The sequence below is a fragment of the Ruegeria sp. YTSC199 genome (assembly GCF_059609725.1).
This window is the reverse complement of record NZ_JBXWMF010000002.1, coordinates 169,993-282,413: the sequence shown is the minus strand read 5'-3', so window position 1 is coordinate 282,413 and position 112,421 is coordinate 169,993. Positions and strand designations below refer to the sequence as shown.

The window sequence follows — 112,421 nt, the reverse complement described above, 5'->3', positions numbered from 1 at the left end:
GCCAATGGTTGCCGGGATCAAGCCCAGCCGGGTTTCGGTCAGCGCCATCTTCACGCCTTCCACACCAACAGCCATATCGCAAACAGCGGTCAGTCCGATACCACCACCAAAAGCGTTGCCCTGAAGCGCTCCGATCAGAGGTTTGGGCATTGTGTTCAGCGCCTGCAACATCTCGGCCAGCTTGCGCGCTTCGGCGAACCGGGTTTCGGGGTCGGCGACCATCTGGTCCTGCATCCAGCCGAGGTCCCCACCGGCACAAAAGCTTTTGCCCGCGCCGGTTAAAACCACGACCCGAACCGTTTCATCCGCCCCCAACTGCGTCGCCGCCTGCGTCAGTTCGGAAATCATCTGCGCCGACATTGCATTGTGCTTTTCCGGACGGTCGAGCGTCAGAGTCGCCACACCGCGCGCGTCCTGCGCAACCGAGATCGTTTTGAACATCGCCCCTCACTCCGCTCGCATTGCGCGGGCCAGCTGAGCGGCCTCTTCGACAATCGTCTGATCAATCCCGGTTTCATATCCCAGTCGCTCCAGATGTGCGACAACGGCTTCGGTTGCGACATTGCCGGAAGCGCCGGGCGCATAGGGACACCCGCCCAACCCACCAACAGCCGAGTCGAAGGTCCGGACGCCCAGCGCCAGCGCTGCGTCGATATTGTCGAGGGCGCGGCCATTGGTGTCATGGAAGTGGCCGGCCAACCGGGTCACAGGCACTCGCTCCCGCACTGCCAGCAGCATATGCGCGACAGTGTCAGGCGTTCCCTGCCCGATCGTGTCACCCAGGGAAACCTCATAGCAGCCCAGTGCGAACAGACGGTCCGCAACTTCGGCCACCTTCTCGGGCGGGGTCGGGCCATCGTAAGGACAGTCGGTCACGCACGAGACATACCCGCGCACCGGCAGATCAATGTGACGCGCAGCTTCAAGGATCGGAGTGAACCGTTCAATGGATTCCTCGATCGTGGCATTGATATTGGCCTTCGAAAACCCCTCGGAGGCCGAAGCAAACACCGCGATTTCATCCGCCTTGGCCGCCAGAGCATCCTCATAGCCGCGCACGTTCGGTGTCAGCGCGGCATAGCGCACCCCGTCCGCCCTTTCGATCCCGGCTAGCACCTCCGCGCTGCCCGCCATCTGCGGCACCCATTTGGGCGAGACAAAACTGGCCACTTCGATACGATTGAACCCGGCGCGGCCAAGGCTGTCGATCAGGGCGACTTTCTCGGCCACAGGAATTTCACGCTGTTCGTTTTGCAGGCCATCGCGTGGACCTACTTCGAAAATCTCGACCCGCTCGCCCATTACAGCGTTCCTCCCGGTTTCGTTTCCAACATGTTGACCTGACTGTGCCACGCGAGGTGGCGCAGGAACAGGCTACTCCTCTTCCAAACGGACCAGGGCAGCTCCGGCCTCAACCTGCGCGCCGTCTTCGGCCAGTACTTCGGCAACTATCCCATCCCTGGCGGCCAGAAGCGAATGCTCCATCTTCATCGCCTCCAGGATGGCCAACCGATCCCCTTCTTTCACTGTTTGCCCGACCGACGCAAACACGGCCTTCACCAACCCTGGCATCGGGGCCTCGATAACGTTGGTATCGCCGGCGGCGCTGGCGTCACGGTCCAGAGGGTCAACGACATCGAAGGCCCGTCCATAACTGTCAAACACCGTGATCCGTACCCCCGACACCGCGACACGCGGCATAGGCGAACCATCGATTGACCAACTCTCACCACTGCGTTCCGCAATGAGAGTTTCCACGCCTACCTGCCAAACCTGCCGGTTTGGACCTTCGACCTGCACATCCAGATCGATCATGTCATCAGACATCAAATGGACGGCACGATGCAACGGCGCCCAAAGGGAAAATCCGGTCTCTTCGGAGATCTCGACCAGGCCCAGCGCCGTCATGGCTGCCGCCACACATGTTGCGGCAGAGGCAGGAGCATCCTGTGTCAACGCCTCCAAGTCCCGACCGATCAACCCGGTATCCACATCCCCCGCGGCAAACCCCTGATGCCGGGTCAGCGCGCCGAGAAAGGCAAGATTGGTAACGGTGCCAGCCACTTGGGTCTGCTGCAGGGCACGGTGAAGCTGTTCCAACGCGACCGCACGAGTTGGGCCGTGGACGATAACCTTGGCAATCATCGGATCATACCACGGGCTGATCGTGTCACCCGCACGCACGCCGCTGTCGGCCCGGCAGGCGGGCGGGAATTGCAGGTGGGTCAAAGTTCCGGTTGCCGGCAGGAACCCTTTGGGCACGTCCTCGGCGTAAAGCCGGGCCTCAAAGGCATGACCATTGATCGACAGGTCCTCCTGCGATTTCGGCAGAGCCTCACCCGAGGCGACCCGCAACTGCCATTCGACCAGATCCGCACCGGTTATCGCTTCGGTCACCGGATGTTCGACCTGCAGGCGCGTGTTCATCTCCATGAACCAGAACCGATCCGGGCGCAGCCCGTCCGAGGCATCGACGATGAATTCAACCGTCCCTGCCCCCTTGTAACCGATCGCCTCAGCGGCGCGGACGCCCGCCTGCCCCATTGCCTCGCGCATCTCGGATGTCATGCCGGGGGCCGGAGCCTCTTCGATCACCTTTTGGTGCCGCCGTTGCAGGGAGCAGTCACGTTCAAACAGATGCACCGCGTGGGTGCCGTCGCCAAAGACCTGCACCTCGATATGGCGCGGCTTGGCGACGAATTTCTCGACCAGAACAGCGTCATTGCCAAAGGCGGTGCGGGCTTCGCTGCGAGCGCTATCCAATGCTGAGGCGAATTCCTCAGGGCGTTCGACCAGACGCATCCCCTTGCCGCCGCCGCCTGCCACGGCCTTGATCAGAACCGGATAGCCGATGGTATCCGCTGCACCGGCCAGATGCTCGGGGTCTTGATTGTCGCCATGATAGCCGGGCACCACGGGCACGCCAGCTTGCTCCATCACCACCTTGGCCGCGTCCTTTAATCCCATTTGGCGGATCGCCTTGGCCGACGGTCCGATGAAGGTTAGACCGGCGGCCTCAACCGCATCCACGAAATCCGGATTTTCGGACAAAAAACCATAACCGGGATGGATCGCCTGCGCGCCTGTGTCCAGCGCGGCCTGAATGATCACATCCCCCTTCAGATAACTCTCCGCTGGGGCCGCACCTCCAATATGGACCGACTCATCCGCCATCTGCACATGCTTTGCTGAGGCATCAGCGTCTGAATATACAGCAACGCAGGCGACGCCCATCTCCTGAGCCGTTTCCATGACCCGGCAGGCAATCTCACCCCGGTTGGCAATCAGGATTTTGTTGAACATCTCTTACCCCTCAACCGCCAGATCTTCGATTAGGCGGAACCGTTCGCACAACAGTTCCATCTCTGGATCGAAACCACCATTACGCTCAAAGTACCGGCGATGATCTTCGCGCCATCCCTCAAGCGTTTCATTTTCACCCTCGGCCAACGCGAAATCCTCGGTCATATCGCAGAAACGACAGACCGAAACATCGACGGTCTCGATCACCAAAGCAGGGCTTTCATCCCATTCCAAAGCGATGTCGCGGCGCCCAACGACCGGTGTTTCGGGGCTGCCATCGGGATAGTCCCTCAGCGCACCACAGGTTGCCGTTTTCCGGCCTGCACGCACCAGTGAAAGCAACTCGGCACTCATCTTTGCGCTGTCGCCGAATTTGAAAGTTTGTGCGCCGGGATACCGGATCAATACATCTTGCATTGTCATGTTCATCACATCCTGAACACGCCGAAACGTGTCTCCTCGATCGGGGCGTTCAATGCTGCGCTCAGCGACAGGGCCAGCACGTCGCGGCTTTTGCGCGGGTCGATGATGCCGTCATCCCAAAGGCGGGCCGAGGCATAAAGCGGGTGCGATTGCTCCTCGAACATCTCCAGCGTGGGGCGTTTGAATTCGGCCTCTTCTTCGACCGACCACGAGCCACCCTGACGCTCAATTCCGTCACGTTTGACGGTGGCCAGAACACCTGCAGCCTGTTCGCCGCCCATCACCGAAATCCGAGAGTTCGGCCAGGTCCACAGGAACCGCGGCTGATAGGCGCGACCAGCCATGCCGTAGTTGCCAGCCCCAAAGGACCCACCGACCAGCATGGTTATTTTCGGCACACTCGTGGTGGCAACGGCGGTCACCATTTTCGCCCCATGCCGCGCGATGCCTTCGTTCTCGTATTTGCGCCCAACCATGAAGCCGGTGATGTTCTGCAGGAACACCAGCGGGATGCTCCTCTGCGAACACAGCTCAACAAAATGCGCACCTTTCTGCGCGGCCTCGGAAAACAGCACACCGTTGTTGGCGATGATACCGACCGGACAGCCTTTGACATGGGCGAACCCGGTCACCAGCGTCTCGCCGAACCGAGGCTTGAATTCGTCAAAACGCGAGCCATCGACCAGCCGCGCAATTACCTCGCGGATGTCATAGGGCGTGCGCAGATCGGCAGGAACGACGCCCAGAATTTCCTCGGGGTCATAGGCCGGGTCCTCTGGGCTGGCCCAATCCACTGTCTGTGGCTTGCGCAGGTTCAAAGATCCGACCGCCCGGCGTGCCAGCGCCAGCGCGTGGGCGTCATCTTCGGCCAGATAATCGGCGACACCGGACAGACGGGTGTGCACGTCTCCGCCACCAAGATCTTCTGAACTGACCACCTCTCCGGTCGCGGCCTTGACCAGTGGCGGTCCAGCCAGAAAGATCGTGCCCTGCTCTTTCACGATGATCGTCACATCCGACATCGCGGGTACATAGGCCCCGCCTGCGGTGCAAGACCCCATCACCACCGCGATCTGAGCGATCCCCTTCGCGCTCATCCGCGCCTGATTGTAGAAGATGCGGCCAAAGTGATCGCGGTCGGGAAATACCTCATCCTGATTGGGTAGGTTGGCACCGCCGCTATCGACCAGATAGATGCAGGGGAGATTGTTTTCCTCGGCAATCTCCTGCGCACGCAGGTGTTTCTTGACCGACATCGGATAATAGGTGCCGCCCTTCACCGTGGCGTCGTTGCAGACCACCATGACCTCGCGCTCCTGCACCCGGCCAATACCCGCGATGACACCGGCACAGGGCGCGGCGTCCCCGTACATTCCATGCGCCGCCGTCGCGCCGATTTCGAGAAACGGAGACCCCGGATCGAGCAGGTTCGCCACCCGGCGACGGGGCAGCATCTTGCCCCGCGATTCATGTCGCGCGCGGGATTTCTCACCACCGCCCATTCTAGCAGCTTCGGCTGCGGCAGAGATTTGCGCCAGCGCGTCGAGATGGGCGGCGCGGTTTGCCTTGAAGTCCTCGGAGGCGGGCATGGCTTTGGATGTGAGTTTCATTGGTGTTTACCCTCCAAAAGCCGTTCGGCAAATCGCAAGTCCAACCACTTCATAGCAGCATCGAACAATTGGCATTCATATTCAGACATATCGGTTTCGCATCTTGTTTGAGAAACTTCGGCTGCTCGCCGCCGTGCATTCGCATAAGAGGAGCGCTTGAAACCCTTAAGGTTTGGTTTCGCCGGTAACTTATCCGAAATTTGTGCACTTCTGAGACGAATGTGCTCAATCAAAATCTCGTGGCAAATGTCCCGGTAGGAGTTCTCTTGTTTATTTGTGCAATAGTCCAAGGCAGATGCAACACAATCCAGATCCAACGTCATCTTTGGAACAGACATCACCGTTGTTTTGCTAAGTTGCGAACACCCATCGAACCAGTCTTCGATACCAGTGACCGGCTCCAAAGCTTGACCCATGGTATCATTCGCTCCAAGGACCGCAGCGGGAATGAGCAGTGCAATTAACCCCGAACAAAACAGCTTCCTCATGATTTTGGCCTCTTTTGCGTTTCGGTTTCCCGTACTGCCCGCGCCTTCAATTCCTTCCGGATCACCTTCCCTGTCACCGTCATCGGCAATTCCTCCAAAAACGCCACCTCGCGCGGGTAGGAATACTGAGCCAGACGGTCCTTAACCCATTCCTGCAACTCCGAGGCCGAGGCTTCGACCCCCGGCTTCAAAACCACATAAGACTTCACGATCTCGGTCCTCAGCGAGTCAGGCTTGCCGACCACTCCCACTGTCGCCACCGCCGGGTGGGTCAGCAGGCAATCCTCGATCTCCGCCGGGCCGATGCGATAGCCTGCCGAAGTAATCACGTCGTCATCGCGGCCGACGAAGCGCAAGTACTCACCCTCCCATACGCCTCGATCGCCGGTGATCAACCAGCCACCCCGGAATTTCTCAGCCGTCGCTTCGGGGCGGTTCCAATATTCCAGCAGCATCGAGGCCGAGCCGCGCCGGATGGCCACGTCGCCTTCTTCTTCCGTCGGGTTGCCGTCTTCGTCGATCACCGCCACCTCATGCCCCGGCACCGGCTTGCCGATGCAGCCGGGCCGCACCGGAAAATCCTCGGCACAGGACGACACGACCATATTGCATTCGGTCTGGCCGTAGAATTCGTTGATCGTCAGGCCAAACGCCTGTTCGCCCCAAGCCAGCATCTCTGCCCCCAATGGCTCACCACCTGACGCCACCGAGCGCAGGCCGGATATGTTCTGATCCGCCGCTTTCAGCATCCGCAGCGCAGTTGGCGGGAAGAACACATTTCGCACCGCGCCGCGCGCGATCACATCGGCGCAGGCTTCGGGCGTGAATTTATCAAGTCGCGCGGCGACCACGGGAATTCCCAGAGCCAAACCGGGCATCAACACGTCGAACAGGCCGCCGATCCAGGCCCAATCTGCAGGCGTCCAAAGGCGATCACCGTCACGCAAATGGTTGTGGCTGATCGAAACACCCGGCAGATGCCCAGTCAAAACCCGATGTCCGTGTAAGGCCCCTTTCGGGCTGCCAGTGGTGCCGGACGTATAGATCAACACCGCAGGGTCTTCGGGGCCGGTGTCGGCAAAGGGCAGCAGATCATCGGACGGCGCGATCTGATCAACTCGCACTGGGCGCGCCAGATCACCCAGCAATCCGGCACCGTCCTCATCCGTCAACACCAGCTTCGCCCCGGCATCTCCAACACGAGAGGCCAGTGCATCACGCTTGAACAGTTTGAACAGCGGTACCGAAATCGCACCGAGCTTCCAGATCGCCAGATGGGCCGCCGCACACCACGGCGACTGGCTGAGCAACACACCCACACGGTCACCGGGTCGAACCTGTTTCAACAACGCCCGCGCAATCCCGTCGGTCATACGCCCGAGATGACCATAAGAGACGGCTTCGCGGCCCCCCGCGGTCAGATCGAGGATGGCGATACTGTCGCTGGGATGCGTCAGGCACTGCCGCGCCATGTTGAGCCGGGCCGGAATGGCCCAGCCCCCTGCGTCCTGCATACCCGGTATGCAGTTATTGGGATGCATGCACCAAACCCCTTGTTTTCATGACAGTTTCTGGTCGAACGCACGCTTTCGAGCTCACGGGAACTTGATGCAGATCAGAGTTTACCTTGCCTCTGTTCGGCAAAACCGACCCATCATCAAATTCAAAGGCCTTAAAATGATCAAAACACTCGCCGCTTTGACACTTTCCACCGCGCTTGTCGCGCTTGCCGCCCCTGCAATGGCCCAGAACCAAGGTGACTGGACCGTCGGTGTTGGTGTTGGCTACCTCGACCCGAAATCTGACAACGGTACTCTGGCTGGCCTTGATGCCGAAGTGGATTCGGACACCCGCCCGATCTTTACCGCTGAATACTTCGTCCGCGACAACCTCGGTATCGAACTGCTGGCCGCAACCCCGTTCAGCCACACTGTTACCCTGGGTGGCAGCGTTGATGCAGGTTCGGTCAAACACCTGCCGCCCACCCTGTCGCTGAACTACCACTTCCCAACCAACAGCGCCTGGAAACCCTATGTCGGCGCCGGTATCAACTACACCATCTTCTTCGACGAGAAATCGGCTCTGGGTGATCTGGAACTGGACAACTCGGTAGGTGTCGCGCTGCAGGCCGGTCTGGACTACATGGTCACCGATAACGGTGCTGTACGTCTGAACGTCCGCTGGTTCGACATCGACTCGGACGTCAAACTGAACGGCGCCGATATCGGCACCGCTGAAATCGATCCTTGGCTGGTCGGCGTATCCTACGTTCATCGCTTCTGATCCTTTGAAAGAACGCCCCGCGGTTCCCTCGACTGCGGGGCGTTTTTCTGTCACAGCACTTCGCTCATCAATTCCCGCCCGATCAGCATCCGGCGGATTTCGCTGGTCCCCGCACCGATCTCCATCAGCTTGGCATCACGGAAAATCCGGCTGACCGCTGAATCCGACAGGAACCCGGCACCACCCATCGCCTGTACCGCCTGATGCGCCTGCGTCATCGCCTGTTCCGAGGCATAGAGGCAGCACGCCGCCGCGTCCTGACGGGTCACGTCTCCCCGGTCACAAGCCTTGGCAACTTCGTAGACATAGGCCCGCGCAGAATTCATCGCGGTATACATGTCGGCGATCTTGCCCTGCATCAGTTGGAAGTTGCCGATCGGTTTGCCAAACTGCTTACGTTCGGCCAGGTAGGGCATGATCTCGTCCAGACAGGCGGCCATGATGCCCGTCCCGATCCCGGCCAGAACCACGCGTTCATAATCCAGCCCCGACATCAGAACCGCAACGCCCTTGCCCTCTTCACCCAAGATGTTTTCGAATGGCACTTCGACATCTTCGAAAATCAACTCAGCCGTATTCGACCCGCGCATCCCAAGCTTGTCGAAATGGGGTGAGGTCGAGAAACCCTTCATCTCCTTCTCGATCAGAAAGGCCGTGATTCCCTTTGATCCCGCATCCGGGTCCGTCTTGGCGTAGACGACCAGAGTATCCGCGTCCGGCCCGTTGGTGATCCAATACTTGTTGCCATTCAGGCGGTAATGATCGTTGCGCTTTTCCGCGCGCAGTTTCATCGACACCACGTCGGACCCGGCCGAGGCCTCGGACATAGCTAAAGCACCCACATGGTCCCCCGATATCAGGCGCGGAAGATATTTCGCCTTTTGCTCATCAGTTCCATTCAGCTTGATCTGGTTGACGCACAGATTCGAATGCGCCCCATATGAAAGCGAGACTGAGGCCGAGGCCCGCGCGACCTCCTCTACTGCAACGGTATGGGCCAGATATGACATTCCCGCCCCGCCGTATTCTTCAGGCACCGTTATCCCAAGCATCCCGAGATCGCCCATTTCTTTCCACAACTCATTGGGAAAGGCGTTGGATTTATCGACCTCGGCCGCCATCGGCTTGACCCGATCCTGCGCCCAGCGATGCACCATATCGCGCAGGGCATTCACGTCATCACCCAGATCAAATTGCATTGTGGCCGTGAACATACGCGATCTCCTCCTTCGCATAAATGAACAAATGTTCAATAAACTGATATCAGTCTGATCGCACCCGGTCAACGGCCCAACGAAGACAGCCGCCTCAAAAGGGCGGCTGGCATAAATTCGAGCGTGCACCGCAGGTGCACTCAATTGGATCAGGATTGATAGACCGCGCCGACTTCGGATCGGATGATACGCGCGATCAGGCGGCAATCGTTTAACGAAAAGGTCAGTGGCACGCGCATGTCCATGATCCCGGCAAGGATGCGATCACTGGTTGGCATGGGCGCGCTGTCTGCATAGCGCCAACTGTCATAGCGAGAAGTAAATCCCGTCGGCTCGGCTCCGCCGAACCACTTGAGCTCCACTCCCCGTGCGGCACAGCGCCGGGTCACCTCGGCAATGCGTTCAGGCGACCAATCAAGCAACAGGAACTGGATCGACGAGCCGACATAGGTCTCCTCTTCAGGACGCTCGACGATTCTCAGCCCCGGCGTTCCACGCAGCCCCGCCGCAATCTCGTTATAGCGCTCGTTCCAACGCCGCACCTGCCGGTCCAGATTGCGCAGTTGCGGACGCAGAATGGCTGCGCGCAGATTGTCCATACGACCGGACACGTTTGGAGTGGTGTATTTAATCCGCTCGAACACCTCTGGCCCCGGCGCGGCTAGATGACGTTCATACAACATGTATGAGCCCGACAGCATCGTCGCCTTGGCCGCCAGTTCTTCATCGTCGGTGATCAGCAACCCGCCCTCACCTGAATTGACGTGTTTGTAGGTCTGGCAGGAATAGCACCCGATTGCCCCCTGCCGCCCCGACAGTTGCCCGCGCCACGCCGCGCCCATCGTATGAGCACAATCCTCGATCACTGTGACGCCTGCAGCATCGCACATCTGCATCAGCCGATCCATGTCGCACAGATGCCCGCGCATATGGCTGAGCATCAGCACCCGCGCCTGATCCAGCTTGGCCGCGAGGTCATCCAGATCAATCGTCAAGCTCTCGGTCACTCCAACAAAGATCGGCCGCGCCCCGACCGAGGCAATCGCCCCCGGCACCGGAGCCAGCGTAAAGGCGTTGGTCAGCACCGGATCACCGGGCTGCACACCAACCGCCCGCAAAGCCGTCGCCAGAGCATAGCCGCCAGAGGACACAGCAAGACAGTATTTTGCCCCCATCTGTGCCGCAAATTCCTGTTCCAGCAAAGCGGTTTCGCCAAGCTCTCCAGCCACAACGTTGTAACGATGCAGCCTCCCATGACGAAGGACGGCCATCGCGGCCTCGATCGCCTCTTCGGGGATGGGTTCCTGCTGAGTGAAGCTACCAGTGAATATCTCGGTCATAGGTTTGTTCTGATGCTGCACGGGTCGTAGGTCAAGAGATCACGCCGCCGCACCGATCAGTCCTTTGACCACCGAATGCAGATCATCGAAGTGATGTAGCAAAGCTTCGGGCTCGAGCGCAGCCATGTCATCACCGGACGGGCCGAATGTCACCAGAACCGACGGCACACCGGCGGCTCGGGCCGTATTTCGGTCAGTATCTGAGTCTCCGATCAGCACACACAGATCCGGATGCCCGCCTGCCCGGCGCGCAGCCTCGCGTAGAGGTTCCGGGTCCGGTTTGCGCACCGGCAACGTGTCCGCGCCAACAAGAGAGGCAAAGGTATCCCGCACCCCCATCTGGGTTAGCAATTGATGCGCCAATGCCTCTGGCTTGTTGGTGCAGATGCCCACGCCGTAACCGGCAGACCGCAAAACCTCGACCGCTTCCAGCGCGCCGGGATAGAACTGCGTGTGGGTGTCGATGGCCCGCGAATACGCCTCGAGCAGCGTCGGGTAATAGGCAAGGACCGTATCCTCGTCATACGCACCGACACGCTTGAGCCCATGCGTCAGCATCATCCGTCCGCCCCGCAATGCAACCGCTGCGTCCTGTCCGTGCACCAGCACATCCCCGTGCCCCATCTCGCGAAAACAGTGGTTCGCAGCGGCCAGCAGATCGCCAGACGTATCGGCCAGGGTTCCGTCCAGATCGAAGATAACCGTACGCATTGTGCCTCCTGCTTCGGCGGGTTTTTGCCGTGTCATGTTGCAAACGGCAATCTTGTTTGATGGCTGAACCGCTTGCGCCTTTGACCTCAGCGGATAAAACGGAAGGCAACAAAACACAAAGAGAAATCATTTTCATGAGTATTGCCCTTGTCATCCTTGCCGCCGGAAAAGGTACCAGGATGAAATCGGATCTTCCCAAAGTTCTACATCCAATCGCCCAGATTCCTTTGCTGGTCCACGCCATGCGCGCCGGGGCGATTTTGTCGCCCGAGCGCACTGTGATTGTCGCAGGGCATGACTCCGAGGCCGTGGCCGAGGTTGCCACAGCCGAGAACGACACTGCCCAGATCACGGTTCAAGAAGAGCAATTGGGTACTGCCCATGCCGTTGCCCAGGCGCGCGCCGCACTAGAAGGGTTCTCGGGCGATGTTGTTGTCCTGTACGGAGACACCCCGTTTCTGAGGCCCGACACACTAGAACGCATGGTTGCAGCGCGGGCGGAAAATGATCTGGTCATTTTGGGATTCGATGCCGCCGATCCCGGGCGCTATGGCCGCTTGGTGATGAAAGGGGAAAGTCTGGAGAGGATCGTCGAATTCAGAGATGCATCAGACGAAGAACGCGCGATAACCTTCTGTAACTCTGGACTTTTGACTTGCGACGCGCAGAAGTTGTTTACCCTGATCGAAGCAGTGGGTAACGACAACGTCGCAGGTGAATTCTATCTGACCGACGTCGTCGAGATCGCCCGTGAGCGTGGGCTGAAGGTTACGGCCGTTGCCTGTAGCGAGGCACAGACGCTGGGCGTAAATTCTCGCGCCGATCTGGCCGCGGCGGATGCCGTGTTTCAATCCAATGCGCGCGCCGAACTACTGGACCTAGGTGTAACTCTGATAGCTCCGGAAACTGTTTATCTGGCTGCCGACACAATCATTGGCAGAGATGCGGTTATTGAGCCAAACGTAGTTTTCGGCCCCGGCGTAACAGTCGAAAGCGGCGCGACAATCCGTGCCTTTTCGCATCTCGAAGGCTGCCATGTCAGCCGTGGAGCAATCATAGGTCCCTTTGCTCGTCTTCGCCCGGGTGCAGAACTGGCTGAAAACACCCGCATCGGCAATTTCGTCGAAATCAAAAATTCTGAAATCGCTGAAGGCTCCAAAGTCAATCATCTCAGTTACATCGGAGACGCCTCGGTTGGGGCAACCTCGAATATTGGCGCGGGAACCATAACGTGTAACTACGACGGAGTTTTAAAGCATCGTACGACGATAGGTGAGAATGTCTTTATCGGATCGAACACCATGCTCGTGGCGCCTGTAACGCTGGGCAATGGTGCAATGACCGCCGCAGGTACTGTGGTAGCCCGGGATGTTGAACCCGACGCTCTGGCCGTGGCCCGTGCTCGGCAGGACAACAAACCCGGCTACGCTCGCAAAATATTTGATATGTTAAAGGCGAAGAAGGCTCGTCGCGATAAAGGAGTTTGATTCATGTGTGGTATTGTAGGTGTATTGGGTCAGCACGAAGCCGCCCCAATTCTTGTTGAAGCTTTGAAGCGGCTGGAATATCGCGGGTATGACAGTGCTGGCATCGCGACTGTTGACAACGGAGATTTGGGGCGTCGTCGGGCGGTCGGAAAGCTCGTGAATCTAAGCGATCTACTGGTGCATGATCCCCTACCCGGCAAATCCGGAATTGGGCATACCCGTTGGGCGACCCATGGCGCGCCTTCGGTCACAAACGCCCACCCGCACAGGGCGGGCCCTGTTGCCGTTGTGCACAACGGTATCGTCGAAAACTACCGCGAGTTGCGGGCAGAACTGGCCGAGCACGGTGTAGACTTCGCCACCGAAACCGACACCGAAACCGTAGCCCTGATGGCTGAGTACTTCCTGAAAACCGGCCTGTCACCGGTTGAGGCAGCTTTCAAGACCATCGACAAGCTGCAGGGCGCCTTTGCTCTAGCCTTTCTGTTCGACGGGCAGGATGACCTGATCGTCGCGGCCCGCAAGGGCTCGCCCCTGGCAATCGGGCATGGAAAAGGCGAGATGTACGTGGGCTCCGACGCAATTGCACTGGCTCCATTGACCGACCGCATCACGTATCTGGAAGAAGGTGACCGAGCGGTGCTGACCCGCACCTCGCTTGAGATTCGTAACGACGCCGGAGAACTGGCCAACCGCGAAACCCGCCGCATTAAGATGGACCAGACGCGGGCTGACAAAGCAGGCCACAAACACTTCATGGCCAAGGAAATCGCTGAACAGCCCGTGGTGGTAGCCGAGGCCATCCGGTCGTACCTGCCCACCGGTGGGGATGAGGTCATCCTGCCCGGTGATCTGGACTTCACCAAGCTTGACCGCCTGACAATGGTCGCCTGCGGCACCGCTTTCTATGCCTGTCTGACGGCGAAATACTGGTTCGAACAGTTAGCCAAGATGCCGGTCGAGGTCGATATCGCCAGCGAGTTTCGCTATCGCGAGCCGCCGATTCCGGGTCGGACGGCGGCTATGTTCGTCAGCCAGTCAGGCGAAACAGCCGACACGCTGGCCGCGCTGCGCTATTGCGAGGGCAAGGCCGACAAAGTCGTGTCGGTGGTCAATGTCCCCGAAAGTTCGATTGCGCGGGAAAGCGACATTGCTCTGCCCATCCATGCCGGTGTCGAGATCGGTGTCGCCTCGACCAAAGCGTTTACCTGTCAATTGAGCGTATTGCTGATGCTGGCGCTTAAGGCTGCTGCGGATCGGGGAACACTGAGCGACGAGGAACTGGCCGATCACGCCGCAGCGCTGCGCTCTCTGCCGACGGCACTTAACGCCGCTCTGGACCAGGACCAAGCCATCAAGAAATCCGCTCAGCGCTTGTCCGAAGCGCGCGACGTGCTGTTTCTGGGGCGCGGCCTGATGTATCCGCTGGCACTGGAAGGTGCGCTGAAGCTCAAGGAAATCAGCTACATCCACGCAGAAGGTTATGCATCAGGCGAACTGAAGCACGGCCCCATCGCCCTGATCGACAAGCATATGCCGGTGGTCGTCATGGCCCCGCGCGATACGGTGTTCGATAAGACTGTCTCGAACATGCAAGAAGTGATGGCGCGCAAGGGTAAGGTTATTCTGGTCTCGGACGATGACGGTATTGCCGAGGCGGAAGACGGCGTCTGGAGAACCATCCGTATGCCTCGTGTACACCCCAGCCTTGCCCCGATCCTGTACTCGGTCCCGGCGCAGCTGCTGGCCTATCATACGGCTGTGGCGAAAGGCACGGATGTGGACCAACCGCGCAACCTGGCGAAATCTGTCACGGTGGAATGAAAAATGGCCAAGCAATTCCCGGAACTGGATGACGCCCAGCAAAAGTTCATCACAGATCAGCACATCTTTTTCGTCGGTACGGCGGCACCTGACGGGCGGGTGAACATCTCGCCCAAGGGGATGGATTCTCTGCGCGTTCTGGGGCCCAACCGGATTGTCTGGATGAACCTGACCGGCAGCGGCAATGAAACCGCTGGGCATCTGCTGGAAACCGATCGCATGACACTGATGTGGTGTTCCTTCGCCACGCGCCCGCTGATCTTGCGCACTTATGGGACTGCGCGCACGTCGCATGTGGGCGACGCTGGCTGGGACGAACTGGCTGATCTGTTCCCCGACCACCGCAGCGCGCGGCAGATCTATGACTTGCATATCGATCTGGTTCAGACCTCCTGCGGCTATGCGGTGCCGTTCATGGAGTATCAGTCCGATCGGGACACCATGCAGAAATGGGTGGACGGCAAGTCGGACGACGACATCCGCGCCTATTGGGTGAAAAAAAACCAGCAGACCATCGATGGCAAACCGACCCGCGCCGACTAATTCGATGCTGGTCACCTATCTGGATCAGATCAGAACACATGCGGACGCGGAGCGCGCCGAGCAGATGGCGGCCTATCATAAGGCCGACCGTCCTTACCTTGGCGTCGGCAACCCGGTACTGAATGACCTGACCAAGGCATGGCGTCAGGAATTGGATGTGCCTGCGCGCGTCAAACTGGCAGATGCGCTCTGGCAGACCAACATCCACGAAGGTCGCCTGGCCGCTGCCAAACTATTGACACAGGCGCGTATTCGCCCTGACGAGGCTGTCTGGGGACTTCTGCAAAGTTGGCTGCCCGATTTCGACGCTTGGGCTGTGGCCGATCACGCCTGCATGGCGATGCAGAAACGTCTGTCAACCGACCCGTCCCGGCTGGATCAGGTCGAATGCTGGACAACGTCGGATCAAATGTGGACGCGGCGCGCAGCGCTGGTGGCCACGCTGCCCTGGACTAAACAGAACCACCCGAAACCCGAGGATCTGGCGCGTCGCGACCGTATCCTTAGCTGGGCGGCGGGCTATGTCCCTGACCGCAACTGGTTCATCCAGAAAGCCATTGCATGGTGGCTGCGCGAGTTATCAAAACATGACCCGGACCGCGTGATTGCCTTTCTGGCCTCACATGGCGAAGCAATGAAGCGCTTTGCCCATCGCGAAGCAGGAAAGTACCTGACAGATCAGTTGGAATAGACTTCAAGTTCAACCAACTCGTCAAACGGCACCAACAAGGCCCGCATCGCGTCCAGCGACAACCGACTGCCACCACTCTCCGGCCCCGGGGCCGGGACCAGAGTGATATAGGCTTGCGACCCGGTTTTCGGCACTACCACGCGACCGGTGAATTCGGTATCGACCAGCGGTGTTTCCAACCACCGTCCTGGCGTCGTCGGATCCCCCAATCCGGCAATGGTGGTCTTTGCACCAACCCAGCTTGCAGGCGCGACCGCAACCGGTTCCGGTTCGACCGTTTCCTCAGTCACGACCTCTTCCGCCTCGGCGGGTGCGCTACCCGACCCCAACACACGATCTGTTGTCGACCGCACGGTATCGCATCCCGCAACCAGAACGCACAAAGTCAAAAGCGTATATCTCATGTCGTCAATCTACCGCCCTGCGCGCATCTGTACCAGCGCAAAGGAAACTTCACCCTTGTCGGAGGTAGGTCCCGGCTTTACCTATGTCGCATGACTGCTCCGCTTATCGACCCATTCGCACGTGCGATTACCTATCTCCGCGTCTCCGTTACGGACCGCTGCGATTTCCGATGCGTCTACTGCATGTCCGAGGACATGAAGTTCCTGCCGAAGAAAGACCTGCTGACGCTGGAAGAGCTGGACCGCATGTGCACCACCTTTGTGAAGTTGGGCGTGGAAAAGCTGCGCATCACCGGTGGCGAACCGCTGGTGCGCCGCAATATCATGACGTTTTTCAACAGCATGACCCGGCATCTGGACAGCGGCGCGTTGAAAGAGCTGACGCTAACCACAAACGGTTCGCAGCTGCATCGCTTCGCGGATGATCTCTATGCCGCGGGCGTGCGGCGGGTGAATATCTCGCTGGATACGCTGGACGAGGATAAATTTGCGCAAATCACCCGCTGGGGTCGCCTGAAACAGGTGCTCAACGGTATCGACGCGGCGCAAAAGGCCGGACTGCGGATCAAGATCAATGCGGTGGCCCTGAAGGGCTTCAACGAAGAAGAATTGCCCACGATCACGAAATGGTGTGCCGAGCGCGACATGGACCTGACCTGGATTGAGGTCATGCCGATGGGCGACATCGGCAACGAGGATCGGCTGGATCAGTATTGGTCGCTGAAGGACGTGCGCAAGGAATACGAAAACCACTATTCGGTCACCGATCTGGCCGAACGCACCGGCGGACCCGCCCGCTATGTCCGGCTTGAAGAAACCGGGCAAAAGATCGGCTTCATCACGCCGCTGTCGCATAATTTCTGCGAAAGCTGCAACCGCGTACGCCTGACCTGCACCGGCGAATTGTACATGTGCCTCGGCCAAGAGGACATGGCCGACCTGCGTGGCTCTTTGCGTGACCATCCCGACACCGAGCAACCGCTTGAGGATGCGATCCGCGCGGCGATCAACCTCAAGCCCAAGGGTCACGATTTCGACTATTCCCGCCAAGCGGTCGACGGCAGAATGAGCCGTCACATGAGCCACACAGGCGGCTGACATGCCGGATCAGCCGAGCAAGCCAACGCTGCTCTACAAATTGTATTGTGGCCTGACCGCCGTTGCAGGCCCGCTGGTCTGGCGCACGGTGCGGAGAAAGCTGCAGGCCGCCGAGGTTCCCGAAACACGGCGAAAAGAACGTCTGGGCCACGCCAGCCTGTCCCGCCCCGACGGCCGCTTGATCTGGTTCCACGCGGCCAGTGTCGGCGAAACCCTTTCGGTGATCAGCCTGATCAAACGGTTGGGAGAGCGCCTGCCCGATGCCGAGTTTCTGATCACCTCTGGCACACCGACTTCAGCAGCGCTGATTGAAAAACGCATGCCGCCGCGCGCGCGCCACCAATTCCCGCCCCTCGACATGCCCGGCCCCGTCCGGCGCTTTCTGGATCACTGGCGCCCCGACGCAGGTATCTTTGTCGAAAGCGAAATCTGGCCGCGCCTGATTGTCGAAGGCGCGACCCGTGGCATCCCGCTTGCGCTGCTCAATGCACGCCTGTCGGACAAATCCGTAGAGGGTTGGAAAAAACGCCCCGATACGGCGTGCTTCATACTGGACCATTTCCGCCTGTTCCTGACACAAAATGACAAGACGGCCGCAAACCTGATCGCCATGGGCGCGCGCCCGGACCGTGTTCAGCCCGGAACGAACCTCAAGGCGATGTCCGACCCTCTGCCCGTGGAGCAAACCACAGTGTCCGACATTCGCGCGCAGGTCGGAGACCGCCCCGTCTGGATCGCCAGCTCAACCCATGCAGGCGAAGAGGAAACCGTGCTGGAGGCTCATGCGGATTTGCTCAAACGCTGGCCCGATCTGCTTCTTTTGCTGATCCCCCGGCACCCCGAACGCCGCAAGGATGTGGCCGCGGTGATTGAGCAAGCCGGACAAACCGCGGCATTCCGGTCTGCCGGGGATCAGATCACCGAGGAAACACAAATCTACGTGGCTGACACTCTGGGCGAGACCGGCACATGGTACGCCCTCTGCCCTATTGTGTTTCTGGGTGGCTCATTGAAAGAAATCGGCGGCCACAACCCGTTCGAACCCGCTCAGGCCGGAGCCGCCGTGATCACCGGCCCGGGCTATTTCAACTTTGCCGAAACCTATGCCCCGCTGATCGAAACAGGGGGAGCGCTGCAAGTCCAATCCGCCACCGACCTGGCCACAGCTGTGGCAACCTGGCAGTCGGATCAACACGCTTTGGACACGGCGCGCAGCGCTGCAAAATCCTGTGTAAACACCCAAAAGTCCGCGCTGGACCACATCGTCGAAACGCTCTGCACCCAGCTCAGCTTGTCTGACCCGGATCCAGCTTCATCTGGCTAAAAATATCCCGGCGGTGCGGGGGCCGAGCCCCCACCCTGCCCATCAAGCCGCAGGCATCCGCTGCTCAACGATCCCGGCCCACCAGCTGCAACCGGCAGGGATCGCGTCATCGTTGAAATTGTATTCGGGATGATGCACCGCCGCCGTATCGCCATTGCCGACCAGAATATACGCGCCCGGCCGTTCCTCGAGCATAAAGGCAAAATCCTCGCCGCCCATGATCAAGGGCGCCTCGTCACAACTGCCGGATATGGATCGCGCGACATCTGCGGCGAAATCCGTCTGCTCGTCGCTGTTCACCATCACCGGATAACCCCGGTAATAGGTCACCTCGGCGGTCCCGCCAAAGGTTGCGGCCACACCGTTGCAGATCTCTTTGATGCGCTTTTCTGCCAGATCCCGCATCTGCGGGCTCATTGTGCGGACGGTCCCTTTCAGTTGTACCGTCTGCGGAATCACATTGAAAGCCGTGGTCGAGGTCTCAAATGATGTTACTGAGACCACAACCTGATCCACCGGATCGGCGTTGCGCGCAGCGACCGTCTGCAAGGCCAGCACCGCTTGCGCGGCCATCACAGTGGTATCAATGGTCTCATGCGGTTTGGCCGCATGCCCGCCTTTGCCTTCAAATGTAATGTCGAACTGATCGGTGGCCGCAAAGAATGCACCGGGGCGGATGGCAAAACTACCCACAGGGCGGCCGGGCCAGTTGTGCATTCCGTAAACTTCCTGAATGCCCCAGCGGTCCATCATGCCGTCTTCGCACATTTCGCGACCGCCACCGCCGCCCTCCTCCGCCGGTTGGAAGATCACCACAACGGTGCCGTCGAAATTTCGGGTTTCCGAGAGGTATTTTGCCGCCCCCAACAACATCGCCGTGTGACCGTCATGACCACACGCATGCATCGCCCCTTCGGTCTTGGAGGCATAGTCCAACCCCGTTGCCTCGTGGATTGGCAACGCATCCATGTCCGCCCGCAGGCCAATCACCTTGCCACCTGTATCAACCTTGCCCTTGATAACACCAACGACACCGGTGCGGCCGATGCCGGTAACCACCTCATCACAGCCGAACTCCTTTAGCTTGTCCGCGACCAATGCGCTGGTGCGATGGGTCTCAAACAGAATCTCGGGGTTTTCATGAATGTCGCGGCGCCACTCGGTGATTTCACTCTGCAGTTCGGCGAAGCGGTTCTTGATCGGCATAGTCATCTCCCAACTTGTTCTTTTGACCGGGGTGCATCCCGGCGTAGTCGCGGCGTCAATCCAAAGGCGCAGGCCGCAGCGCGCCAGATAACAGGACAATCAGAATAGCCAAAGGCAGCAAGGCCGTGAACGCCAGTCGTAATGTAAGCATCTCTGCCAGAAACCCAATAAGCGGTGGGCCAATCAACAGTCCTCCGTACCCCAGCGTCGCCACGCTGGCGATGGCCTGCCCCGGCGGCACGTGCGGATCATTCGCGGCCCGGCTGAAGGCCAGCGGCATGATCACGGCATAGCCAACCCCCATCAACGCAAAGCCTGCCAGCGCCATCCCTGCCTCTGCCGCCGAGACCACAACTAGCACGCCTAACGCCGCGCAAACGCCGCCGAAACGGGCAATGGCAACGGGGCCAAAGCGGGCGATCACAAAGCCGCCGGCCAGCCGGAAAGCCACCATGGTCACCGAAAACACAGCGTACCCAAGGGCCGCGATGCTTTCCGCTGCTCCGGTTACATCGCGCAGGAATATCGCGCTCCAATCCGCCACGGCACCTTCACCCAATGCACCGCACAGGGCGGTGAAACCCACAAGGATCAGCGCACCGGAGGGTAAGGCAAAGACCGCGCGCCCTGGCGACACGGCTTTGCGGGAGGACCAGCGCACCCAGGACAAGGACAGCGCCAAGATCACAACGACACCACCCGCCAGCAAAAAGTGCTGCATTACCGTCAGTCCCACCTGCACTGCGCCATATCCACTGAGCGCGCCCAATCCGGCCCCAAGGCTCCACATCGCGTGGAACGAGGACATGACCGGCTTGCGATAGGCTTGTTCCACCTCGGCCGCCCAGGCGTTCATCGCCACGTCCATCGAACCGTGAAAGGCCCCGAACACAAAAAGGAACGCCGCCAGCGTCCAGAACCCGCCCGCCATGGCCAGCAGGATCAGTGACAGAGTGTAGAGAACCGCGATGACCCGCGTTAGCGCCACGGCACCAAACCGGTCGGTCAGGCGCCCGGTAACAGGAAAGGAACACACCGCCCCCGCCGCCATGAACAACAGCCCATAACCCAGCGCCTCATGCGTCAGGTCCAGCCTGTCGCGCACTGCAGGGATACGAGACGCCCAGATGCCGAATAGCGCACCGTTCAAAATGAACATGGCAGCCACGGCCCGCCACGCGGCCAAAAGTCCGATCACCGGGAGTCCTTGGAAGAATGTGTCAGTCGTCCCTGTTCTACAGGCAAGAACCGTTTTGGCAAATGCGGATCATTCCAGTCGTTTGCGGATTTGCCGAATCGCAAGCCAAACCGCCAGCACCACCGGGATCGTCACTGCCGCTGTCAGCATGCCCTTGCTGATCCCGGCTTTGGTCAGCGGGTACAGCAAATAGCTGGCGAGCGAGACAGCATAATAGCTGATCGCCACCACCGAGAGCCCCTCGACTGTATGCTGCAAACGCAAGGCCAGATCGGCGCGGCGATCCATGCTTTCCAACAACGCCTGGTTCTGAGCGCTGCGTTCCACGTCTACACGGGTCCGCAGCAACTCTCCCGCTCGGATAGCCCGGTCGGAGAGTGCCTGAAGCCGGCGTTCCGTAGACTTAACAGTGCGGATTGCAGGATCGTAGCGGCGCATCATGAAATCGGCGAAGTTCTGACCACCTTCGAACCGCTGTTCACGCAAAACCTCGATGCGCTGATTAACGATGGCCTCGTAAGCCCCCGTCGCCCCGAACCGAAAGGAACTCTGCGCCGAAAGGGTTTCAAGCTCGATCGAAGTCGATAAAAGGTCCTCCAGTAATTCGTCAGGCTGGGCCGAGTTATCTGACATCTGCCCCATCAACCGGGTCAGCTTTCCGTCAAGTTCGCCGATACGGGGCATCAACTGCTTGACCCGAGCGAAGCCCAGCATGGACATCGCCTTGTATGTCTCGATCTCGCACAGACGCTGCACGATCCGACCCGTCCTGCGCTCCCCCGTGCCCTCGCTGACAAACAGGGCAAAGCGCACATGTCCTGCCGGGTCGATACGAAAATCACTGGCGCAAACGGCGGAATCATCCAACACACGGGCAACGGCGAGGCTTTCCGGTTCAAACCAATCCATTAGTTTGGATTTAACTGCCTTGTCTTCTTCACGTTCGATAACTCGCACCATTGCCGAAGTGACCCGCTGGCCCGGGCTGGCCATCAGCCAATCAGGTGGGAAGACTTCGAAATCGGCCGGGTTAAACGCGCGATCACTCACATTCTGGGCAATCGCGGTGTAAGTCACGAACTCTGTATGCTGCTCCCACTTCAGCCAGTGACGCCCGATCTGACCGGCGTAGTGCGTGGCATCCGGCTGAGGGTGCTGTGCGCCGTGACGATCCAGCAGGTTGATCAGGTGCACCAAATCCTCGCTACGATCCCGCGCAACGGCGGCTTCCGGTTTCTTGATCGCCAGAAAAACCACCGTGCACGGCATTGTCGCCACAGGAAACGGGCGCGCGTGCAGTTCATTGGCCAGTGCGTAGCGCAGGGGATGGTCATCTATCGGCGTCATTTAGTGCTCCGCTTCGTCCGACGCACTATACGGCACACACCCAATACATCAATTCTCTTTTTATTTCATATACTTACAGGAATACTTCGGTATACAAGCCAGCTATCTCATTGATTTGGCTCCCAGAGTTCGATCGGATTTCCCTCGGGGTCGTGAATGCGGGCGAATTTCCCGATCTCGCTATCCCATTCGGCGCGGGTCTCGACCGCGATTCCGGCGGCTTCCAACTGGGCGATCATAGCGGCCAGATCATCGACGCGGAAATTGATCATCCATTGTTGCTTGTTGCGTCCGAAATACTCGGTGTCCTGTGCAAAAGGGGCAAAGACCGTGTACCCCTCGCTCTGCTTCCATGGCACCGGGTCGTAGTGATTGACGCCAAGGTGTTTTTCGTACCAAGCGCTCAGCGCCACGGGGTCGCTGGCGCGAAAAAACAGGCCGCCTATACCGTTCACTTTTTCCATCGGGCACCTCCTGAGAGTAAAGGGTACACCAAAAACAGAAAAGGCGCCCGCTGGGGCGCCTTTCTTTGGTGATCATGCCGCAGATCAGTCGATCATGGGCAGGAGCTTGTCTAGCGATGCCTTGGCATCGCCGTAGAACATGCGGGTGTTCTCTTTGAAGAACAGCGGGTTTTCGATGCCCGAATAACCCGTACCCTGACCACGCTTCGACACGAACACCTGCTTGGCCTTCCAGCATTCCAGAACCGGCATCCCGGCGATGGGGCTGTTGGGATCTTCCTGTGCGGCAGGGTTCACGATGTCGTTCGAACCGATAACAATGGCCACGTCCGTATCCGGGAAGTCCTCGTTAATCTCGTCCATTTCCAGAACAATATCGTAAGGTACCTTCGCTTCGGCCAGCAGAACGTTCATGTGGCCCGGCAGACGACCCGCAACAGGGTGGATTGCAAAGCGCACTTCCTTGCCCTTGGCACGCAGCTTGCGGACCAGTTCAGAGACCGACTGCTGTGCCTGCGCCACCGCCATACCGTAGCCCGGGATAATGATCACGCTGTCAGCGTCGTTCAGGGCAGCCGCGACACCATCGGCGTCGATGGCCACCTGCTCACCCTCAACGGCCATCTGCTCTCCCTGTGGGCCGCCAAAGCCGCCCAGGATCACGCTGACAAAGTGCCGGTTCATTGCCTTACACATGATGTAGGACAGGATCGCACCGGATGAGCCCACCAGCGCACCGACCACGATCAGCAGGTCGTTGCCCAGCGAGAAGCCAATCGCTGCCGCCGCCCAGCCCGAGTAGCTGTTCAGCATAGACACAACCACCGGCATGTCGGCACCGCCGATGCCCATGATCAGGTGATAGCCGATGAACAGCGCCGCCAGCGTCATCAGGAACAGCGGGAAGAAGCCACCCGAAGCGGTGTACCAGATCAGACAGATCAGTGAGAGACCCGCCGCTGCCGCGTTCAACGCATGACCACCGGGCAGCTTGGTCGCCGCAGATGTCACTTTTCCCGCCAGCTTGCCATAGGCCACGACCGACCCGGTAAAGGTGATCGCGCCGATGAAAACGCCCAGGAACAGTTCCACATGCAGGATCGACAGTTCTGCCGGGGTTTTCTTGGCGATAAGTTGACCAAACCCTCCGAGCCCCGTGAGCAGCACTTCTTTTGATGCATCCGAGACCGCAAACGCTTCTGCGACGTTCAATACTTCGAAATGTGCGTTGTAGCCGACGAAAACAGCCGCCAGACCGACTAGCGAGTGCATCGCAGCGACAAGCTGCGGCATCTCGGTCATCTGCACGCGTTGCGCGACATACTGGCCAATGAAACCGCCACCGGCGATCAACAGCAGCGACAACAGCCACAGGCCCGAACCGGGACCAACCAGCGTGGCGAAAACCGCCAGCGCCATACCGACGATGCCGTACCAGACCGCGCGCTTGGCGCTTTCCTGGTTCGACAGACCGCCGAGAGAAAGAATGAATAGGACAGCCGCAACGACGTAGGCGGCAGTAGTGAAGCCAAATTCCATGTGCCCGGCCTCCTTAAGATTTCTGGAACATGGCGAGCATGCGCCGGGTTACGAGGAAGCCGCCGAAAATGTTGATCCCGGCCATGAAGACGGACAGCGCCGCAAGCAGAATGACCAGGAACGACCCCGATCCGATCTGCATCAAGGCCCCAACGATGATGATCGACGAGATCGCGTTGGTGATCGCCATCAGCGGAGTATGCAGCGAGTGCGAGACGTTCCAGATCACCTGGAAGCCCACGAAGATCGCCAGCACAAAGACGATGAAGTGCTGCATGAAGCTGGCCGGAGCGATCAGCCCCACCAGCAGCATCAGCGCGCCGCCAACACCCAACAGGGTGAACTGCTGTTTGGTCTGCGCCTTGAAGGCCGCAATCTCCTGCGCCTTTTTCTCTTCCGGGGTCAGTTCTTTGACCTCGGGTTTTTTCTGCGCCGCAATCGCCTGCACCTTGGGCGGAGGCGGTGGGAAGGTGATCTCGCCAGCATGGGTCACAGTCGAGCCGCGGATCACATCGTCTTCCATGTCGTGGTTGATCTGACCGTCCTTCTCGGGCGTCAGGTCGGTCATCATGTGACGGATATTGGTCGCGTACAAAGACGAAGACTGTGCCGCCATCCGGCTGGGGAAGTCGGTATAACCGATGATGGTCACGCCATTGTCCGTGACGACCTTCTCGTCCGGCACGGTGCCTTCGACGTTACCGCCACGTTCGGCCGCGAGGTCAACGATGACCGAGCCCGGCTTCATCGCTTTGACCATATCCTCCAGCCACAGCTTCGGCGCCGGGCGGTTGGGGATCAGAGCGGTGGTGATAACGATGTCCATTTCCGGAGCAAGTTCGCGGAACTTGGCCAGCTGCGCGTTGCGGAATTCTTCGGACTGGACCGAGGCATAGCCGCCGGTCGCCGCGCCATCCTGCTGGTCTTCTTCAAAGTCCAGATAGACAAACTCGGCCCCCATGGATTCAACCTGCTCGGCCACCTCTGGTCGCACGTCGAACGCATAGGTGATCGCACCCAGCGAGGTCGATGTTCCGATGGCCGCCAGACCGGCCACACCGGCACCGACGATCAGCACCTTGGCAGGCGGCACCTTGCCGGCTGCCGTCACCTGACCGGTGAAGAACCGGCCGAAGTTGTTACCAGCTTCGATCACGGCCCGGTAGCCTGCGATATTCGCCATCGAGGACAGCGCGTCCATCTTCTGCGCGCGGCTGATCCGAGGCACCATCTCCATCGCTATAACGTTTGCGCCCTTGGACTTGGCCAGTTCCATTCCCTCTTCGTTCCCAGCAGGGTTGAAGAAGGAAATCAACGTCTTGCCCTTGGTCAGACGCTTCAGCTCGGCCTCGGTCGGGACCCGAACCTTGGCGACAATATCGGCAGTTTTCCAAAGCGACGCGGCGGTTTTCACAATCTCGACGCCTGCGGCCTCGTACGCCGCATCCGAAAAGCCGGCAGCAGCACCCGCCCCTTTTTCAATGGCGCATTCATAGCCCAGTTTCTGCAACTGCGCGGCAGAGTCCGGGGTCATCGCGACCCGGTTTTCACCGTCCAGTATTTCCTTTGGTGTGCCTATCTTCACTGGCAATCCCCCTAATTCTCGCTCGTTTCGAGTGTGTGGTCGGTTATGTTTGTTCAGCACACATGTATCTTGCGCAACATTATTTCGCAAGCGCAGCAATCGTTACGTGATGTCATGAAACTGGTCATTCTAAATCCACCGGCGGGTCTTCCGCTCATACCGGGCGAAATCCGCGCGAAACGTGCGGCGCAGGCGGTCTTCTTCGGGCAGTATAAAGCGGCGTTCCAACACCCACACGAATACTGGAATCAAAACCAGGGACAACACTGCATCAAACCGCAAAACAAGCCCGGCCAGGATCAGAACATCGCCCACATAGATCGGATTGCGGCTGCGTGTGTAAATGCCTGATTGCACCAGCGACGAAGGCGTTTCGTGCGGAATGACCGTCGTCTTGTGGCGCCGGAATTCGACAACTGCCAGCAATGCGAAAAGGATACCGCCCCCGATCAGAACGCCGCTCAGCAGGTCGGTAAGTCCGCTGTCCAGGGACAGCCCCAGCGAAAAGTGGCGCGCTTGCAGCCAGGCCAGCAAAGCAAACCCAAAAAGCCAGACAGGCGGTAAGTCGATCCGGCGCATGTTCATTCCCCGCAATTGACGAAACGTAAAGGCGTGTCGTTTCTGGGCGCTTTCCTATCGCTTTCGGGACAGATTGGCAAAAGCTCAGTATGTCGCATCATTGGACAGACAATTGTGGATCGGATAGGCCGAAGACTACTACCAAACAATGACACAAACTGGCGAGCCCCGAGATGACCGACTTCACCGCGACCAAAGCTATGTTCGAACTGCCAGACGGGATGGTTTACCTTGACGGCAACTCGCTGGGTCCACTGCCGCGCGCAGCCACCGACCGTGTGAGCGACATGCTGGTCAAGGAATGGGGTCAGATGCTGATCACCGGCTGGAACAAGGCCGGGTGGATGGCTCTGCCGACCGGGCTGGGCGACCGCATTGGGCGGCTGATCGGCGCGGCGCCCGGCACGGTAGTGACCGGAGACACGTTGTCGATCAAAGTGTATCAGGCCGTGGCCTCGGCCCTGGAATTGTGCCCGGATCGCAAGGTTGTGCTATCGGACAGCGGCAACTTCCCGTCCGATCTCTACATGGTGGATGGCCTGTTGCGGTCGCTGGGGCCGGATTACAAATTGCGGATTGTCGCGCCCGAAGACGTGGCCACCCACATCACTGAAGACGTCGCCGTCCTTATGCTGACAGAGGTCGATTACCGCAGCGGTCGGATGCACGACATGAAGGCGTTGACCGAACTGGCGCACGCCAACGGAATCGTGACCGTGTGGGATCTGGCCCATTCCGCCGGGGCGATCCCGGTGGACCTGTCCGGCTGCAATGCCGACTTCGCGGTGGGCTGCACGTACAAATACCTGAACGGAGGTCCCGGCGCACCCGCCTTCATCTATGTCGCCCCACGTCTGGCCGACCGGGTGCGCCCTGCCCTGTCCGGCTGGCTGGGGCACGAGGCACCGTTTGCCTTTGATCTGGACTACCGCCCCGGCAGCGGAATCGAAAGGATGCGGGTGGGCACACCCCCGATCATCCAGATGACCGCTTTGTCGGCTGCAATGGATATCTGGGACAAGGCTGACATGGCGGACGTGCGCACCAAGTCCATTGACCTGACCGAGTTGTTCATCGCCGGCGTCGAGGCCTCCTGCCCCGAGCTGCAGCTGGCCAGCCCGCGCGATCCGAACCTGCGTGGCAGTCAGGTCTCTTTCCGGTTTGCCGACGGTTACGCCGCCATGCAGGCCCTGATCGCCCGAGGTGTGATCGGAGATTTCCGTGCGCCCGATATCATGCGGTTCGGGTTTACCCCGCTTTATATCGACGAACAGGATGTAGAGCGCGCCGTCGATATTCTGACCGACATCATGCAGAACCGCCTGTGGGATGCACCGGAATACAAGGTGCGCCAGCGGGTTACCTGACCTCAAGCCCCGCGCCGAACAGCGCTGCAACCTGCGCCACCTGTCGTTCGTAGACCTCGGCACCTGCGCCGGTCAGCTTGAGCCCTTTGAGGGTGGCTGTGATCGTTCGACCGGTCTCGGCCGCATCGGCCAACAGACGCACCCGACTGGCTTCCGCCTGTTGCGTCAACCAATCCGCATAAAGGCCCGCCAGCCTCGCCTCTCCCTCCGAGATGATCTCGGCCGCCATGGACTTGGTGTTGTCCAGCATCTCGAGCCCGTGGGGCGAGGCCAGTATCGCCGCCATCCCTTCGGTTTGCGTTTGCATCGCACGGACTAAAACTTCGGGTACAGACCCTGAAGTCGCCAGCGCCTGAGCCACCGCGACGCTTTTTTGGGCATAGTAAACCTCGGTCAGCTTGCTGACGATCGCCTCTTTGTTCTTGAAGTGAAGATAGACGGCTGGCCGGGACATTCCCGCCCCGCGCGCTATATCATCCATTGAGGTTTTTCGAAATCCATATGCGGCAAAGGCCTGAAAGGCGGAATTCAGGATCGCTTTTTGCCGTGAGTCGTCAACTGTTTCCGTCATGCTCAGAGTCGTGACATTTTTTGTTAATTTTGTCAATTGACAGACTGACATTTTACGACAATTATGTCACGAAACCAGCCACAGTTAGATGAGGTGCGCCATGGCGACCGCCCTGAAGATCAACGGAAAGCAACATCAGGTTGACCTACCCGATGAAGTCCCCCTGCTTTGGGTGCTGCGGGATGAGGTCGGGCTAACCGGAACCAAATTCGGCTGCGGTGTCGCCGCGTGCGGGGCTTGCACCGTGCATATTAATGGCGAGGCCGTGCGATCCTGCCAGGTGGCGCTGTCGGATGTCTGGGGCGATGTGACCACGATTGAAGGAATGGGTTCACCCGACGCGATGACTACGCTTCAACAGGCCTGGGTCGATCATCAGGTGGCACAATGTGGTTACTGTCAGTCGGGCCAGCTCATGCAGGCCGCCGCGCTGCTAGCGGAAAACCCCACCCCCTCGGACGCCGAGATTGACGAGGCCATGCAAGGCAATCTGTGCCGCTGTGGCACCTACCCCCGTATACGCGCCGCGATCCATGACGCGGCCAGCAAACTGAAGGAGGCGTAACCGATGGCTTCTGTTGGAAAAATCCTGCGCCGTACCTTCCTCATCGGTTCTGCCGCGATTGTCGGCGGCGTGGCGTTCGGCGCCTATTATGTCAGCCGCCCCGCTGCCAACCCGTTGAAGCCCGGCAAAGGCCAGGCGGCACTAAACCCTTTTGTTCTGATCGACCAAAATGGGGTGACTCTTTTTGCCCCTCGTGCCGAAATGGGACAGGGTGTCAGAACCACATGGGCCGCGCTGATCGCCGAAGAACTGGACGTGGATATGGACCAGATAACCGTTCTGCACGGCCCGGCGGCGGCGGCCTATTACAACTCGGCCCTGATGGGGGAAAGCCTTCCCAACAAGGGCTATGACATCTCGGATTTCCAGCACAATCTGGGCGAGGCGTTGGGTGTGCTCGGCAAAGCGCTAAGCCTGCAAGTCACTGGCGGATCGACCTCGATGAAAGACGGGTTCGAGAGGATGCGTCAGGCTGGGGCCTCGGCCCGCGAAACGTTGAAACAGGCCGCCGCTGACCGGTTGGGCGTTGATCGTAGTGAACTGAAAACAACCTCGGGTCACGTCATCGCCCCGAACGGAGACCAAATCCCTTATACCGCGCTTGCCGTTGAAGTAGCCACACTTGAGCCGATCGAGGCACCTCTGCGTGACCCGTCCGAGTGGCGTTATCTGGGGCAGACCCAACCACGTCTGGACATGGTCGAAAAGGCAACCGGGACGGCTGAGTTCGGCGTCGACGTCCGCTTACCCGGCATGAAATTCGCCGCCGTGCGCATGAACCCCAAGCTGGGCGGCGCGATGAACGGATTTGACGACAGCACCGCGAAAACCATGCCGGGGGTCGAAAAGATCGTTGATCTGGGCACAGGCGTCGCGGTGATTGCCAACAACACGTGGTTGGCCAATCAGGCAGTTGAGGCCATCGACGTGGATTGGGGTGACGCCCCCTATCCGCCCGACACAGACGGTATCTTTGCCAAGATTTCCGAAGCATTCGACGACGCCCCGAACTCGACAATGCGGGATGACGGCGATGTCAGCGTGACGCCCGAGGGTGCGACCGAGATCACTGCGGAATATCGGCTGCCTTATCTGGCCCACGCCACGATGGAGCCGATGAACGCGACCGCGCTTTATACCGGCGACGCGTTGGAACTGTGGTGCGGCAACCAGGCCCCAACGTTAATCCGCTTCCGCGTCGCGAACACAGCGGGCCTCGACACCGAGGCCGTGCAGATCCACACCACCTATCTGGGCGGCGGCTTTGGTCGTCGGGGTGAACTCGACTTCGGCGAGATCGCCACCAAGGTTGCCATGGCTATGCCCGGAACGCCGGTTCAAACCACGTGGAGCCGCGAAGAAGACATGCGCCACGACTATTTTCGCCCCGGCGCCATCGCCCGCATGCGCGGAGCGGTGCAGGACGGAAAGGCGGTCCTGATCGACGGCAAGGTCGCGGCGCAGTCCTGCACGCAACAGGCGGTGACGCGATACACCGGTATGCCCGGCGCAGGACCAGATAAGGTGTTGGTCGAGGGCTTTTTCAACCAGCCCTACGCGGTGCCGAATTACCGGATGAGCGGCCACATCGCCAAGCTGGACGTCCCCGTCGGATTCTGGCGCTCGGTCGGCAACAGCCATAACGGGTTTTTCCACGAAACGTTCATGGATGAGATGGCCCATGCCGCCGGTCAAGATCCACTGGAGTTCCGGTTGGAGTTGATGAAAACAGAACACGCACCTTCGGCGGGATGTCTGGAAGCAGTGCGCGAGATGTCCGGTTGGACGGGTCAGGCTCAGGATGGCGTGGGGCGCGGAGTGGCCTTTACCTACAGCTTCGGCACCCCGGTCGCTCAGGTGATCGAAGTGGTCGACGAAGACGGCACCATCCGTATCAACAAGGCATGGATCGCCTGTGACATGGGGCTGGCTCTGGACCCCGAAAACGTCAAGGCGCAGATGTTCGGCGGCATGATGTATGGCTTGTCTGCGGCCTGCTACGGCGAGATCACCTTTGCCGAAGGCGAGGTCGAACAATTCAACTTCCCCGACTATGACGCGCTGCGTATGCACACCGCGCCGCAGGTCGAAGTGCGCGTATTGGAAACCAATCGCCACATGGGTGGCGCGGGTGAGCCCGGCACGCCTCCGTCGATGCCCGCACTCGGTAATGCACTGTTCGATCTGACCGGGGAACGCGCCCGCATCCTACCGCTGATCAATCAGTTCAACCTGCTGGTCTGATCGCGCTGCGCCGGTCCGGTGCCTCTCATAAGGGCCGGCGCGAAACTCACGCCGTTTGCTGAATCAACCCGGCGTCCGATCCTGTCGCCCAGGCGCGTACGGCTGCACCGAACGCCTCGAACAGGGGGCGGGAGACCGGATCGTTGATAGCATCCCACTCGGGGTGCCATTGCACCGACAGGGTAAATCCGGGCGCATCCTTGATATAGATCGCCTCGGGCGTGCCATCAGGCGCATGTCCATCGATCACTACACGCTGTCCGACGGTTTTGATGCCCTGACCGTGCAACGTGTTGGTCATCACCTCGGGGGCTCCGAACAGTTTATTAAACACCCCGCCTTCGCTCAATGACACCACGTGGCGCAGGGCGAACTTTTCTTCAAGCGTCCCGTCCGGCGGCATGCGGTGATTCATTCGACCCGGTAGATCGCGTATTTCAGGATAAAGCGTTCCGCCCATCGCCACGTTGACCTCTTGGAAACCACGACAGATACCCATGAACGGCTGGCCGCGTTCCACACAGGACCGCACCAGAGGCAGGGTGATCGCATCTCGCGCCCGATCAAATTCACCATGCGCGTCGGTGGCATCCTCGCCGTATTCCTCGGGATGCACATTTGGGCGCCCGCCGGTCAGCAGGAACCCGTCGCAGACCTCGAGCAATTCCTCGACCGTAACGTAGCGCGGATCGGAGGGGATTAGCAGCGGCAGGCAGTGCGAAACGTTAGCGACAGCTTCGGAATTCATCGTTCCGCCTGCATGCGTCGGATATTCATCGTTCATGAGGTAAGAGTTGCCGATGATACCGACGACAGGCCGAGACATTCCGTATTCCTTGTTGTTATTTGATTAACAGGAAAGCTATCCGCAGCAATGGAAACGTGCAACAGAACACGCCCTGCATGACAGCGCAAGGACGTGTTCAATCACGCACACATCGTTCTGATTTTCAGTCAAATCTCAGGACATTGTCGCGAAATCAGCCATCATTTCGGAATTATTTCCCCGAAACCACCACCACTCATCAGCAAAGACCGGTTGAAATCAGATTTCCCCGGTCAAGCCTGCTGCCTCAATTCCGGTCACTCCCGCGGTCGCATCATTGTCCGAGGTATCGCCGGTCACGCCCACTGCCCCGATAATTTCGCCCTTTCGGTCCCGCAGAAGAATGCCGCCCGGAACCGGCACGACCTGACCGCCATAGACGCCATTCACAGCGGCCATGAAATAGGCCTGCGCCTCGGCCCGCTGCATTTGCGCCGTGCCCGCCAGGCCCAGCATGACCGAGCCATAGGCTTTACCGTGAGCAATCGCAAAACGGCCGGGGGCGGCACCGTCCTCGCGCTCAAACGCGATCACGTGACCGCCCGCATCCAGCACCACAACGGACAGAGGCTTCAACTCCATCTCGCGGCCTGTTTCCATTGTTTTTCGAATGATCGTGCGGGCTTTGCGTAATGATACTGCCATGTTCCGTCCTCTCTGTGTGTCGGATTAAAGGCTGGCTTTCAGTTGCAGACGGCGCGCGTGCAGAACCGGTTCGGTATAGCCCGAGGGCTGAATCCGCCCCTTGAAAACCAAGTCGCAGGCGGCCTGAAAGGCGACACCGTCAAAACCAGGCGCCATCGAAGTGTAAACGGGATCGTTTTCATTCTGGTGATCCACCACAGCGGCCATTTTGCGCATCGCAGCCGCGACCTGTTCTTCCGTAACGATACCATGGTGCAGCCAGTTGGCCAGCGCCTGACTGGAAATCCGGCAGGTCGCGCGATCCTCCATCAAACCGATATCGTTGATGTCCGGCACTTTCGAGCACCCCACACCCTGATCGACCCAGCGTACCACATAGCCCAGAATACCTTGTGCGTTGTTCTCAATCTCTCGCGTGATCTCATCATCACCGAGGTTGCGACCATTCAGCAGCGGTATGGTCAGCAGATCGTCCAGCGTGCCGCGCGCGCCATCAGCGGCCAGTTCGTCCTGACGGGCCAAAACATCGATCTTATGGTAGTGCGTTGCGTGCAGGGTCGCAGCGGTCGGCGACGGCACCCAGGCGCAGGTGGCGCCGGATTGCGGGTGGCCAATCTTGGCCTCCAGCATTTCGCCCATCCGGTCAGGCATCGCCCACATACCCTTGCCGATCTGCGCCCTGCCCTTCAAACCACAGGCCAGACCGATATCGACGTTGCGGTCCTCATAGGACGCAATCCACGGCGTGTTCTTGATGTCACCTTTGGGCAGCATCGGGCCTGCCTCCATCGAGGTGTGAATCTCGTCCCCCGTCCGGTCAAGGAAGCCAGTGTTGATAAAGGCCACACGCGATTTAGCGGCGCGTATGCATTCTTTTAGGTTGACCGAGGTGCGGCGTTCCTCATCCATGATACCCAGCTTCACGGTGTTGCGCGGCAGGCCGAGGATGTCTTCGACCATGTCGAATATCTCGACCGAGAATGCCACCTCTTCCGGCCCGTGCATCTTGGGCTTCACCACATAGACCGACCCGGTGACCGAGTTCCCACCCTCGCGCTGCAGGTCGTGCATGGCGATCAGAGTGGTGCAAAGCGCATCCATCAAACCCTCACCGACCTCATTGCCGTCGGCGTCCAGAACGGCGGGGTTGGTCATCAGGTGGCCCACGTTGCGCACCAGCATCAGCGAGCGGCCTTTCAGCGTGGCTTGGTCACCGCTGGCCGTGGTGTAATTGACGTCGCCCGCGAGATTGCGGGTGAATGTGTTGCCGCCCTTGTTGACCTCTTCGGTCAGGTCGCCCTTCATCAGGCCCAGCCAGTTGCCATAGGCAACGACCTTGTCCTCGGCATCGACGCAGGCGACAGAGTCCTCACAGTCCATGATCGTCGACAGGGCCGATTCCAGCAGGACATCTGCAATGCCCGCCGGATCGGAGGCACCGATTGTACTGGACGGGTCAATTGCGATTTTGACGTGCAGGCCGTTATTCTTCAGCAACACAAATTCGGGGCATTCAGGCGCGCCGCCAAAACCGACAAAGCGCGACGGGTCGGCCAAAGCAGGTAAAAGTGTTCTGTTTTCAATACGAAGTTCGGACGCATCCGCCCACGACCCGCCGGCCAGAGGCACGGCGTCGTCCAGAAATCCTTTGGCCCAGGCAATCACGCGTGCACCGCGCTCTGCGTCATAGCCTCCGCCTGCTGGCAGATCACCCATCGCGTCAGTACCGTAAAGCGCATCATACAAACTGCCCCAGCGCGCGTTGGCGGCGTTCAAGGCAAAGCGCGCGTTGGTGATTGGCACGACCAGTTGCGGACCAGGGGTCAGGGCAATCTCGGGATCGACATCTGCGGTTTCGATCTGGAAGGCATCGCGTTCCTCGACCAGATAGCCGATCTCGCGCAGGAAGTCCTGATAGGCGGTGGCATCATGCGCCTGCCCGTTGCGATCCAGATGCCACGCATCGATCTTTCCCTGAATCTCTTCCCGCTTTGCCAGCAGCGCACGGTTCTTCGGACCCAGATCGGTCACCATCCGCGCAAGACCGTTCCAGAAAACTTCGGGTGCAACGCCAGTTCCCGGTAATGCCTGACCCTCAATGAACTCGGCCAAAACTGCATCGACCTTAAGTCCACTCCATGTTTGCCTGCTGCTCATGCCTCTACCCTTCGATTGTACGCGACTGTATACGCTCCTCAATTAGGTCGGATGTTTCCGATAGGCAACACGTCTTGGCCTGTTGCAGAGGTGATCCGTTAGGTCACATGAAAATCATCACGCAATTGATGGCCCCGTGAACAAGCCGCCTTACACCGCTTGCAGCCCACCGTCACAGCCCATAACGTCGCGCCAGACACGAACCGATGCGAGGCCCCCGATGCGTGACGCCGCCCCTACCACGATCTACCTGAAAGATTACACGCCCTTTGGATATCTTGTGGACAGTGTGCATCTGACCTTTGATCTGGCCGATCACGCGACCCATGTGACCTCTCGCATTGCCTTCAAACCGAACCCCGATGCGACGGACCGGACTTTCTTTCTGCATGGAGAAGACTTGGCGTTGATCCGCGCTGTCATCGACGGGGTCGAGATCACCCCCGAGGTTTCAGACAAGGGCCTGACCGCTGATGTCCCCGATGCGCCTTTCATCTGGGAGGCTGTCGTCGAGATCGACCCTGGCAATAATACCGCACTTGAGGGGCTGTATATGTCGAACGGCATGTACTGCACCCAATGTGAGGCTGAGGGCTTTCGCAAAATCACCTATTACCCTGACCGCCCCGATGTGATGTCCACCTTCACCGTGCGCATCAATGGGGACCTTCCGGTACTTCTTTCCAACGGCAATCCCACGGGTCAGGGCGAAGGCTGGGCCGAATGGACGGACCCGTGGCCCAAACCCGCCTACCTGTTTGCGCTGGTTGCCGGAGACCTCATCGCTCACTCCGACCAGTTCACAACCATGTCGGGCCGCGACGTGGAATTGAACCTGTGGGTGCGCCCGGGCGATGAGGGCAAATGCGCCTTCGGCATGGAGGCGCTGAAGAAGTCGATGAAATGGGACGAGGACGTCTACGGCCGCGAATACGATCTGGAAGTGTTCAACATCGTGGCCGTGGATGACTTCAACATGGGCGCGATGGAGAACAAGGGGTTGAACATCTTCAACTCATCCGCTGTTCTGGCCAGCCCCGAAACATCAACCGATGCCAATTTCGAGCGGATTGAGGCGATCATCGCGCACGAATATTTTCACAACTGGACCGGCAACCGGATCACTTGTCGCGACTGGTTCCAGCTATGCCTGAAAGAGGGCCTGACCGTTTTCCGCGATGCGCAGTTCACCTCTGACATGCGCTCGGCCCCGGTGAAACGCATCCAAGACGCAATCGACCTGCGAGCGCGGCAATTCCCCGAGGATAACGGGCCGCTTTCGCATCCAGTACGCCCCGAGAGTTTCCAGGAAATCAACAACTTCTACACCGCTACCGTTTATGAAAAAGGCGCCGAGGTGATCGGGATGCTGAAACGGTTGGTGGGGGATGAGGCCTATGCGCAGGCACTGAATCTTTATTTCGACCGCCATGACGGGCAGGCCTGCACTATCGAAGACTGGCTCAAGGTATTCGAAGATACGACGGGCCGCGATTTGAGTAAGTTCAAACGTTGGTACAGCCAGTCCGGCACGCCGCGTGTGGCCGTGGCCGAGGATTACGCGGACGGCACATACACCCTGACTCTGTCGCAGCGCACCGAGCCGACCCCCGGACAGTCCGAGAAACTGCCGCAGGTGATTCCGGTTGCCGTCGGTCTTCTAGGTCCCAACGGAGATGAAGTTCGCACGACCAAGATTCTGGAACTGACGGAAACCGAACAGAGCTTTCAGTTCTCCGGGCTGGCCGCCAAGCCGGTGGCCTCGATCCTGCGCGATTTTTCGGCGCCGGTCATTCTGGAGCACGACCACACGGATGCCGAGCGCGCCTTTCTGCTGGCCCATGACACCGACCCGTTCAACCGCTGGCAGGCCGGGCGGTCGCTGGCGCAGGGCACACTAATACGCATGATCCGCGAAGACAGCGCGCCCGGCACTGACTATCTGGATGGCATGCTGGCCGTGCTGCGCGACGGCGATTTGGACCCGGCCTATCGTTCTCTGATGCTGGGCCTGCCGACGCAATCCGAATTGGCCGCCACGCTGCACGAAAGCGGAGATATCCCCGATCCGATGGCGATCTGGAGGGCCGTGGAAACCTTGCGGCAGGCGACAGCGCAACATGTGCAGGACCTGTTGCCACGGCTTCACAGTGAAACCCTGATTGACGCGCCATTCCTGCCCAATGCAGAGCAGGCGGGCAAACGCGCGCTAGCCGGCGCGGCACTGTACCTGACATCGCGACTGGATGGTGGCACCAAGGCCATCGAGGAGTACGCATCCGCCAACAACATGACCCACCAGTTGACCGCCCTCTCGTGTCTGTTGCGCGCTGGCTCAGGGCAGCAGGAATTGGCTGCTTTCTATGATCAGTGGCAGCATGATCGGCTGGTGATGGACAAGTGGTTCGGCCTTCAGGTGACCACGGCCGACCCCGAGGCCGCAGCGGGCATTGCCCACGCGCTGACAGAACACGCCGATTTCAATTGGAAAAATCCCAATCGATTCCGCGCGGTCATGGGGGCTCTGGCCATGAACCATGCCGGTTTCCATCATGCGGACGGGGCCGGATATGCGTTGCTTGCAGACTGGCTGATCCGCTTGGACCCGGTAAACCCGCAGACAACGGCGCGGATGTGTACGGCATTTCAGACTTGGAAACGTTATGACCCCGACCGTCAGGCCCTGATCCGAACTCAGCTGACCCGCATCGGCGACACGTCGGACCTGTCGCGGGATACCACGGAAATGGTGACGCGAATCCTCGGCGCATGACCCCGTTCACCTTCACGCGCCACAATCGGACGCCGCGCGCTGTCCTGATCCTGACCTGTGTCTACGCGGCGCTTGCGGCCCTGCTGATCCTTTTCGATGCGGCGTGGTGGCTGGTCGGACTGTTGGCCCTGTCTACCCTGCCCGCCCTTTGGGACATCGTGCATGGAACACGTGCGGGCATGACGCTGGATAACGATCGGATAGGATGGTTCTCGGGCAATCGCGAAGCCGAGGTAGCTTTGGCCGATATCGACTACATCCGCTTCGACACCCGCTGGGACTTTTCGGTGCGCGTCTCGCTGGTTCTGGCATCGGGCAAGCGAATTCGGCTGCCGGACGAATCCACACCACCCCACAAAGAGCTTGAAATCGCCCTGCAAAAGGCCGGTTTCCGAGTTGAGCGACATCATTTCAACGTTTTCTGAAACAATGTGCCCCAAAGGAAACCATTCCACCGGCACTGCTCCTAACATCCTGCAAAAAGCTTGAATTTGAGGTGAATTTCAGTCAACATCCCTAGTCAGCTTACCTGTTTGTTTCGGTTTCGAGTTTTGCCATGTTTCGGTTTCTAAGGGCACGTAAGGCCCGTTCTTCTTTACCTTCCCGTCAATTCACGCAGGACGTGCGCGCTGCGGATTGCGCTGTTACGGCTGCCATGCCGGACACAGGGCAACTGAATATTCCGCTGGCTAGCACCTGTGCCGGGGATCTGATTGGCCGAGACACCATTGAACAAGGGCGCACGCTGGCCAGGCAGGACCGCTGGGCCGAGTTGTCCCGACAAATGCGCGCCGCAGACGAAACCCGCGCGACCGCACCCGACGGGATGCCGATTGCGGATTTGCTGGCATTTGGCGCCCGCTCCGACGTTGTACTGGCGGTGGAACACGCCCTGTCTGACGGCGCCGCCCTGTCCGAATATGACCTTCTTGGCGGTATCTCCGAACTGGAAGACGAAATGCGCGCGCATCCCGATGATCCTATGATCACGCTTGTGGTCGCGCTGACGCATATCGACCTGGCCTGGGCTTGGCGCGGGACTGCGACGGATGCCACGTTGCCTCCGCTGCACCGGTCGCGCTGTGCCGCGCATTTCGACCGGGCCGCGGCGCTACTGCCGAAATGCCGCGCAACCGCGCCGGCCAGCCCTTTGGCTGCCGCAGCCGGTTGCGCCCTGCTGGCCGGTCGGCGGAAAACCGACCTGCGCGTAGCGGAAGAATACGAACGGCTGATCACGCTGGACCCAAATAACCAGCGCCATATGCGGGCGATGGGCACGCATCTACTGCCGCGCTGGTTCGGCAGCTACGAAGAGCTTGAGGTTCAGGCACTGCGTAATGCGGCCCGCACCCGCGACGTCTGGGGGGCCGGCGGCTATACTTGGGTGCAGTTTGACGCCATTGCTTTGGATGAAGAGGCCTGCGCGCGACTGGATGTCGAGTATTTTCTGGAGGGTTTGAACGACATTCTACGTCGCCGTCCGGATCAGCAAACGGTCAACATGCTTTCAGCCTATTGCGCCACCACGATTCAGAACGGGTTGGGCCTGCATGAGCAGGCCGATCTGGTGCGCTCGCAAATTCACGAAGCCGCCAACTGGCTGATCCGCGACCACATGACCGAACTGCACCCACTGATCTGGGCGCACGCTGCGAGCGGTTTCAACAACTCGGTTCGCATCAACTCGGCCGAACGGTTCGCCGCCCGCGGCCAACGCCAAGCCTTGCGCGCCATCGGCGATTTGTTCCGCGACGAATTGCGAAGCGGCATGGATGTGACGTTCACACCGTCGGGCCTGCGCCTGTCTGAGAACTGATTCCCCCTTGCCCCTAGACCGCACCGGGCCTAATACGCAGGCTTAGACTTCTGCGGAAATGAGGCGCGCCATGCTCGACCTGACATACGAAATGCCCAAACCCAAAACCATTGCCGGGGCCCAGCACGATTGGGAACTGGTGATCGGGATGGAGGTGCACGCTCAGGTTTCATCCAATGCCAAACTGTTCTCGGGCGCGTCGACCCAATTCGGGGCCGAACCAAACTCGAATGTGGCCTTTGTGGACGCGGCGATGCCGGGCATGCTGCCGGTAATAAACGAGTTCTGCGTTGAGCAGGCTGTCCGTACCGGACTGGGCCTTAAGGCGGAAATCAACCTGAAATCGGCGTTTGACCGCAAGAATTATTTCTACCCGGACCTACCGCAGGGCTATCAGATCTCGCAGCTTTATCACCCCATCGTGGGCGAAGGTGAAGTGCTGGTCGAGATGGGAGACGGCACCGCGCGCATGGTCCGCATAGAACGCATCCACATGGAGCAGGACGCAGGTAAGTCCATCCACGACATGGACCCACACATGTCCTTCGTTGACCTGAACCGGACCGGCGTCTGCCTGATGGAGATCGTCAGCCGCCCCGACATTCGCGGACCGGAAGAAGCGGCTGCATATATTGTCAAGCTGCGTCAGATCCTGCGCTATCTGGGCACCTGTGATGGCAACATGCAAAACGGCAACCTGCGGGCGGATGTAAACGTCTCGATCTGCTTGCCCGGTGCCTATGAGAAGTATCAGGAAACACAGGATTTCTCGCATCTGGGCACCCGTTGCGAGATCAAGAACATGAACTCGATGCGCTTTATCCAGCAAGCGATCGAAGTCGAGGCGCGTCGCCAGATTGCCATCGTTGAAAGTGGCGGCAAGGTCGATCAGGAAACGCGGCTTTATGACCCGGACAAGGGCGAAACACGGTCGATGCGGTCCAAGGAAGAGGCGCACGACTATCGCTACTTCCCCGACCCGGATCTGCTGCCGTTGGAGATTGAGCAGGCATGGGTGGACGACATCGCTGCAAAACTGCCCGAACTGCCCGACGACAAGAAGGCGCGGTTTATCAGCGAATTCGGCCTGACCGACTATGATGCCTCGGTTTTGACCGCCGAAGTGGAATCGGCTGCTTATTTCGAAGAAGTCGCCAGGGGTCGCAGCGGCAAGCTGGCTGCGAACTGGGTGATCAACGAGCTGTTTGGCCGCCTGAAGAAAGAAGACCACGACATCACCGAATCCCCGGTATCCCCGGCGCAATTGGGTGCGATCATTGATCTGATTTCCTCGGATGCGATCTCGGGCAAGATCGCGAAGGACCTGTTCGAGATCGTCTACACCGAAGGCGGCGACCCGGTACAGATCGTCGAAGAGCGCGGCATGAAACAGGTGACGGATACCGGCGCCATCGAAGCGGCTTTGGACGAGATCATCGCCGCCAATCCGGCGCAGGTTGAAAAGGCCAAGGTAAACCCGAAACTGGCCGGCTGGTTCGTTGGTCAGGTGATGAAAGCCACCGGTGGCAAGGCCAACCCGAAGGCAGTAAACGAACTGGTCAGCCAAAAGCTGGGTTCGTAAACCGATCAGGGCATGAATTGTTAGCGGCGGAGTTTGCACAAAACCCCGCCGTTTTTCTTTTCCACCTCTTTCCACGCGATGATGACTTTCCCAAAATCTCCAGCATGTTAGATTGCCGGGAACCGACAACCAGGAAAACCCGATGCAGCGCTACGAATACAAAGTTGTCCCCGCCCCGCAAAAAGGCGTCAAAGCCAAGGGCGAGAAAACCGCAGAAGGCCGGTTTGCCGCGTCGATTGAACAGGTGTTGAACAAGATGGGTCAGGACGGCTGGGAGTACCAGCGCGCCGAACTGCTGCCCAGCGAGGAACGCGCGGGCCTGACAAGCTCGACCGTGAACTGGCGGAATGTACTGGTCTTTCGGCGTGAGATCGAAACTGATTTGATTTCGGCGCGGACAGATGAAAACATCGCACAGGCAAAGCCTATTCCCGGCCCCGAGATGGTTCAGGCCCCAGCTCCCATTTCAGAAGATGTCAAAGAGCCTCCACTCTCTTTGAAAGGGGCTGAAAAGGTGACAGAGCCGCCCAAAGACGAAAACTCGCGCTAGCCGTTTCTCAAGCCTCATTTTACAAGAATTTATTACTTATAGTGAAATCTGCCCTTTTCTTTTCAACGTCTCTGTTGACGTTCACGTTGATGGCACACGCCGCTGTCGCCGAAACAGTCACAGACCTGCAATGCCTTGAAGCTGAGTGGTCTGAAAGCATAAGCAAACTGCAAAAGAACCGCGCGACGGTCTGGCAATGGTTGCACCGCATTATCAACAGACCCGATCAGGTTGAATGCAGCGACGAAGAATTTGTCAGCGCAAACCCTGACTGGCTTACACAGCCCGAGTACTCATGGACCTGCCTCAACGGTCAATCCAGTCTGACTACGACGCTGAGTTTTCAACAGCCCGACGAAAAACAACGCGATGCCACACGTTCCGGGCTGATGGTTCTGGGTAAGTTAAACGGGGTTTTGAACCCGGAATTCGCAGGTTCTGTGCAAACAGCGTTTAAAGACGTTGCGCAGAAATTTTCTGAAACACTCGAGGAGCTCGAGTCTGCGGGCGTTGAAACAGCACATAACCCCAAACCCAAAAGCTCAGCTTCTGCGGTGACAAACTCGGAAGAGGCCCTTTCGATAGGCGATTTGTTGGCAAATGCCCTTCCCTTGCAAAACAACTGGGGATTAACCGCCGACCTTGCTTGGACGCCAGCCCCGTTAGAAATTCCGGAGGACAGGAGTGACCTGGCCAGATCGCGTTTTCTCACAGATATGCGGACCCGGATCGGGAATGTGCGACACATAAACTATATTTTACAAAGGTTCGAAGGAACGCACCTCCGGCCCGGTATCGCAACGCAAAACGCCGCGGTGGCTTATGCAAGTGCTGTTGCGGTAACCGAGCGAAAAGCAGAAGTCTGGGCCGCGGAAAACCTTGGTATCGCGGCGCGGAGCTTTCGCTTGTTCGGTGAGGAGGTGGATCTGCTGCAACGCGATGCGAACGGGATCTCGGTAATCGCCCTACGCTCATGGTCGAAGTCATCAGGAACCGATTGGCAAAGCACCACCGACGCCCAATTCGCCGAAGGCGTGAATGAGCTGGTGCTCTATTTTCAGCCACAGCCGGATTTCGAACGACAGAACACTGGGAGCAGCGATTGCAGGATCACCAAAACCTTCCCATGCCCGCCGTTCAAGAAAACCAACACCATTCAGAATTTTCTGTCAGACGACTGGACCGAGGCCTGCGGGAACGCAGAAGGGTGCCAAATTACATCGCTCCGCTGGATCAACGACCACGTGGCGATACGGACCCGTTTGCGCGCAAAAAACGCGGATGCCGCGTATCTTTCCCGATTTGCGGCAAAGATGTTCACCCTGAGAACCAAGGCACTGCTGACCGCCTTTGAACCCGACCCTGGATTTGATCCCGCGCAAGCCTGCAAGTAGCTAGGCCGATTGGCCGTTCAGACCCCGATATCCAAAGCGAGCGCGTGAATGCGCGGCACGATATCGCCCAGCGCCTTGTGGACTGCGCGATGGCTGGCGACACGGGATTGTCCCTCGAACGCGCTGGCACGGATGCGGACGTTGAAATGGCTTTCACCACCGTCCTGATAACCCGCGTGACCGCGGTGGCTTTCGCTGTCGTCGACCACTTCTAGTTCGCGCGGATCAAAGGCAGCTTGCAGGCGGGTTCGGATTTCGTCGGTTACGGTCATTTTTCGCTCAGCGGTAAAAAATTTTACCGCCCCCCTCTTCTACTTTCGGCTGCTTAGATTAAACTGCTGCCTCCGAGTCGAGAAGATGCGTTCTTAAGGATCACAGCATGACGAAATCAGACCCTTTCGGATTCGATATGTCCGTCTCCAGCGCCAAGAAAAAGAATCCGCGTGGGCGTCGGGGGATGTCGGGTGCGTCTGAAACATCGGTGCGAATCTGTGACCATCCCGGCTGTAAGGAGGCGGGCAAGTTCCGCGCGCCCAAAGCGCCGGATGTTCTGGATGATTTCTACTGGTTCTGCCAGCAGCACGTGCGTGAATATAACCAGAAATGGAATTTCTTCGACGGCACCACCGAAGCCGAGCTGAACGCGCAGCGATCCAAGGACAAGGTGTGGGAGCGTGAGACCAAGCCCATGGGCGATCCCGAGGCGCGCGCCTGGGCACGTCTGGGCATTGAGGATCCGCATCAGGTACTGGGTGCAAACGCCACCAAGAATCCAGGCCGTACTGCGGGCGGCGGTGGTCGTCGCCTGCCCCCCACCGAACGCCGCGCAATCGAGATCCTTGAGGCCAAGGACAACTGGACCAAGGCCGAGGTGCGCAAGGCTTACAAAAAGCTGATCAAGGTGCTGCACCCGGACATGAACGGCGGCGACCGGTCTCAGGAAGAACAGCTGCAAGAGGTCGTCTGGGCCTGGGATCAGATCAAGGACAGCCGGAACTTTAAATAAGTCTGGCAAACCTTTACGCGACAAAACGGGTTTCGTACCTTGCGTGGGTGAAACAGGCGGCATCACCCGCCTGGGCCTTTCGAGATACGAAACCCATGGCGCGAAAACAGCAAAAACCGCTGAAGGCAAAGATACAGCCGGATCATCCATTTTCTGACATCATCGACGATGCGTACAGGGTCTTTGCCTATTCGAAACCGCCCAGCATCGAAGTCTGTGAAGGCTGCTGCATGGAAGCAGATTTCGAGGCGGACTTTTTCGCGCCCCCGATTGCAGAACTTCCTCTTCACTATCTGCAGGACTGGTTTTTCGCCGCGTACGATCCGAAGGGTATTGCCAAGGCGACATGGGGTTATCTCCTGCCCCGGATACTCGAAGTTCTGGCCGTGGACGAAGACCTTGCCAGCGTCGGGTTGGAGGTCAGCCTGAACCGGTTTGAAACCGGAAACCCGGACAACTGGTCCACTGATGAATGGCAGGTTCTGGATCGGTTTCAGCGCGCCTATCTCAAACGCGAAATCGGGCGAGACAATTGCTATCTGGACGACACTATTTGCATGTTTGGCCTGGCGGGGTGGTCCCAAGAGGTACTGTTTGAACAGGTTGCCGCGACACCAGACCCGATATTGGTACAACGCTTTTGGCACGACTGGTGCGCGCATTGCATTCCAGGGCGCGAATCCGTCTGGATCACCGCGTTCTGGGAAAGCCCGGGCAACACGAAAGCCTTCGAATTCTATACGTCCAAAGCATTGTACGACAGGGTTGCCCGCTTTGCACTCGACGAGAACACTCCACAGAACCTGTCAGAGAAGGCGTTGGCCGTAGCCAGCGTTATTGAGAACAACGCCGACTGGAACATAAGCGGGTAAGCTCGGCATTTCAGTCTTCTGCGCCTCTTCGCTGTCCTCACCCTGTTACAAATGCTTGTTACGCCATGTTCCATGAGTGGGCCCTTTTGCCCACATCCAACTTGTGATCTTTCCCCAATGGAACACGATATGGAACACTTCATTTCCCTCGTACATGCGAATGTTCTTTTGATTACAATCACTTCGATCCTACTACTTAGCGGATACCTCGCCCTGAACCTGCGTCTACCGCATCTGGGTCTGTGGCCCAGCACCAGCGGCTGGCGGCATCACACGGCCTTTGGTCTGTACCGGCTGTTCTGCAGAGCCACCGTTGTTTTCGCCTTGTCCGAGGTCTGGGTGAATGGCTGGGATTACTGGGTGCGGCATGCAATCGGCGTGCCGGTTATGCTGCTTTCGTTTGGTATTACACTGTGGGGCTATCGCTTTCTGGGTCTCGACAACACCTACTGCGAAAGCGAGAGGTTGGTGACCGGCGGCATGTATGCCTATTCGCGCAACCCGTAATAGGTGACTTCGGTCTTGGCGACTGTGGGACTGGGGATCGCCAGCGGGTCGTGGACGACCCTAGCGCTGGTGGCTGCGCTGTTTTTGATCTATTTCCTTTTCGTTCTGAACGAGGAACGCTGGTTGCTACAGGGCTATGGGCAGACGTTCCAGGACTACATGCAATCCACGCCGCGTTTGTGGACGAACGCAGCCTGATCCGGGCTCGGGACGCAATTCTCGACTGATCAAAGTGTAGGGATAAGGCCAGTTTCAAAGAAAGATTTGCCGAAGCTGCAGCACACGCGGCTTTCCCTTGCCCTTGCTCGCAATATGTTGCACCACACACGGGTTCAAACCCGGCAATACGGGCCAAAGGATAAGGACGACGCGCATGGCTGACGGATCGATTGATATCAACGCAAAACCCACCGAGGATATCTCGGTCCGTGAGGTGTTTGGCATTGACAGCGACATGGCGGTCAAGGGCTTTGCCGAGCGCAGCGATCGGGTGCCGGTTATCGACCATACCTACAAGTTCGACCCCGAGACCACGCTGGCGATTCTGGCGGGCTTTACTCATAACCGCCGGGTGATGATTCAGGGCTACCACGGCACCGGCAAATCGACCCATATCGAACAGGTGGCCGCCCGTCTGAACTGGCCCGCCGTGCGTGTGAACCTGGATAGCCACATCAGCCGGATCGACCTGATCGGTAAGGACGCAATCAAGTTGCGCGACGGCAAGCAGGTCACCGAATTCCACGAAGGCATTCTGCCTTGGGCTCTGCGGAACCCCGTCGCCATCGTGTTCGACGAATATGATGCAGGCCGTGCGGACGTGATGTTCGTGATCCAGCGCGTACTTGAGCATGACGGCAAGCTGACACTGCTGGACCAGAATGAGATTATCACGCCGAACCCGAACTTCCGCCTGTTTGCCACCGCAAACACCGTAGGTCTGGGCGATACAACCGGGCTCTATCACGGCACGCAACAGATCAACCAGGCGCAGATGGACCGCTGGTCGTTGGTCTCGACGCTGAACTACCTCAGCCACGATGCAGAGACGATGATCGTTCTGTCCAAGGCGCCGCACTATAACACCGAGAAGGGCCGCAAGACCGTCAGCCAGATGGTCACCGTCGCCGACCTGACCCGGACCGCCTTCATGAATGGTGATCTGTCCACGGTGATGAGTCCTCGGACCGTGATCAACTGGGCGCAGAACGCCGAGATTTTCCGCGACATAGGTTACGCCTTCCGCCTGTCCTTCCTGAATAAATGCGACGAGTTGGAACGCCAGACCGTTGCCGAGTTCTATCAGCGCTGCTTTGACGAGGAACTGCCCGAAAGTGCAGCAAGCGCAAGCCTGGGCTAAGACGTGCAATTTGCCGAGCAAAAATGCGTGTTCATTCACGTCCCGAAAACCGGAGGAAACTTCTTTACGCGGTGCTTCCTTCGGTTTTCCGACGACGCGATCGTCACCAGTGGACATCAGGACGGCTCAGACCGATTTGAACTGAATGGCGAAGCGACCAAGTCCAAGCACCAATCCCTGGCAGAGTACAGTGACCTGATCGGCCCGGCCTTTTCCGATTATACCGCTTATGCCTTTGCCCGGCCTCCGGTCGAGCGGATGATTTCACTGTATTATTCGCCCCACCGTTGGATGCGCGAACAGGAGGATGGCGGCTTTGGCCTCGATGCCCGCAACGAACCTATCGATTTGCAGGAATTTGAGGCGCTTGTGTCATCTAACCATTCCATCTCGGATCTGCTCGACACCCGGAATATCCCGGCGCGCTTGATGCTCAACACCAGTGCCCTTCACGCGTCCGGGGCACGTGTTTCGCTGCTGAATTTCGCAGATCTGCAAAGTGGGCTGAAAAGGTTTGGACGAAAAAACGGGTTCGATTTGTCCGACATTCCCGCCAAAAAGGTGAATTCGAGCGCCGTCAACAATCCGAATGCACTGAATGCCGGTCAAATGGACCGGTTGGCGGAGGCCGTCCTGGATTCGCACCACGGCAAAGATCAGGAGTTCTTTCCTGCGACTGGCCTGAAAGGCGTATTGGACAGCGTTTCAAGGTGGTTCAACCTGTACGCATAGGCGCAAACGCGACCGTTCGGCACCCCCCCTTTTTGTGTGGTGTTCTCACAACCGGTTGAATAATTTCACGCAAGTATTTGTTTATACGAGCATTGCCCGTGAGCATTCAAAGCATGTCGTTTTTCAAAGCGCTTCTTTTATTGCCTCTGCCGTTACACTGACTATTACAATGCCGTTGCAGGCGCTTCCCGCCGGGACAATGGACCGCATCAAGCTGTTTACCTATTGCTCCGGATGGCTCGAGGCGTTGGCCACACGTCAACGCACCAGATGGAAGAACAGGTCGCGTCGGTTAACGGTCTGCAGCAGGAATTCGACCTTTTGCTGGACACAATTCTCCTCTGGTCCCTGTCCGAAAGGGTTGAGGCACCCAGGCCCGTGAGCGACCGGGACGAGGTGGCCTCGCTGCTGGCCGACATGGACTACAGCTTTGACGAACGGGCCGCCGCAAGGGCGGAACGGAAGATTGCGCGTCGAGTTTCCGAATGCCGCAAGGTTTTGCTGTGAACACCGCTCTGGTTTCATGGGAAAACGGGCTTGGCCCTATGGCCAAGGTCCCGGAATGGCTCTAGGTTGCCCGAACAGAACAAGTCTGGACCTGCCACCGATGAGCAAACCCAACGACAACCCCGCCGATCCGTTCAAAAAGGCCTTGGCCGAAGCGACTAAGGTGATGGCGGACGATCCTGAACTGAACGTCTCTTACACGGTCGATCCGTCGGGACTGGCGGGTGAATCGATGCGCCTGCCGCAGGTCAGCCGCCGGATGACACGCGAAGAGGTTTTACTGGCGCGCGGGACGGCGGATGCCTTGGCGTTGCAGCGGCGGTATCACGATGACGCGACCCATTCGCGCTATGCACCTCCGGGTGATATGGCGCGGGACCTCTATGAAGCGATGGAGGTGGCCCGGTGCGAGGCGATGGGCGCGCGGGACATGCCCGGTACGGCCAGCAATATTGACGTTAAGATCGGGCACGAGGCGCTGCGCCGCGGCTATGATCAATGCAAACAGCCCGCGGATGCGCCTCTGGCGGTCGCGGCAGGTTATCTGATCCGCCATCTGGCCACCGGACGCGACCTGCCGCCAGCGGCCGAGAACATCATGAACCTGTGGCGCGGATTCATCGAGGAACAGGCCGGTGGGACGCTGGAAAACCTCGATGATATCCTCTCGGACCAGGCCGAATTTGCCAAGTTCGCGCGCCAGATGATCAAGGATCTGGGCTATGGTGACCAGCTGGGCGATGATCCGGATGAACTGGACGACGAACAGGAAGATCAGGCCGAGGACAACGCCGAGGAACAACCTGATCCCGACAGCACTGGGCAGGACGATCAGGACGAACAAGAGGCTGACGCAACCCCTGAACAAACGCAGGAAGAACAGCAGGACCAATCCCAGGCTCAGGTCTCGATGGACGAGATGGCCGAGGATGAGATGGGCGATGAAGCCGAGATGCCCGAAGGTGAGGCTCCGTTGGAGCCGCCTGCCCCGCCGCCCGCATCCGAGGCCGATCCCGATTACAAGGTGTACCTGAACACCTATGATGAGGAAATCGCCGCCGAGGATCTGGCCGAGCCGGCCGAATTGGAACGTCTGCGCGCCTATCTGGATCAACAGCTGGAGCCGCTTAAGGGCGCGGTCAGCCGACTGGCCAACAAGTTGCAGCGTCGCCTACAGGCGCAACAGAACCGCAGCTGGGAGTTCGACCGCGAAGAAGGCATTCTGGATGCAGGCCGTCTGGCGCGGGTTGTGGCAAACCCAACCACGCCGCTGAGCTTTAAGGTCGAGAAGGACACCGAGTTCCGCGATACGGTGGTGACGCTGCTGCTGGACAACTCAGGCTCAATGCGTGGGCGTCCGATTTCCATCGCGGCGATCTGCGCAGATGTTCTGGCGCGAACGCTGGAGCGCTGCAACGTCAAGGTCGAGATTCTGGGCTTTACCACCCGCGCTTGGAAAGGCGGTCTGGCGCGTGAGGCATGGCTGAACGATGGCCGCCCGCAACAGCCGGGGCGTCTGAATGACCTGCGCCACATCATCTATAAAGGTGCGGATGCCCCCTGGCGGCGCGCCCGACCCAATCTGGGTCTGATGATGAAAGAGGGTCTGCTGAAGGAAAACATCGACGGTGAGGCGCTGGAATGGGCGCATCGCCGGATGCTGGCCCGGCGCGAGCAGCGCAAGATTTTGATGGTTATCTCTGACGGTGCGCCGGTCGATGATTCAACTCTCAGCGTCAATCCCGCGAATTATCTGGAAAAACACCTGCGCGACGTGATCGCCATGGTTGAAAAGCGCAAAATGGTGGAACTTCTGGCCATCGGGATCGGCCACGACGTGACCCGCTACTATGATCGAGCGGTGACGATTACGGATGTGGAGCAACTGGCGGGTGCGATGACCGAGCAATTGGCAGCGCTGTTCGACAGCGACCCACGGGCGCGGGCCCGGGTGATGGGAATGAAGAAGGCCAGCTAGGGCTGGGCTTGCCTCCGGCGGAAGTAATTTCCAAAAAGATTAAGGGGTCAGCCCGATTTGGGAGAGGTAGGAAATGATTCAGTCCTTTGAAGTCACCGCGCGTCCGGAACAGGGGCCGCCACGGTTGGCTGCGCTGCGCATGGAGATTACGCGCGAAGGGTTGGACGGGTTCCTGATCCCACGCTCCGATGCGCATCAAGGAGAATACGTGGCCCCGCGGGACGAGCGGTTGGCCTGGATGACTGGATTCACCGGATCGGCAGGGTTTTGCGCCGCTTTGGCGGACATGGCAGGGGTGTTCGTGGATGGCCGTTATCGAACGCAGGTGAAGGCACAGGTCGCAGCGGAGTATTCACCAGTGCCGTGGCCCGAAATCAGCCTCAGCGCATGGCTGAAAGAGCAACTGCCCAAGGGCGGCAAGGTCGGCTTTGACCCCTGGCTTCACGCCGCAGGTCAGATCGAAAGCGTCCAGAAAGAGCTGGCAGGCACCGGGATCGAACTGCTGCCTTGTGACAATCTGGTGGACCGGGTGTGGGAAAACCAGCCCGATCCGCCGATGAATCCGGTCAAGGCGCATCCGATCGAATTTGCCGGTGACACTGCGTACAACAAGATCGCCCGCCTGGCCGAAACACTGCGCGAGGCCGACTGCTCTGCGGCTGTAATCACATTGCCGGATTCGATCATGTGGCTGCTGAACATTCGCGGCTCGGATATCGGGTACAATCCCGTGGCGCATGGCTTTGCCATTTTGAATGCCGACGGGATGGTGGACCTGTTTATGGCCGAGGAAAAGCTGACCGTCGATCTGGGCGATCAGGTTCGGGTGCATGCGCCAGATACGTTCCTGACCGCCGTCGAATCGCTGGAGGGCATGGTTCAGGTCGACTTGGGTACCATGCCTCAGGCGGTTGCGGACGTTTTGCAGGACCGAATGGTCGACGGTGGCGATCCCTGTGCACTCCCCAAAGCCTGCAAGAACGCGGCCGAAATCGCCGGCAGCGCCGAGGCGCATCTGCGCGATGCGGTGGCCGTGATCGAAACTCTGTGCTGGATGGACGCACAGGCGCCCGGCACACTGACCGAAACGCAGGTGGTCACCCGGCTTGAAGAATACCGCCGCAAGGACAACGCGCTACAGGATATCTCATTCGACACGATTGCAGGCACCGGACCCAATGGCGCGATCATGCATTACCGCGTGACCGAAGAGACCGACAGCCGCCTTGAAGACGGGCACATTCTGGTGCTCGATAGCGGCGGGCAATATCTGGACGGCACCACGGACATCACCCGCACAATTGCAATTGGCAAGGTCGGTGACGAGGAAAAGTCCTGTTTCACCCGCGTGTTAAAGGGCATGATTAACCTGTCAATGCTGCGCTGGCCCGTTGGACTGGCCGGGCGCGATATCGAATGTATCGCCCGCACACCGCTTTGGGCTGCAGGACAGGATTTCAACCACGGTGTCGGGCATGGGGTCGGCGCATATCTGAGCGTTCACGAAGGTCCGCAACGCCTGTCGAAGGTCAGCCATGTACCGCTGCAGCCCGGCATGATTCTGTCGAATGAACCGGGATATTATCGCGAAGGCGCCTTTGGTATCCGCATCGAGAACCTTGTGGTCGTGCAAGAGGCCGAGGCTCTGCTCTGCGGCGACGACGAACGGGCCATGTTGAACTGGCGTACATTGACGTATGTCCCGATCGACAGACGATTGATTGTCGCCGAGATGCTGACAACGGCCGAGCGCGACTGGCTGAACGCGTATCATCGCGACGTTGCGGAAAAGCTTCGCCCAAGACTGGGCGAGGACGCTCAACTGTGGTTGGATGCCGCAACCGCTCCGGTCTGACATCCGAATGTTACATATACCGGGCAGATGAGAAGCCCTCAATAAGGCGAGGAAATACACATGGTAGAGATTACAATCCGCAAGGCTCCGGGAAAATGGAGCGTTCGTTCAGGCGGTGCCGTTTTGGGCGAAAGCACGAATGCACTTGAACTGTCGGAGGGTGATCTGGCCCCAGTGATCTATTTCCCCCGCTCTGACATCGCGATGGCATTTCTGGACATAACCGACAAAGTCACGCACTGCGCGCATAAAGGGGATGCGACGCATTTCTCGATCGTCAACAAATCCTCGGTAACCGAGAACGCAGCCTGGAGCTTTGAGAATCCGTCGCCTGCCATGGCCGAAATCAAGGGTTATGTAGCCTTCTATCCGGTCGAGTCGGTAAAGGTTGAGCAAATTTAGACCATCCCGCCCCTCTGGGGGTTTTGGGGTCAGATTGGTCAATTCTTAAAAAAAGCACTGGCCCTCAAGCCTGTGCTTTTTTGTTTCTGGATGTTGATCCCGGTCTTTCTCATTCTGCCTGTCGACGCAAAGAGATCAGAATGTCCACGATCGCGTCGATCACCTCGGGGTCATCCAAGGTGGGGTCCGGCATGGAAGTTTCTCCAGCTACGGACTGCGGATTGCTAAGGAAGGCTACAAGCTGGCTCCGGTCCCACTCTCCGCCCACCGCAGACAGCGATTGCGAGTAGTCGAAATCCGCCAAACCCGCGACCTTACGCCCGTAAACCTCACCCAGAGATGGGGCGCTGGCGCTGGGCAGAACACCGAAACCATGGCATTCAGCACAACCTTCCAGCGCCGTTTCGACCGCTTCGGCCGTGTGCTTGGACAGATCGAGGTTCGCTATTTTCGAAACTGCGAATTGATAGCTGGGATCAAACTCACCGACAGTCAGGTGCAGCACCTTTTTCTGATCCGTCCACAGAACAATCGCGTCACCGTGTTGATGGACATACCGAATACGAAAACCCAGCGGGATGCGTTCATCAAACAGGATGCTGTCGCCTTTCGTGCGGATACGGAAAAGGCTGTTGCCTGCAAGTGAGCCAGCGATCAGATCGCCGTCCCATGCGGGATGAAAATCCGCGATAGGTGCCAGCGAGCTAACAGCGACGGATGGCAACCAGGAATAAGCCGGTAGTTCGAATTCAGGGTGGCGCCCGTAATCCAGCGTGTCGGGCAGCGGCAACCGGTTATATCGCGTCCCCAGCGAGACCTGCGGCCAGCCGTAGTCATTGCCTTCACGAATTAGGTTCAGTTCATCTCCACCGCGCCGACCATGTTCAACCGCCCACAGCTTGCCCTCGGCGTCAAAGGCAATGCCCTGCATGTTCGAATGACCCTGGCTAACAATATGGTTTTCGCCGGTTTCCAGATCGATTGCGATCACCTTGCCATACATCTGCTCGGGATCCTGAGACAGTGGCACCGGCGCATATATCCCATCCTGAGCATAGTCACCGGCCGCCAGAAAAAGCGTTCCGGTTTCGTCCACACGAAAACGTCCCCCGGCCATGTGCCCCTGAATGGCGCGACCGTTCGGGCTTGGCGCAAGGCAAGGCTCTGTTGAAAATACAAGGCGCCAGTCATCCGCTCCGACCGATAGATCCGCCGCAGCAGTACCGTTCAAATCCGCCCGTGCGATCGAGGTGCGGTAGCAGTTTTGACCTTCGACCCATTCGGTAAACGAAACGAGTAGAACGCCATCAACAACGTCAACATCGTTATAGCGAAAGAAAAAGTGGGCGAAGTTGTAGCTTGGATTCGCCGCTTCAAAATCCAGCATGGCCTTCCACCCGTTGGGCGGGGGGGCAATATCCAGTTTTCTGGCCTCATCCCCGCTAACTTCGAAGAACCCGCCCTCATGCGTCATCAAAATCAGATCGTTGCCCAGACTGGCCAGGGCACCGCCGCCTCCGGCGCGTTCTACCGGGACGTCCAGCGCGCGCATGTTCAGCGCGGTGAAAATGGTCTCGACCTGCGTGGTTTGATCGTCGGCCCAGACTGGCGCGGTATGCGCCACGCCTCCATGGCTTTTGCGCAATTCTTCAATCTCAAGGACCAGCAAAACAAGCGCCACTGCCAGGGCCACCATGACGACCGGGCTTGTCAAAAGCCGTTTTACAAATTTCATTCCCTGACCTCGTTTTTTTTCGTTGGCCGACGCGCGAAAAGTGCTGCTCGTGCACATAGAAACTGGATTTCCCGGCAGTATCAACCCGGCTGAACGTTTCAAACTTCCGAGATCTGTGATTGTGGTTAGCGGGTCCCTGTTGGCAACTGGCCGGCGCCGCAATTGGGCATACCAGTTCACGCGGCTGTTGAGTGCATGTGAGCGGTAGACCGTGCAGAATACGCGTGCTCACCACCGGAGGATGCCATGTCGATCACTCGCCGCCGTTTCGCTGGACTATTGGGGGCTGTTGCGCTGCCCAACGCCCTTTGGGCGCAACAGGATCCTGTGTTAGGGGCCGTCAGGACCACACTCTACGGCAGCAATGCAGAATTCGAGCAGGGCATGGCTTTTCTGGTGCAGCGCGGCAGCCCGGACGTTGTTCCCGCCCTGCTGACCGGAATGCGCTATGGTAGACGGCGCAGCGCCGAGATCGCTAAGGTCATGCAAACCCTGACCGGGGAAAGCATCGGCGCCAACTGGTTCGATTGGATGTTGTGGCAAGAACGGAACCCGCAGGTTGCACCCCACCCCTCATTGATCCCGTTCAAGCGCGAAGTGTTGCTGGGGATCGACCCGAACTTCGACGACTTCCTGCGCACGGAATGTCTGCAGCGGGATAAGATGAAAATCCGGCTGGAAGAGATCGCATGGGGTGGCGTGCGCAAGGACGGCATCCCGTCACTGGACGATCCGGCGCTTATACCGGCCGAACGGGCAGATTACCTAAAAGATGACGATCTGGTCTTTGGCGTCTCGATCAACGGGGATGAGCGCGCCTATCCGCTGCGCATCATGGGCTGGCATGAGATGTTCAACGACGTGATCGGCGGCGTGCCGGTGGCATTGGCTTATTGCACGCTGTGCGGTTCGGGCATTCTGTTTGAAACGCTGGTCCCGGGGCGGCAAAAGCCATTGATCTTCGGCTCGTCGGGGTTCCTGTATCGCTCGAACAAGCTGATGTTTGACCGCGAGACGCATTCGCTGTGGAACCAGTATACCGGCAAGCCCGTCGTGGGTCCGCTGGTCAACAGCGGGATCGAATTGAAACAGCGCCCGGTGGTAATCACGACGTGGGAGAGCTGGAAGGCCTCGCATCCCGGCACCGGCGTTCTTTCGTTGAACACCGGGCACCGGCGCAACTATGGCTCGGGGGTGGTGTATCGCGAGTATTTCGCCTCGCCCGAGTTGATGTTCCCCGCGCTGGTCGATCAATCCTCGCATCGGCAAAAGGACTACGTCTTTGCTATCCGCCAGTTCGGTGCGGCGCGGGCGTGGCCGCTGGAGGCGTTCAGCAGAACCCGGGTAATCAATGACGCGATTGCCAAACGCCCTCTGGTTCTGATCGGTAACGCTGACAAGCGCACTGTTCGCGCCTATGAGAGGAAATCGCACCAATTCAAAGCCTCGGACGGCGGGCTCGTGGATCAGACCGGCCGGAAATGGATCCTGACCGAAGAGGCTCTGATCGGACCGGACGGCACCCGATTGCCGCGGGTCGCAGGTCACGTCTCGTACTGGTTCGCCTGGGACAACTACCTAGGCGACACTGCAACGGTGTATGACGGTTAAGAATGCTCCTCGGCCGCTGTGGCGGCCAGTGCACGGTTATACGCCTTAAGCGCGTCGATATGGAAAAGCGCACCGACCGGGGATTCGTTACCCTCGTCGTCGATCACCACGACCGGAATGCAGGGGATGTCGTCACGATCAAAATAGGGCATTGCCGCTTCCAGTGTGGCACTGGCCTGTACACACAGGCCCTGTTCGATCAGTTCCAACGCTTCGTCTCTGGTGATAGACTTCGCATCACCGATGGGCCGCATCACCGCCCCGGCGCGTAGCATCGCCAGCAGATAGGCCTGCGGCCCTGCGGCCAGATGCACGTCACGGCGTTCCAACTGGGTCAGAAAGAAAGACCGATCCACAAGGCGCGAGGCCAGCGCCGTGGACATCGAGACCGAGACCATCACGGCGAGACCGATTTGCCAATCTCCGGTCAATTCAAAGACAATCATGGTGGTGGAAATCGGCGCGCCCAACACGGCGGCGGCCACGGCCCCCATTCCGGCAAAAGCATAGAGCGTATGGGTCCCGGACACATCCGGCAGCAGCCCCGTGGCGATCAGGCCAAAGGCCAGCCCGGTCAGCGCCCCTATCATCAGCGAGGGCGAGAAAACCCCTCCACCCATTCGCCCACCCATAGTGATCGCCAATGCGACCGTCTTGGTCACCGCAAACAAGATTGCGACAGTCAGCGTCAGATCACCCGCCAAGGCACGGATCGTCGTCTCGTACCCGACGCCTATGATATGTGGGAACCAGATCGCCAGAAGGCCCAGCATTGCCCCGGATACCGCTGGCCGCAGCCAGCGCGGTAGAGACAGGCGGTTTTGGATATGGTTGCCGATGTCCTCGGCGAAAAAGATCGAGCGCATCAGCAGTAAGGAAACCAGCCCGCAGATCAGGCCGAGGATCAGGAAAGCGGGCAGCTCCACATAGAACTGCAATGACCCGGGGGTATCCAGAACGAATTCAGTTACGTCGCCATATTCCAGCCGGTTGATCACTGTACCTGCGACCGAGGCGATAACGATGGGCGCAAAGGCGTGCACGGCAAAGTGGCGCAGCACCACCTCAAGCGCGAACAATGCGCCTGCGATGGGCGAGTTGAAGCTGGCCGATACCGCCGCCGCCACGGCACAACCCAGCAGGTCGCGCCCGGTGATTCCATCAGCGTGAATTCGGTCGCTGACCCAGGTCGAGATCACCCCGGCCATGTGCACCACCGGCCCCTCTCGCCCGGACGACCCGCCGGTGCTGAGCGTGATCAGCGAGGCAAGGAAGGACGCGATCCCCGCCTTACCCTCGACCCGGCCATTTGTCAGCGCAGCGCCCTCGATCACGTCCGCAACCGAGCGCACCCGCCCGTCATCGGTAAACTTGTGCAGGATCAGCCCCACGATCAGGCCGCCGATGATGGGGGTAATCAGGATCAGAAACCACGGAAGTTTCTCGGCATGGCTGTGCAGCAGCAGGATGTCCTCGGTATCATAAACATAGGCCTGCAGCGCACGGATCGCCTTGCGGAACCCCAGCGCCATGAACCCGGCAGCAACTCCGATGGCCAGCGCGATGAACCAGAACTGAATTTGGCTGGGTCCGCGCCGCCGCATAACCCGCCAAGCATCCTTCATCGCGGCCAGAGCCTGATTGAGCTGGTTGCGCAAAACGGTGCGGGTCGATTGGGTCATTGGCCCTCGGGGATCAAGTCTTATCCCTTACTAAGCTACGGGGCGCCCTGATAAAAGTGGGATCGCGACGGTTTGAGGACCGGAAAGCGGCAGAAATATCTCAGGCCTCCAGCAAGGCACGGGCTGCGGCGCGGGCCTCATCGGTGATCGTGTCTCCGGCCACCATGCGAGCGATCTCGTCCACGCGGTCGGGATCGGCCAGTGGTATGACGGTGGATAGCGTCTGCCCGTCCATGACCTGTTTTTGCACCCGCCAATGATGCGCCGCACGGGCGGCGACCTGCGGCGAGTGTGTCACCACCAGAACCTGCCCCCCTTGCGCCAGCGAGGCCAAGCGTCGCCCCACCGCGTCGGCAGTCGCCCCACCAACCCCGCGGTCGATTTCGTCGAAGATCATCGTGCGGGCGCTGTCGTCGCCGGTCAGACAGACCTTGAGCGCCAGTAAGAATCGGCTGAGTTCTCCTCCCGAGGCGATCTTGTTCAGCGGTCCTGACGGTGCTCCGGGGTTGGTGGCAACGGTAAAGGCCACAGCATCGGTGCCTTCTGGGCCTGGGTCGGTGGCGGTTATTTCGGTCTGAAACACAGCGCGTTCCATTTTCAGCGGTGCGAGTTCTGCCATCACCGCAGCATCTAACTGCCCCGCAGCCTGCTGTCGCACGACACTGAGCGCAGAAGCGGCGGTGTCATAGGTGGCCTGAGCAGCCTCGACCACCGCGCGTTGATCGGCCAGATCAGCATCGCCCGCATCCAGCCGATTCAACCGGTCACGCAGAGTATCTGCAAACGCCCCCAAATCGTCCGGAGCCACATCGTGCTTGCGCGCCAATGCGCGGACGGCGAACAGACGCTCCTCGGCGGCCTCAAGCTCCGCGGGGTTGAAATCCAGCGCCTGTAGACAGGCATTCACACCGTCCTGCGCTTCACCCAATTCGATCAGAGCCCGGCTAAGTGCAGCGATCGGTTCCTCAAGCTGGCCGCCTGCATTGTCCGACACAGCTTCCAACCAACGAACGGCGTCCGACATGGAGCCTTCGGCCCCATCTCCGCCCAGCAGATCAAAGGCGCGAGCCACGTCATCACGGATACGTTCGGCACCCTGCATCATACGGCGGCGGGCGTCCAGTTCGGCGTCCTCCCCCGGTTGCGGGTCCAGCTTGTCCAGTTCGGCGACCGCGTGGCGTAAGAATTCCTCTTCGGCGCGCATGGCGGCGAGCGCCGCCTCGGTCTCGGCCAGAGCTTTTCGCATGCGGGACATCTCGGTCCACGCGACACGTACAGCCGTCAGATGTTCCTCCGCCCCGGCATAATCATCCAGCATGGCACGATGCCCGCGCGGGTTCAGCAACCCCCGATCATCATGCTGGCCATGCAGTTCGATCAAAGTTTCGGACAATGCCCGCAAAACTTCACCCGAGCAGCGCCGGTCATTGACCCAAGCGGTTTTACGGCCCTCGGCGGTGTTGACGCGGCGCAGGATCAACTCCTCGCCGCCGGGCAAGCCCGCCTCGGCCAGAACCGCATGGGCGGCGTGATCTGGACCGAGTTCGAACTCGGCGACCACCTCACCTTGGGCCGCGCCCTGACGGACCAGTTCGGCCCGCCCGCGCCAGCCCAATACGAAGCCCAGCGAGTCCAGCAGGATCGACTTGCCCGCACCGGTCTCTCCGGTCAACGCGTTCAGACCCGGCTGAAACGTCAGTTCCAGCCGCTCAATGATCAGCATATCGCGGATATCAAGGGCGCGCAGCATCGGGTCTTAGAGTCCCACGCCTTTAACCATGGCGATTACAACCACTCACCTTTGATCGTCTGCCGGTAGATTTGGCTCAGCCAGTTGTTGCCGCGGCTCTTCAGCTCCAACCCGCGTGAGGTCAGTAGCTTGTAGCCCGCATCGTACCATTCGGACGACTGGTAGTTGTAACCCAGAATAGCACCAGCTGATTGCGCCTCATCTACCAGACCCAGCGACAGATAAGCCTCGATCAGACGATAGAGCGCCTCGGCGGTGTGGGTGGTGGTCTGGAAATCCTCGACCACCACGCGGAATCGGTTAATGGCCGCGGTATAATGGTCCTGACGTAGGTAATAGCGCCCGATCTCCATCTCTTTGCCAGCCAGGTGGTCAAAAGCCAGATCGAATTTCAGCACGGCCGAGGTAGCATATTCGCTGTCCGGATAGACCTCGATCACCGTCCGCAACGACTGCAACGCCTGAAAGGTCAAGCCCTGGTCGCGCCCGACCTCATCAATCTGGTCATAGTAGCTGAGCGCCAGAAGGTACTGTGCATACGCTGCGTCTTCATCCGTCGGATAGAAGTCGATATAGCGCTGCGCGGCTGCCCGGCTTTCTTCATAGTTCTTGTCCGTGTGGAACGAAAACGCCTGCATGATCAATGCGCGTTTCGCCCAATCGGAATAGGGATACAGACGCTCGACTTCCGAGAAGTACCACGCCGCATCATCCGAGCGATTCTGCGACAGCTCAAATTCGCCGCGCGTATAAATCTGTTCTGGCGTATAGCCTTCCAGGTTCTGATTGCGGTCTGCGCCACTGTCGCCGCAAGCCGTCAAAACTGCTGTCAGAAGAATCGCGCCCGCGAACCTGACTGCCGCTTTGGTGCCAACCATTCCGCCTATCCTTGTCGTATTGCTTATCGGGGTAAGCCCCGGATTGGGCTTCGGTTTAGCACATATAATTCCGGGGCAAAACGCCTTAGTACACCCACTGGCGGAATTGTCGACAGAGGTGATCTAATCAGGCAACTTCGGGAATTTCATCCCAGACAAGGCCCTGCCCCGGCAGGCGCGCGGCCTGTTCGGGGGTGCAAAGTACCGGGCGCACCGCGCCGGGAGTTTCGAACAGCTTGCGCAGCAACGTGTTGGTCATGGCATGGCCGGACTTGTCACCGATGAAGTGGCCCAGAATCGGACCACCCGCCAGATAGAGGTCACCCAGAGCGTCCAGCATCTTATGGCGCACCGCCTCATCCGCATGGCGGAAACCGCCCGGTGTCAGCACTTCGTCACCTTGTACGACGACCGCGTTTTCCAACGTACCACCCAAGGCGAGGCCGTTTTCACGCATCGCTTCGACATCGGTGCGACGACAGAATGTGCGGCAATCGCTGAGTTCACGCGCAAAAGAGCCGTTGCGCATGTCCAGGCGTTTGGTCTGGCTGCCAATCGCGCCGTCTTCGAAATCAATGTGGAAGTCAATGATCAGCCCGTCCGCAGGTGCAATCGACGCGCTTGCGCCTTCGCGCGACGCGGTTACCGACTTGAGAACTTCGAAGGCCAGAACCGGGCTGGCCTGACGGCGCACGCCCTTGGCCATGATGCCGCGCACGAAATCGATCGACGAGCCGTCCATGATCGGAACCTCGGGGCCATCGATCTCGATCAGCGCATTATGCACGCCACATCCGGCCAGCGCGGCCATGATATGCTCGACAGTCGACACCGAAACGTTTGCTTCGTTCACCAGACGGGTGCACAGCGGCGTGCGCTCTACCACGTCATAGATCGCAGGGATCAACGCATTGCCCAGCTCGATATCCGTCCGTTTGAACCAGATGCCGTGACCAGCAGCCGCTGGCTTCAGAACCATCGTCGCAGGCTTGCCGCTGTGCAGCCCGACGCCCGTAAACGTGATCGGAGATTTGAGCGTATGTTGCAAAGTGAACCTCGGTGAGTGGTTTCCGGCCTTTACGGTCCGTGTTGGACACTCAACTAAGGAAGGTCGGGTCAAGGCTCAACTCACTCTTTGTAACTGAATGAAACATGAATGTAACAGATCGGCAAATCCCTGCTTACATATGGCCAAGTCCATGTATTTAAAAAAAAAAGAGCCGCCAAACGGCGGCCCTTTTTAGGTACATTGTTACCGGGTTCAGTTGGCCTGACGGCGCAGGAACGCGGGAATTTCGATCCGATCCTGCTCGGGGTCGGCCTCGTCATGCGCAGGTGCCGTAGCGTCAGCCTGGCGCATCGGAGGCTGCTGGCGCACCGGTTGGGCCGGGGTATCGGCGGCGTGGCCGGTCATCCGGTCGATCAGGCGATTAAAGCCAAACCGGGGACGATCCTGTGCATCCGCCTGCGCTGCCGCGGCCGGTTGCGGGGCCTGCGGACGGGGCGCGGGATGGCCACGCTCGGCCGCTGGGATATTCTGGACGGCGGCCTGCAGACGCTGCAGTGCCTCGGGCGACGGTGTGCCGGCCGCGGCCTGCGGCTGCGGTGCAACAAAGCTCTCGGGCGCAGGCTCAACCGGCTCGGGGGTCGGTTCGAATTCGGCCACGCGCGGCTGATATGCCGGGGGCGGCAAACCGTCATCGTCCTGCTCTGCCTGCGGCTGGAATTGCGGCTGCGCCGATTCCTCGGCAGTTTCGAACAGCGAGGGTTCGCGGTTGACTTCAGGCTGCGGCGCAGGTTCGGCCACTTCAGCCACTGCAGCGGGGGTCTCTTCCTGCAGCGGCTCTTCTGCCGAAACGGTGCGGGTCAGCGGAGCCGACATGGGGCGGCGCGCAACCGGTACGTCTTCGCTTTTCTCGCTGGCATCGATGCCGGTGGCCACAACCGAAACGCGCATCCCGCCTTCCATTACAGTATCCAGGGTCGAACCGACGATGATGTTGGCCTCGGGGTCCACTTCCTCGCGGATGCGGTTGGCGGCCTCGTCCAGTTCGAACAGCGTCAGATCGTGTGAACCGGTGATGTTGATCAACACGCCTTTGGCGCCCTTGAGGCTGATTTCGTCCAGCAGCGGGTTGGCGATCGCCTTCTCGGCGGCCTGAACCGCGCGATCTTCGCCGGTGGCCTCTCCAGTACCCATCATCGCCTTGCCCATCTCGTCCATCACGGCGCGGACATCGGCAAAGTCGAGGTTGATCAGGCCGGGACGCACCATCAGGTCGGTCACGCCCTTAACGCCCTGATACAGAACGTCATCCGCCATCGAGAACGCCTCGGTAAAGGTGGTTTTCTCGTTGGCCAGACGGAACAGGTTCTGGTTCGGGATGATGATTAGCGTGTCGACGACTTTTTGCAGCGATTCAACGCCGTCTTCGGCCTGCCGCATCCGCTTGGCACCTTCGAACTGGAAAGGTTTGGTGACAACGCCGACGGTCAGCACGCCCAATTCCCGCGCCGCCTGCGCAATGATCGGAGCCGCCCCCGTGCCGGTGCCACCGCCCATACCGGCGGTGATAAAGCACATATGTGCGCCAGCCAGATGATCGACGATTTGTTCAATGCTTTCTTCGGCGGCTGCGGCGCCGACGGCGGGCCGCGCACCGGCGCCCAGACCTTCGGTGACTTTCACGCCCAATTGCACCCGCGCAGACGACTGGCTTTGCTGCAGCGCTTGCGCGTCGGTGTTGGCCACAACGAAATCGACGCCGTCCAGCTGTTTCTCAATCATGTTATTGACAGCGTTGCCGCCTGCACCGCCAACGCCAAATACTGTAATCCGAGGCTTCAGTTCGTCGTGCCCGGGCATCGAAAGATTCAATGTCATGCTCTGTCCGCCTGTTTTATTGACCCGCCAAAGCGGTGTTTTTCTTACCTATCCGCTTACAATCCTACCGATCCAAACCGCAAAGGTCACGCCAAAAATCGCCAAAATCCACAAAATATGGAGGAAATAAGGCAGCAACCAGCGGTATTTCGCATTGAATGCCAGATGTTGCGGAAAACACTCAATCCACCACAAGGCAAGCGACGCATGCGCCGCAGCCAACATGCACGTCACTTGGGGTTTCGACCGAATTTCAAGATGCGGAAAACTGCTCAAGTCCTGCCGCGAGACCTCTGACGGGCCTTGTGGATATCTTGCGGGATAAAACATCGGGCCGCAACCCATTTCTTTAGCCAATAGGGACACTTGGACAATTTAGTCCGTCCTCGGTGATGCTGCGCACCTCTTGAATTTCTCGGCGGCTGAAACTAGCCAGTCGAACCATCAGGCGGTCTTGGTGCAAAAAGGGCCACCAGCAAACCGGCACATCATCCGGATCGTCATCATACAAAAAGCAGATCTGGCCGTTCGGCGTGGTGATTTGTCCGTACACGCAACCTCGCCCTTCCATCCGCCAAACTGACAAAGTGGGGCTGAGGAATTCCTCGGTACCCACCAGAAAACCGCTGGGGTAGTCGACGAATGTGACCGTCTTGCCCTGAACCGCGGCTAGGAAAGCTTCGGGCGTGATGCGGGTCTGCGCATGTGCAGCGAAAGGGGCGAGGGCGATCAACGCCGCGACCCCTGCCCGTTTACCAATTGTCACGGAACCAGCGCATGGCACGCTTGAAGGGTCGCGCAGCATAGGTGTCGACCGGGATTTCGAAATCCCACCATTCGTCCTGCGGATGCGCGGCGAACAGGCTGAGCCCTACAGCCGATGAGAACCCCGGTCCGGTTGCTGATTGTGGCAAACCGTGAACACGCAACGGGCGACCCAGACGGACACGCTGGCCCAATATACGAGTTGCAAGGCCATCAAGCCCCATGATCTGACTACCGCCACCGGTCAGCACGATCTGCTGACTGGGCATATGCTCAAACCCGGCCGCATCCAGACGCACGCGCACTTCTTCCAGAATCTCTTCAACGCGCGGACGCATGATACCGATCAGCTCGGCCCGGCTGACGGTGCGGCGGTCATGCTCCCAATCGCCGGTATCGCCTCCGATATCAATCAGATCCCGATCATCGGCACCGGTCGCGTGAACACCACCGTTGAAGGTTTTGATCCGTTCAGCCACAGCCGCTGGAACGCCCAGCCCCATCGAGATATCTGCGGTCACGTGATCGCCGCCCATGCGCACGCAATCGGCATAGATCATGTGTTTCTTCATGAAAATCGACACGCTGGTTGTACCGCCACCCATATCGATACAAGCCGCGCCCAATTCCTGCTCATCCTCGACCAGCGCGGAAATGCCCGACACATAGGCCGAGTTTGCAATCCCTGCCAATTCCAGATCGCAGCGTTTGATGCAGCGCACGATATTTTGGATCGAGACCGCATCGACGGTCAGCATGTGCATGTCGACCGCCAGCGACTGCCCCATCTGCCCGCGCGGATCGATCAGGCCCGAACGGTTATCGAGCGCGAAATTCACCGGCTGGGCGTGCAGCACCTCGCGCCCTACGCCGTAATCCGGCACGTCGCAGGCGTTCAGCACGCGACCGACCTCGGCTTCGGAAACCACTTGTCCTTCCAAATCGACCTGAGCGTCCAGACCGTACGACCGCGGATTCGCACCCGAAAAACTGGCGATCACGTGATCCACCCGGATATCAGCCATCTTCTGTGCCGCCTGCAAAGCCGTTCGGATCGCGCGTTCGGTCTCCTGCATGGCGGTGACTTCGCCAAACTGCACGCCGCGCGACCGCGTGGTCGCCGCGCCGATCACCCGGAACCCGGTCTGACCGGCCAGGGATCCAATGCTGTTGTCCTCACTCAATCGGCCGGTACCGTCGAACCGCAGCACAAGGCAGGCGATCTTGGAACTGCCAACATCCAGAATGGCGACAACACCGCGTTGCATCGCCTGTCTGCGCATCTGCCGCATGGCCCGTTGGGACTGATAAAGATCGGTCATCATGGTCGTTACTGCCCGTTGCCCACTGTCACTTTTGTATTCCACCAGTCTTCGCTGGCAGCTTTGGTCATTCTGATGGTCGGACGCTGCCCAAGGCGCATATCCACCACCGCCACGTCGCGTTCCAAAAGGTCCTGCACTTCGTTCACCGCCAGCACGCGCTCCAGCGCGCGCACGGGACGCTCGGTTGGCAGCATGATGCGTTGGCCGCGATCCAGAACCAGATCCCAGCGGCGTTCGCCGATCCGCACCAAGCCCCGCACCCGGGTGCCAAGGCTGCGTACGGTTGCCATAAGTTGCAACGCTTCGCCCACATGCGCATCCGCGCCCTTGCCCGCGATCAGCGGCAGGTTAGAGTGATCCTTGCGCGACGCGATCCGCTCAACATGCGCGCCGGTTTCGTCCAGCAATTCGATCCCGCCGCGTGTACGCCAGACGATGACCGGCTTCCGCTCGACCACATCGACCTGAAGAATACCGCCAGGGCGGACGCGGACCGAGGCGGACTTGACCGGATCCAGTCCGGTGATCGTGTCGCGGATCTGTTCGACATCCAGATCCCAGGAACTCATCGGGAAATCCAGCGGCACAACCTCGCGGATATCTTCGGACAGGTTGGTTCCTGCACCATCAATCGCCATCAGGTTGACCATGAATTCCGGGCGCTGTTGGATCGAGGCCTTGATGTCGTTGACATAGGCCACCACTGCCTCACGCCGGTCTTCCGCGCTGAAGTACAGCCCGACGGCAGCACAGACCGCAGCTATTGGCAGGCCGACTTTCAGCCCTCGACGAACGCCCGGCGTCAGCATCCAACGTTGAAGGCGATAGCTCATCCGCGAGGGGGCCGGATCGAACCGCTGCGATTTACGCCCAAACAGCTTTGCCCCGCGCAGGCGCAGTTTCGGCTCGACATCGTGGTGGTCGCCTGACGCGAAATCGGCATCCGGCCCGGCCAGCGGTTTCGAGCGGTGGATCACCGGCGCGCGGGTGGCTCTCAGCGGTTGCACGAGGCGTCCTCCACCATCCATGCGCAAAGCTGACCAAAAGTCATGCCGCGATGCTCGGCCTGTTCCGGCACCAGCGAGGTCGGCGTCATGCCGGGCTGCGTGTTGGTTTCCAACAAGAACAGCCCATCGGCCCCCATGCTGTCATCCCAGCGGAAATCGGTACGGGACACGCCCTCGCACCCGAGTGCGTTGTGGGCGCGCAGCGCGTAATCCATGCAGAGGTCAAAGATGTTCTGCGGGATATCCGCGGGCAGCACATGCCACGATCCGCCGGGCTTGTACTTGGCGTCATAGTCGTACCAGCCGCCATCTGTCATGATCTCGGTCACGGTCAGGGCACGGTCGCCCATCACGGTCACGGTCAACTCGCGGCCAGCCACGTATTTCTCGACCATCACATGATCAGGCATCTCGTCCGACAGCTGCGGCGGACCGTTCGAGCCTTCGTGAACGATATAGATACCAACGCTGGACCCTTCGTTGTTCGGCTTGGCCACGTAAGGCGGTTCCATCACGTGGACCTTGATTACCTCGACCTTGGACACGATCACGCTGGGAACAACGGGCAGGCCTTCGACCTGAAACACCTCTTTGCTGCGTTGCTTGTCCATCGCCAGGGCCGAGGCCAGCACGCCGGAATGGGTGTATGGAATGCGCATCCATTCCAGCAGGCCCTGCACGCAGCCGTCCTCACCCCAGCGGCCATGCAGAGCGTTGAAAACTATATCCGGCTTGATGTCCAAAAGGCGCGCGTAAAGATCGGGACCTGCGTCCAGCTCAACCACTTCAAAGCCTTCTCCCCTTAGGGCGGCTGCGCATTCGCGCCCAGAGCTGAGCGACACCTCGCGTTCTGCCGAGGGGCCACCCATCAATACCGCCACTTTGGGGTTTGTCCTGCTCGACAGTCCCACTTCGTGCGCCTCAATGTCCCCGGACCTTATGTGGTGGTCCGTACTGTGTTATGCCTTTGATCCGTCGCCTGAATTTGCCTGTTATGGTCTGACGGTTGGGGCTTTATTCTGTCAGCGGATCACCGACCCGCATGATTTCCCACTCTAACGTTATGCCGCTTGTTTCGTAAACCTTTTTTCGCACCTCTTCACCCAGACCTTCGAGGTCGGCGGCAGTGGCGGTGCCGGTATTGATCAGGAAATTCGAGTGCTTCGGGCTCATCTGCGCCCCGCCCAGCGTCGCTCCGCGCATCCCCGCATCGTCGATCACCTTCCAGGCTTTGAGGTCATGCACATCATCCGCCCGCCCGGTCGAGGAAAACCCGGCCGGATTTCGGAAGGTCGACCCGGCGCTGCGGTCCTTGGTGGGTTGAGTCTCGTCGCGTTTCTGCAACTGCGCCGTCATGCGGTCGTGCAGGTCCTGCGGGTCACCCGAGGGGCCTTCGAACGTCGCGGAAACCAACACCGCCCCTTCGGGCAGGTCGGATTGCCGGTAGCGAAAGTTCAGGTCGTCAGGGGTCAGGTCCACCACCTCTCCCTGCCGTGTGACGATGGTGGCCTTGCGCAGCACGTCAGCGGTGTAGCTACCGTAACAGCCCGCGTTCATCCGCACCGCGCCGCCGATCGAGCCGGGAATGGTGCGCAGGAAAGTCAGGTCCACGCCCCCATCCGCCGCCTTGCGCGCGACATGCGCATCAAGCGCGGCTGCACCTGCGGTAACCGTGTTACCCTCAACCGTGATACCGTTGAACCCGCGCCCCAGACGGATCACCACGGCGCGCAGACCACCATCCCGCACGATCAGGTTCGATCCGACGCCCATGGGAAAAACCGGGGCCTCTGCGGGTAGGTCACGCAGGAAACACTGCAGGTCCTCGATATCAGCGGGCTGGAACAGGTAATCTGCCGGCCCGCCTACACGCAGCCAGGTCAGGTCGTTCAGAGATCTGGCCTGCGTCAGGCGCCCCCTGACTTCGGTCGAATTGATCATGTGTTTGCTCTTGCAGCCAGGCTACGCCCACCGACCCCGCCCACTATGACCGCCAAAAGGAAGGGCAGGACCGCTCCGGTCAGCCAGATGAAGAGACCAAAGGCCTGCTCCTCTTCGCCGGAGCCGACGCCTGCCAGCATTACGATGAGTACCAGCGAAACGACAGAGGTCAGCCCGATCAGCAACAGCAGACCCTTGAGGCCTATCCAGCGCCCCGCAACGAAGCCCGCCACGGCCCCTAGGACCAGCGTAATCAGTGGTAGATAGGCGAATATGGCGACGTCGACCATGGCGTAAACTCCTGAATGCGGTCGTTACTTGTTGGTCGCCTTCATGCCCTGCATTTTCGCCTTTGTCCAACGGGTCAGGTAAATAACCGGCCAGCGTAGCACCGACATGCCCATAGCCAGAACCAGCAGCCCGACCCACGGGCCGTTCTGCAAAGTGACATAGCCCAATATCGGGATACCAACCGCAACCAGAATATAGGCGCGCGTCCAGTGATTGTCTTTGCTTGGGAGCATCGCCAGCACATTCGCGGCAATCCCCCACAGTGCGGCAAGGGCGATGGACCAGTTCATTCCTCGATCTCCCTACCCGACCAGCGACGCCAGTAATACCGGATCGGGTTGCGGAACATGGACACAAAGCCGACGAAGGCCAGCACCGAGAGGAACCAGCCGTAGTCGTAACCCAGCCAGGCGATCAAAACAGGCGCAGAGATCAGCAGCAAAATGCCCGGAGGAAATTGCAACCGCATCGGCAACATGGCCACGAATGTCGCGGCCACGACCCACATGGATGCGAACACAACTGAATACACCTGCTGCCCCTCCGAGGACGTTGCGACGCCACACTTTATAGTTGCGCCGCCTGAAAGTCCATTGCGTCAAACGGCTTGTTTTTGCTGCAACCGCGCAGGCAAACCATTGGCCCAGACACTTATTGTCCCGGCTCCCAGACAAACGACCATGTCACCGGGACGCGCCTGCTCGCGGACCAGTCGTTCCAGATCGTTTTCATCCAACAGCGCGCGGGCATGGCGGTGGCCGTGACGGATCAGACCCTGCACCAGATCATCACGGGATGCGCCTTCGATCGGGTCTTCCCCAGCGGCAAAGATTTCGGCGATGGCGACCACGTCTGCATCGTTGAAACAGGTGCAGAACTCGTCAAACAGATTGTGCAACCGAGAGTATCGGTGCGGTTGATGCACGGCGATGACACGGCCCTCAGTCGCCTGACGCGCGGCTTTCAACACCGCGTTGATTTCAACCGGGTGGTGGCCGTAGTCGTCGATGATAGTGACACCATCAACCTCGCCCACTTTGGTAAACCGGCGATTCACACCGCCGAAATTGGCCAATGCATCGCGGATCTCTGAGGCTTTCATACCCAGATGACGGGCAACCGCAGCCGCAGACAGCGCGTTCGAGACGTTGTGATCGCCCGGCATCGGCAGGGTACAACCTTCAATCACCGTGTCTTCGTATTGCAGGTGGATATCAAAATGGGCAACGCCGCCCTTATAGGTCAAGTTCACAGCCCGCACGTCGGCCTGAGCGTTAAAGCCATAGGTGCGCACGCGGCGGTCGGTGATGCGGCCCACCAGTGTTTGCACTTCGGCATGGTCGGTACAGCACACGGCCAAACCGTAAAAAGGCAGGTTTGAGACGAACTCATAGAACCCGTCGCGCAGTTTGTCGAAGTCGCCCCAGTGCTCCATATGCTCGGGGTCGATATTGGTGACGATTGCAATGGTTGCGGGCAGCCGGTTGAACGAGCCATCGGATTCGTCGGCCTCGACCACCATCCATTCGCCCTGCCCCATCCGCGCATTCGAGCCGTAAGCGTGGATGATCCCGCCATTGATTACGGTCGGGTCAAAGTCACCCGCCACCATCAGCTCGGCCATCATCGTGGTCGTGGTGGTCTTACCGTGGGTTCCGGCGATGGCGATGTTGGAACGCAGGCGCATCAGTTCGGCCAGCATGTCGGCACGGCGCACCACCGGCAGGCCTTGCGCGCGGGCGCCATCCAATTCCGGGTTGCCGGGTTTAATCGCGGTCGACACCACAACAACGGCGGCGTTTTTCAGATTTTCCGCACGTTGCCCCACGAAAATCTCGGCCCCCAAACCGGCCAGACGATCGGTGATCTTCGAGGCCTTAAGGTCTGATCCCTGTACCCGGTAACCCAAGTTCAGTAGCACCTCGGCAATCCCCGACATCCCGATTCCTCCGATACCTACGAAGTGGATCGGCCCTACGTCTTGCGGCAGTTTGGTTGCAGGATTCATGCGGTCTCCTTCTGCGCCAGGTCTTCGACGAGATGAACCAGACGCTCGGTCGCGTCCGGCGCGCCGGTCGAGAGAGCGGCATGGGCCATCTTTTGTGCGGCTTCGGGGTTTGTCAGAACTGCGGTGATTTGCTCGGTCAGCGCGGAAACGTCAAGCAGGTTTTCAGGGATCATGATCGCCCCACCCGCCTGTACCAGTCCACGTGCGTTGGCAGTTTGGTGGTCGCCTGCGGCCGCAGCAAACGGGATCAGGATCGCAGGCCGACCGATCACCGAGATATCGGCGACACTGGACGCGCCCGAGCGGCTGATGACCAACTGCGCGTCGGACATACGCCGGGGGACATCCTGAAAGAATGGTTTAACCTCGGCTCGGATGCCGTGATCGGCGTAGAATGCGGTAACCCGCTCTCCGTCCTCGTCGCGCGCCTGATGAGCGACGCGGATATGATTTCGCAGCTCGTTCGGCAAAGCAGCAATCGCGCCCGGCACCACGTCGCTGAGGATGCGCGCGCCCTGCGAGCCGCCCATTACCAAGACAGACATCGGGTAATCACCCGGCGGGATATAGCCAGCTGCTGCTCGCTCCAACACCGCGGCGCGTACCGGATTGCCGGTATGGATACCCTTGGCCCCCTCGGGCAGATCAGTGGGCCAGGTACCGCAGGCCACTTGTGACACGCGGGTCGCGAACAACTGGTTCACCCGACCCAGAATACCGTTCTGCTCGTGAATCATGCGCGGGATTTTCAGCATCGTCGCCGCGCCCAGCGCCGGAATCGACGGGTAACCTCCAAAGCCCACAACCACATCCGGGCGGTCCCGCATCAACTGAACAGCCATGCCGGTCACACCAGCGGCAATCTTCGGCCCCACAAGTGCTTTCGCAGCCAGACCACCCCGGGCGAAAGTGGCCGAGGAGGCCTCGACAATCTCGGTCGAGTGCGGGAATCCACCGGTATAACGCGCGCCGCGCGCGTCGGTGGACAAGCGCACGCGCCAACCCTTTTGCAACATTGCCTCGGCCAGGGCCTGCGCCGGGAACATATGGCCCCCGGTGCCGCCCGCCGCAATCAGTAGATAGGGTTTGGTCATCAACCTCGTCCGCGCAGAATATCACCAAGCTCACCCTGTGGGCGGGTGCGGGTAAACGCCAAGAGCATCCCGACCGCAATACCACCCGCGATCAGCGACGAACCGCCATAGCTGACAAACGGTAGCGTCATACCCTTGGCAGGCAGCAGGCGCACCGCAACGCCCATGTTGATCATCGCTTGCACGCCGAAGATGCAGGCCAGACCGGTGCCCGCCAGTCGGATGAACATGTCGCGTTCCTTCATCAACCGCAGCAACGAACGCACCACGATGATCGAGTACAGCGCGATGATGATCAGCACCAGGATCAAGCCGAACTCCTCAGCCGCAACGGCTATGATGAAATCCGTATGTGCATCGGGCAGAGACCACTTCACCTGCCCTTCGCCCACACCCACGCCGAACAGGCCGCCCTCGCGGATGGCGTTGGTGGCATAGCCGATCTGAGTGGTTGGATCGACTTCCTGATTCAAAAATCCATCAATCCGTCGGGCAAAGTGCTCCGAGTTCGAATAGGCAAACATACCGCCCAGAACCACCGCTCCGGCCATTCCCACCAACAGCAACATTGGCGCCCCGGCCACGAAATACATTACGCCCCAACCGAACAGGATCAAACAGGCCTGACCGAAATCAGGCTGCAACACCAGCATGCCGACAATGGCCATACACAGCGCAAAAGACCACAACCGCCCCGGAGGGCCATTGATCTCCTGCGACGCGGCCAGCAGCCATGCGGCCACGACAACAAAGCCGGGCTTTAGAAATTCGGAGGGCTGCAGCGAGGCAAACCCCAGCGAGTACCAGCGCACCGCGCCCTTGCCGAAATCGGTGCCGAATACCGGCAGAAAGGCCAATGCTACGAAGGCGCCCAGAAAACCCAGTACCGCCAAACGCCGTACCAGCGTCGGCGACATCATCGAGGTCAGCAGCATCGCAATCAGCGCCAGCCCGCCGAAGAGGGCCTGCCGCTCGACGTAATGGAACGGATCGAATCCATTGCGCCCGGCCAGCGGCGGTGATGAGGCCAGTCCCAGCAACAACCCGATGACGAAAAGGATTAAAACACAGGACATCGTCCAGCGATCAATCGTCCGCCACCACTTTGGAAGAATCGGTTCGCCGCGCTGGTCCTGGACCGCGCCATACACCATCTCAGTCATGAGATACCGCCACTATCTGCCTCGTTAACGCCCCGTTTTCGGGGTCTGACTGAGACTCTACAGGGATTTTGGCGTTTGGGCTAGCAGAATGACAGGCCGGTTGCGGAAATTAGCGCCCTAAGGCCAACCGCTTGAATTCAAGGCTCTCCGCCCCAAGTTTCGGATCGCCTAGGCAACAAGATCGTAGTGTTTGATCGTTCTGGACTCGACCAATTCGGCTTCGGCCGGATCAATGTGCGGACTTTGGTAATCGTCGCCGACAAAGGCTTTCAGCGCGTCCAAACTGCTCCAAATCATCACGAAGCTGAACTCGCGCGGTGTGTCGGTCCGCGGAGCGCCCGGCAGAACCTGAACAATGCCATCGGTGCTTTGCATCAAAGGGATCGCAGTCTCGTGGAAAAACTTCGAGAATTCAGCCTCTTTGCCGGATCGAACTGTGACTTGGAAAATTCGCATGATCATCGGGGGGCCCTCCTCTGCATTGGGCATATTTCGGTTCTTTGACGGCAGGAGTTTATCACAAAGCCCGTCCGTCCGTTAAACAGGCCCCACTTGCCATCCCAGCCAATTCACGCCATGCGCTGCACATGACCTATGACACGATTATCCTTGGCGCCGGTGCAGCCGGTATGATGTGTGCTGCCCATTGCGGTGGCCGCGTGCTGGTCATCGACCACGCCAAGGCGCCGGGCGAGAAGATCCGCATCTCGGGCGGTGGGCGTTGCAATTTCACCAATATGTATGCGGGACCGGCTAACTTCCTGTCGCAGAACCCCCATTTCTGCAAATCCGCGCTGGCACGCTATACGCAATGGGATTTCGTCGATCTTGTCGGGCGCCATGGCATCGCCTGGCACGAAAAATCGCTGGGGCAGTTGTTCTGCGACGGGTCGTCGAAACAGATCATCCAGATGCTGCTGGCCGAGATGGAGCGCGCCGGGGCCGAGCTGTGGGTGCGGACCGAGGTGAAGGACCTGCAAAAGACCGGGTCTGGGTTCGTGCTGGAGGTTGACCGCGAGGGCCAGCGCCTCAGCCTGACCTGCGCCAATTTGGTGCTGGCCACGGGCGGCAAATCGATCCCAAAAATGGGCGCGACCGGGCTGGCCTATGATATCGCCCGTCAGTTCGGTTTGCAGATGAACGAGACCCGCGCGGCGCTGGTGCCGTTCACGTTCTCGGATGGGAAATTCAAGGACCTCTCGGGCGTATCTCTGCCCGCGCGCCTGTCGAACGACCGTACCAGCTTTGACGAGGCGCTACTGTTCACTCATCGCGGCCTCAGCGGCCCGTCAGTACTGCAACTCTCGTCCTATTGGCATGAGGGCGAGGCGATCCGGGTGAACCTGATCCCCGACTTGCCCCTGTTCGACCTGCTGCGCGAACAGCGGCAAAGCAGCGGGCGCAAGGCGTTGACCACCGAGCTGGCCCGCCACCTGCCCGCACGGCTGGTGGACTATCTGAGCCAACACATTCCCATGTCGGGTAACTTGGCTGACCAGTCCGACACCGGGCTGGCCAAGCTGACCGCAGCGCTGTCCAACTGGCAGCTTGTGCCCTCGGGTACCGAAGGATACCGCACCGCCGAAGTCACGCTGGGCGGGATCGACACTGACGGCCTGTCGTCAAAAACGATGGAGGCCAGGGATGTCCCCGGCCTCTATGCGATTGGTGAAGCGGTGGATGTCACCGGCTGGCTGGGCGGATACAATTTCCAGTGGGCGTGGTCCTCTGGCCACGCCGCCGGAAGTGCAATCGCGACCCGTTAGCCGACGACGTTGTAGCCACGGCCACGCATACAGTTGCGCACGATGACTTCTTTGTTCTGGTTCTTGTTTATCACATCCGCTCCGGCACCGACCAAGGCTCCCGCAACAGCCGCGCGACCGAGGTTGTCGCTGCTGTCCTGAACGATCCCGGTAACCGCTGCGGCACCTGCTGCACCAATTGCCGCATTCCCGGCAGTGCTTCCATCAACGCTGGCCTGCGAGGCGGCAAGCTGCTGGCATTGCTGCAGATCGACGTTGTAGTTCGGACCGATCGGACCATCAACGATGGGCTGATAATTGGCCCCTGTGTTGGTGCAGGCACCCGCAACCAGAATAGCAGGCAGGATCAGAGAAAACTTACGAAATGGCATAGTCATGACCTCGTGTTAAATTTGCCCGGAGCCAAACGTAATTGTCATGGCGCGTCAAGCTGATAGCACCGCAGCTTGGCCCAACCGGCGGTCTATTGCAAATGACTAGTTCGCCAACTGCCTCAGAACCTGTTCGGCAAAATCGTCTCCACGCTGTTCGAAGTTGTCGTACTGGTCGAAACTGGCCGCCGCCGGCGCCAGCAACACAGTCTCACCCGGCTGTGCATCGGCCATGGCCTGCGCGACAGCCTCTTCCATGGTTGTGCAGACCTGCGTTTCAGCCTCAAGTTGCATTGCAAAACCTGCCGCCTCGCGCCCGATCACATAGGCCTTGAGCACTTGATCCGCCGCACCGTTCAGCGCCGCCAGACCGCCTTCTTTCTCAAGCCCACCACAAATCCACCGGATCTTCTTGAACGCCGTCAGCGCCTTCAGAGCGCTGTCCACATTGGTGGCCTTGGAATCGTTCACATAGGTCACGCCATCAGCTTCGGCGATGATCTGGCTGCGATGCGGCAGTCCCGGATAGCTGTGCAGCGCGGCCTCGATCACGCGCGGCGCCAGCCCCAGCGCGCGACAGGCGGCATAGGCCGAACAGGCATTCTGGTGGTTGTGCGCGCCGGGCAGGCCTTTGATCTGGCGTAGATCGATCGACCCGGCCTGCCGCCCCTTGCGGTATTCCGACAGGAACCCCTTGCGCGCAAAGACCTGCCAGCCCGGCCCCGCTAGTTTGCGCGCTACCGAGACGCGGATTACCCGGTCATCTGCCGGCCCTTCAGCCAGCTGCCCCGCCAGAAATGCGCCTTCGTTTTCGTCAATCCCGATTACCGCGCGGTCTGGGCCACCTTCAGCGAACAGGCGTCGCTTGGCTGCAAAATACCCCCCCATCCCGCCGTGGCGGTCCAGATGATCCGGCGACAGGTTGGTGAACACCGCCACATCCGGCGTCAGCGACCGGGCCAGTTCGGTCTGATAGCTGCTCAACTCCAGCACTACGACCGAACCATCCCCGCCCGGATCAATATCCAGCACACCACGCCCGATATTTCCCGCCAGCTGCGCCTCGCGCCCGGCTTCAGTCAGGATATGGTGAATCAGCGCGGCAGTGGTCGACTTCCCGTTCGACCCGGTCACCGCGATCACACGCGGAGGAGTGTCATAGTTGTTCCATTCCGGCCCCGCAAAGGACCGGAAGAACAGCCCAATGTCATTGTCCACGGGCACCCCAGCTACAAGCGCCGCAGCCACCACCGGATTCGGTTCGGGATAGAGATGCGGGATACCGGGCGAGACGATCAAAGAGGCGATGTCGTCAAACGCCCCGTGGCGGAGCAGATCCAGGCAGGCGAACCCTTCGGCCTCGGCTTTTTCACGGGCGGCTGGATTGTCATCCCAGCAGATCGGCTCGGCCTTACCTGCGCGCAACGCGCGCGCTGTAGCCAGACCCGATCGGCCAAGCCCCAGAACCGCAACTTTCTGCCCTGAAAACCCTTTGACCGGGATCATGCCGCCTACCTTTTCTGACGTCTAATTGGCCGCCACACTGCGCAGATGGGACTACCGATGGCAAGAGTGACAAAAGGCTCGCGCATCAGCGCGAGCCGGGTCCAACAGGTGGCAGGCGGACCGCAGGTCCGCCGAACCTGACCCGAGCACTACCTGACTTTCAGCGTCGCCAGACCAATCATCGCCAGGATCAATGAGATGATCCAGAACCGGATCACGATTGTCGGTTCGGCCCAGCCCTTTTTCTCGTAGTGGTGATGGATCGGCGCCATCAGAAATACACGGCGCCCCGTGCGTTTGAAGTACAGCACCTGAATGATCACACTCAGCGCCTCGACTACGAACAGGCCACCCACAACGGCCAAAACCAACTCGTGCTTGGTGGCCACCGCGATTGCACCCAGCGCACCGCCCAGAGCCAGTGACCCGGTATCGCCCATGAACACGGCCGCAGGTGGCGCATTGTACCAAAGAAAGCCCAGCCCACCGCCGAACAACGCCGCAGTAAAGATCAGGATTTCCCCGGTTCCGGGCACGTAGTGCACGTCCAGATACTCGGTAAAGTCGACCCGGCCGACTGCATAGGCAATCACCCCAAGGGTCGAGGCCGCAATCATCGCCGGCATGATCGCCAACCCGTCCAGGCCATCGGTCAGGTTCACCGCATTGGCCGCCCCGACAATCACGATAATCGCAAATGGAATGTAGAAAACACCCAAATTGACCAGCGTATCCTTGAAGACCGGCACGGCAAGTTGGTTCTGTAACGCCTCGGGATGATGCAATGTCGCCCAAAGCGAGGCAAGAACCGCAATAATCACCCCCAACGCCATCCGCATCCTGCCGGAAACGCCCTTGGTGTTCTGTTTCGATACTTTGGCGTAATCGTCGGCAAAGCCGATTGCCGCATAGGCCAGCGTCACGAACAGCACCATCCAGACATAGGGGTTGTCCAACCTCGCCCAGATCAGTGTCGATGTCACCAGTGCCCCAACGATCAGCAAACCGCCCATGGTCGGTGTACCGGCCTTGGAAAAATGCCCCTCTGGCCCATCATCCCGGATCGGCTGCCCCTTGCCCTGCTTGCGACGCAACACGTTGATCAGCGGCTTCCCAAAGATGAAGCCAAAGATCAGTGCTGTCAGGAAGGCCCCGCCCGCACGGAACGTGATGTAGCGGAAGAGGTTCCAGATATCCCCTCCGTCCGACAGGGCGGTCAACCAATAGAGCATTACAATACCTTTCCTAGGCGGCGATCATGGGTCAAGCGCGCTCCCTTGCCCCATTTTCCGCAAACCGTCAACAATCTGAGCCAGCGCCATGCTGAGCGAACCCTTGGCCAGCACCGTATCCCCCGCGCGGATCAATTCCGGCAGGTGTTTTGCCATCTCGGTGCTGGTCTCGAACCAGAGCCCGCGCTTTTCCTCGGGCAAAACCTGATGCAAGGCTTTCATCAGCGGGCCAATGCAGTGGACCTGGTCCACACGCGTCATGGCCGCGACATTGGCCATTCCGGCGTGCATGGAAATCTCCTGCCCGCCCAACTCTTTCATATCACCCAGAAATGCGATCCGACGCGCACCTTGTGATGCGGCCAAAACATCCAGCGCGGCCTCCATCGAAGTCGGGTTGGCGTTGTAGCTATCGTCCAGCAACTCGATTTGCCCGCCCGATGTCAAAGGCAACGTTACGCGCACGCCCCGCCCTTTGACCGGAGACCATTGGCGCAATCCGGCGATGGCCTCATCCAGATCAACGCCCATCTCAACACAAGCCGCCAAAGCACCCAGCGCGTTCATTGCAAAATGCGTGCCAGCGGACTGAACGTCGTAGGAGATGGTCGTGTCGCCCACTATTGCCCCTGCATGGACCGAGTCGGTGCTTTGCGTTACCTGGGTCAAATTGTAATCAGCAGCCTTACGGCCAAAATCCACAATTCCGGCACCTTGTTCCTGTGCCGTTTGGCGCAGGATGTCCGCATGATCGATATCGGCGTTCACGATGGCCGCACCGCCGGTTTCGAGCCCTTCGAAAATCGCGGCCTTTTCATGGGCGATGCCCGCAACCGACTCGAACGCCTCGAGATGCACTGCCGCCACGGTTGTCACCAGCGCCACGTGGGGGCGAGCCTGCCGTGCCAGCGGGGCAATCTCTCCGGGGTGGTTCATGCCGATCTCGATCACCGCAAACTCGGTGTCCTGCGGCATTCGGGCCAATGTCAGGGGCACACCCCAATGGTTGTTGTAGCTGGCAACGCTGGCATGGGTTTTCCCCTGCGTTTCCAGAATGGTGGCCAGCATTTCCTTGGTCGAGGTCTTGCCGACGCTGCCGGTAACACCCACGACACGCGCCCCCGTCCTGGCGCGGCCCGCCTGCCCCAGCGCCTCAAGCCCGGCCTGAACGTCATCGACGATCAATAGCGGCGCACCTTCAGATACGCCCTCAGGGATGCGGGACACCAACGCCGCGCCGGCACCGTTTTCCAAGGCTTGCGCAACGAAATCATGCCCGTCCCGCGCGGCCTTGAGCGCCACGAACAGGTCTCCGGGCTGGAGAGTCCTTGTGTCGATCGACACGCCGTTCACCACCCAATCGGCAGTGGCGCGCCCATCGGTGGCCTCAGCGGCCTCAGCCGCAGTCCAGAGCGTCATGCGACCCTCCCGTCCAGCGCGGCCACGCTGATGCTGGCTTGTTCCACATCATCGAAGGGCAGGACCTGATCGCCCACGATCTGACCGGTCTCGTGCCCTTTCCCTGCGATTAACAAGGCATCGCCCGGCTGCAGCGCATCAATGCCGCGCAAGATGGCCTCAGCCCGGTCACCCACTTCGGTGGCCTCCGAAGCACCCAGCAAAACGGCTGCGCGGATGGTCGCCGGATCTTCGCTGCGTGGGTTGTCATCGGTGACGAAGACCATGTCTGCATTGTCAGCGGCAGCCTGACCCATCAACGGGCGCTTGGTGGCGTCGCGATCCCCGCCCGCGCCAACGATAGCGATCAGACGGCCCATCACATGCGGGCGCATCGCCCTGAGCGCCGTCGCCACCGCATCCGGTGTGTGCGCATAATCGACAAACACCGCTGCGCCATTCTCTCGCGTCGCAGCCAACTGCATACGGCCCCGAACGGTTGCCAGATGCTGCAAAGTTTCGAATACACGCTCAGGTTCCTCACCAGCGGCAATGACCAGACCGCAAGCCAGCAAAACGTTCTCGGCCTGAAACCCTCCGATCAGGTTCAGGCGAGTCTGGAACACCTTGCCCTGCCATGAAAAGCGCAGGTCCTGCCCGGTCGAGTCGAAGCGCTGGTTCGTCAGGCACAGATCGGCGCCGTCCGATCCGACGGTTAGAACCGACTGACAGCGCGCTTCGGCGATCTTGCGGATCTCGGCGCCCTTGGAATCGTTCATGTTGACGACCACGGTCCCGTCCTGCGGCAGAACCCGGTCGAACAGCCCAGCCTTGGCGGCGAAATAAGCCTCGAACGTTTCGTGATAGTCCAGATGATCCTGAGTGAAGTTCGAGAACCCCGCAGCGGCCAAATGCACGCCATCCAGGCGGCGCTGTTCCAGACCGTGCGAGGACGCCTCCATCGCCGCATGTGTGATGCCGTTCTCTGCTGCCTCTGCGAGGCAGCGATGCAGGGTGATTGGCTCGGGTGTGGTATGTGCCAACGGTGCGGCCCATGCACCCTCAACACCCGTAGTGCCAAGGTTGACCGCCGCGTGCCCAAGCTCCATCCAGATCTGACGAACAAAGGTCGATACCGAGGTCTTTCCGTTGGTTCCGGTCACGGCCACAATCGTCTGCGGTTGAGCGCCGAACCACAGCGCGGCACATCCGGCCAGTGCCTGACGCGGGTCTTCGACCACCGCTAGCGCCGCGTCCGATGCGGCCAATTCATCCGCTGCAATCTCAGCCCCCTCGGCGTCGGTCAGAATTGCTGCAGCGCCCATGCGTAGTGCGAAATGAATAAACTCTCCGCCATGAACGCGGGTGCCGGGAAGGGCCGCGAAGAGGTAGCCGTCCTTGACCTCGCGGCTATCAACGGCAAGCCCGGTGATCTCGGGGTTTGCGCCGCCCCGTGCGGTCAGGGCCAGTTGGCTGAGTGTTTTCATCCTTGTGCCCATGACCCACCTTTTGTTGGACAGCCTAATTTGAGGTCAGGGTTATAGCAGCGCGTGCCTCAGGCTCAAGCCGGGGACGCAAGCCCAGCAAGGGGGCGATGCGGCCGATCAGTTCTGCAGCCACAGGAACCGCCGTCCACCCTGCCGTCCGGCGCTTTTCGCCGTAGGCCACGATGGACGGTTCATCCAGCGTGACGATCAGCACATATTTCGGATCATAAGCCGGGAAGATCGTCGCAAAGGTCGCGATCACCTTGTCATCGTAATAGCCACCGCGCGGCTTGGGCTTGTCGGCGGTGCCGGTTTTGCCAGCCACGTCATAGCCAGCCACATCGCCAAAGCTGGCTGTGCCTTCCGTCACAACCTTGCGCAGCATTTTTTGTGCCTGCTTGGCCGCGTTTTCCGACAACACGCGCGGGCCGTACTGGGGGCCGTTCCTGCGCAGGATGGTCGGGCTGACATAGTGCCCGCCATTGGCAATCGCCGCATATCCGGCGGCCAGATGCATCGGGCTGGTCGACAACCCGTGACCATAGGAAATAGTCACCGTGCTCAGTTCGCCCCATTTCTTGGGCTTGAGTGGTTCACCGCCTGCCGCCTCGACAATCTCGAACGGAGTTGGATCAAACATGCCCAGCGAATTCAGAAAGCTCTGCTGTCGTTTCGCACCAATCTGCAGCGCCAGCCGACCCGTCCCTCGGTTCGAGCTGTGGACGATCACGTCCGCAACGCTGATCTTGCCGTAGTTCTTTCCGTTGAATTCACCAATCGGAAAGCGGCCGATTTTCATTGGACCCGAAGTGTCGATAATCGTCTCGGAATTCACCAGCCCCAATTGTACGGCTTGCGCGGCTGTGAAGATTTTGAAAACCGACCCCAATTCGTAGACGCCCTGCACATAGCGGTTGAACAGAGGGCTGTCCGATGGATCAAACCCCGAGGTCGGCGGGCGGGGGCGATCATTCGGATCGAAAGACGGAAGCGACGCGGCCGAGACGACCTCACCCGTATGCGCGTTCATCAGAACGGCCGAGGCGCCCTTGGCGTTCATGATTTTCATGCCGCCAAAAAGAACCTGTTCGACCGCTGCCTGAACTGTCAGGTCCAGCGACAGTTGCAGCGGTTTGTTGCCGTTGGCGGGGTCTCGCAGATAGTCATCGAACTGTTTTTCAACGCCTGCCACGCCGATGACCTCGGCGGCGCTTACACCCTCACGACCAAACCCCGAGCCACCCAGGATATGAGCGGCCAGACGGCCATTCGGGTACAGCCGCATCTCACGCGGGCCGAACAGGATACCGGGGTCGCCGATATCATGCACGGCCTGCTTCTGTTCGGGCGAGATACGCTTTTTGATCCACAGAAACTTGCGATTACCAGTGAAGTCTTTGACCAGGCGCTCTTTTTCCAGATCGGGGAAGATCGCCACCAACTGATCAGCAGCCGCAACCGGATCGATCATCAGCGGCGGTTGAGCGTAGACGGAATAGGTATCCAGATTGGTCGCCAGAATGCGCCCTTCCCGGTCAACAATATTGGCCCGTTGCATCGCGATCGCGGCACCGGGCGCGCTGGCCAGTGGCTCTTGTGCCTCGGATGTGGCCAACAAGCCCATGCGGACACCCACAACCGAGAAGGCGCAGAAGAAGAACAGGCCGAGCACCAGCAATCGCCCTTCGGCGCGGGCACGGGCGCGGTCCTTCATGTCTTCGTGGCGCTGACGGATGTTTTCCCGCTCAATCGCCTTGGGATTCTCGCCCCGGGCGCGGGCGTCGAGGATACGGGCCAGAGGGCGCAGTGGCGTGCGGGTCATGGAATCTGCACCTCGCCCAGCGCCTGAATATTGGTGATAGCCTGCAACTCAATCGGGTCGACGATGGGCAGGTCCGGGTCCTCGGCATATGAAATCTGGTCGGCGCGGCCGAATTGCTCGGCCCGCAGTGGCAACAGGCCCAGGCGCTCAAAGTTCAGGTCGGCCAGTTCACGCAGCCGGTCCGGTCGGTTCAGATAGGCCCATTCCGCATTCAGAACAGCAAGCCGCACCTGCGCCATGCCGATCTCGCGCTGTAACTTCTGCGTTTCCTTCGCCACCTGCTGGGTGCGGTAATTCTCCTGATACGCCCAAAGCGCCAGTCCGAACACGGCCAGAGCGGTCAACACATACAAAACACTCTTCATTTCGCCCTTCCCCCAAGTTGCGGCATCCCAATCGCGCGGGCTTCAATTTCCCCCGCCGGAGCCTCAGTTCGTATCCCCACTCGCAGCTTGGCCGAGCGCGCGCGCGGGTTTTCCTGCAATTCCTGCTCATCCGGCCCAACGGCCTTGCGGGTCTTGAGCGTGAATTGCGGCACTTCCTGTTCAACCTCGGGCGCATAGCGGTTGGCCCGCCCCGTTTTGCCGGCCCGAGACTGAAAGAACCGTTTGACCATCCGGTCTTCAATGGAATGAAAGGTAACGACGGCCAGCTGTCCGCCCGGCTTCAATGCCCGCTCGGCTGCCATTAGCCCCTGAAACAGCTCTTCATATTCCGCATTCACTGCGATCCGCAGCCCCTGGAAACTGCGTGTCGCAGGGTGCGATTGGCCCGGCTTTGGGCGCGGCAAGCAGGATTCGATGATCTCAACCAGACGCAGGGTCGTGGTGATTGGTTCTTCTGTCCGCGCCCTGACGATAGCCTTGGCGATGCGCCGGCTGGCGCGCTCTTCACCGTAGTGAAACAGGATATCGGCCAGTTGCGCTTCAGTCGCCGTGTTGACCAAGTCAGCGGCGCTTTCGCCCTCCTGACTCATCCGCATGTCCAGTGGGCCATCCTTCATGAAGGAAAAGCCGCGTTCGGCCTGATCCAACTGCATCGAGGACACGCCGAGGTCCAGCACCACCCCATCCAGATCCTGCGCATATTCATCCATACGCGAGAACACACCCGACTGCATCACCAGCCGGTCGCCATAGCCCGCCGCCCAGTCAGCAGCCATTTCGAAAGCCAGCGGATCGCGGTCCACGCCGATCACCTTGTCGGCACCAGCCTCCAACAAGCCACGGGTATATCCGCCCGCGCCGAACGTCCCGTCCAGCCAGACACCGGACACCGGTGCCACGGCGGCCAGTAACGGGCGCAACAGAACAGGAATATGAGGTTTGTCGGAAGGGGTTTCAGCGCCGGCCATGCCGCTACGCGTCCCCGACGCCGTCTAGGTACAGGAGGGGATCGAAATCCTCGGGCTGTTCGTCCAGCCATTCTTCGGTTTTGGCCAGTTCCTCGGCCTCGTACGTCTCGGGCTTCCAGATCTGGAACGTATCCCCGGCGGCGATAAAGAACGCCTCGCCCTCCAGTCCGATCTTGTTGCGCAACTTGGCTGGCAGAACCAGCCGTCCGGTTTCGTCCACAGTGGTCGGAAAGGACTGCCCGTGGAACATGCGCTGCAGCATCTTGCGCTGCATCGAGCCACGCGGCAGCGCATCGATCTTGCTGTCGACCTCTTCGATCGCCTGCATGGTATAGCATTCAAGGAACTTACGGCGGTGGTCGCCATAGACGATCACCAGTTCAGGCGTGTCACCGGGCTGCCAGTTGGAATCGGAGGCTTCAAGCACACGGCGAAACGAGGCCGGGATCGACACCCTGCCCTTCGTATCCACCTTATGGTGGCTTTCACCTCTAAACCTGCGCGCCAAGACGACTGTCCCTTCCGCTTGCGCCCCACTTAAAACTCACGCCCCAGATGAAAAACGGCGGGTTGATCTGCTGCCACTGATCAACCCGCCGCATTGACCCGCTGTGCGGGATGTCCAGCTGCGCGCGCCACCTGGGGGGATGTCTGCTCGCCCGCGCGCCGGATCTCTTGATTGATGAAAGCGAGATGCCTGTATGAAACCTGTTTTTATTGGTTCGGGGTCGTTTAGCGCCCCATGTGCCTCGTCCTCATCGGATGAACAAGGGATGCCATGGGAATTCATGGAAATCAATAGAAAACTTCATCGAGTTACAAACAGACTCACAATATAAACAAGCTGAAAACAAATGAAAACCGCACATCTTACACCACATACTTGGACACTGGTCATTTTGGACACCATATATAGTAAGAAATGTAGCACTATTTTTTGTCCCATGGTTTCCCAATATTTTTAAGATGAATAGAGATTCCTGCGCTCAACCACCTATCCAGGTCGAGCTACCCCCTTCGAATCACCCTGCACTACACGCTGCTGGACTGCGCTTCCAAGCCTGACCAAACTTCACCCATGAATTCCCATAGGCTTGGCGACATGCAGAAACGGGGCTCGCTGTCGACCAGCGACTTCAAAACGCACAAATTTCAAAAGAAGCCGCACAAAGAAAAAGCAATCACACATACCTTGTCGCGCCCAGCCACATGCAAATGCCGCCAACACGATGGCAAAATCCTTGATTTAAAGGCATTTAGTCGCCCGAATGCTCAACTCATTGATATCTATGCAGTTGCTGCATAGCAGCATTGACGACGCGGGCTATTGTGCAATTGCAGCATTTGCCTATTTTCATTCCCAAGAAAGCGCCGGGCTACACCGGCACCAACAAAAAAATCGGGTAAGGCAGATGGCTGCAGCAACACATCAGAGCACGCTTAAAGGCGCACCGGCATCCGGGATGACTTCGCTGATTGAGGCTGCGAAGACACGGTTCATCCGGTATCGCGCCTATCGCCAGACAGTTAACGAACTGTCTGAACTTTCGAACCGCGAGCTAGCCGATCTGGGCCTGCACCGGTCAATGATCCGCCGCTTGGCCATGCAAGCGGCAGAAGAATACGTCGCGCAATAAGTGCGCATTGACATAACCGAGATCAGGTCCTTCCTCCTCCCTTTAGGACCTGTATTTCAGCGGCGACATCTCTCCTCCTCCCTGATGTCGCCGCGCCTTATACCGGCCCTGAACGCCGGAAACTGACACACCGGGAACTCCTCCTCCCTATCCTGGTGTTGAAAGTGCGCGGCGACGTCGTCCTCCTCCCTGACGTCGCCGCGTCTTCCTCATACCGGGATCAAACCCGGGTTCGCATACATCGGGGCTCTCCTCCTCCCTGCCCTGGTGTTGAAAAGAACGGCGGTTCCCTCTCCTCCTCCCTGGGAACCGCCGTTTTTTCTTTTCAGACAGGAAATCGCGTGCCGCCCGCAGCCGCGCGCGCCTCGAAAGAATCAAGCATGTGCCGTCAGGCACATTCCATTTGATTAAAACGGTATGTCGTCCTTGGCCGACAAAAACCGCGAGACCACCTTTTTCGTGCCCGCCTTGTCGAAATCGACCTCGACTTTGTCACCTTCGATGCCAATCACCGCGCCGTAACCGAATTTCTGGTGAAACACGCGTTCACCCAGCGTGAAACTGGCCACCGCTGTGGCGTCGATCACCGTATTGCGGCTTTCGCGGGGTTGTGACGTGCCGTATTGCCCCTGCCGGGCCTGCATCCGTTTCCAACCCGGCGAGTTATAGACATTCGCTTCGGCCGCGCGGGTCTCAATCCCCGCCGCAGGTTGCCCGGCGCCATAAAGGCCCGGAGGCGTCAGCACCTCCACATGATCCTCGGGCAGTTCGTCGATGAACCGTGACGGCATCGCGTTCTGCCACTGCCCAAACACCCGCCGGTTGGCGGCAAAAGAGATCGTACACACCTCTTCCGCGCGGGTTATACCCACATAGGCCAACCGCCGCTCTTCCTCGAGGCCTTTAAGGCCGGATTCGTCCATCGACCGTTGTGAAGGGAATAACCCGTCTTCCCACCCCGGCAGGAACACGGCGGGAAATTCCAGCCCCTTGGCCGCGTGCAGAGTCATGATCGAAACCTTGGCTCCGTCCCCTTCCTGCTCATTGTCCATGACCAGGCTTACATGCTCCAGAAACCCCTGCAGGTTCTCGAAATTATCCAACTGATTGACCAGTTCCTTGAGGTTTTCCAACCGCCCCGGTGCCTCGGGCGTCTTTTCATTCTGCCAATGGGCGGTATAGCCGGATTCATCCAGAACGATCTGCGCCAGTTCGATATGGGACACCTCGGGCTCGCCAAATCGCAAAGGCGCACCATCGTCAATAACCGAGTCGTCCGCGACCTCAATCCGTGGCCCGCGCGTCATCGCGTTCCACCGGGCGAGCCCGTCGATCAACTCGCGCAGCGCCTTGCCGCCCTTGCCCTTGATCAACCCGTTATCAACCGCGATCCGAGCACCCTCAACCAACGATACGCCATTTTCCCGCGCTGTCATCTGGATCGTTTGTTGCGCCTTGTCGCCCAAACCGCGCTTTGGCGTGTTCACGATCCGTTCAAAGGCCAGATCGTCGCCCCGACTGACCACCAGCCGGAAATAGGCCATCGCATCGCGGATCTCCATCCGTTCATAGAATCGCGGACCACCAATCACCTTGTAGGGCAGGCCAATGGTCAGGAACCGATCCTCGAACGCGCGCATCTGGTGCGAGGCCCGCACCAGAATCGCGATCTCATCTAGCCCAATGGGCCGCACACCGCGCGTGCCGCCCTGCATCGCGTCGATTTCCTCACCGATCCAGCGCGCCTCTTCCTCGCCATCCCAATGACCGATGAGACGAACCTTTTCGCCCTCTTCCGCGTCGGTCCACAGCTCCTTGCCCAAACGGCTTTCATTACCTCGAATGACATTCGATGCAGCGGCCAAAATATGCGGGGTCGAGCGATAGTTCTGCTCCAACCGCACCACATATGCACCGGGAAAATCCTTTTCGAACCGCAGGATGTTACCCACTTCGGCCCCACGCCAGCCATAGATCGACTGGTCGTCATCGCCCACGCAACAGATGTTCTTATGCGCCCCGGCCAACAGCCGCAGCCACAGGTACTGGGCGACGTTGGTATCCTGATACTCGTCCACCAGAATATAACGGAACCAGCGCTGATACTGGTCCAACACGTCCGGATGGGTCTGAAAAATCGTGACCATGTGCAGCAGCAGGTCACCGAAATCCACTGCATTCAGTTCCCGCAGGCGGGTTTGGTATTGCGCGTAAAGTTCAATACCCTTGTTGTTATAAGCCCCGGCATCCGCCGCAGGCACCTTGCCGGGCGTCAGTGCGCGGTTCTTCCAGTCATCGATGATCCCGGCCAGCATCCGCGCGGGCCAGCGCTTGTCGTCGATATTCGCGGCCTGAACCAGTTGCTTGAGCAGGCGCAACTGATCGTCCGTATCCAGAATGGTGAAGTTCGATTTCAGATCGACCAATTCCGCATGGCGGCGCAGCAACTTGACGCAGATCGAGTGGAATGTACCCAGCCAGGGCATCCCCTCGGCGGGTTGCCCCAACAGGCGGCCTACCCTCTCCTTCATCTCTCGCGCGGCCTTGTTGGTAAAGGTCACCGACAGAATCTCGTTCGGACGCGCCCGCCCGGTGCTCAGCAGATGCGCGATGCGCGCGGTTAAGGCTTTGGTTTTGCCCGTCCCGGCCCCGGCCAACATCAGCACCGGACCGTCCAGCCGCTCCACCGCGTCGCGTTGGGCCGGGTTCAACTCGTCCAGATAAGGCGAGGGCCGCGCGGCCATGGCCCGCGCGGACAGCGATGCGCCCTCAAAGGCGTCCATTTCGTCGAAACTGCTCATGCCCCCAAACTACGCCGGATACGCGCCGAGGGAAAGAGTTTGTTCACCCCTTGTTCGCGCAGTGTTTTCACCCAGTTTACTGCCAATTCTACCCAATACGCCCTGATGCGCTGCGCCCACGTTAAACCACTGTCAAAGCTTGGATCGGATGCTGCGATCAAAGCTGTGGAAGCGCGGATCACGAAAAACCTTAGCGGATCGGGCATGGCGTCCCGCTTGAAACTTGCAGGCATCGTTCTGACCATGGGAGGTCTCACGCCCTGTCAGGCTGGGGCGTTTACGCGATTCCGGCCCCGGTGGTCGACCGGATGCTGGAATCCGACCTGCGCCACGCCGCAACACAGATGAACCGGCAAGTGGTCTCGCACCTCGCGGATGTTGATGCCACTTTTCGTAACGGCGCACTGGATGCCCACGACGAAGAGTTTCTGGAACTGCTGCCCGCGACCTCGGATATCTACCGGTTCAAGCTTTTTAACGATGCGGGGCGCGTCCTGTGGTCAACCCGCCCATCGGATGTGGGCATGGTCAACAGCGACGCCTATTTCAGCGAAGTTCTGGGACGGGGCAACATCGTTTACAAACATGAAGAAAAACCGCTGACCGAGGTGGACAATTTCGACCGCAACCTGCTGGAGGTCAGCGGGCCGCGGACCCGCCATGTGGCCGAAGTCTATATCCCCGTTATTCGCGAAGGGCGCTTTGTCGGTGCAATTGAGTTTTTTTCGGACATCACGCAGGTTCGATACTTGTTCATCAACCGGGTCCGGCTGCTGCTGACCGTTCTCAGCGGCGTAGCCCTGCTCGCCCTGTCGGCGGTGACGCTCGTCATATTCCGCGCGAACCGGCGGCAGGTGCGCGACCTGCGTAGCAGTGCTGCCAAGGAACGAGAATTGATGGATGACCAACTGCGCCTTGCGCGCGAGGTCCGATTGCTTGGCGAGTTGAACGAATGGCTGCAGTCCAGCCGGTCGCTGGATGAGTTGTTCGACATGGTCTCGCGCTTCATGACCCATATCCTGCCCGAGGCCGAGGGCAGTTTGTATGTCTATTCCAATTCACGCGATGTGCTGGATGGCTGTGCCAACTGGAATGGCGGCACTCACAAAGCGCATATCCACCCGGAAGGGTGCTGGGGTCTGCGTCGGGGGCGTACATACGAATATGGCGTGTCCGAGATCGACTTTGTCTGCGAACATGCCGAGCAGCATGACGGGCGCCCCTATTTCTGCTTTCCCATTCTGGCACATGGGGAAACGGTTGGTCTTTTGCACCTGCGGGCACATGAGGGCAGTGATGAGGTGTTTCATGCCAGCAAGAAGCTAGCCCAGCTTTGCGCGGATCAGATCAGCATGGCGATAGCAAATGTCCGGATGCGCGATCAGTTGCATGACCAATCAGTGCGCGACCCGCTGACCGGATTGTTCAACCGCCGGCACATGACTGAAACGTTGCGCAAATCCATAAACTGCAGCCAGCAGACCGGTGCATCGCTGAGCTTGATCGCCTTGGATGTCGACCATTTCAAAAAGTTCAACGACACCCATGGGCATGACGCAGGGGACATGGTGCTGCGCGCGGTCGGATCGGCTCTGGAAGAGGGCTGCGACCGGGATGAGATCGCCTGCCGCATCGGCGGAGAGGAGTTCATGCTGATCCTGCCGGACAACACACAAGACGATGCAATTACCCGGGCCGAGCAATTGCGGCAAGCGGTCGAGGCTGTTTCGGTCCGGTATGGAGAGAAGTCCTTGCCACGCATCACGATTTCCGTGGGTGTCGCCCACTACCCCGCACATGGCACCATGCCGCAGGACCTGATGCGCGCGGCGGACGACGCCCTTTATATGGCCAAAGATAAGAGGCGGAATCAGGTGCAGGTCGCCAAAGATGCAGCCTCGGTCACTTCGACTGCGGCAGATTCGAAACACAAACGGTCGCCCAAACCCGAGCCACCGGCCTCAGCCGCCTGAAAACCTTGCAGAATCGCCCGGCAGGTTGGATCAATCCTTATGGACCTGCACAGCACATTCCCCGGCATTGCCGACCTGAAACGCCGCGCCCAGCGCAGGATTCCGTTTTTCGTCTGGGAATATCTGGCAAGCGGCACAGGAACCGAGTCCACGCTGCACCGCAACCGGGCCGCGCTGGATCAGGTGGAGTTTCTGCCCTCGATCCTGCATGGCCCCATCGAATGCGATACCAGCACGCGTTTTCTGGGGCAGGATTTTCCCTTGCCCTTCGGCATCGCCCCCATCGGGATGGCCGGTCTGGTCTGGCCGAACGCGGAAAAGCTGCTGGCGCGCGCCGCCGCCGAGGCGGGCTTACCTTACACCCTTTCGACGGTCGCCAGCCAGAGCCCCGAGGATCTGGCCCCTCATCTGGGGCGGAACGCCTGGTTTCAGCTATACCCTCCGAAAGATCCGGGTATTCGCACAGATATGCTGAATCGCGCCAAGTCAGCGGGATTCTCAACGCTTGTGCTGACTGTTGATGTCCCGGTCGCCTCGCGCCGTGAACGGCAAACGCGATCCGGTCTGACCAATCCCCCCAGACTGACCCCGCGCCTGCTGGCACAGATTGCCCTGCGTCCGGCCTGGGCTCTGGGCATGGCGCAGAACGGGATGCCCCGGATGCGCACTCTGGACAAGTATATCGACGGGGACAGTGCTCTGCCGCCGACCGCCCATGTCGGTTACCTGCTGCGCACTTCACCCGACATGGATTATGTCAAATGGCTGCGGGAGGCATGGGACGGTCCGTTTATCGTAAAGGGCGTAATGCGGGCCGGAGATGCCGAGCGGCTGCAACAGGCCGGTGTTGACGCCCTTTGGGTCTCGAATCACGGTGGTCGCCAGTTTGACGGAGCCCCAGCGAGTATCAATATGCTACCGTTGATCCGAGAAGCGACAAACCTACCCCTGATCTTCGATAGCGGCGTCGAAGGTGGTCTGGACATCCTGCGCGCACTGGCTCTGGGCGCGGATTTTATCATGCTCGGGCGCGGATTTTTGTATGGTCTCAGCGCCTTGGGTGCGCAAGGACCCGCGCATGTCATAGACATCCTGCGTCAGGACATGATCGCCAATATGGGTCAAATGGGCCTTTCAAGCCTGCAAAAAATGCCATCGGTTATCACAAACATTGATGCTGCAGCGCGGCATGTGTAAGACGATCACGTCAAAAGGCGGCGTTTGCGAGCGTTAACATGCCGGTTCTACCCAGAAGGACTGATATACGAGCGCGTATTGTCCGCCTATGAACACGGCCAAACCATAAAGACCGGGACCGAAAATGACCGACTTCAAAAAGATCCTGATCGCCAATCGCGGCGAGATTGCCATTCGCGTGATGCGGGCAGCGAACGAGATGGGCAAACGCACCGTCGCAGTCTTCGCCGAAGAAGATAAGCTGGGCTTGCATCGTTTCAAGGCGGACGAGGCTTATCGCATCGGCGAAGGCATGGGACCGGTTGCCGCGTACCTGTCGATTGACGAGATTATCCGTGTCGCCAAGGAATGCGGTGCGGATGCGATCCACCCCGGCTATGGTCTGCTGTCCGAGAACCCGGATTTCGTGGATGCCTGTGTGCAGAGTGGCATCACCTTCATCGGCCCCAAGGCAGAAACCATGCGCGCCCTGGGTGACAAGGCCAGTGCACGCCGCGTGGCTATCGCCGCTGGTGTGCCGGTCATTCCGGCAACCGAAGTGCTGGGCGATGACATGGACGCGATCCGGGCCGAAGCCAAAGAAATCGGCTATCCGCTGATGCTGAAGGCCAGCTGGGGCGGCGGTGGACGCGGCATGCGCCCGATCCACTCGGAAGATGAGCTGGAAGAAAAGGTACTCGAAGGCCGCCGCGAGGCCGAGGCCGCATTCGGCAACGGCGAAGGTTATCTGGAAAAGATGATCATCCGTGCACGCCACGTCGAAGTGCAGATTCTGGGCGACAAACACGGTGAGATTTATCACCTGTACGAACGCGACTGCTCGGTCCAGCGCCGGAACCAGAAGGTCGTCGAACGCGCCCCCGCCCCGTATCTATCCGACGAACAGCGCACCGAGATTTGCGAGCTGGGCCGCAAAATCTGCGCCCATGTGAACTATGAATGCGCGGGCACCGTTGAATTCCTGATGGATATGGAGACCGGCAAGTTCTACTTCATCGAGGTGAACCCCCGCGTGCAGGTCGAACACACTGTCACCGAAGAAGTCACCGGCATCGACATCGTGCAGGCCCAGATCCTGATTGCCGAAGGTAAGACGCTGGCCGAAGCCACCGGTGCCGCCAGCCAGGCCGATGTGCATTTGACCGGTCACGCGCTGCAGACCCGGATCACCACCGAGGATCCGCAGAACAACTTCATCCCGGATTACGGTCGTATCACCGCCTATCGCTCGGCCACCGGCATGGGTATCCGTCTGGATGGCGGCACCGCCTACGCGGGCGGGGTGATCACGCGGTTTTACGACTCGCTACTGACCAAGGTTACCGCAAAGGCGCCGACGCCCGAGGCTGCGATCGCCCGCATGGACCGCGCCCTGCGCGAATTCCGTATTCGCGGTGTCAGCACTAATATCGACTTTGTCATCAACCTGCTGAAACACCCGACGTTCCTGTCGAACGAATATACCACCAAATTCATCGACACGACGCCGGACCTGTTCACCTTCAAGCGTCGCCGCGACCGGGGCACCAAGGTTCTGACGTATATCGCGGATATCACCGTGAATGGTCACCCCGAAACCAAGGACCGTCCGGAACCGCGCGCCGACCTGAAAGAGGCCAAGCCCCCTGCATTGAAGGGTGAACCCAAAATGGGCGCCCGCAATCTGCTGGAGCAGAAAGGCCCACAGGCGGTCGCCGACTGGATGAAGGCACAGCGGCAGCTGTTGATCACCGACACCACCATGCGCGACGGTCACCAATCACTGCTGGCGACCCGGATGCGCTCGATCGATATGATCAAGGTGGCGCCCAGCTATGCCGCAAACCTGCCGCAACTGTTCTCGGTCGAATGCTGGGGCGGTGCGACCTTCGATGTGGCCTATCGCTTCCTGCAGGAATGCCCGTGGCAGCGTCTGCGCGACCTGCGCGAGGCGATGCCCAACCTGATGACCCAGATGCTGCTGCGCGGGGCAAACGGCGTTGGCTACACCAACTATCCCGACAACGTGGTTCAGGAATTCGTCCGTCAGGCCGCGAAAGGTGTAGACGTGTTCCGTGTGTTCGACTCGCTGAACTGGGTCGAGAACATGCGCGTGGCTATGGACGCGGTGATCGAAAACGGCAAAATCTGTGAAGGTACCGTGTGCTATACCGGTGATATTTTGGACCCGGATCGCGCCAAGTATGACCTGAAATACTATGTCGGCATGGCGAAAGAGTTGCGCGATGCTGGCGCTCATATTCTGGGTCTGAAGGACATGGCCGGTCTGTTGAAGCCGGCCTCGGCCAAGATCCTGATCCGCGCGCTGAAAGAAGAGGTCGGCCTGCCGATCCACTTCCACACCCACGACACAGCAGGCATCGCCAGCGCCACCATTCTGGCCGCATCCGAAGCGGGCGTGGACGCGGTCGATTGCGCGATGGACAGCTTCTCGGGCAACACCTCTCAGGCAACGCTGGGCACCGTGGTCGAGGCGCTGCGCCACACCGAGCGTGACACCGGGTTGGACATCAAGGCAATCCGCGAGATCAGCGACTATTTCGAGGCTGTTCGCGGCCAGTACGCGGCTTTTGAATCCAGCCTGCAGGCTCCGGCCTCGGAAGTGTATCTGCACGAAATGCCGGGCGGCCAGTTCACCAACCTCAAGGCGCAGGCGCGCTCTCTGGGTCTGGAAGAGCGCTGGCACGAAGTGGCGCAGATGTACGCAGATGTGAACCGCATGTTCGGTGACATCGTGAAGGTGACGCCTTCTTCGAAGGTTGTCGGTGACATGGCACTGATGATGGTCAGTCAGAACATGACCCGCGAGCAGGTCGAGGACCCGGATACGGATGTGGCCTTCCCCGACTCGGTCGTGGATATGATGCGCGGCAATCTGGGCCAGCCTCCGGGCGGGTTCCCCGACACCATCATCAAGAAGGTGCTGAAGGACGAGGCTCCCAACACCAATCGCCCCGGTAAGGACGTGCCTGCGGTTGATCTGGAAGCCACCCGGTCCGAGCTGTCCAAACAGCTGGAAGGCAAAGAGGTCGATGACGAAGACCTGAACGGATACCTGATGTATCCCAAGGTGTTCCTGGACTATATGGGTCGTCACCGCGTTTATGGTCCGGTCCGCACCCTACCCACGCGTACTTTCTTTTATGGCATGGAGCCCGGCGAAGAGATCACCGCCGAGATCGATCCGGGCAAGACGCTGGAAATCCGTTGTCAGGCCGTTAGCGAAACGGATGAGAAAGGCGAGGTCAAAGTGTTCTTTGAACTCAACGGCCAGCCACGGGTGATCCGCGTGCCCAACCGTCTGGTGACCTCGACGACTCAGGCCCGGCCCAAGGCTGAGGCGGGCAACGCCAACCATATCGGCGCGCCGATGCCGGGCGTAGTGGCAACCGTTGCCGTCACGGGTGGTCAGGAAGTCAAGGAAGGCGACATGCTGCTGACCATCGAGGCAATGAAGATGGAAACCGGCATCCACGCTGAACGCGACGCCACGGTCAAAGCTGTTCACATTCAGCCCGGCGGGCAGATTGACGCAAAGGACCTGCTGGTCGAACTGGAATAACCGGTTTAGCTTTCTGGGCTAACAGGGGCCGCTCGGGGAACCGGGCGGCCTTTTTTCGATCCGAGGAGGATAAACGCCCATGCTGTCCATCACACCCATCTATGCCGCACTGCTGGCAATCCTGTTTGTCGCGCTCAGCGTCAGGGTCATCAGCCAGCGGCGCAGCGACAAGATTTCCTACGGCGACGGCGGAAATACGGCGATGCTCAAGGTGATGCGGACGCATTCCAATTTCGTCGAATACACCCCCTTTGCCGTGCTGTTGATCGCGATGGTTGAATTGCAGGGGGCGAGCGGCCTGTTACTGAACCTGCTGGGCCTGACATTACTGAGCGGTCGCCTGTTGCACGCCTATGGTTTCGGACGCAGCCCGCAGATCGTCATTCTGCGCCAGATCGGGATGCTTCTGACATTCACAGCGATTCTGGTAGCCGCCTTCGCGAATATCGTTCTGGCGCTGTGATCTGATCGGCGGGGCTTACCCCGCCAGCACCCGCGTTTCGACCTGCGGCGCATCTCTAAGGACAGGCTCAACCTCGCCCAGCCTGTCCTGATCCGGTGTACAAAGCACCGATGTCAGCACAATTAGTGCCGCAAGCAGGGCCATCTTCATGTCTGCAATCCGTGTCATTTCCTCTCCTCGAACCCTCTTGTTTTGTAATGTTCCAAATCTTGAACGCATGGCGCGCGGAATTCCGTCGAAATATTTTTCCACCTTTTTGTGCTTTTCCGCTTGCAGCCTCGCGTGGGAATTTATACATCCCTCCTCACTCAACGGCGCGGGCGTAGCTCAGGGGTAGAGCATAACCTTGCCAAGGTTAGGGTCGGGCGTTCGAATCGCCTCGCCCGCTCCATTGAGAGGTCTTCGGACCAAATATGTATCTGATGCGGGCGTAGCTCAGGGGTAGAGCATAACCTTGCCAAGGTTAGGGTCGGGCGTTCGAATCGCCTCGCCCGCTCCAGATACAAACCTTTCTGAACACTCTGGTTCTTCGACAGGCATTGCGCCATTCTGGCTGTGATTTCAGTCATTCACGGAATTCGCCCATGTCGGATTATATCATTCGCCCCCTCACCGCAGCCGAAGTCGAACACGCCGTGGATTGGGCCGGTCGCGAAGGGTGGAACCCCGGTAAACATGATGCCGAATGCTTTCGCCCGACAGACCCGGATGGGTTTCTGGGTGGGTTTCTGAATGGCGAGATGATCGCGTCCGTGTCGGCGGTGAATTACGACGAAGCCTTCGCCTTCCTGGGCTTCTATATCGTCAAACCCGAGTTCCGCCACCACGGCCACGGCCTTGAGATCGCTCAGCATGCGTTGGCCCATTGTACCGGGCGCAACATGGGGTTGGATGGCGTGGTCGAGCAGCAGGACAATTACCGCAAGTCCGGCTTTACCTTTGCCTACAACAATTATCGCTTTTCCGGAACGAAGCGCCGAATGCTGAGCAAGCTGGGAAATCAGCCCACCGATCAGATATCGGATCTGACCAGCGCGTCGGATGCACTGAAATCCTATGACCGCGATCTTTTTCCCGCGCCTCGTGACGTGTTTCTGGACGGCTGGCTAAGCGCCAACAGACACGTCTCGAAAGTCTATACCGAGAATGGCAGGATCAGGGGGTATGCGACGCTGCGCCCCTGCCTTACGGGGTATAAGATTGGCCCTTTGTTTGCAGATACCACGGATATCGCACAGGCCTTGCTGGCAGCAGTTCTGGCCGCGATACCCGAAGATCACAACGAGCATGAGGTATTCGTGGACATGCCCCAACCCAACCCCTCGGCCTTTGCACTGGCTGATGAACTTGGGCTGGACAAAGTATTCGAAACCGCCCGGATGTACTCAGATCATGAGCCTGACATCGACCTAAGCCGGATCTTTGGCGTCACCACGTTCGAACTGGGCTAGAACGCCTTGAACGTCATCGTGGTCAGCGAGCGTTCGATATTGGGAATCACCAGCAGGTTTTCGTTGATGAAGTGACCCACATCCTCGGTCTCGGGGATGTAGAGCTTTAGCAGCAGGTCAAACTCTCCGCTGGTCGAATACAGCTCGGAATGGATTTCGCGGAGGGCGACTTCTTCAGCCACCTTGTAAGTGGTGCCGGGTTTGCAGCGGATCTGGATGAAAACGCAGGTGGACATGGGCCGTGCCTTGTTGGTTCAGTTGCCTGCAGGCTGGCATGGGCTGCGACCGGGTGCAATCCCCTGCAACAGTTTGCGGGGAATGCCACGCTTGGTCTGGATAAGGCGGGCCATCCCCGTCTATAAGCGCGCCTGTAGCAAAAGGAATTCGCCCATGCGCAGCGCAAAGATCAGCCGTCAAACCGCCGAGACCGAGATCTCGGTCGAGGTCAATTTGGACGGCACCGGCACCTATGACAACCAGACCGGCGTCGGGTTCTTCGATCACATGCTGGACCAGTTGGCGCGGCACTCGCTGATCGACATGACAATCCGCGCCAAGGGCGACTATCACATCGACGACCACCACACGGTCGAAGACACCGGTATCGCGCTGGGTCAGGCGCTGACACAAGCTCTGGGCGACAAGAAGGGTATCCGCCGCTATGGCGAGTGCCACCTGCCAATGGACGACGCACAGGTCCGTTGCGCGCTGGATCTGTCAGGCCGTCCGTTCCTGATCTGGAACGTCGACCTGCCGACGACCAAGATTGGCGTGTTCGACACCGAATTGGTGCGCGAGTTCTTTCAGGCGTTCAGCACCCATGGCGGCATAACCATGCATATCGACCAGTTGCACGGTTTCAACAGCCACCACATCGCCGAGGCCGCCTTCAAGGCCGTCGCCCGCGCTTTGCGGCTGGCGGTCGAAACTGATCCGCGCAAGGCCGATGCTATTCCATCGACCAAGGGCGCGCTGTAAATGCTGACTGCCATTATTGACTACGAGAGCGGCAACCTGCACTCGGCCGAGAAGGCGTTTCAGCGCATGGCGCGCGAGGTGGACGCCGGCCAGGTTGTTGTGACTTCGGATGCAGATGTTGTTGCACGGGCTGATCGGTTAGTTCTGCCCGGTGACGGCGCTTTTCCGGCCTGCGCCGCCGAGTTACGCGGACATAAAGGCATCTATGATGCGATGGTCGAGGCGGTCGAGCAAAAAGGCCGCCCGTTTCTGGGCATCTGTGTCGGGATGCAATTGATGGCCTCAAAAGGCCACGAGTATACCGAAACGGATGGCTTGGGCTGGGTTGCAGGTGATGTGGTACGGATCGAACCTTCGGACCGCGCACTGAAGGTTCCGCATATGGGCTGGAACGATCTGGTTGTGGAAAGCGAGCACCCCGTGTTCGACGGGGTAAAATCGGGTGACCACACCTATTTCGTCCACTCCTACCATTTCCGCGTCAGAAATCCTGTGCAGCGGTTGGCATATGTGGACTATGGCCAAGAGGTCACGGCCGTGATCGGCCGCGACACCATGGTTGGAATGCAGTTCCACCCCGAGAAAAGCCAGGATGTTGGCCTGCGTATGATCGGGAATTTCCTGACCTGGGCTCCGTAAAGGTTACTGAACGCGCGTCCAGGTCTGCCCACGGCAGACCAGACCACCCGCGACACAGCCTTTGACAGTTAGCTTATTCTGGTTGTCGAGGGTCATTTTCGAATTGTAGGTCTTGTCGCGATCCGGCGCCCAGATCTTGCCGCTGTCATATTGGCCACCGCCCTCGGGCACCATGTCCCAAATGATCTGTTTGCCGAGATTTTCATATTCCAGTTGCTGGTTGCCGTCGCCGTCAAAAGCGCTGTCGATGGTTCCGCAAATCGCGCTGCCGCATTCCCCAATAGACACGTGCAAATAGCCCCCGGTATCGCCTGGCTGGGTCTTCCACAGCCCATCAACCGGATCGGCGGCAAGTGCAGAGGTCGCCAGCCCTGCCAATCCTGCTGCGAGTAGAAGTTTCTTCATCATATCCTCCCTGTTTTGCCGCCAGTCTGACGAGCCGCGCCAGCCGGGGCAAGAATGACTTAGCGTCGCGTTGCATCCCCTGCCCCGCCTGTGCGATATCCCGCGCGTGTAACATTGATATAGGGCCGCCGATCATGATCCTTTACCCCGCCATCGACCTCAAAGACGGCCAGGCCGTGCGCCTGCTGCGCGGAGAAATGGACAAGGCAACCGTGTTCAACGAAGACCCGGCCGCACAGGCGCGTGCCTTTGTAGAGGCTGGTTGCGAATGGCTGCACCTTGTGGACCTGAACGGTGCCTTTGCGGGTGAACCGGTCAACGCAACTCCAGTCGAAGCCATTCTGAAGGCCTGTGACGTGCCCGCCCAACTGGGCGGCGGTATACGCGACATGGCCACAATAGAAACCTGGATCGACAAGGGGCTGGCCCGTGTGATTCTGGGCACGGTCGCAGTCGAAAACCCCGATCTGGTGCGCGAAGCCGCGCGGGAATTCCCCGGCAAGGTCGCGGTGGGTATCGACGCCCGCAACGGCATGGTCGCCACCAAAGGTTGGGCCGAAGAAACCGACGTGCAGGTCACCGATCTGGCCCGCAGTTTCGAAGACGCTGGCGTCGCCGCCATCATCTATACCGACATCAACCGCGACGGCGCGATGCAAGGTCCGAACATCGAAGCCACCGCCGACTTGGCCCGCGCCGTGTCGATCCCGGTGATTGCTTCGGGCGGCGTCAGCTCACTGGACGACCTGATTGCGCTGCGCGATTGCGGTGTGGACCTGAACGGCGCGATTTCCGGCCGCGCGCTCTATGACGGTGCGATCGACCTGAAAGACGCCTTGGCCACTCTGAGCAATTGAGCTGCTCAGCAGCGGTTTACTGTATTTTCCATGTGTTCCTGGGCTGCCCGTCTTTGTACGGCTGCAGTTCCTTTTCGCTTATGCGAACGAATTGAAAGCACCCCACCCAATCGCCGGTCTCTTCACACCACATGTCGCCATCAACGTACCATTTGCCTTCATACTTATTGCCACCAGAGTTACCGGCGAGCTTTCCCTTTTTGCGGCCTTTACTGTAGGCTTGCGCCCATTGGGTTTTGTTATCCTGGTTCGAAATACCGTAAATCGTCGAGCCCGGAATGGTCGCCAAAATTTCTTTTTGTGTCATAAAATCCTGGGCCTGCGCGGCACCTGATACAGCCACAAAAAACACTCCGGCAAGCCACATCATATGCAATGAAAGTTTCATGGAAAACTCCTCCCTAAAAGACTGAAATGCGGGGAATTTACCATAATCCAGGCAATCAAACAAATTGCCGAGGGGAAGATGTGCCAGCAGCCAATGCTGCCAGCACATCCGTTTGACTATTGTGCTGCGACCGAGGTCAGCTTGGCCAACGCACCACGCATCTTTTCTATAACAGGCGATTTTTCGACAGCATCAAGCTCGTCCATGGTTTCTTTCGGGTCTTCGTAGGCCAGCCAAACCTGCCCGTTTTCATCCTCGTAAGCCTGTACTTTCAGCGGCAGGAACAAACCTGCGCGCGGGTCGATCTGCATGGCGGGTGTGCCCAGCGCCGGGTTGCCGAAGATAAGAACCTGATTGGCCGGAATGGTCAGCCCGACCTTTTCGGCCCCTGCGGCGTGATCAATACGGGCAAACACTGTCGCGCCCGCGTTGCCAACAGCCGCCTCAAGCGCATCCAACGCCTCGGACACGGACTTGTCGGTGTTCACCTTGACGATATCGTCTGCCATTGCTGTGACGGCTCCTCCAATTACGAGAGCGGTTGTCAAAAAGAGTTTATGCATCTCATTGATCTCCTGATGAATTTGGGGACAGTGTTCACAGGTTTGAGGGATGTGACAATCACAAGTCTGGCATCGGCGGGGCTTTGCCGGTTACGGGGAACACTTACCGGATGACCATCCAAGCGCGCCCTTCGATCTCGAATCGTAAACAATTCCACACATACGCGGTGAATTTGCACTGATCAGCCGCAAAAAGGTCAAGATTCGCCAATACGGCTGGACCGCTAGCTTATGCCGGAGTTTCACCGTGTCTTTTTCGAACGCATCACAGCCAACGGCTAATTGGAGAAATTACGCTCCGGTCATCAGTTTTTGCGCGTCCATTTTCGTCAGTGCAAGTTTGTTGTTTTTTGTGCAGCCGCTGTTTGCCAAGCTCGTTTTGCCCAAAATCGGCGGGACCCCCGCGGTATGGACCACCGCGATGCTGTTTTTCCAGCTGATGCTGATCCTGGGATACCTGTATGCCCACATGTTGACCCGGTGGTTAACCCTGCGCTGGCAACTTATGACACATCTGGCCTTGTGGCTGGTGGCGCTTAGTTTTCTGCCTTTGGCCACGCAGGAAGGCTGGAGGTTCGAGGCCTCGCAATCCATCGCTCTGCAAACACTTTTGTTGTTTGCGGCAGGCGTGGGGGTTCCATTTGCCGTTCTGTCTGCCAACGCGCCATTGCTGCAGGCCTGGTATTCGCGATCAGGCGGGCCGTCGGCCAATGATCCCTATTTTCTATATGCGGCCAGCAATGTTGGATCGTTGCTGGCTTTATTGTCTTTTCCACTGCTTGCCGACCCCTTCTTCGGAGCGCGGGAAATCAGCCTGTTCTGGTCTGTCGGATTTGTCGTCTTTGGCGTCCTTCTGGCGCTCAGCGGCCTGATTGCTCTGCGCGGACCTGGCGAAACAGCGAACCCGGCAGAGCCGCGCAAGGCGGGCAAAGCCCTAAGCGCGACAACGATTGCCTCGTGGGTGTTTATTGCCTTCATCCCCTCGTCGCTGATGCTGGCCACGACAACCAAGCTCAGCACCGACCTTGGCGCCATCCCACTGATCTGGGTCGTGCCGCTTGCGACCTACATCCTGACGTTCATTCTTGCTTTCGCAAAATGGCGCCGACATACTCTGGACGGCCTAAGGACTTCGGTTTTGCTTGTCATGGCGATCGGCATTGCAATGTTGTCCAAAATCGGTTCTTCACAACAGCCTCTGGCCGCTATGCTGGTGTATATTCCGCTGCTGTTTTTGGTCGCCCTGTTCGCACACAGGCTTCTCTATGAATTCCGACCACCGGCAGAACATCTCACAGTATTCTACCTTGCACTGTCGGTCGGAGGTGCCTGCGGCGGGCTGTTCAACTCGATCATCGCGCCTGCGATGTTTAACCGGGAAATTGAGTTTGGGCTGACACTTCTTGCCGCAGGCGGTTTGTTTCTGCTTCAGGCTGGAACATTCAGTCTTCGCCATGCCCTGATCGGGGTTGCCGTTGCCGCCCCGATTTCAGTCGCAATCAGCGTATTGAACGAAGGACGCGCAGCGGATGCAAACGCCATCACTACGATCGTAACTGCCGCATTGGTAGCCATGGTATTGCTGACCTTCCGGAACGCGCCGACCCGTATTGCAACGGTGCTAGTGGTGTTCCTGGTGCCGACCGTTCTCCCGAAATACGAGATGCTCTACCGCGATCGCAGCTTTTTCGGAACCCATGCTGTTTTTGATAGCGGCGGTTTCCGTGTCTACCAGAACGGCACCACCATGCATGGCTGGCAAACGCCAACCGATCCCGGAACGCGACCAGTTGCGTCTTCGTACTACCACCCTAACGGGCCGATGGCAGAAGTCCTGACATCCGAATACGGTTTAAGCACCGACAGTATTGGCATTGTCGGCCTCGGGACTGGTGCGCTGGCCTGTTACGGGCAACCCCACCAAACGTGGGAGTTCTTCGAGATCGATGAAACTGTCGATCGCATTGCCCGCAATCCGAACCTGTTCACGTATATGTCTGAATGCGCCCCGGATTCGAAAACTCAAATGGGTGATGCGCGAGTCGTGCTGGAGCATCAGAAGTTCGCGTTTGATATCATGGTGCTCGATGCTTACAGCTCGGATGCGATTCCACTGCACCTGATTACACGCGAAGCGATCGAAACCTATCTAAGCCAGTTGAATCCGGGCGGCACTTTAGTCTTTCACATCTCGAACCAGTACTATGATCTTGCACCGCAACTGGCGCGCTCTGCTGCAACGCTTGAACTGCATGCCGCGCTTCAGAAGTACAACGCCGACGAGCAGGCCAAAAGTCAGGGCGCGTCAGATACGCATGTCGTTATCCTGAGCCGTGACGAAAACCGCATCGCCACGTTTGTCGACACCGGCAGGTGGACCAAGCTGACCACCGATGGTCAGATTCCATGGACAGACAACAAGGGTAACCTTCTGTCGGCACTAAGAATACTGGCCGCGCATTGATGCAACGCGGCGCCGTACACCGTGTGGCGTAGCGCTTTCAAATCTCTCAGGTCTGGCATCGGCGGGGCTTTGTCGCTAGAGGTGCGGCAACAAAGGACGCCGACATGCTGAAAACCCGCATCATTCCCTGTCTGGATGTCGCCGATGGCCGCGTGGTCAAGGGCGTGAATTTCGTTGGCCTGCGTGATGCAGGCGACCCGGTGGAATCGGCCAAGGCCTATGACGCCGCTGGCGCGGATGAGATCTGTTTTCTGGACATTCACGCCACTCATGAAAACCGTGGCACCATGTTCGAAGTGGTTCAGCGCACTGCTGAACAGTGTTTTGTCCCCTTGACCGTCGGTGGCGGTGTGCGCACCAAGGATGACGTGCGCGCCCTGCTGCTGGCGGGCGCCGACAAGGTCAGCTTCAACTCAGCCGCCGTGGCCAACCCGAATGTGATAGCGGAAGCAGCGGATCAGTTCGGCAGTCAATGCATTGTCTGTGCCATCGACGCCAAGACTGTCAGCCCCGGTAAGTGGGAAATTTTCACTCACGGAGGACGCAAATCCACCGGCATTGACGCGGTGGAGTTCGGCAAAACCGTCGTCGCCAAAGGCGCGGGCGAGATTCTTCTGACTTCGATGGACCGCGACGGCACCAAGGCTGGGTTCAACCTGCCCCTGACCCGCGCTATCTCAGACGCGGTGGACGTGCCGGTGATCGCCTCAGGCGGCGTCGGCAATCTCGATCACCTTGTCGAAGGCGTGACCGAGGGCGGGGCCAGCGCGGTGCTTGCCGCCTCGATCTTCCATTTCGGCGAATACACTATCCGCGAGGCCAAGGAATACATGGCCGCCGCAGGCATCCCCATGAGGCTGACATGAGCATTCTGCACGATCTGGCTGCCACCATTGAGGCCCGCAAGGGCGCCGATCCCGACTCCAGCTGGACTGCCAAGCTGCTGGCCAAAGGACCAGAGAAGTGCGCCGAAAAATTCGGAGAAGAGGCCGTTGAAGCCATCATCGAAGCCGTCAAGAACGACAAAGCGGGGCTGACGGCTGAGGCTGCGGATGTGCTCTATCATCTGCTGGTGATGCTGACTGCGCGGGACGTGGCGTTGGATGACGTCCTGGCCGAGTTGGCGCGGCGTCAGGGCACCAGCGGCATCGCTGAAAAAGCCGCCCGCCCCAAGGGTTAATCGGCAGGCTTTCGTCTCTCCACTCTACCCATTATGATCGGGCCTTACGGTCCACAGATCGAAGGGCAAATAATGATCAGAGCTTTGGCCGTTGTTCTGGCCCTTGTGACGCTGGGCGCATGTTCCGCCCCTCCACTATCCACGGGGGACGAGGTTCAGCGGCTAGCGAACGAAATCCGCAGCCTAGGCCCGGATATCGACCCGGAAGAGGCCGACCGCGCCGCCCGTGTCGCCTATTCCTATACCGCGCAGCTGGTGCAGGAGTACGAGATCACCGACCCTCCGCTGGTCCATAACGCCAAGGTCAACAAGGGCCTGCGCCCGCGCGGGCTCTGCTGGCACTGGGCCGAAGATATCGAACGCCGGTTGAAGCAAGAGAACTTCGAGACGCTTGAGCTGCACCGCGCCATTGCCAATGCCGACAACCCGTTCAGAATCGACCACAGCACCGCTATCATCAGCCGGAAGGGTGAGACGATGTTTGACGGCGTGGTGTTGGACCCATGGCGCTATGGCGGGGTGCTGTTCTGGTCGCCACTGATCGAAGACACGAAATACGAATGGGTGCCGCGCGACGTTGTCTTGGATAAGCGCCGGGTGGAACAATACGGTGAATTACTGCCCTATGTCGGCGGCTAGATCTTGGAGGAGATCACGCCAGTGGCAAATCCGCCCATACGTAGCTCCCCGAACAGGCGCTGGTATTCAATCTTAGGGCAGCGATTCATGATCACATCCACGCCGCGTGCCTGCGCTTTGGCGGCAGCATCCCCGTTCTCGACACCGATTTGCATCCAGACCGTGCGTAGGTTCGGGAAAGTGGCCAGCGCCACATCGACGATTGGCGGTACGGCCTCGGACCTGCGGAAGATATCAACCATGTCCACAGGCTCAGGAATCTCGGTCAGTGAGGCCCTGACGATCTGACCAAACAACTCGGCCCCGGCATGGCCCGGATTGACTGGAATGACCGTAAACCCCTTCAACGACAGATACCTCGCCACGTAATAACTCGGCCTGACCGGATTCATTGAAACGCCAACCACAGCGATCACCCTGGTGCGCTGTAGGATGTCTTTCAGAAACGCGTCGGTATATTCGCTCATGCGGCCACCCTAATCTGGCTGCCAAAAAGAAAAAAGCGCTCAGGTCGAACCTGAGCGCCAGTTGTTGGAACGAGGGACAGTGAAATGACCCGCGGCAGTTCCGTTCCGCGGTCACTGTGACATTTAGGCATAAGTTGAGAGAAAAAAAGAGGGGGCGCGCATTTTTGTGATGACATATCACAAAAAGCGAACTGTCGCCTATTGCTCGTAAAGGACAACGGGCCAGTGCGCCTCGGCCATGCGGATATACTCGGCCGTCGCTTCGCGCCACATTTCCTCTATCTCAAGCGAGTGGGTCAGATACAATCGACCGTCGACCACCTGCCAGGCCATCGGATCGGTGCCGACCAGTATCCCCTTGGCCATGGCATAAGCGCAATACCCCCCGAACTGAGGCGCAAAGGCGCGCGGATCACGTTCGAACGCCTCACGGTTTTCGTCTGAGGCAAAGTGCCATTCGACCCCTTTCCACATGACTGCGTATTGGGGCTGACCCAGCACCGGTGCGTCGCTTTCAAAATAAGACACCGGATCATACCCTGCGAGGGCCGCGCCATCGGCCTCATAGTATACGGGCATCTCTTGCGCCGTCGCGGCAGGAGCAATCAAAGCGGCGGCTATCGCGCCAAAAAGGAAACGTCGGGTTAGCATAACGGTGTTAGGATTTCAGACATCAGGGTCTCAAGATGCAATTTTTGCGGCGCAGTGGAACCCCATTTAACGGGGTTGTGATCGACTGTGTCGCCCGGACGTCATTTTAGTCGAAAATATCTTCGATGACGTCCCATGCTTCATCCAGAACACGTGAGAAGACACCTTTCTTCTTTTTCTGCTTCTTTTTCTTAAAGTTGCCGGCTGCATTCACGGCGTCCCGTCTTGCCTTTTTCTCGTTCAATTTGCGTTTTGGCACCATCTTGAGGTCATGCAACGGCGCACCGCAGCTTGAACAACTCAGCTCTTGACGTTGCTTTCCTTTCAGAACCAACGCAGCGCGGGTTCCGCAATAGCAGCAGGTGGCGATTTTTGACGGGCTGGGAATGGGTCTCTCCTGTTTATCTGTGCCTTGAGGCATATAAGGCGATTGCGGCAGCATTTGAGACGTTAAGCGAGCCAAATCCCCCGGCTGCGTCGATTTTCACCAGCCGGTCCACGGTTTCCTTGGTTTTCTGACGCAATCCCGGCCCTTCGGCCCCCAGCACCAACGCGACAGGCTGGTCCGACTTTCCGCCCAGAGCCGATTCGATAGTGTCGTCAGCTTCACCATCCAGGCCCAGCACCAAAAAGCCCATGTTCTGCAGCTCTACGATCGCGTCTGCCAGATTGCGGACCCGCAGGTAGGGTTGCCGTTCCAGCGCGCCGCTTGCCGTTTTGGCCAGCGCACCGGTTTCCGGAGCTGAATGGTGCCGCGTGCCGATCACCGCACTGGCGCCCAGAACCTCAGCCGAGCGCAGAATCGCCCCGACATTGTGCGGGTCGGTAACCCGATCCAGCAGAATCACGCGGGGGTGTTCGCGCCCGATGCAATTCTCGGCCAGACTGCCCCAGTCCAGCGGCTTTACCTCAAGCGCGGCGCCCTGATGAACAGACCCTGGATCTATGGGTGCCGAGAACTTGCGCGGATCAACCATTTCGGCTTCGATCCCAGCAAATTCAATCGCTTCGGTCAGTTTATCGCGTGCATTTCGCGTCACGATCAGACGCAATTTCTGCCGCTTGGGGTTCATCAGCGCATCGCGAACGGCGTGCAGACCAAACAGCCAGACGGTTTCCGCAGCCGCCGCTTTGCGCGCCTGTTCCTTTTCAACGACCCACTTGGGTTTCTTCATTTCTTGGGCCTCCGGGCCGGGAATTCGGTTTCCTGCGTCAAAGCAGTATTTTCCTGTTGACGCTCCTTTAGAGCGCTAGTAATCACGCCTCCACGTCAGGTGCAACGCCTGACAGTGGGCGACAGGCCGCAAGGTGTGGCAGGGGACTGTAACTCCCTCGCGGAGACGCACGCCTGGTTCGATTCCAGGGTCGCCCACCATCTTCCTTAGATTATGACAAAGTGCAACGGGCCGTTAATTCGGCAGGCATTCCCATTCTGCGACCACCTGCTTCCCCCGGATTGCCAGCAGGGTTCCGAACTGGTTCAGCACCGCTTCGCTTTGTGTCGGGCGCAACAGCGCGATATCACCGGGTGCAACCAAGGCCGAACGCGGCCCGGTCCAGATCTCTTGATTGCTGGAACGGCCAAAGATCGACGAATATCCAAAACCTTTCGGGAAAACGGGCTGCGCCAGAATTTGCCCGCCAAACACCGCGACATCCGTTTTGGTTCGCGGCAAAAACTCTAGCCCGGGCACAGGGTTTCCCGGCATTGATTTGAGAACCGGAGTGGCCACAAATGCTGAGGGATGAAACTCTTGCGTTGTGGCATGGTCGAAATCGCTTGGCTTGGCCAACACTGATCCAAAGGCAACTTCGGTCGCGCCATTACCTGCAGCGTAGGACTGAAAAGTCAGGCTACCGCCAGTGTTCAAACACAGCCCTTCCCCGCCCATGGGCAAGCTGGCAACCGCCTGCTGGAAGGCACCCGCGCTCATCTGTGTGGCGCGTTTTCTCAGAAACTTCGGCAGCTTAGCCAGATGCGCCTCATACCCCATTATGCCCGACAGGCGCGCGTTGGGGTTTGTGTCGATTTTTTGTGCGATACCGGCAACGTGCTCCGGTCGAAACCCTCCGCGATGCAGACCTATATCCACCTCCAGCGACAAGCGGAGGGCTGACTGTACATCCGCCGCAAGCGCCAGATAGTCCTGCAAGCGTTCCGGCGTGTCGATCAGCCACTGAACGCGCGCCGCAGCGTCAGGGTACGCGGCCAGAACCCGTGCGGCAGAACTGACCGGAAGCGGTTTGCCGATCAGATGATCCGTCTTGGGCTCGGCCTGCAACAGCGCCAGTAGCATCGGCTCGGAAAAGGTCATCAGGCCCGAGGTTGATATCCGCCCGCGGATGTGGTCCAGAAGTGGCAAACAGGGCAGAGACTTAGCGACCAGACGGCGGTTTAGCCCGACGTCTGCGCCGCTGACGGCAAGGGCACAATTGGTCTCCAGACGATCCAGATCAATCACCGTGACCGGCTTGTCGACACCATAGGCACGCAGCGTGTCGGACAGATTCTTCAGATACTCAGTCATGGCCGAAACAGTTTGGTCAAAGCGGGCGTCAGGAACTTGCCGTCGGGATCTAATTGTTCCCGCAACGCGCAGAAGCGGTCGAAATCCGGGTACATACCCGACAGCGCCTTGTGGGTCAGGCTGTGCATCTTCCCCCAGTGCGGACGTCCGCCTGCCTCGACAAACAAAGGCTCCAGCGCGTCGAAGTACCGGCGATGACCTTCATTCGCATCCGTGTGCACGGCAATCGATATCCGCGGACCGCCCTGGAACGGAGACAGGCAGGCCGTGTCGCCCGCAGTCTGGCGCACTTCAATCGGGAAATAGATGTCCTTGTGATCGCGATGCAGACGAGTGATGACTTCTTTCAGCACGTCTCCGGCCACGTCGGGCGGTAAGTGGTACTCCATCTCGTTGAACCGAATATGCCGGTCGCTGCACAGTACTCGCCAGCTTTCACCGACATAGTCTTCGTTCGATTGGGCCAAGGTCAGCAACTTCAGCAGCATACCGCGCAACCCGCCACTAAGCCGGCCTGCGTTGCGCGCAAGCTTCAGCACCTTGACGGCGATCATGTCCAGATCACGCGGCGCCGCCCCCTCGGGCGCGTCAGTCAGGTCGTGGCGGATTTCGACCGCCTTGCCGGTGAAGGGAATGTAGAAGAACTCGAAATTGCGATTCTGTGCCCAGTTTTGGTGCATGTTGGCGAGGCTGTCCTGCAGATCGACCAATCGTACCCGGCGGCGCAGGTTGTACTTTGGCACAACCGAGATTTGCGCTTCGGTTAAAACGCCGAGCATCCCCAGTGTCACCTGCGCCATTTCAAGCGGTATGTCGTCGGTGGACTGGATTTCTCCGCCTGCAGTAACCAGCTTCGCGGCGGTGATTTCAGCGGCAAGACATGGCAGCGTGCGCCCAGTCCCGTGCGTCGCGGTCGAGGCCGCCCCGGCCAACGATTGCGCGTTGATATCGCCGAGATTGCGAAAGGCCAGCCCCTGCTCGGCCAGCGCCGGAGACAGATCCCGCAGCCGCGCATTTGCGTTGACCCAAATCCGGTCATCTTCCCGATCACCAAGCGTAGGTATGTCCAGATTGGACAGATCCAGAATTCGGTCTCCGCCCGCGACGATGGGCGTGAACGAATGCCCGGCCCCCACAACGCGCAGGCTCAGCGTTTCCGCTATGGCCTCCTGCATCTCGGCGATCGAGTTGGGGCGTGTGATCGTCGTCTCAGCGCTCTGGTTTGCTGCCCAGTTTGTCCACATGTGCTGCCTCCTCCGAGATCAGAGGATTGCAGCACATGCAGGCCTAAACAAGTCAGGGATACAGAGGGTTACCCAACGAAACTTACGTCAGGCCGCGGCCGCGCGCTGCGCCGTGACCCGGTCGAACCATTCGGTAATGGCCTCGAGACTTGGAGTGATCTGTTCCGCCGCGCCTTCGGTGAATTCCTGAAACTTTTCATTGTTCAGGCCGTTCACTCCGACCAGCACCGGAATATCCTGAGCTAACGCTTCGGCGATCACGGGACGGAACCCGCGCCCGTCGGATTCGTGCTTGCCGAACTTGTTGATGATCAACAGCTGTGGTGCGTCCTCAAGCGAATTGGTGACATACCCCACCGCCTGCTCCAACGCCGCCGGATCCAAACGGCATCCCCGCGCGTGTTCACCCAAAGACTGCGAGATGCGGATGGTCTCTCCATCCGGCAGGACGCGCACATCCATGTCGCATTTGCTGCTGTCGGCACATTCGGTGTTGGTTTGAACCACACCGGACAAACGGGCGCCGGTGGCCAGCAGGTGCTCGGCAACCGCGCTCAGCAGGCGGTCGGTCGCGCCGCGGTCGGTGGTAGTGACATAGGCCAGATACATTGAAAGACCCTCTCAGTCCAAAAGTGTGACATTCCAGATAGCACGCATGACCCTGCCCGGCCACTCCCTCGCGTTACGGTAACGGAGACAGGCCGATCACAGGTGCGTGCAGGTGAAGCAGTGCCGCAAATACGGCAAGTGAAACCAACCCAATCCAAACGCCGGGCCAAGGGCGCGGAGCCCACAAGGAAAACCGTGCGGTATTGCGGGACAGGCGTGTCCATTCGATCCCCATCTCACGGGCCTTGCGTCGGTCGATCAGAGACATGCCCAGCACGGCAAAGCCCGCGAACAGGCCAAACAGGATGACATGCGACAGGCTGCCATTGGCCAGCAGATGCGCCAGCGCCCACAGCATCAGCGCTGCCAGCAAAGGGTGGCGCGTTGTGCGCAGGATGCCGGGATTTTCCGGATCGAACCGGCGGTGCCCCAGCCCGCCGAACGAAAACGGATTCTGAATCGACATCCCCGCCAAAGCTAACCAGCACACAACCGGCATCACCAGCAGTGGCACCCAGCGCAGAACGACAAAGGGCGGAATCACCTCGACGTAAGGCGCCTGCGCGGCAGCAACGATCAGCCAGCCGAGAACAAGCAGGGATAAAACAGAATAGGCGGCAAAATAGCCCCTGCGCCCCATTACCTCGATCAACCGCCCGCGCATCGCGGGCCGCGCCGGAATGGCGTGGGTCAGCAGGAATGTAATCAACGCTGCAAGAAAAAGGCTCCAGCCCAGCATGGTAGTCTCCGTGAGTGTTGGCCCGGTTTAGGCGTCGAATGAGGAGCGGTCTTTGTCCGAAGTCAAGTCCGGTGCACAAGGCTATTTGGATCAGAACCAGCACTTGCAACCCGGCGGCGAACACGCGACCCTGCCGTCGGAGGATCTCGATGAACCAATTCGATGACATCTACACCATGGCCGCCAACCGGCACGGCGGGCCCGACGCTTTGGAGGCAAAGCTGAGCAAACCCAAAAGCGTGACCGAATTGGCCGCAATGCCGGACGATCGCTGGTTGTCGATCATCACGAAGTGCATCTTTCAGGCCGGGTTCAACTGGAAGGTCATCGAAAACAAGTGGGACGGGTTCGAGACCGCCTTTGACGGATTCGACATTGGCCGCTGCGCCTTTATGGATGACGAGAAATTCGACTCTCTGTTGCAGGACACGCGCATTGTGCGCAATGGCACCAAGATTGCCACCATCCGGGACAATGCGGCGTTTCTGCTGGAACTGCGACAGGAAGGCGGGGTCGGTCAGATTCTGGGCGGCTGGCCCTCAACCGATTATGTGGGCCTGTTGGCGATGCTGAGCAAACGCGGATCACGCCTGGGTGGGGCCTCGGCCCAATACGCCATGCGCTTTGCCGGGCGGGACAGTTTCATCTTGTCGCGCGATGTCATCGCACGGTTGATTGCCGAGGGCGTGGTCGACAAAGCCCCCAGTTCGAAAAAGGCGATGGCGGCTGTACAACAGGCCTTTAACACATGGATGGACCAATCCCGGCGATCACTGACGGAAATAAGCCGCGTATTAGCGATGAGCCTGTGAAAACCGGTTGCAGCGAGGGCACTTCACATTAGGCTTTGAGCATGGCTTGGCGCATTTTGATGACGTTACTATTCCTGCTCGCCTCCTGCGGTCGTCCGCTGACGGATCAGGAGCGCGCCTTTGCCAGTGCCGTTCAGGGCGAGACCTTGAATTTGGACCGCGTGCGTCTGGTCGAAGGTGCCCCTGTCGCGCCGATCACCTTTTACCGCAAGGAACGTCCTCGCCTCGCCTGCCGTGAACGTATCCTTCCGCCACCGGTCGAGGGCGTCGTGACCGCAAAACCCGCCGCCGTTGCCTTGTTCAACAAAGTCTATTTCACGCGCGACTGGTATCTCGAGGATTATATGTCCGACTTCCCCGAGCAGGTGAATCTGATCGCGGCGATGCTGCTGGCGCATGAACTGACTCATGTCTGGCAATGGCAGAACCGGGAAACCACCGGCTATCACCCGCTGCGGGCCGCGGCCGAACATGGCGGCAATAAAGACCCGTACCTATTCGATATCGAAACCTCGTCTGATTTTCTGTCTTACGGATTTGAACAGCAGGGCGCGATTGTCGAAGAATATGTCTGCTGCCGGGCGCTGGACCCAGAGGCCCCCCGCACCCAGCGCCTGCATGACATGCTGGGTGCGCATTTCGATCTGTCGCCTTTGCCGGGCCAGCCGCGCGAGCGCGACATCGTGATCCCCTGGAGCGGCGCTGAAATCGAGGGTATCTGCCGCTAAGGCCTA

At 59.3% G+C, this 112,421-nt stretch carries 110 protein-coding genes and 3 tRNA genes (2 of these 113 only partly in view); 46 read left to right on the top strand and 67 right to left on the bottom strand.

Features of this window, described 5'->3' with window-relative positions:
- From AC2FEE_RS03080 to AC2FEE_RS03050, 7 genes are all read right to left on the bottom strand, one after another.
- A protein-coding gene (locus AC2FEE_RS03080; protein WP_496862972.1) for a crotonase/enoyl-CoA hydratase family protein crosses the window boundary here: on the bottom strand, positions 1-441 show its 5' portion. The gene continues 348 nt to the left of window position 1, outside the view; 441 of the gene's 789 nt are visible here — the first part of the coding sequence; its start codon is at positions 439-441; its stop codon lies off the left edge, out of view.
- A 6-nt stretch (positions 442-447) separates the two neighbouring features.
- Positions 448-1,302 carry a hydroxymethylglutaryl-CoA lyase gene (locus AC2FEE_RS03075; RefSeq protein ID WP_496863032.1) on the bottom strand — a complete coding sequence of 285 codons (855 nt, stop codon included), beginning with the start codon at positions 1,300-1,302 and terminating at the stop codon, positions 448-450.
- 72 nt (positions 1,303-1,374) lie between these two features.
- Positions 1,375-3,303 (bottom strand): ATP-binding protein, encoded by a 1,929-nt coding sequence (locus AC2FEE_RS03070; RefSeq protein ID WP_496862971.1) that lies wholly within the window; start codon positions 3,301-3,303, stop codon positions 1,375-1,377.
- A 3-nt stretch (positions 3,304-3,306) separates the two neighbouring features.
- Positions 3,307-3,732 (bottom strand): ASCH domain-containing protein, encoded by a 426-nt coding sequence (locus AC2FEE_RS03065; RefSeq protein WP_170400338.1) that lies wholly within the window; start codon positions 3,730-3,732, stop codon positions 3,307-3,309.
- Positions 3,732-5,336 carry a carboxyl transferase domain-containing protein gene (locus AC2FEE_RS03060; protein WP_496862970.1) on the bottom strand — a complete coding sequence of 535 codons (1,605 nt, stop codon included), beginning with the start codon at positions 5,334-5,336 and terminating at the stop codon, positions 3,732-3,734. The genes AC2FEE_RS03065 and AC2FEE_RS03060 overlap by 1 nt, the downstream gene beginning before the upstream one ends.
- Positions 5,333-5,824 carry a hypothetical protein gene (locus AC2FEE_RS03055; RefSeq protein ID WP_496862969.1) on the bottom strand — a complete coding sequence of 164 codons (492 nt, stop codon included), beginning with the start codon at positions 5,822-5,824 and terminating at the stop codon, positions 5,333-5,335. Before AC2FEE_RS03055 ends, AC2FEE_RS03060 begins: the two co-directional genes overlap by 4 nt.
- Positions 5,821-7,365, bottom strand: a complete 1,545-nt coding sequence (locus AC2FEE_RS03050; protein ID WP_496862968.1) for an AMP-binding protein — start codon at positions 7,363-7,365, stop codon at positions 5,821-5,823. The genes AC2FEE_RS03055 and AC2FEE_RS03050 overlap by 4 nt, the downstream gene beginning before the upstream one ends.
- Positions 7,366-7,501: 136 nt before the next feature.
- On the opposite strand from AC2FEE_RS03050, the gene AC2FEE_RS03045 reads away from it, so the two are divergent.
- On the top strand, positions 7,502-8,107 hold the full coding sequence (locus AC2FEE_RS03045) for an OmpW/AlkL family protein (RefSeq protein WP_496862966.1): 606 nt from the start codon (positions 7,502-7,504) through the stop codon (positions 8,105-8,107).
- 50 nt (positions 8,108-8,157) lie between these two features.
- Here AC2FEE_RS03045 and AC2FEE_RS03040 read toward each other — a convergent pair whose 3' ends face one another.
- From AC2FEE_RS03040 to AC2FEE_RS03030, 3 genes are all read right to left on the bottom strand, one after another.
- The gene (locus AC2FEE_RS03040) at positions 8,158-9,321 is read right to left on the bottom strand and encodes an isovaleryl-CoA dehydrogenase (protein ID WP_496862965.1); all 1,164 of its coding nucleotides are present in this window, start codon (positions 9,319-9,321) and stop codon (positions 8,158-8,160) included.
- Positions 9,322-9,470: 149 nt separating this feature from the next.
- A complete protein-coding gene (locus AC2FEE_RS03035) occupies positions 9,471-10,661 on the bottom strand; it encodes a DegT/DnrJ/EryC1/StrS family aminotransferase (RefSeq protein WP_496862964.1) in 1,191 nt (396 codons plus the stop codon).
- Positions 10,662-10,700: 39 nt separating this feature from the next.
- A complete protein-coding gene (locus AC2FEE_RS03030; protein WP_496862963.1) occupies positions 10,701-11,372 on the bottom strand; it encodes an HAD-IA family hydrolase in 672 nt (223 codons plus the stop codon).
- Between the two features lie 134 nt (positions 11,373-11,506).
- Between AC2FEE_RS03030 and glmU the strand changes: the two genes are divergently transcribed.
- Genes glmU through AC2FEE_RS03010 form a run of 4 tightly spaced genes read left to right on the top strand, consistent with a single transcriptional unit; the run spans position 11,507 to position 15,917 of the window.
- Complete coding sequence (gene glmU, locus AC2FEE_RS03025) at positions 11,507-12,859, top strand: bifunctional UDP-N-acetylglucosamine diphosphorylase/glucosamine-1-phosphate N-acetyltransferase GlmU (protein ID WP_496862962.1); 1,353 nt, start codon at positions 11,507-11,509, stop codon at positions 12,857-12,859.
- Between the two features lie 3 nt (positions 12,860-12,862).
- Positions 12,863-14,683: a glutamine--fructose-6-phosphate transaminase (isomerizing) gene (glmS, locus tag AC2FEE_RS03020; RefSeq protein WP_496862961.1), complete on the top strand. Its 1,821-nt coding sequence runs from the start codon at positions 12,863-12,865 to the stop codon at positions 14,681-14,683.
- 3 nt (positions 14,684-14,686) lie between these two features.
- A complete protein-coding gene (locus AC2FEE_RS03015) occupies positions 14,687-15,226 on the top strand; it encodes a pyridoxamine 5'-phosphate oxidase family protein (RefSeq protein ID WP_496862959.1) in 540 nt (179 codons plus the stop codon).
- A gap of 4 nt (positions 15,227-15,230) precedes the next feature.
- A complete protein-coding gene (locus AC2FEE_RS03010) occupies positions 15,231-15,917 on the top strand; it encodes a DNA alkylation repair protein (RefSeq protein WP_496863031.1) in 687 nt (228 codons plus the stop codon).
- Here the strand turns inward: AC2FEE_RS03010 and AC2FEE_RS03005 are convergent.
- Positions 15,905-16,321, bottom strand: coding sequence for a hypothetical protein (locus tag AC2FEE_RS03005; RefSeq protein ID WP_496862957.1), 417 nt, complete (start codon positions 16,319-16,321; stop codon positions 15,905-15,907). The genes AC2FEE_RS03010 and AC2FEE_RS03005 overlap by 13 nt on opposite strands.
- Positions 16,322-16,411: 90 nt before the next feature.
- Between AC2FEE_RS03005 and moaA the strand changes: the two genes are divergently transcribed.
- Together moaA and AC2FEE_RS02995 are read left to right on the top strand one after the other, a co-directional pair.
- Positions 16,412-17,419 (top strand): GTP 3',8-cyclase MoaA, encoded by a 1,008-nt coding sequence (gene moaA, locus AC2FEE_RS03000; protein WP_496862955.1) that lies wholly within the window; start codon positions 16,412-16,414, stop codon positions 17,417-17,419.
- 1 nt (position 17,420) lies between these two features.
- Complete coding sequence (locus AC2FEE_RS02995) at positions 17,421-18,743, top strand: 3-deoxy-D-manno-octulosonic acid transferase (protein WP_496862953.1); 1,323 nt, start codon at positions 17,421-17,423, stop codon at positions 18,741-18,743.
- Positions 18,744-18,785: 42 nt separating this feature from the next.
- On the opposite strand, the gene AC2FEE_RS02990 is transcribed toward AC2FEE_RS02995, so the two are convergent.
- From AC2FEE_RS02990 to AC2FEE_RS02960, 7 genes are all read right to left on the bottom strand, one after another.
- Positions 18,786-19,949 carry a M20 aminoacylase family protein gene (locus AC2FEE_RS02990; RefSeq protein WP_496862952.1) on the bottom strand — a complete coding sequence of 388 codons (1,164 nt, stop codon included), beginning with the start codon at positions 19,947-19,949 and terminating at the stop codon, positions 18,786-18,788.
- 55 nt (positions 19,950-20,004) lie between these two features.
- Entirely contained in the window at positions 20,005-21,147 is a 1,143-nt protein-coding gene (locus AC2FEE_RS02985) for an MFS transporter (protein WP_496862951.1), read from the bottom strand.
- A gap of 69 nt (positions 21,148-21,216) precedes the next feature.
- Positions 21,217-22,494 (bottom strand): DUF3422 family protein, encoded by a 1,278-nt coding sequence (locus AC2FEE_RS02980; RefSeq protein WP_496862950.1) that lies wholly within the window; start codon positions 22,492-22,494, stop codon positions 21,217-21,219.
- A 107-nt stretch (positions 22,495-22,601) separates the two neighbouring features.
- Positions 22,602-22,958: a VOC family protein gene (locus tag AC2FEE_RS02975; protein WP_496862949.1), complete on the bottom strand. Its 357-nt coding sequence runs from the start codon at positions 22,956-22,958 to the stop codon at positions 22,602-22,604.
- Positions 22,959-23,042: 84 nt separating this feature from the next.
- Positions 23,043-24,497, bottom strand: coding sequence for an NAD(P)(+) transhydrogenase (Re/Si-specific) subunit beta (locus AC2FEE_RS02970; RefSeq protein ID WP_496862947.1), 1,455 nt, complete (start codon positions 24,495-24,497; stop codon positions 23,043-23,045).
- A gap of 13 nt (positions 24,498-24,510) precedes the next feature.
- Positions 24,511-26,082 (bottom strand): Re/Si-specific NAD(P)(+) transhydrogenase subunit alpha, encoded by a 1,572-nt coding sequence (locus AC2FEE_RS02965; protein ID WP_496862945.1) that lies wholly within the window; start codon positions 26,080-26,082, stop codon positions 24,511-24,513.
- 129 nt (positions 26,083-26,211) lie between these two features.
- The gene (locus tag AC2FEE_RS02960) at positions 26,212-26,661 is read right to left on the bottom strand and encodes a methyltransferase family protein (protein ID WP_496862944.1); all 450 of its coding nucleotides are present in this window, start codon (positions 26,659-26,661) and stop codon (positions 26,212-26,214) included.
- A 173-nt stretch (positions 26,662-26,834) separates the two neighbouring features.
- Here AC2FEE_RS02960 and kynU point away from each other — a divergent pair, with 173 nt between their 5' ends.
- Entirely contained in the window at positions 26,835-28,028 is a 1,194-nt protein-coding gene (kynU, locus tag AC2FEE_RS02955) for a kynureninase (protein WP_496862943.1), read from the top strand.
- Here the strand turns inward: kynU and AC2FEE_RS02950 are convergent.
- On the bottom strand, positions 28,021-28,599 hold the full coding sequence (locus AC2FEE_RS02950) for a TetR/AcrR family transcriptional regulator (RefSeq protein WP_496862942.1): 579 nt from the start codon (positions 28,597-28,599) through the stop codon (positions 28,021-28,023). The two genes, kynU and AC2FEE_RS02950, sit on opposite strands and share 8 nt — an antisense overlap.
- A gap of 100 nt (positions 28,600-28,699) precedes the next feature.
- Between AC2FEE_RS02950 and AC2FEE_RS02945 the strand changes: the two genes are divergently transcribed.
- Both AC2FEE_RS02945 and AC2FEE_RS02940 read left to right on the top strand, forming a co-directional pair.
- On the top strand, positions 28,700-29,164 hold the full coding sequence (locus tag AC2FEE_RS02945) for a (2Fe-2S)-binding protein (RefSeq protein ID WP_496862941.1): 465 nt from the start codon (positions 28,700-28,702) through the stop codon (positions 29,162-29,164).
- Positions 29,165-29,167: 3 nt separating this feature from the next.
- A complete protein-coding gene (locus AC2FEE_RS02940) occupies positions 29,168-31,408 on the top strand; it encodes a xanthine dehydrogenase family protein molybdopterin-binding subunit (protein WP_496862940.1) in 2,241 nt (746 codons plus the stop codon).
- Between the two features lie 46 nt (positions 31,409-31,454).
- On the opposite strand, the gene AC2FEE_RS02935 is transcribed toward AC2FEE_RS02940, so the two are convergent.
- The 3 genes from AC2FEE_RS02935 to AC2FEE_RS02925 form a co-directional block, all read right to left on the bottom strand.
- Positions 31,455-32,234, bottom strand: coding sequence for a gamma-glutamyl-gamma-aminobutyrate hydrolase family protein (locus tag AC2FEE_RS02935; protein WP_496862938.1), 780 nt, complete (start codon positions 32,232-32,234; stop codon positions 31,455-31,457).
- 219 nt (positions 32,235-32,453) lie between these two features.
- Positions 32,454-32,879, bottom strand: a complete 426-nt coding sequence (locus AC2FEE_RS02930) for a GlcG/HbpS family heme-binding protein (RefSeq protein WP_496862937.1) — start codon at positions 32,877-32,879, stop codon at positions 32,454-32,456.
- A 24-nt stretch (positions 32,880-32,903) separates the two neighbouring features.
- Positions 32,904-35,036 (bottom strand): malate synthase G, encoded by a 2,133-nt coding sequence (locus AC2FEE_RS02925; RefSeq protein ID WP_496862936.1) that lies wholly within the window; start codon positions 35,034-35,036, stop codon positions 32,904-32,906.
- Positions 35,037-35,256: 220 nt separating this feature from the next.
- On the opposite strand from AC2FEE_RS02925, the gene pepN reads away from it, so the two are divergent.
- The 6 genes from pepN to AC2FEE_RS02895 all read left to right on the top strand — a co-directional run bounded on the left by pepN (position 35,257) and on the right by AC2FEE_RS02895 (position 43,151).
- A complete protein-coding gene (gene pepN, locus AC2FEE_RS02920; protein WP_496862935.1) occupies positions 35,257-37,809 on the top strand; it encodes an aminopeptidase N in 2,553 nt (850 codons plus the stop codon).
- Positions 37,806-38,234, top strand: coding sequence for a hypothetical protein (locus tag AC2FEE_RS02915; protein WP_496862933.1), 429 nt, complete (start codon positions 37,806-37,808; stop codon positions 38,232-38,234). The genes pepN and AC2FEE_RS02915 overlap by 4 nt, the downstream gene beginning before the upstream one ends.
- Before the next feature lie 131 nt (positions 38,235-38,365).
- Complete coding sequence (locus tag AC2FEE_RS02910; RefSeq protein WP_496862932.1) at positions 38,366-39,625, top strand: hypothetical protein; 1,260 nt, start codon at positions 38,366-38,368, stop codon at positions 39,623-39,625.
- A gap of 70 nt (positions 39,626-39,695) precedes the next feature.
- Entirely contained in the window at positions 39,696-41,207 is a 1,512-nt protein-coding gene (gatB, locus tag AC2FEE_RS02905; protein ID WP_496862930.1) for an Asp-tRNA(Asn)/Glu-tRNA(Gln) amidotransferase subunit GatB, read from the top strand.
- A 142-nt stretch (positions 41,208-41,349) separates the two neighbouring features.
- Entirely contained in the window at positions 41,350-41,757 is a 408-nt protein-coding gene (locus tag AC2FEE_RS02900; protein ID WP_496862929.1) for a DUF4177 domain-containing protein, read from the top strand.
- 89 nt (positions 41,758-41,846) lie between these two features.
- Positions 41,847-43,151, top strand: a complete 1,305-nt coding sequence (locus AC2FEE_RS02895; protein WP_496862928.1) for a hypothetical protein — start codon at positions 41,847-41,849, stop codon at positions 43,149-43,151.
- Between the two features lie 17 nt (positions 43,152-43,168).
- Here the strand turns inward: AC2FEE_RS02895 and AC2FEE_RS02890 are convergent, their stop codons facing one another.
- Positions 43,169-43,423 carry a BolA family protein gene (locus AC2FEE_RS02890; RefSeq protein WP_496862927.1) on the bottom strand — a complete coding sequence of 85 codons (255 nt, stop codon included), beginning with the start codon at positions 43,421-43,423 and terminating at the stop codon, positions 43,169-43,171.
- Positions 43,424-43,530: 107 nt separating this feature from the next.
- On the opposite strand from AC2FEE_RS02890, the gene AC2FEE_RS02885 reads away from it, so the two are divergent.
- From AC2FEE_RS02885 to AC2FEE_RS02840, 10 genes are all read left to right on the top strand, one after another.
- Positions 43,531-44,157: a DnaJ domain-containing protein gene (locus AC2FEE_RS02885; RefSeq protein WP_496862926.1), complete on the top strand. Its 627-nt coding sequence runs from the start codon at positions 43,531-43,533 to the stop codon at positions 44,155-44,157.
- 95 nt (positions 44,158-44,252) lie between these two features.
- Positions 44,253-45,029 (top strand): hypothetical protein, encoded by a 777-nt coding sequence (locus AC2FEE_RS02880; protein ID WP_496862925.1) that lies wholly within the window; start codon positions 44,253-44,255, stop codon positions 45,027-45,029.
- Positions 45,030-45,146: 117 nt separating this feature from the next.
- The gene (locus AC2FEE_RS02875; protein ID WP_496862924.1) at positions 45,147-45,536 is read left to right on the top strand and encodes a methyltransferase; all 390 of its coding nucleotides are present in this window, start codon (positions 45,147-45,149) and stop codon (positions 45,534-45,536) included.
- 24 nt (positions 45,537-45,560) lie between these two features.
- Positions 45,561-45,734 carry a methyltransferase family protein gene (locus AC2FEE_RS02870; RefSeq protein WP_496863030.1) on the top strand — a complete coding sequence of 58 codons (174 nt, stop codon included), beginning with the start codon at positions 45,561-45,563 and terminating at the stop codon, positions 45,732-45,734.
- Between the two features lie 175 nt (positions 45,735-45,909).
- On the top strand, positions 45,910-46,896 hold the full coding sequence (gene cobS / locus AC2FEE_RS02865; protein ID WP_480640887.1) for a cobaltochelatase subunit CobS: 987 nt from the start codon (positions 45,910-45,912) through the stop codon (positions 46,894-46,896).
- A 27-nt stretch (positions 46,897-46,923) separates the two neighbouring features.
- Positions 46,924-47,628 carry a sulfotransferase family 2 domain-containing protein gene (locus AC2FEE_RS02860; RefSeq protein WP_496862923.1) on the top strand — a complete coding sequence of 235 codons (705 nt, stop codon included), beginning with the start codon at positions 46,924-46,926 and terminating at the stop codon, positions 47,626-47,628.
- A gap of 270 nt (positions 47,629-47,898) precedes the next feature.
- Positions 47,899-48,135, top strand: a complete 237-nt coding sequence (locus AC2FEE_RS02855; RefSeq protein ID WP_496862922.1) for a hypothetical protein — start codon at positions 47,899-47,901, stop codon at positions 48,133-48,135.
- Between the two features lie 100 nt (positions 48,136-48,235).
- Positions 48,236-50,113, top strand: a complete 1,878-nt coding sequence (gene cobT, locus AC2FEE_RS02850) for a cobaltochelatase subunit CobT (protein WP_496862921.1) — start codon at positions 48,236-48,238, stop codon at positions 50,111-50,113.
- A gap of 73 nt (positions 50,114-50,186) precedes the next feature.
- Entirely contained in the window at positions 50,187-51,968 is a 1,782-nt protein-coding gene (locus AC2FEE_RS02845; RefSeq protein WP_496862919.1) for an aminopeptidase P family protein, read from the top strand.
- 60 nt (positions 51,969-52,028) lie between these two features.
- On the top strand, positions 52,029-52,370 hold the full coding sequence (locus AC2FEE_RS02840) for a DUF427 domain-containing protein (protein ID WP_496862918.1): 342 nt from the start codon (positions 52,029-52,031) through the stop codon (positions 52,368-52,370).
- Between the two features lie 109 nt (positions 52,371-52,479).
- Here AC2FEE_RS02840 and AC2FEE_RS02835 read toward each other — a convergent pair whose 3' ends face one another.
- The gene (locus AC2FEE_RS02835; RefSeq protein ID WP_496862916.1) at positions 52,480-54,105 is read right to left on the bottom strand and encodes a PQQ-dependent sugar dehydrogenase; all 1,626 of its coding nucleotides are present in this window, start codon (positions 54,103-54,105) and stop codon (positions 52,480-52,482) included.
- A gap of 246 nt (positions 54,106-54,351) precedes the next feature.
- Here AC2FEE_RS02835 and AC2FEE_RS02830 point away from each other — a divergent pair, with 246 nt between their 5' ends.
- A complete protein-coding gene (locus AC2FEE_RS02830) occupies positions 54,352-55,716 on the top strand; it encodes a DUF3179 domain-containing protein (RefSeq protein WP_496862915.1) in 1,365 nt (454 codons plus the stop codon).
- On the opposite strand, the gene AC2FEE_RS02825 is transcribed toward AC2FEE_RS02830, so the two are convergent.
- The 18 genes from AC2FEE_RS02825 to AC2FEE_RS02740 all read right to left on the bottom strand — a co-directional run bounded on the left by AC2FEE_RS02825 (position 55,713) and on the right by AC2FEE_RS02740 (position 72,966).
- The gene (locus AC2FEE_RS02825) at positions 55,713-57,398 is read right to left on the bottom strand and encodes a chloride channel protein (protein WP_496862913.1); all 1,686 of its coding nucleotides are present in this window, start codon (positions 57,396-57,398) and stop codon (positions 55,713-55,715) included. The genes AC2FEE_RS02830 and AC2FEE_RS02825 overlap by 4 nt on opposite strands.
- 100 nt (positions 57,399-57,498) lie before the next feature.
- Entirely contained in the window at positions 57,499-59,148 is a 1,650-nt protein-coding gene (recN, locus tag AC2FEE_RS02820) for a DNA repair protein RecN (protein WP_496862912.1), read from the bottom strand.
- 35 nt (positions 59,149-59,183) lie between these two features.
- On the bottom strand, positions 59,184-60,026 hold the full coding sequence (locus AC2FEE_RS02815) for an outer membrane protein assembly factor BamD (RefSeq protein WP_496862911.1): 843 nt from the start codon (positions 60,024-60,026) through the stop codon (positions 59,184-59,186).
- 127 nt (positions 60,027-60,153) lie between these two features.
- A complete protein-coding gene (gene lpxC, locus AC2FEE_RS02810) occupies positions 60,154-61,074 on the bottom strand; it encodes a UDP-3-O-acyl-N-acetylglucosamine deacetylase (RefSeq protein ID WP_496862909.1) in 921 nt (306 codons plus the stop codon).
- A 213-nt stretch (positions 61,075-61,287) separates the two neighbouring features.
- Entirely contained in the window at positions 61,288-62,910 is a 1,623-nt protein-coding gene (gene ftsZ, locus AC2FEE_RS02805) for a cell division protein FtsZ (RefSeq protein ID WP_496862907.1), read from the bottom strand.
- A 48-nt stretch (positions 62,911-62,958) separates the two neighbouring features.
- On the bottom strand, positions 62,959-63,267 hold the full coding sequence (locus AC2FEE_RS02800) for a hypothetical protein (RefSeq protein ID WP_496862906.1): 309 nt from the start codon (positions 63,265-63,267) through the stop codon (positions 62,959-62,961).
- Positions 63,260-63,676 carry a hypothetical protein gene (locus AC2FEE_RS02795; protein ID WP_496862905.1) on the bottom strand — a complete coding sequence of 139 codons (417 nt, stop codon included), beginning with the start codon at positions 63,674-63,676 and terminating at the stop codon, positions 63,260-63,262. The genes AC2FEE_RS02800 and AC2FEE_RS02795 overlap by 8 nt, the downstream gene beginning before the upstream one ends.
- Entirely contained in the window at positions 63,663-64,997 is a 1,335-nt protein-coding gene (gene ftsA / locus AC2FEE_RS02790) for a cell division protein FtsA (RefSeq protein WP_496863029.1), read from the bottom strand. The genes AC2FEE_RS02795 and ftsA overlap by 14 nt, the downstream gene beginning before the upstream one ends.
- Positions 64,998-65,005: 8 nt before the next feature.
- Positions 65,006-66,007 carry a cell division protein FtsQ/DivIB gene (locus AC2FEE_RS02785; protein ID WP_496862903.1) on the bottom strand — a complete coding sequence of 334 codons (1,002 nt, stop codon included), beginning with the start codon at positions 66,005-66,007 and terminating at the stop codon, positions 65,006-65,008.
- The gene (locus AC2FEE_RS02780; RefSeq protein WP_496862902.1) at positions 65,995-66,918 is read right to left on the bottom strand and encodes a D-alanine--D-alanine ligase; all 924 of its coding nucleotides are present in this window, start codon (positions 66,916-66,918) and stop codon (positions 65,995-65,997) included. The genes AC2FEE_RS02785 and AC2FEE_RS02780 overlap by 13 nt, the downstream gene beginning before the upstream one ends.
- Before the next feature lie 103 nt (positions 66,919-67,021).
- Entirely contained in the window at positions 67,022-67,948 is a 927-nt protein-coding gene (murB, locus tag AC2FEE_RS02775; protein WP_496862900.1) for a UDP-N-acetylmuramate dehydrogenase, read from the bottom strand.
- Positions 67,945-68,238, bottom strand: a complete 294-nt coding sequence (locus tag AC2FEE_RS02770; RefSeq protein WP_496862898.1) for a hypothetical protein — start codon at positions 68,236-68,238, stop codon at positions 67,945-67,947. Before AC2FEE_RS02770 ends, murB begins: the two co-directional genes overlap by 4 nt.
- A 24-nt stretch (positions 68,239-68,262) precedes the next feature.
- A complete protein-coding gene (locus tag AC2FEE_RS02765; protein ID WP_480592959.1) occupies positions 68,263-68,529 on the bottom strand; it encodes a DUF2484 family protein in 267 nt (88 codons plus the stop codon).
- The gene (locus tag AC2FEE_RS02760) at positions 68,526-68,771 is read right to left on the bottom strand and encodes a DUF2484 family protein (protein WP_496862897.1); all 246 of its coding nucleotides are present in this window, start codon (positions 68,769-68,771) and stop codon (positions 68,526-68,528) included. The genes AC2FEE_RS02765 and AC2FEE_RS02760 overlap by 4 nt, the downstream gene beginning before the upstream one ends.
- 66 nt (positions 68,772-68,837) lie before the next feature.
- The gene (murC, locus tag AC2FEE_RS02755; protein ID WP_496862896.1) at positions 68,838-70,247 is read right to left on the bottom strand and encodes a UDP-N-acetylmuramate--L-alanine ligase; all 1,410 of its coding nucleotides are present in this window, start codon (positions 70,245-70,247) and stop codon (positions 68,838-68,840) included.
- The gene (locus AC2FEE_RS02750; RefSeq protein WP_496862895.1) at positions 70,244-71,341 is read right to left on the bottom strand and encodes a UDP-N-acetylglucosamine--N-acetylmuramyl-(pentapeptide) pyrophosphoryl-undecaprenol N-acetylglucosamine transferase; all 1,098 of its coding nucleotides are present in this window, start codon (positions 71,339-71,341) and stop codon (positions 70,244-70,246) included. Before AC2FEE_RS02750 ends, murC begins: the two co-directional genes overlap by 4 nt.
- Positions 71,341-72,504 (bottom strand): putative lipid II flippase FtsW, encoded by a 1,164-nt coding sequence (gene ftsW, locus AC2FEE_RS02745; RefSeq protein WP_496862894.1) that lies wholly within the window; start codon positions 72,502-72,504, stop codon positions 71,341-71,343. The genes AC2FEE_RS02750 and ftsW overlap by 1 nt, the downstream gene beginning before the upstream one ends.
- 168 nt (positions 72,505-72,672) lie before the next feature.
- Positions 72,673-72,966, bottom strand: a complete 294-nt coding sequence (locus tag AC2FEE_RS02740; RefSeq protein ID WP_496862893.1) for an antibiotic biosynthesis monooxygenase family protein — start codon at positions 72,964-72,966, stop codon at positions 72,673-72,675.
- A 125-nt stretch (positions 72,967-73,091) separates the two neighbouring features.
- Here AC2FEE_RS02740 and AC2FEE_RS02735 point away from each other — a divergent pair, with 125 nt between their 5' ends.
- Entirely contained in the window at positions 73,092-74,270 is a 1,179-nt protein-coding gene (locus AC2FEE_RS02735) for a BaiN/RdsA family NAD(P)/FAD-dependent oxidoreductase (RefSeq protein ID WP_496862892.1), read from the top strand.
- On the opposite strand, the gene AC2FEE_RS02730 is transcribed toward AC2FEE_RS02735, so the two are convergent.
- The 9 genes from AC2FEE_RS02730 to mraZ form a co-directional block, all read right to left on the bottom strand.
- Positions 74,267-74,647 carry a glycine zipper family protein gene (locus AC2FEE_RS02730; RefSeq protein WP_058274332.1) on the bottom strand — a complete coding sequence of 127 codons (381 nt, stop codon included), beginning with the start codon at positions 74,645-74,647 and terminating at the stop codon, positions 74,267-74,269. The two genes, AC2FEE_RS02735 and AC2FEE_RS02730, sit on opposite strands and share 4 nt — an antisense overlap.
- 99 nt (positions 74,648-74,746) lie before the next feature.
- Positions 74,747-76,147, bottom strand: coding sequence for a UDP-N-acetylmuramoyl-L-alanine--D-glutamate ligase (gene murD, locus AC2FEE_RS02725; protein WP_496862891.1), 1,401 nt, complete (start codon positions 76,145-76,147; stop codon positions 74,747-74,749).
- Between the two features lie 149 nt (positions 76,148-76,296).
- Positions 76,297-77,379 (bottom strand): phospho-N-acetylmuramoyl-pentapeptide-transferase, encoded by a 1,083-nt coding sequence (gene mraY / locus AC2FEE_RS02720; RefSeq protein ID WP_496862890.1) that lies wholly within the window; start codon positions 77,377-77,379, stop codon positions 76,297-76,299.
- Between the two features lie 24 nt (positions 77,380-77,403).
- Positions 77,404-78,798: a UDP-N-acetylmuramoyl-tripeptide--D-alanyl-D-alanine ligase gene (locus AC2FEE_RS02715; RefSeq protein ID WP_496862889.1), complete on the bottom strand. Its 1,395-nt coding sequence runs from the start codon at positions 78,796-78,798 to the stop codon at positions 77,404-77,406.
- Positions 78,795-80,276 (bottom strand): UDP-N-acetylmuramoyl-L-alanyl-D-glutamate--2,6-diaminopimelate ligase, encoded by a 1,482-nt coding sequence (locus AC2FEE_RS02710; RefSeq protein WP_496862888.1) that lies wholly within the window; start codon positions 80,274-80,276, stop codon positions 78,795-78,797. The genes AC2FEE_RS02715 and AC2FEE_RS02710 overlap by 4 nt, the downstream gene beginning before the upstream one ends.
- A 22-nt stretch (positions 80,277-80,298) precedes the next feature.
- Positions 80,299-82,086 (bottom strand): peptidoglycan D,D-transpeptidase FtsI family protein, encoded by a 1,788-nt coding sequence (locus AC2FEE_RS02705; RefSeq protein WP_496862887.1) that lies wholly within the window; start codon positions 82,084-82,086, stop codon positions 80,299-80,301.
- Positions 82,083-82,451 carry a cell division protein FtsL gene (gene ftsL / locus AC2FEE_RS02700; RefSeq protein ID WP_170400404.1) on the bottom strand — a complete coding sequence of 123 codons (369 nt, stop codon included), beginning with the start codon at positions 82,449-82,451 and terminating at the stop codon, positions 82,083-82,085. Before ftsL ends, AC2FEE_RS02705 begins: the two co-directional genes overlap by 4 nt.
- On the bottom strand, positions 82,448-83,440 hold the full coding sequence (rsmH, locus tag AC2FEE_RS02695) for a 16S rRNA (cytosine(1402)-N(4))-methyltransferase RsmH (protein WP_496862886.1): 993 nt from the start codon (positions 83,438-83,440) through the stop codon (positions 82,448-82,450). Before rsmH ends, ftsL begins: the two co-directional genes overlap by 4 nt.
- A gap of 4 nt (positions 83,441-83,444) precedes the next feature.
- Positions 83,445-83,912 carry a division/cell wall cluster transcriptional repressor MraZ gene (gene mraZ, locus AC2FEE_RS02690; RefSeq protein WP_496862884.1) on the bottom strand — a complete coding sequence of 156 codons (468 nt, stop codon included), beginning with the start codon at positions 83,910-83,912 and terminating at the stop codon, positions 83,445-83,447.
- 940 nt (positions 83,913-84,852) lie between these two features.
- On the opposite strand from mraZ, the gene AC2FEE_RS02685 reads away from it, so the two are divergent.
- Positions 84,853-85,077, top strand: a complete 225-nt coding sequence (locus tag AC2FEE_RS02685) for a DUF1127 domain-containing protein (RefSeq protein WP_496862883.1) — start codon at positions 84,853-84,855, stop codon at positions 85,075-85,077.
- A gap of 407 nt (positions 85,078-85,484) precedes the next feature.
- Here the strand turns inward: AC2FEE_RS02685 and AC2FEE_RS02680 are convergent, their stop codons facing one another.
- Both AC2FEE_RS02680 and AC2FEE_RS02675 read right to left on the bottom strand, forming a co-directional pair.
- Positions 85,485-87,878, bottom strand: a complete 2,394-nt coding sequence (locus AC2FEE_RS02680) for an ATP-dependent helicase (RefSeq protein ID WP_496862882.1) — start codon at positions 87,876-87,878, stop codon at positions 85,485-85,487.
- The gene (locus AC2FEE_RS02675; RefSeq protein ID WP_496862881.1) at positions 87,875-88,123 is read right to left on the bottom strand and encodes a hypothetical protein; all 249 of its coding nucleotides are present in this window, start codon (positions 88,121-88,123) and stop codon (positions 87,875-87,877) included. The genes AC2FEE_RS02680 and AC2FEE_RS02675 overlap by 4 nt, the downstream gene beginning before the upstream one ends.
- A 63-nt stretch (positions 88,124-88,186) precedes the next feature.
- Between AC2FEE_RS02675 and AC2FEE_RS02670 the strand changes: the two genes are divergently transcribed.
- The 4 genes from AC2FEE_RS02670 to AC2FEE_RS02655 all read left to right on the top strand — a co-directional run bounded on the left by AC2FEE_RS02670 (position 88,187) and on the right by AC2FEE_RS02655 (position 95,073).
- Positions 88,187-89,851, top strand: coding sequence for a sensor domain-containing diguanylate cyclase (locus AC2FEE_RS02670; protein ID WP_496862880.1), 1,665 nt, complete (start codon positions 88,187-88,189; stop codon positions 89,849-89,851).
- A 39-nt stretch (positions 89,852-89,890) separates the two neighbouring features.
- Positions 89,891-91,048, top strand: coding sequence for an alpha-hydroxy acid oxidase (locus AC2FEE_RS02665; RefSeq protein WP_496862879.1), 1,158 nt, complete (start codon positions 89,891-89,893; stop codon positions 91,046-91,048).
- Positions 91,049-91,172: 124 nt separating this feature from the next.
- Positions 91,173-94,610, top strand: a complete 3,438-nt coding sequence (locus tag AC2FEE_RS02660; protein WP_496862878.1) for a pyruvate carboxylase — start codon at positions 91,173-91,175, stop codon at positions 94,608-94,610.
- Between the two features lie 79 nt (positions 94,611-94,689).
- Positions 94,690-95,073 carry an MAPEG family protein gene (locus tag AC2FEE_RS02655; RefSeq protein ID WP_496862876.1) on the top strand — a complete coding sequence of 128 codons (384 nt, stop codon included), beginning with the start codon at positions 94,690-94,692 and terminating at the stop codon, positions 95,071-95,073.
- 15 nt (positions 95,074-95,088) lie between these two features.
- On the opposite strand, the gene AC2FEE_RS02650 is transcribed toward AC2FEE_RS02655, so the two are convergent.
- Complete coding sequence (locus AC2FEE_RS02650; protein WP_496862875.1) at positions 95,089-95,241, bottom strand: hypothetical protein; 153 nt, start codon at positions 95,239-95,241, stop codon at positions 95,089-95,091.
- A 148-nt stretch (positions 95,242-95,389) separates the two neighbouring features.
- Here AC2FEE_RS02650 and AC2FEE_RS02645 point away from each other — a divergent pair.
- The 3 genes from AC2FEE_RS02645 (at position 95,390) to AC2FEE_RS02635 (ending at position 96,524) form a co-directional block, all read left to right on the top strand.
- Positions 95,390-95,464, top strand: a tRNA-Gly gene (locus AC2FEE_RS02645).
- Positions 95,465-95,497: 33 nt separating this feature from the next.
- Positions 95,498-95,572 (top strand) — tRNA-Gly (locus AC2FEE_RS02640).
- Positions 95,573-95,657: 85 nt separating this feature from the next.
- Positions 95,658-96,524 (top strand): GNAT family N-acetyltransferase, encoded by an 867-nt coding sequence (locus AC2FEE_RS02635; protein WP_496862874.1) that lies wholly within the window; start codon positions 95,658-95,660, stop codon positions 96,522-96,524.
- On the opposite strand, the gene AC2FEE_RS02630 is transcribed toward AC2FEE_RS02635, so the two are convergent.
- Positions 96,521-96,760: an Lrp/AsnC family transcriptional regulator gene (locus AC2FEE_RS02630; protein ID WP_496862873.1), complete on the bottom strand. Its 240-nt coding sequence runs from the start codon at positions 96,758-96,760 to the stop codon at positions 96,521-96,523. The genes AC2FEE_RS02635 and AC2FEE_RS02630 overlap by 4 nt on opposite strands.
- A 154-nt stretch (positions 96,761-96,914) precedes the next feature.
- Between AC2FEE_RS02630 and hisB the strand changes: the two genes are divergently transcribed.
- Both hisB and hisH read left to right on the top strand, forming a co-directional pair.
- Positions 96,915-97,502 (top strand): imidazoleglycerol-phosphate dehydratase HisB, encoded by a 588-nt coding sequence (gene hisB / locus AC2FEE_RS02625; RefSeq protein ID WP_496862872.1) that lies wholly within the window; start codon positions 96,915-96,917, stop codon positions 97,500-97,502.
- Complete coding sequence (hisH, locus tag AC2FEE_RS02620) at positions 97,503-98,141, top strand: imidazole glycerol phosphate synthase subunit HisH (protein ID WP_496862870.1); 639 nt, start codon at positions 97,503-97,505, stop codon at positions 98,139-98,141. It abuts the gene before it with no gap.
- 3 nt (positions 98,142-98,144) lie between these two features.
- Here the strand turns inward: hisH and AC2FEE_RS02615 are convergent, their stop codons facing one another.
- Positions 98,145-98,546: a DUF2147 domain-containing protein gene (locus AC2FEE_RS02615; protein ID WP_496862869.1), complete on the bottom strand. Its 402-nt coding sequence runs from the start codon at positions 98,544-98,546 to the stop codon at positions 98,145-98,147.
- 134 nt (positions 98,547-98,680) lie between these two features.
- Between AC2FEE_RS02615 and hisA the strand changes: the two genes are divergently transcribed.
- Positions 98,681-99,403, top strand: a complete 723-nt coding sequence (gene hisA, locus AC2FEE_RS02610) for a 1-(5-phosphoribosyl)-5-[(5-phosphoribosylamino)methylideneamino]imidazole-4-carboxamide isomerase (RefSeq protein ID WP_496862868.1) — start codon at positions 98,681-98,683, stop codon at positions 99,401-99,403.
- 16 nt (positions 99,404-99,419) lie between these two features.
- Here hisA and AC2FEE_RS02605 read toward each other — a convergent pair whose 3' ends face one another.
- Positions 99,420-99,791, bottom strand: coding sequence for a hypothetical protein (locus AC2FEE_RS02605; protein ID WP_496862867.1), 372 nt, complete (start codon positions 99,789-99,791; stop codon positions 99,420-99,422).
- Positions 99,792-99,907: 116 nt separating this feature from the next.
- Positions 99,908-100,300: a DUF302 domain-containing protein gene (locus AC2FEE_RS02600; RefSeq protein ID WP_496862865.1), complete on the bottom strand. Its 393-nt coding sequence runs from the start codon at positions 100,298-100,300 to the stop codon at positions 99,908-99,910.
- Between the two features lie 475 nt (positions 100,301-100,775).
- On the opposite strand from AC2FEE_RS02600, the gene AC2FEE_RS02595 reads away from it, so the two are divergent.
- From AC2FEE_RS02595 to AC2FEE_RS02580, 4 genes are all read left to right on the top strand, one after another.
- Positions 100,776-102,818, top strand: coding sequence for a spermidine synthase (locus AC2FEE_RS02595; protein WP_496862864.1), 2,043 nt, complete (start codon positions 100,776-100,778; stop codon positions 102,816-102,818).
- A gap of 104 nt (positions 102,819-102,922) precedes the next feature.
- Positions 102,923-103,684 (top strand): imidazole glycerol phosphate synthase subunit HisF, encoded by a 762-nt coding sequence (hisF, locus tag AC2FEE_RS02590; RefSeq protein ID WP_496862863.1) that lies wholly within the window; start codon positions 102,923-102,925, stop codon positions 103,682-103,684.
- Complete coding sequence (locus AC2FEE_RS02585) at positions 103,681-103,998, top strand: phosphoribosyl-ATP diphosphatase (RefSeq protein WP_496862862.1); 318 nt, start codon at positions 103,681-103,683, stop codon at positions 103,996-103,998. The genes hisF and AC2FEE_RS02585 overlap by 4 nt, the downstream gene beginning before the upstream one ends.
- Before the next feature lie 72 nt (positions 103,999-104,070).
- Positions 104,071-104,637 carry a hypothetical protein gene (locus AC2FEE_RS02580; RefSeq protein WP_496862861.1) on the top strand — a complete coding sequence of 189 codons (567 nt, stop codon included), beginning with the start codon at positions 104,071-104,073 and terminating at the stop codon, positions 104,635-104,637.
- Here AC2FEE_RS02580 and AC2FEE_RS02575 read toward each other — a convergent pair.
- From AC2FEE_RS02575 to rlmB, 4 genes are all read right to left on the bottom strand, one after another.
- On the bottom strand, positions 104,634-105,104 hold the full coding sequence (locus AC2FEE_RS02575; RefSeq protein ID WP_496862860.1) for a CoA-binding protein: 471 nt from the start codon (positions 105,102-105,104) through the stop codon (positions 104,634-104,636). The genes AC2FEE_RS02580 and AC2FEE_RS02575 overlap by 4 nt on opposite strands.
- A gap of 198 nt (positions 105,105-105,302) precedes the next feature.
- A complete protein-coding gene (locus AC2FEE_RS02570; protein WP_496862859.1) occupies positions 105,303-105,755 on the bottom strand; it encodes a YHS domain-containing (seleno)protein in 453 nt (150 codons plus the stop codon).
- Between the two features lie 106 nt (positions 105,756-105,861).
- Positions 105,862-106,143 (bottom strand): hypothetical protein, encoded by a 282-nt coding sequence (locus tag AC2FEE_RS02565; protein ID WP_496863027.1) that lies wholly within the window; start codon positions 106,141-106,143, stop codon positions 105,862-105,864.
- A 13-nt stretch (positions 106,144-106,156) separates the two neighbouring features.
- Entirely contained in the window at positions 106,157-106,930 is a 774-nt protein-coding gene (gene rlmB / locus AC2FEE_RS02560; protein WP_496862858.1) for a 23S rRNA (guanosine(2251)-2'-O)-methyltransferase RlmB, read from the bottom strand.
- Between the two features lie 116 nt (positions 106,931-107,046).
- Here rlmB and AC2FEE_RS02555 point away from each other — a divergent pair.
- A tRNA-Tyr gene (locus AC2FEE_RS02555) sits at positions 107,047-107,130 on the top strand.
- A gap of 34 nt (positions 107,131-107,164) precedes the next feature.
- Here the strand turns inward: AC2FEE_RS02555 and AC2FEE_RS02550 are convergent.
- From AC2FEE_RS02550 to AC2FEE_RS02535, 4 genes are all read right to left on the bottom strand, one after another.
- Complete coding sequence (locus tag AC2FEE_RS02550) at positions 107,165-108,283, bottom strand: alanine racemase (RefSeq protein WP_496862856.1); 1,119 nt, start codon at positions 108,281-108,283, stop codon at positions 107,165-107,167.
- Positions 108,280-109,527: a D-arabinono-1,4-lactone oxidase gene (locus AC2FEE_RS02545; RefSeq protein ID WP_496862855.1), complete on the bottom strand. Its 1,248-nt coding sequence runs from the start codon at positions 109,525-109,527 to the stop codon at positions 108,280-108,282. The genes AC2FEE_RS02550 and AC2FEE_RS02545 overlap by 4 nt, the downstream gene beginning before the upstream one ends.
- An 87-nt stretch (positions 109,528-109,614) precedes the next feature.
- The gene (locus AC2FEE_RS02540; protein ID WP_496862853.1) at positions 109,615-110,136 is read right to left on the bottom strand and encodes a DUF2478 domain-containing protein; all 522 of its coding nucleotides are present in this window, start codon (positions 110,134-110,136) and stop codon (positions 109,615-109,617) included.
- Between the two features lie 73 nt (positions 110,137-110,209).
- Positions 110,210-110,875, bottom strand: coding sequence for an NnrU family protein (locus AC2FEE_RS02535; RefSeq protein ID WP_496862852.1), 666 nt, complete (start codon positions 110,873-110,875; stop codon positions 110,210-110,212).
- 149 nt (positions 110,876-111,024) lie between these two features.
- Between AC2FEE_RS02535 and AC2FEE_RS02530 the strand changes: the two genes are divergently transcribed.
- Together AC2FEE_RS02530 and AC2FEE_RS02525 are read left to right on the top strand one after the other, a co-directional pair.
- A complete protein-coding gene (locus AC2FEE_RS02530; protein WP_496862851.1) occupies positions 111,025-111,687 on the top strand; it encodes a DNA-3-methyladenine glycosylase I in 663 nt (220 codons plus the stop codon).
- Between the two features lie 41 nt (positions 111,688-111,728).
- Entirely contained in the window at positions 111,729-112,415 is a 687-nt protein-coding gene (locus AC2FEE_RS02525) for a hypothetical protein (RefSeq protein ID WP_496862849.1), read from the top strand.
- A 3-nt stretch (positions 112,416-112,418) separates the two neighbouring features.
- On the opposite strand, the gene AC2FEE_RS02520 is transcribed toward AC2FEE_RS02525, so the two are convergent.
- Positions 112,419-112,421, bottom strand: the final stretch of a protein-coding gene (locus AC2FEE_RS02520; RefSeq protein ID WP_496862848.1) for a c-type cytochrome. The gene runs 402 nt beyond the window's last position; 3 of the gene's 405 nt are visible here — the last part of the coding sequence; the start codon falls outside the window, past its right edge; it ends in the stop codon at positions 112,419-112,421.

What these genes read in the sequence shown, in the direction of transcription:
- AC2FEE_RS03075 (WP_496863032.1), bottom strand. Translation starts at nt 1,302, where the DNA reads ATGGGCGAGCGGGTCGAGATTTTCGAAGTAGGTCCACGCGATGGCCTG.
- AC2FEE_RS03070 (WP_496862971.1), bottom strand. Translation starts at nt 3,303, where the DNA reads ATGTTCAACAAAATCCTGATTGCCAACCGGGGTGAGATTGCCTGCCGG.
- AC2FEE_RS03065 (WP_170400338.1), bottom strand. Translation starts at nt 3,732, where the DNA reads ATGAACATGACAATGCAAGATGTATTGATCCGGTATCCCGGCGCACAA.
- AC2FEE_RS03060 (WP_496862970.1), bottom strand. Translation starts at nt 5,336, where the DNA reads ATGAAACTCACATCCAAAGCCATGCCCGCCTCCGAGGACTTCAAGGCA.
- AC2FEE_RS03055 (WP_496862969.1), bottom strand. Translation starts at nt 5,824, where the DNA reads ATGAGGAAGCTGTTTTGTTCGGGGTTAATTGCACTGCTCATTCCCGCT.
- AC2FEE_RS03050 (WP_496862968.1), bottom strand. Translation starts at nt 7,365, where the DNA reads ATGCATCCCAATAACTGCATACCGGGTATGCAGGACGCAGGGGGCTGG.
- AC2FEE_RS03045 (WP_496862966.1), top strand. Translation starts at nt 7,502, where the DNA reads ATGATCAAAACACTCGCCGCTTTGACACTTTCCACCGCGCTTGTCGCG.
- AC2FEE_RS03040 (WP_496862965.1), bottom strand. Translation starts at nt 9,321, where the DNA reads ATGTTCACGGCCACAATGCAATTTGATCTGGGTGATGACGTGAATGCC.
- AC2FEE_RS03035 (WP_496862964.1), bottom strand. Translation starts at nt 10,661, where the DNA reads ATGACCGAGATATTCACTGGTAGCTTCACTCAGCAGGAACCCATCCCC.
- AC2FEE_RS03030 (WP_496862963.1), bottom strand. Translation starts at nt 11,372, where the DNA reads ATGCGTACGGTTATCTTCGATCTGGACGGAACCCTGGCCGATACGTCT.
- glmU (WP_496862962.1), top strand. Translation starts at nt 11,507, where the DNA reads ATGAGTATTGCCCTTGTCATCCTTGCCGCCGGAAAAGGTACCAGGATG.
- glmS (WP_496862961.1), top strand. Translation starts at nt 12,863, where the DNA reads ATGTGTGGTATTGTAGGTGTATTGGGTCAGCACGAAGCCGCCCCAATT.
- AC2FEE_RS03015 (WP_496862959.1), top strand. Translation starts at nt 14,687, where the DNA reads ATGGCCAAGCAATTCCCGGAACTGGATGACGCCCAGCAAAAGTTCATC.
- AC2FEE_RS03010 (WP_496863031.1), top strand. Translation starts at nt 15,231, where the DNA reads ATGCTGGTCACCTATCTGGATCAGATCAGAACACATGCGGACGCGGAG.
- AC2FEE_RS03005 (WP_496862957.1), bottom strand. Translation starts at nt 16,321, where the DNA reads ATGAGATATACGCTTTTGACTTTGTGCGTTCTGGTTGCGGGATGCGAT.
- moaA (WP_496862955.1), top strand. Translation starts at nt 16,412, where the DNA reads ATGACTGCTCCGCTTATCGACCCATTCGCACGTGCGATTACCTATCTC.
- AC2FEE_RS02995 (WP_496862953.1), top strand. Translation starts at nt 17,421, where the DNA reads ATGCCGGATCAGCCGAGCAAGCCAACGCTGCTCTACAAATTGTATTGT.
- AC2FEE_RS02990 (WP_496862952.1), bottom strand. Translation starts at nt 19,949, where the DNA reads ATGCCGATCAAGAACCGCTTCGCCGAACTGCAGAGTGAAATCACCGAG.
- AC2FEE_RS02980 (WP_496862950.1), bottom strand. Translation starts at nt 22,494, where the DNA reads ATGACGCCGATAGATGACCATCCCCTGCGCTACGCACTGGCCAATGAA.
- AC2FEE_RS02975 (WP_496862949.1), bottom strand. Translation starts at nt 22,958, where the DNA reads ATGGAAAAAGTGAACGGTATAGGCGGCCTGTTTTTTCGCGCCAGCGAC.
- AC2FEE_RS02970 (WP_496862947.1), bottom strand. Translation starts at nt 24,497, where the DNA reads ATGGAATTTGGCTTCACTACTGCCGCCTACGTCGTTGCGGCTGTCCTA.
- AC2FEE_RS02960 (WP_496862944.1), bottom strand. Translation starts at nt 26,661, where the DNA reads ATGCGCCGGATCGACTTACCGCCTGTCTGGCTTTTTGGGTTTGCTTTG.
- kynU (WP_496862943.1), top strand. Translation starts at nt 26,835, where the DNA reads ATGACCGACTTCACCGCGACCAAAGCTATGTTCGAACTGCCAGACGGG.
- AC2FEE_RS02950 (WP_496862942.1), bottom strand. Translation starts at nt 28,599, where the DNA reads ATGACGGAAACAGTTGACGACTCACGGCAAAAAGCGATCCTGAATTCC.
- AC2FEE_RS02945 (WP_496862941.1), top strand. Translation starts at nt 28,700, where the DNA reads ATGGCGACCGCCCTGAAGATCAACGGAAAGCAACATCAGGTTGACCTA.
- AC2FEE_RS02940 (WP_496862940.1), top strand. Translation starts at nt 29,168, where the DNA reads ATGGCTTCTGTTGGAAAAATCCTGCGCCGTACCTTCCTCATCGGTTCT.
- AC2FEE_RS02935 (WP_496862938.1), bottom strand. Translation starts at nt 32,234, where the DNA reads ATGTCTCGGCCTGTCGTCGGTATCATCGGCAACTCTTACCTCATGAAC.
- AC2FEE_RS02930 (WP_496862937.1), bottom strand. Translation starts at nt 32,879, where the DNA reads ATGGCAGTATCATTACGCAAAGCCCGCACGATCATTCGAAAAACAATG.
- AC2FEE_RS02925 (WP_496862936.1), bottom strand. Translation starts at nt 35,036, where the DNA reads ATGAGCAGCAGGCAAACATGGAGTGGACTTAAGGTCGATGCAGTTTTG.
- pepN (WP_496862935.1), top strand. Translation starts at nt 35,257, where the DNA reads ATGCGTGACGCCGCCCCTACCACGATCTACCTGAAAGATTACACGCCC.
- AC2FEE_RS02915 (WP_496862933.1), top strand. Translation starts at nt 37,806, where the DNA reads ATGACCCCGTTCACCTTCACGCGCCACAATCGGACGCCGCGCGCTGTC.
- AC2FEE_RS02910 (WP_496862932.1), top strand. Translation starts at nt 38,366, where the DNA reads ATGTTTCGGTTTCTAAGGGCACGTAAGGCCCGTTCTTCTTTACCTTCC.
- gatB (WP_496862930.1), top strand. Translation starts at nt 39,696, where the DNA reads ATGCTCGACCTGACATACGAAATGCCCAAACCCAAAACCATTGCCGGG.
- AC2FEE_RS02900 (WP_496862929.1), top strand. Translation starts at nt 41,350, where the DNA reads ATGCAGCGCTACGAATACAAAGTTGTCCCCGCCCCGCAAAAAGGCGTC.
- AC2FEE_RS02895 (WP_496862928.1), top strand. Translation starts at nt 41,847, where the DNA reads ATGGCACACGCCGCTGTCGCCGAAACAGTCACAGACCTGCAATGCCTT.
- AC2FEE_RS02890 (WP_496862927.1), bottom strand. Translation starts at nt 43,423, where the DNA reads ATGACCGTAACCGACGAAATCCGAACCCGCCTGCAAGCTGCCTTTGAT.
- AC2FEE_RS02885 (WP_496862926.1), top strand. Translation starts at nt 43,531, where the DNA reads ATGACGAAATCAGACCCTTTCGGATTCGATATGTCCGTCTCCAGCGCC.
- AC2FEE_RS02880 (WP_496862925.1), top strand. Translation starts at nt 44,253, where the DNA reads ATGGCGCGAAAACAGCAAAAACCGCTGAAGGCAAAGATACAGCCGGAT.
- AC2FEE_RS02875 (WP_496862924.1), top strand. Translation starts at nt 45,147, where the DNA reads ATGGAACACGATATGGAACACTTCATTTCCCTCGTACATGCGAATGTT.
- cobS (WP_480640887.1), top strand. Translation starts at nt 45,910, where the DNA reads ATGGCTGACGGATCGATTGATATCAACGCAAAACCCACCGAGGATATC.
- AC2FEE_RS02855 (WP_496862922.1), top strand. Translation starts at nt 47,899, where the DNA reads ATGGAAGAACAGGTCGCGTCGGTTAACGGTCTGCAGCAGGAATTCGAC.
- cobT (WP_496862921.1), top strand. Translation starts at nt 48,236, where the DNA reads ATGAGCAAACCCAACGACAACCCCGCCGATCCGTTCAAAAAGGCCTTG.
- AC2FEE_RS02845 (WP_496862919.1), top strand. Translation starts at nt 50,187, where the DNA reads ATGATTCAGTCCTTTGAAGTCACCGCGCGTCCGGAACAGGGGCCGCCA.
- AC2FEE_RS02840 (WP_496862918.1), top strand. Translation starts at nt 52,029, where the DNA reads ATGGTAGAGATTACAATCCGCAAGGCTCCGGGAAAATGGAGCGTTCGT.
- AC2FEE_RS02835 (WP_496862916.1), bottom strand. Translation starts at nt 54,105, where the DNA reads ATGAAATTTGTAAAACGGCTTTTGACAAGCCCGGTCGTCATGGTGGCC.
- AC2FEE_RS02830 (WP_496862915.1), top strand. Translation starts at nt 54,352, where the DNA reads ATGTCGATCACTCGCCGCCGTTTCGCTGGACTATTGGGGGCTGTTGCG.
- AC2FEE_RS02825 (WP_496862913.1), bottom strand. Translation starts at nt 57,398, where the DNA reads ATGACCCAATCGACCCGCACCGTTTTGCGCAACCAGCTCAATCAGGCT.
- recN (WP_496862912.1), bottom strand. Translation starts at nt 59,148, where the DNA reads ATGCTGCGCGCCCTTGATATCCGCGATATGCTGATCATTGAGCGGCTG.
- AC2FEE_RS02815 (WP_496862911.1), bottom strand. Translation starts at nt 60,026, where the DNA reads ATGGTTGGCACCAAAGCGGCAGTCAGGTTCGCGGGCGCGATTCTTCTG.
- ftsZ (WP_496862907.1), bottom strand. Translation starts at nt 62,910, where the DNA reads ATGACATTGAATCTTTCGATGCCCGGGCACGACGAACTGAAGCCTCGG.
- ftsA (WP_496863029.1), bottom strand. Translation starts at nt 64,997, where the DNA reads ATGACCGATCTTTATCAGTCCCAACGGGCCATGCGGCAGATGCGCAGA.
- murB (WP_496862900.1), bottom strand. Translation starts at nt 67,948, where the DNA reads ATGATCAATTCGACCGAAGTCAGGGGGCGCCTGACGCAGGCCAGATCT.
- AC2FEE_RS02770 (WP_496862898.1), bottom strand. Translation starts at nt 68,238, where the DNA reads ATGGTCGACGTCGCCATATTCGCCTATCTACCACTGATTACGCTGGTC.
- AC2FEE_RS02765 (WP_480592959.1), bottom strand. Translation starts at nt 68,529, where the DNA reads ATGAACTGGTCCATCGCCCTTGCCGCACTGTGGGGGATTGCCGCGAAT.
- murC (WP_496862896.1), bottom strand. Translation starts at nt 70,247, where the DNA reads ATGAATCCTGCAACCAAACTGCCGCAAGACGTAGGGCCGATCCACTTC.
- AC2FEE_RS02750 (WP_496862895.1), bottom strand. Translation starts at nt 71,341, where the DNA reads ATGACCAAACCCTATCTACTGATTGCGGCGGGCGGCACCGGGGGCCAT.
- ftsW (WP_496862894.1), bottom strand. Translation starts at nt 72,504, where the DNA reads ATGACTGAGATGGTGTATGGCGCGGTCCAGGACCAGCGCGGCGAACCG.
- AC2FEE_RS02740 (WP_496862893.1), bottom strand. Translation starts at nt 72,966, where the DNA reads ATGATCATGCGAATTTTCCAAGTCACAGTTCGATCCGGCAAAGAGGCT.
- AC2FEE_RS02735 (WP_496862892.1), top strand. Translation starts at nt 73,092, where the DNA reads ATGACCTATGACACGATTATCCTTGGCGCCGGTGCAGCCGGTATGATG.
- AC2FEE_RS02730 (WP_058274332.1), bottom strand. Translation starts at nt 74,647, where the DNA reads ATGACTATGCCATTTCGTAAGTTTTCTCTGATCCTGCCTGCTATTCTG.
- murD (WP_496862891.1), bottom strand. Translation starts at nt 76,147, where the DNA reads ATGATCCCGGTCAAAGGGTTTTCAGGGCAGAAAGTTGCGGTTCTGGGG.
- mraY (WP_496862890.1), bottom strand. Translation starts at nt 77,379, where the DNA reads ATGCTCTATTGGTTGACCGCCCTGTCGGACGGAGGGGATATCTGGAAC.
- AC2FEE_RS02715 (WP_496862889.1), bottom strand. Translation starts at nt 78,798, where the DNA reads ATGACGCTCTGGACTGCGGCTGAGGCCGCTGAGGCCACCGATGGGCGC.
- AC2FEE_RS02710 (WP_496862888.1), bottom strand. Translation starts at nt 80,276, where the DNA reads ATGGGCACAAGGATGAAAACACTCAGCCAACTGGCCCTGACCGCACGG.
- AC2FEE_RS02705 (WP_496862887.1), bottom strand. Translation starts at nt 82,086, where the DNA reads ATGACCCGCACGCCACTGCGCCCTCTGGCCCGTATCCTCGACGCCCGC.
- ftsL (WP_170400404.1), bottom strand. Translation starts at nt 82,451, where the DNA reads ATGAAGAGTGTTTTGTATGTGTTGACCGCTCTGGCCGTGTTCGGACTG.
- rsmH (WP_496862886.1), bottom strand. Translation starts at nt 83,440, where the DNA reads ATGGCCGGCGCTGAAACCCCTTCCGACAAACCTCATATTCCTGTTCTG.
- AC2FEE_RS02685 (WP_496862883.1), top strand. Translation starts at nt 84,853, where the DNA reads ATGGCTGCAGCAACACATCAGAGCACGCTTAAAGGCGCACCGGCATCC.
- AC2FEE_RS02680 (WP_496862882.1), bottom strand. Translation starts at nt 87,878, where the DNA reads ATGAGCAGTTTCGACGAAATGGACGCCTTTGAGGGCGCATCGCTGTCC.
- AC2FEE_RS02675 (WP_496862881.1), bottom strand. Translation starts at nt 88,123, where the DNA reads ATGGTCAGAACGATGCCTGCAAGTTTCAAGCGGGACGCCATGCCCGAT.
- AC2FEE_RS02670 (WP_496862880.1), top strand. Translation starts at nt 88,187, where the DNA reads ATGCTGGAATCCGACCTGCGCCACGCCGCAACACAGATGAACCGGCAA.
- AC2FEE_RS02665 (WP_496862879.1), top strand. Translation starts at nt 89,891, where the DNA reads ATGGACCTGCACAGCACATTCCCCGGCATTGCCGACCTGAAACGCCGC.
- AC2FEE_RS02660 (WP_496862878.1), top strand. Translation starts at nt 91,173, where the DNA reads ATGACCGACTTCAAAAAGATCCTGATCGCCAATCGCGGCGAGATTGCC.
- AC2FEE_RS02655 (WP_496862876.1), top strand. Translation starts at nt 94,690, where the DNA reads ATGCTGTCCATCACACCCATCTATGCCGCACTGCTGGCAATCCTGTTT.
- AC2FEE_RS02650 (WP_496862875.1), bottom strand. Translation starts at nt 95,241, where the DNA reads ATGACACGGATTGCAGACATGAAGATGGCCCTGCTTGCGGCACTAATT.
- AC2FEE_RS02635 (WP_496862874.1), top strand. Translation starts at nt 95,658, where the DNA reads ATGTCGGATTATATCATTCGCCCCCTCACCGCAGCCGAAGTCGAACAC.
- AC2FEE_RS02630 (WP_496862873.1), bottom strand. Translation starts at nt 96,760, where the DNA reads ATGTCCACCTGCGTTTTCATCCAGATCCGCTGCAAACCCGGCACCACT.
- hisB (WP_496862872.1), top strand. Translation starts at nt 96,915, where the DNA reads ATGCGCAGCGCAAAGATCAGCCGTCAAACCGCCGAGACCGAGATCTCG.
- hisH (WP_496862870.1), top strand. Translation starts at nt 97,503, where the DNA reads ATGCTGACTGCCATTATTGACTACGAGAGCGGCAACCTGCACTCGGCC.
- AC2FEE_RS02615 (WP_496862869.1), bottom strand. Translation starts at nt 98,546, where the DNA reads ATGAAGAAACTTCTACTCGCAGCAGGATTGGCAGGGCTGGCGACCTCT.
- hisA (WP_496862868.1), top strand. Translation starts at nt 98,681, where the DNA reads ATGATCCTTTACCCCGCCATCGACCTCAAAGACGGCCAGGCCGTGCGC.
- AC2FEE_RS02605 (WP_496862867.1), bottom strand. Translation starts at nt 99,791, where the DNA reads ATGAAACTTTCATTGCATATGATGTGGCTTGCCGGAGTGTTTTTTGTG.
- AC2FEE_RS02600 (WP_496862865.1), bottom strand. Translation starts at nt 100,300, where the DNA reads ATGGCAGACGATATCGTCAAGGTGAACACCGACAAGTCCGTGTCCGAG.
- AC2FEE_RS02595 (WP_496862864.1), top strand. Translation starts at nt 100,776, where the DNA reads ATGCTGTTTTTCCAGCTGATGCTGATCCTGGGATACCTGTATGCCCAC.
- hisF (WP_496862863.1), top strand. Translation starts at nt 102,923, where the DNA reads ATGCTGAAAACCCGCATCATTCCCTGTCTGGATGTCGCCGATGGCCGC.
- AC2FEE_RS02585 (WP_496862862.1), top strand. Translation starts at nt 103,681, where the DNA reads ATGAGCATTCTGCACGATCTGGCTGCCACCATTGAGGCCCGCAAGGGC.
- AC2FEE_RS02580 (WP_496862861.1), top strand. Translation starts at nt 104,071, where the DNA reads ATGATCAGAGCTTTGGCCGTTGTTCTGGCCCTTGTGACGCTGGGCGCA.
- AC2FEE_RS02575 (WP_496862860.1), bottom strand. Translation starts at nt 105,104, where the DNA reads ATGAGCGAATATACCGACGCGTTTCTGAAAGACATCCTACAGCGCACC.
- AC2FEE_RS02570 (WP_496862859.1), bottom strand. Translation starts at nt 105,755, where the DNA reads ATGCTAACCCGACGTTTCCTTTTTGGCGCGATAGCCGCCGCTTTGATT.
- rlmB (WP_496862858.1), bottom strand. Translation starts at nt 106,930, where the DNA reads ATGAAGAAACCCAAGTGGGTCGTTGAAAAGGAACAGGCGCGCAAAGCG.
- AC2FEE_RS02550 (WP_496862856.1), bottom strand. Translation starts at nt 108,283, where the DNA reads ATGACTGAGTATCTGAAGAATCTGTCCGACACGCTGCGTGCCTATGGT.
- AC2FEE_RS02545 (WP_496862855.1), bottom strand. Translation starts at nt 109,527, where the DNA reads ATGTGGACAAACTGGGCAGCAAACCAGAGCGCTGAGACGACGATCACA.
- AC2FEE_RS02540 (WP_496862853.1), bottom strand. Translation starts at nt 110,136, where the DNA reads ATGTATCTGGCCTATGTCACTACCACCGACCGCGGCGCGACCGACCGC.
- AC2FEE_RS02535 (WP_496862852.1), bottom strand. Translation starts at nt 110,875, where the DNA reads ATGCTGGGCTGGAGCCTTTTTCTTGCAGCGTTGATTACATTCCTGCTG.
- AC2FEE_RS02530 (WP_496862851.1), top strand. Translation starts at nt 111,025, where the DNA reads ATGAACCAATTCGATGACATCTACACCATGGCCGCCAACCGGCACGGC.
- AC2FEE_RS02525 (WP_496862849.1), top strand. Translation starts at nt 111,729, where the DNA reads ATGGCTTGGCGCATTTTGATGACGTTACTATTCCTGCTCGCCTCCTGC.